Annotated in this window: 72 protein-coding genes, 2 pseudogenes and 1 riboswitch; of the genes and pseudogenes, 42 read left to right on the top strand and 32 right to left on the bottom strand. The window is 67.5% G+C overall.

Annotated features, from left to right (window positions below):
• The 3 genes and pseudogenes from LGN17_RS31420 to LGN17_RS31410 all read left to right on the top strand — a co-directional run.
• Positions 1-191: pseudogene (locus tag LGN17_RS31420) on the top strand (hypothetical protein); the annotation flags it as partial.
• 228 nt (positions 192-419) lie between these two features.
• A complete protein-coding gene (locus tag LGN17_RS31415; protein ID WP_226200871.1) occupies positions 420-854 on the top strand; it encodes a CHRD domain-containing protein in 435 nt (144 codons plus the stop codon).
• A gap of 89 nt (positions 855-943) precedes the next feature.
• Complete coding sequence (locus tag LGN17_RS31410; protein WP_226200870.1) at positions 944-1,906, top strand: alpha/beta hydrolase; 963 nt, start codon at positions 944-946, stop codon at positions 1,904-1,906.
• Here LGN17_RS31410 and LGN17_RS31405 read toward each other — a convergent pair.
• Complete coding sequence (locus LGN17_RS31405) at positions 1,876-2,718, bottom strand: EcsC family protein (RefSeq protein ID WP_043190554.1); 843 nt, start codon at positions 2,716-2,718, stop codon at positions 1,876-1,878. The two genes, LGN17_RS31410 and LGN17_RS31405, sit on opposite strands and share 31 nt — an antisense overlap.
• Before the next feature lie 107 nt (positions 2,719-2,825).
• Between LGN17_RS31405 and LGN17_RS31400 the strand changes: the two genes are divergently transcribed.
• The gene (locus LGN17_RS31400; RefSeq protein WP_226200869.1) at positions 2,826-4,421 is read left to right on the top strand and encodes an MDR family MFS transporter; all 1,596 of its coding nucleotides are present in this window, start codon (positions 2,826-2,828) and stop codon (positions 4,419-4,421) included.
• A gap of 26 nt (positions 4,422-4,447) precedes the next feature.
• The gene (locus LGN17_RS31395) at positions 4,448-4,894 is read left to right on the top strand and encodes a MarR family winged helix-turn-helix transcriptional regulator (protein ID WP_175956295.1); all 447 of its coding nucleotides are present in this window, start codon (positions 4,448-4,450) and stop codon (positions 4,892-4,894) included.
• Positions 4,895-5,006: 112 nt separating this feature from the next.
• Here LGN17_RS31395 and LGN17_RS31390 read toward each other — a convergent pair whose 3' ends face one another.
• Positions 5,007-5,588, bottom strand: a complete 582-nt coding sequence (locus LGN17_RS31390) for a DJ-1/PfpI family protein (RefSeq protein WP_021161332.1) — start codon at positions 5,586-5,588, stop codon at positions 5,007-5,009.
• A gap of 156 nt (positions 5,589-5,744) precedes the next feature.
• The gene (locus tag LGN17_RS31385) at positions 5,745-7,025 is read right to left on the bottom strand and encodes an amino acid deaminase (RefSeq protein WP_226200868.1); all 1,281 of its coding nucleotides are present in this window, start codon (positions 7,023-7,025) and stop codon (positions 5,745-5,747) included.
• A 119-nt stretch (positions 7,026-7,144) separates the two neighbouring features.
• Here LGN17_RS31385 and LGN17_RS31380 point away from each other — a divergent pair, with 119 nt between their 5' ends.
• The 4 genes from LGN17_RS31380 (at position 7,145) to LGN17_RS31365 (ending at position 10,683) form a co-directional block, all read left to right on the top strand.
• Entirely contained in the window at positions 7,145-8,083 is a 939-nt protein-coding gene (locus tag LGN17_RS31380) for a MurR/RpiR family transcriptional regulator (RefSeq protein WP_226200867.1), read from the top strand.
• 3 nt (positions 8,084-8,086) lie between these two features.
• Positions 8,087-9,568, top strand: a complete 1,482-nt coding sequence (locus LGN17_RS31375; protein ID WP_226200866.1) for an N-acyl-D-amino-acid deacylase family protein — start codon at positions 8,087-8,089, stop codon at positions 9,566-9,568.
• A 133-nt stretch (positions 9,569-9,701) separates the two neighbouring features.
• Complete coding sequence (locus LGN17_RS31370; protein WP_006751946.1) at positions 9,702-10,088, top strand: RidA family protein; 387 nt, start codon at positions 9,702-9,704, stop codon at positions 10,086-10,088.
• A 175-nt stretch (positions 10,089-10,263) separates the two neighbouring features.
• Positions 10,264-10,683, top strand: a complete 420-nt coding sequence (locus tag LGN17_RS31365; protein WP_226200865.1) for a bleomycin resistance protein — start codon at positions 10,264-10,266, stop codon at positions 10,681-10,683.
• A 122-nt stretch (positions 10,684-10,805) separates the two neighbouring features.
• Here LGN17_RS31365 and queF read toward each other — a convergent pair whose 3' ends face one another.
• Complete coding sequence (queF, locus tag LGN17_RS31360; RefSeq protein ID WP_175956303.1) at positions 10,806-11,630, bottom strand: NADPH-dependent 7-cyano-7-deazaguanine reductase QueF; 825 nt, start codon at positions 11,628-11,630, stop codon at positions 10,806-10,808.
• Between the two features lie 11 nt (positions 11,631-11,641).
• Positions 11,642-13,165: a threonine ammonia-lyase, biosynthetic gene (gene ilvA, locus LGN17_RS31355; protein WP_226200864.1), complete on the bottom strand. Its 1,524-nt coding sequence runs from the start codon at positions 13,163-13,165 to the stop codon at positions 11,642-11,644.
• Positions 13,166-13,742: 577 nt separating this feature from the next.
• Between ilvA and LGN17_RS31350 the strand changes: the two genes are divergently transcribed.
• From LGN17_RS31350 to LGN17_RS31265, 18 genes are all read left to right on the top strand, one after another.
• Positions 13,743-17,768 (top strand): DUF3683 domain-containing protein, encoded by a 4,026-nt coding sequence (locus LGN17_RS31350; RefSeq protein ID WP_226200863.1) that lies wholly within the window; start codon positions 13,743-13,745, stop codon positions 17,766-17,768.
• 85 nt (positions 17,769-17,853) lie between these two features.
• Entirely contained in the window at positions 17,854-18,297 is a 444-nt protein-coding gene (locus LGN17_RS31345) for an HIT family protein (RefSeq protein WP_059533018.1), read from the top strand.
• On the top strand, positions 18,294-18,707 hold the full coding sequence (locus LGN17_RS31340) for a gamma-butyrobetaine hydroxylase-like domain-containing protein (protein WP_122946246.1): 414 nt from the start codon (positions 18,294-18,296) through the stop codon (positions 18,705-18,707). The genes LGN17_RS31345 and LGN17_RS31340 overlap by 4 nt, the downstream gene beginning before the upstream one ends.
• A 53-nt stretch (positions 18,708-18,760) precedes the next feature.
• Entirely contained in the window at positions 18,761-19,492 is a 732-nt protein-coding gene (gene ubiE, locus LGN17_RS31335) for a bifunctional demethylmenaquinone methyltransferase/2-methoxy-6-polyprenyl-1,4-benzoquinol methylase UbiE (protein WP_124498964.1), read from the top strand.
• A 41-nt stretch (positions 19,493-19,533) separates the two neighbouring features.
• Positions 19,534-20,568 carry a Tim44 domain-containing protein gene (locus LGN17_RS31330; protein WP_226200862.1) on the top strand — a complete coding sequence of 345 codons (1,035 nt, stop codon included), beginning with the start codon at positions 19,534-19,536 and terminating at the stop codon, positions 20,566-20,568.
• 164 nt (positions 20,569-20,732) lie between these two features.
• Positions 20,733-21,359 (top strand): SCP2 domain-containing protein, encoded by a 627-nt coding sequence (locus tag LGN17_RS31325; protein ID WP_175849074.1) that lies wholly within the window; start codon positions 20,733-20,735, stop codon positions 21,357-21,359.
• A 13-nt stretch (positions 21,360-21,372) separates the two neighbouring features.
• Positions 21,373-22,950 carry a ubiquinone biosynthesis regulatory protein kinase UbiB gene (gene ubiB / locus LGN17_RS31320; protein WP_175970848.1) on the top strand — a complete coding sequence of 526 codons (1,578 nt, stop codon included), beginning with the start codon at positions 21,373-21,375 and terminating at the stop codon, positions 22,948-22,950.
• A 17-nt stretch (positions 22,951-22,967) separates the two neighbouring features.
• A complete protein-coding gene (locus LGN17_RS31315) occupies positions 22,968-23,594 on the top strand; it encodes a TPMT family class I SAM-dependent methyltransferase (protein WP_226200861.1) in 627 nt (208 codons plus the stop codon).
• A 95-nt stretch (positions 23,595-23,689) separates the two neighbouring features.
• Positions 23,690-24,037, top strand: coding sequence for an FmdB family zinc ribbon protein (locus LGN17_RS31310; protein WP_175956315.1), 348 nt, complete (start codon positions 23,690-23,692; stop codon positions 24,035-24,037).
• Between the two features lie 61 nt (positions 24,038-24,098).
• The gene (locus tag LGN17_RS31305; RefSeq protein WP_175956316.1) at positions 24,099-24,749 is read left to right on the top strand and encodes a DUF502 domain-containing protein; all 651 of its coding nucleotides are present in this window, start codon (positions 24,099-24,101) and stop codon (positions 24,747-24,749) included.
• 67 nt (positions 24,750-24,816) lie between these two features.
• A complete protein-coding gene (gene aspS, locus LGN17_RS31300) occupies positions 24,817-26,619 on the top strand; it encodes an aspartate--tRNA ligase (RefSeq protein WP_006477843.1) in 1,803 nt (600 codons plus the stop codon).
• A 159-nt stretch (positions 26,620-26,778) separates the two neighbouring features.
• Complete coding sequence (gene nudB, locus LGN17_RS31295; protein WP_174942400.1) at positions 26,779-27,273, top strand: dihydroneopterin triphosphate diphosphatase; 495 nt, start codon at positions 26,779-26,781, stop codon at positions 27,271-27,273.
• Positions 27,270-28,544, top strand: a complete 1,275-nt coding sequence (gene clsB / locus LGN17_RS31290) for a cardiolipin synthase ClsB (protein WP_226200860.1) — start codon at positions 27,270-27,272, stop codon at positions 28,542-28,544. The genes nudB and clsB overlap by 4 nt, the downstream gene beginning before the upstream one ends.
• A gap of 199 nt (positions 28,545-28,743) precedes the next feature.
• Positions 28,744-29,343, top strand: coding sequence for a TetR/AcrR family transcriptional regulator (locus LGN17_RS31285; protein WP_006751498.1), 600 nt, complete (start codon positions 28,744-28,746; stop codon positions 29,341-29,343).
• Positions 29,344-29,401: 58 nt separating this feature from the next.
• A complete protein-coding gene (locus LGN17_RS31280; protein WP_069257557.1) occupies positions 29,402-31,189 on the top strand; it encodes an acyl-CoA dehydrogenase C-terminal domain-containing protein in 1,788 nt (595 codons plus the stop codon).
• A gap of 113 nt (positions 31,190-31,302) precedes the next feature.
• Positions 31,303-33,738, top strand: coding sequence for a 3-hydroxyacyl-CoA dehydrogenase/enoyl-CoA hydratase family protein (locus LGN17_RS31275; RefSeq protein WP_226200859.1), 2,436 nt, complete (start codon positions 31,303-31,305; stop codon positions 33,736-33,738).
• A gap of 27 nt (positions 33,739-33,765) precedes the next feature.
• Entirely contained in the window at positions 33,766-34,965 is a 1,200-nt protein-coding gene (locus tag LGN17_RS31270; RefSeq protein ID WP_175956324.1) for an acetyl-CoA C-acyltransferase, read from the top strand.
• 91 nt (positions 34,966-35,056) lie between these two features.
• Complete coding sequence (locus tag LGN17_RS31265; RefSeq protein WP_226200858.1) at positions 35,057-35,824, top strand: enoyl-CoA hydratase; 768 nt, start codon at positions 35,057-35,059, stop codon at positions 35,822-35,824.
• A gap of 51 nt (positions 35,825-35,875) precedes the next feature.
• Here LGN17_RS31265 and fdhD read toward each other — a convergent pair whose 3' ends face one another.
• A complete protein-coding gene (gene fdhD, locus LGN17_RS31260) occupies positions 35,876-36,718 on the bottom strand; it encodes a formate dehydrogenase accessory sulfurtransferase FdhD (RefSeq protein WP_413227061.1) in 843 nt (280 codons plus the stop codon).
• Positions 36,719-36,833: 115 nt separating this feature from the next.
• On the opposite strand from fdhD, the gene LGN17_RS31255 reads away from it, so the two are divergent.
• Entirely contained in the window at positions 36,834-37,316 is a 483-nt protein-coding gene (locus LGN17_RS31255) for a nitrate reductase associated protein (protein WP_047898989.1), read from the top strand.
• Between the two features lie 46 nt (positions 37,317-37,362).
• On the opposite strand, the gene LGN17_RS31250 is transcribed toward LGN17_RS31255, so the two are convergent.
• A complete protein-coding gene (locus LGN17_RS31250) occupies positions 37,363-37,758 on the bottom strand; it encodes an acyl-CoA thioesterase (protein WP_226200856.1) in 396 nt (131 codons plus the stop codon).
• 175 nt (positions 37,759-37,933) lie between these two features.
• Here LGN17_RS31250 and LGN17_RS31245 point away from each other — a divergent pair, with 175 nt between their 5' ends.
• Positions 37,934-39,802 (top strand): ABCB family ABC transporter ATP-binding protein/permease, encoded by a 1,869-nt coding sequence (locus LGN17_RS31245; RefSeq protein ID WP_226200855.1) that lies wholly within the window; start codon positions 37,934-37,936, stop codon positions 39,800-39,802.
• A gap of 187 nt (positions 39,803-39,989) precedes the next feature.
• Here the strand turns inward: LGN17_RS31245 and murU are convergent, their stop codons facing one another.
• On the bottom strand, positions 39,990-40,709 hold the full coding sequence (murU, locus tag LGN17_RS31240; RefSeq protein ID WP_226200854.1) for an N-acetylmuramate alpha-1-phosphate uridylyltransferase MurU: 720 nt from the start codon (positions 40,707-40,709) through the stop codon (positions 39,990-39,992).
• 31 nt (positions 40,710-40,740) lie between these two features.
• Positions 40,741-41,790, bottom strand: a complete 1,050-nt coding sequence (locus LGN17_RS31235) for an aminoglycoside phosphotransferase family protein (RefSeq protein WP_226200853.1) — start codon at positions 41,788-41,790, stop codon at positions 40,741-40,743.
• 223 nt (positions 41,791-42,013) lie between these two features.
• Here LGN17_RS31235 and LGN17_RS31230 point away from each other — a divergent pair, with 223 nt between their 5' ends.
• Genes LGN17_RS31230 through rsmA form a run of 4 tightly spaced genes read left to right on the top strand, consistent with a single transcriptional unit; the run spans position 42,014 to position 47,662 of the window.
• Complete coding sequence (locus LGN17_RS31230; RefSeq protein WP_226200852.1) at positions 42,014-44,374, top strand: LPS-assembly protein LptD; 2,361 nt, start codon at positions 42,014-42,016, stop codon at positions 44,372-44,374.
• Between the two features lie 51 nt (positions 44,375-44,425).
• On the top strand, positions 44,426-45,784 hold the full coding sequence (locus LGN17_RS31225; protein ID WP_226200851.1) for a peptidylprolyl isomerase: 1,359 nt from the start codon (positions 44,426-44,428) through the stop codon (positions 45,782-45,784).
• 11 nt (positions 45,785-45,795) lie between these two features.
• On the top strand, positions 45,796-46,785 hold the full coding sequence (pdxA, locus tag LGN17_RS31220; RefSeq protein ID WP_226200850.1) for a 4-hydroxythreonine-4-phosphate dehydrogenase PdxA: 990 nt from the start codon (positions 45,796-45,798) through the stop codon (positions 46,783-46,785).
• Between the two features lie 49 nt (positions 46,786-46,834).
• The gene (rsmA, locus tag LGN17_RS31215) at positions 46,835-47,662 is read left to right on the top strand and encodes a 16S rRNA (adenine(1518)-N(6)/adenine(1519)-N(6))-dimethyltransferase RsmA (protein ID WP_226200849.1); all 828 of its coding nucleotides are present in this window, start codon (positions 46,835-46,837) and stop codon (positions 47,660-47,662) included.
• Positions 47,663-47,758: 96 nt separating this feature from the next.
• Here rsmA and LGN17_RS31210 read toward each other — a convergent pair.
• Positions 47,759-48,136, bottom strand: a pseudogene (locus LGN17_RS31210) (EamA family transporter); the annotation flags it as partial.
• Positions 48,137-48,547: 411 nt separating this feature from the next.
• On the opposite strand from LGN17_RS31210, the gene gloA reads away from it, so the two are divergent.
• Positions 48,548-48,937, top strand: coding sequence for a lactoylglutathione lyase (gene gloA / locus LGN17_RS31205; RefSeq protein ID WP_043190639.1), 390 nt, complete (start codon positions 48,548-48,550; stop codon positions 48,935-48,937).
• A 108-nt stretch (positions 48,938-49,045) separates the two neighbouring features.
• On the opposite strand, the gene LGN17_RS31200 is transcribed toward gloA, so the two are convergent.
• The 5 genes from LGN17_RS31200 to glyQ are packed head-to-tail and all read right to left on the bottom strand — an operon-like array spanning position 49,046 to position 54,488.
• On the bottom strand, positions 49,046-49,933 hold the full coding sequence (locus LGN17_RS31200) for a M48 family metallopeptidase (protein ID WP_175956352.1): 888 nt from the start codon (positions 49,931-49,933) through the stop codon (positions 49,046-49,048).
• A gap of 46 nt (positions 49,934-49,979) precedes the next feature.
• Complete coding sequence (locus LGN17_RS31195) at positions 49,980-50,744, bottom strand: lysophospholipid acyltransferase family protein (protein WP_175956354.1); 765 nt, start codon at positions 50,742-50,744, stop codon at positions 49,980-49,982.
• Between the two features lie 43 nt (positions 50,745-50,787).
• A complete protein-coding gene (gene gmhB / locus LGN17_RS31190) occupies positions 50,788-51,351 on the bottom strand; it encodes a D-glycero-beta-D-manno-heptose 1,7-bisphosphate 7-phosphatase (RefSeq protein ID WP_175956355.1) in 564 nt (187 codons plus the stop codon).
• Between the two features lie 10 nt (positions 51,352-51,361).
• Complete coding sequence (gene glyS / locus LGN17_RS31185; protein ID WP_226200848.1) at positions 51,362-53,461, bottom strand: glycine--tRNA ligase subunit beta; 2,100 nt, start codon at positions 53,459-53,461, stop codon at positions 51,362-51,364.
• A gap of 22 nt (positions 53,462-53,483) precedes the next feature.
• Complete coding sequence (glyQ, locus tag LGN17_RS31180; RefSeq protein WP_226200847.1) at positions 53,484-54,488, bottom strand: glycine--tRNA ligase subunit alpha; 1,005 nt, start codon at positions 54,486-54,488, stop codon at positions 53,484-53,486.
• A 321-nt stretch (positions 54,489-54,809) separates the two neighbouring features.
• On the opposite strand from glyQ, the gene LGN17_RS31175 reads away from it, so the two are divergent.
• The gene (locus LGN17_RS31175; RefSeq protein ID WP_226200846.1) at positions 54,810-56,465 is read left to right on the top strand and encodes a hypothetical protein; all 1,656 of its coding nucleotides are present in this window, start codon (positions 54,810-54,812) and stop codon (positions 56,463-56,465) included.
• Positions 56,466-56,553: 88 nt separating this feature from the next.
• Here LGN17_RS31175 and lnt read toward each other — a convergent pair whose 3' ends face one another.
• The 8 genes from lnt to LGN17_RS31135 all read right to left on the bottom strand — a co-directional run bounded on the left by lnt (position 56,554) and on the right by LGN17_RS31135 (position 64,864).
• A complete protein-coding gene (lnt, locus tag LGN17_RS31170; RefSeq protein ID WP_226200845.1) occupies positions 56,554-58,242 on the bottom strand; it encodes an apolipoprotein N-acyltransferase in 1,689 nt (562 codons plus the stop codon).
• A gap of 52 nt (positions 58,243-58,294) precedes the next feature.
• Positions 58,295-59,182: an HlyC/CorC family transporter gene (locus LGN17_RS31165; protein WP_011353131.1), complete on the bottom strand. Its 888-nt coding sequence runs from the start codon at positions 59,180-59,182 to the stop codon at positions 58,295-58,297.
• A 309-nt stretch (positions 59,183-59,491) separates the two neighbouring features.
• Positions 59,492-59,641, bottom strand: coding sequence for a hypothetical protein (locus LGN17_RS31160; protein ID WP_175956365.1), 150 nt, complete (start codon positions 59,639-59,641; stop codon positions 59,492-59,494).
• A gap of 64 nt (positions 59,642-59,705) precedes the next feature.
• The gene (locus LGN17_RS31155; protein ID WP_226200844.1) at positions 59,706-60,338 is read right to left on the bottom strand and encodes a gamma-glutamylcyclotransferase; all 633 of its coding nucleotides are present in this window, start codon (positions 60,336-60,338) and stop codon (positions 59,706-59,708) included.
• Positions 60,339-60,350: 12 nt separating this feature from the next.
• The gene (gene ybeY / locus LGN17_RS31150; RefSeq protein WP_226200843.1) at positions 60,351-61,127 is read right to left on the bottom strand and encodes an rRNA maturation RNase YbeY; all 777 of its coding nucleotides are present in this window, start codon (positions 61,125-61,127) and stop codon (positions 60,351-60,353) included.
• Positions 61,128-61,274: 147 nt separating this feature from the next.
• Positions 61,275-62,321, bottom strand: a complete 1,047-nt coding sequence (locus LGN17_RS31145) for a PhoH family protein (RefSeq protein WP_226200842.1) — start codon at positions 62,319-62,321, stop codon at positions 61,275-61,277.
• A gap of 29 nt (positions 62,322-62,350) precedes the next feature.
• Positions 62,351-63,724, bottom strand: coding sequence for a tRNA (N6-isopentenyl adenosine(37)-C2)-methylthiotransferase MiaB (miaB, locus tag LGN17_RS31140; protein ID WP_226200841.1), 1,374 nt, complete (start codon positions 63,722-63,724; stop codon positions 62,351-62,353).
• A gap of 207 nt (positions 63,725-63,931) precedes the next feature.
• Positions 63,932-64,864 carry a LysR family transcriptional regulator gene (locus tag LGN17_RS31135; RefSeq protein ID WP_226200840.1) on the bottom strand — a complete coding sequence of 311 codons (933 nt, stop codon included), beginning with the start codon at positions 64,862-64,864 and terminating at the stop codon, positions 63,932-63,934.
• Positions 64,865-65,008: 144 nt separating this feature from the next.
• On the opposite strand from LGN17_RS31135, the gene LGN17_RS31130 reads away from it, so the two are divergent.
• The 3 genes from LGN17_RS31130 to ribB all read left to right on the top strand — a co-directional run bounded on the left by LGN17_RS31130 (position 65,009) and on the right by ribB (position 68,249).
• Positions 65,009-66,184, top strand: coding sequence for an MFS transporter (locus tag LGN17_RS31130; RefSeq protein ID WP_226200839.1), 1,176 nt, complete (start codon positions 65,009-65,011; stop codon positions 66,182-66,184).
• A 196-nt stretch (positions 66,185-66,380) separates the two neighbouring features.
• Positions 66,381-67,082: a helix-turn-helix domain-containing protein gene (locus tag LGN17_RS31125; protein WP_011353124.1), complete on the top strand. Its 702-nt coding sequence runs from the start codon at positions 66,381-66,383 to the stop codon at positions 67,080-67,082.
• Positions 67,083-67,271: 189 nt separating this feature from the next.
• Positions 67,272-67,420, top strand: a riboswitch (FMN riboswitch).
• A 118-nt stretch (positions 67,421-67,538) separates the two neighbouring features.
• Positions 67,539-68,249: a 3,4-dihydroxy-2-butanone-4-phosphate synthase gene (gene ribB / locus LGN17_RS31120; RefSeq protein ID WP_175956379.1), complete on the top strand. Its 711-nt coding sequence runs from the start codon at positions 67,539-67,541 to the stop codon at positions 68,247-68,249.
• A 100-nt stretch (positions 68,250-68,349) separates the two neighbouring features.
• On the opposite strand, the gene LGN17_RS31115 is transcribed toward ribB, so the two are convergent.
• The 5 genes from LGN17_RS31115 to LGN17_RS31095 form a co-directional block, all read right to left on the bottom strand.
• Positions 68,350-69,036 (bottom strand): HAD family hydrolase, encoded by a 687-nt coding sequence (locus LGN17_RS31115; protein ID WP_175970875.1) that lies wholly within the window; start codon positions 69,034-69,036, stop codon positions 68,350-68,352.
• A 192-nt stretch (positions 69,037-69,228) separates the two neighbouring features.
• Positions 69,229-70,215 (bottom strand): inositol 2-dehydrogenase, encoded by a 987-nt coding sequence (iolG, locus tag LGN17_RS31110; RefSeq protein ID WP_226200838.1) that lies wholly within the window; start codon positions 70,213-70,215, stop codon positions 69,229-69,231.
• A gap of 71 nt (positions 70,216-70,286) precedes the next feature.
• On the bottom strand, positions 70,287-71,114 hold the full coding sequence (locus LGN17_RS31105; RefSeq protein WP_226200837.1) for a TIM barrel protein: 828 nt from the start codon (positions 71,112-71,114) through the stop codon (positions 70,287-70,289).
• A complete protein-coding gene (locus tag LGN17_RS31100; protein ID WP_226200836.1) occupies positions 71,111-72,169 on the bottom strand; it encodes a xylose isomerase in 1,059 nt (352 codons plus the stop codon). The genes LGN17_RS31105 and LGN17_RS31100 overlap by 4 nt, the downstream gene beginning before the upstream one ends.
• A 156-nt stretch (positions 72,170-72,325) precedes the next feature.
• Entirely contained in the window at positions 72,326-73,390 is a 1,065-nt protein-coding gene (locus LGN17_RS31095) for a LacI family DNA-binding transcriptional regulator (RefSeq protein WP_226200835.1), read from the bottom strand.
• Positions 73,391-73,622: 232 nt separating this feature from the next.
• Here LGN17_RS31095 and LGN17_RS31090 point away from each other — a divergent pair, with 232 nt between their 5' ends.
• Genes LGN17_RS31090 through LGN17_RS31080 form a run of 3 tightly spaced genes read left to right on the top strand, consistent with a single transcriptional unit; the run spans position 73,623 to position 76,245 of the window.
• Positions 73,623-74,645 carry a fatty acid desaturase family protein gene (locus LGN17_RS31090; RefSeq protein WP_226200877.1) on the top strand — a complete coding sequence of 341 codons (1,023 nt, stop codon included), beginning with the start codon at positions 73,623-73,625 and terminating at the stop codon, positions 74,643-74,645.
• A gap of 36 nt (positions 74,646-74,681) precedes the next feature.
• Positions 74,682-74,990 (top strand): non-heme iron oxygenase ferredoxin subunit, encoded by a 309-nt coding sequence (locus LGN17_RS31085; RefSeq protein WP_226200834.1) that lies wholly within the window; start codon positions 74,682-74,684, stop codon positions 74,988-74,990.
• A 4-nt stretch (positions 74,991-74,994) separates the two neighbouring features.
• Positions 74,995-76,245, top strand: coding sequence for an NAD(P)/FAD-dependent oxidoreductase (locus LGN17_RS31080; protein WP_226200833.1), 1,251 nt, complete (start codon positions 74,995-74,997; stop codon positions 76,243-76,245).
• 80 nt (positions 76,246-76,325) lie between these two features.
• On the opposite strand, the gene LGN17_RS31075 is transcribed toward LGN17_RS31080, so the two are convergent.
• The 3 genes from LGN17_RS31075 to glpD all read right to left on the bottom strand — a co-directional run bounded on the left by LGN17_RS31075 (position 76,326) and on the right by glpD (position 80,256).
• Positions 76,326-77,042 (bottom strand): MIP/aquaporin family protein, encoded by a 717-nt coding sequence (locus LGN17_RS31075; protein ID WP_059233266.1) that lies wholly within the window; start codon positions 77,040-77,042, stop codon positions 76,326-76,328.
• A gap of 81 nt (positions 77,043-77,123) precedes the next feature.
• A complete protein-coding gene (gene glpK / locus LGN17_RS31070; RefSeq protein ID WP_175970877.1) occupies positions 77,124-78,626 on the bottom strand; it encodes a glycerol kinase GlpK in 1,503 nt (500 codons plus the stop codon).
• 106 nt (positions 78,627-78,732) lie between these two features.
• Positions 78,733-80,256, bottom strand: a complete 1,524-nt coding sequence (glpD, locus tag LGN17_RS31065; RefSeq protein ID WP_226200832.1) for a glycerol-3-phosphate dehydrogenase — start codon at positions 80,254-80,256, stop codon at positions 78,733-78,735.
• A gap of 162 nt (positions 80,257-80,418) precedes the next feature.
• Here glpD and LGN17_RS31060 point away from each other — a divergent pair, with 162 nt between their 5' ends.
• Entirely contained in the window at positions 80,419-80,787 is a 369-nt protein-coding gene (locus LGN17_RS31060; protein WP_226200831.1) for a hypothetical protein, read from the top strand.
• Positions 80,788-80,880: 93 nt separating this feature from the next.
• Here LGN17_RS31060 and LGN17_RS31055 read toward each other — a convergent pair whose 3' ends face one another.
• Positions 80,881-81,078 carry a hypothetical protein gene (locus LGN17_RS31055; protein ID WP_006751304.1) on the bottom strand — a complete coding sequence of 66 codons (198 nt, stop codon included), beginning with the start codon at positions 81,076-81,078 and terminating at the stop codon, positions 80,881-80,883.
• Between the last annotated feature and the right edge of the window lie 65 nt (positions 81,079-81,143).

Genomic DNA, 81,143 nt, shown 5'->3' with positions numbered 1-81,143 from the left:
GTCCAGCAGCCCAGCGCCTGCAGTGCTTTGCGATCCAGCAATTTGGCCTCCAACGCCCGTTTCTAGCGGCATCAGATTACCAATTGCCTCGAAAACCTCCACGGTTTTCCACGATGAACCAAAAAAACGCGGCCGGGCGGCCGCGTGAATACTCGCAGACTCCTTCGGACGAAGGAAACAAGCAACTGTGAGTCGCAGTGTAGCGAAAGGCCGCGCGCGGATTGAGTCATCGGGCTGCAAAGGTCCGTTCCAGGTAGACGCAGACTGACACGTCGCGCGCCGTGCGAGATAGCCTGCCGTGCGTGGTGCGGCGATTCGCTGGATGGCCGTTCGGGGGACTCCCGCAGCGGCGGCGATCGACTACCATCATGTCTGGCGCCCCCGCTCGGGCGGCGTACAACGTCGTACAAGGAGAGTCCATGCTCAAGCTGCGTTTGCTCCAGGTCGCGTTACTCGCGGGCGTGCTCGCCGCCGGCAGCGCCGCTGCCGAAACGGTGCGCCTGACCGCCAATCTCCAGCCGTCGAGTGAAGTGCCGCCGACGGCGACCAAGGGTTCGGGCGACGTCGAGGCCACCTATGACACGGCCACCCACATGCTGCGGTGGAAGGTCACTTACGAGCACCTCACGGGGCCGGCCACCGCCGCGCACTTCCATGGGCCGGCACCGGTTGGCCAGAACGCCGGCGTGCAGGTGCCGATTCCAAAGGACGAGCTGGCAAGCCCGATCAAGGGTTCGAAGGAACTCACCGACGCGCAGGTCACCGACCTGATGGGCGGCAAGTGGTATTTCAACGTCCATACGAAGGAGCACCCGTCCGGCGAGATCCGCGGCCAGGTGATGCCGGCGAACTGAGTGCCGGCGTTTGATATAGAGGCACCTGTCGAGCGGTGCGGGTGCGATCGCACGTACCATCGTCACACTGTGATTACGGAGTGCGTCCGATGAGTTGGCAAAGCAAGTTCGCGTGCTGGCTGCTGCGCTGGCAGTTCCGTCCCGAGACCACGCGCGAGGTGCTCGATCCTGCCCGCGCACGGCGCTTTACCGACCTGCGAATGTATGTGCCGCGCCGCGCGCCGTCGGGCTACCGGCTGCGCCAGTGCTACGGGGCGGGTGACGCACCGCTGCGCGGCGAATGGCTCGAACGCACCGACGCGGGCGCGGGTCGCGGGCCCGGCCGCACGCTGCTGTACTTCCACGGCGGCGGCTATTACTTCTGTTCGACGAAAACCCACCGGCCGCTCGTGTTCGGCCTGACGAAGCGCGCGGGCGTGCGCTCGTTCTCGCTCGACTACCGGCTGGCGCCCGAAAACCGTTTCCCGGCCGCGCTCGACGATGCGCTGGCGGCGTACCGGCAACTGCTGGCGCTCGGCACGCCGCCCGAGTCGATCGTGCTCGGCGGCGATTCGGCGGGCGGGGGCCTCGCGCTCGCGACGCTCGTTGCGCTGCGCGACCGTGGCGAGCCGCTGCCGGCCGGCGCGATCCTGTTCTCGCCGTGGACTGATCTGGCCGCCACCGGCGCGACGCTGCGCACGAACGACGGCGCCGATCCGATGTTCGCGGGCGCGGCCCTGCCGAAGGCCGCGAAGCTTTACCTGGGTGACGAGCCGGGCACGAATCCGTACGCATCGCCGCTCTATGCGGATTTCGCGGGCCTGCCGCCGTTGTATATCCAGGTCGGCAGCACCGAGGTGCTGCTCGACGATTCGCGCCGCGTCGCCGAGAAGGCGAAGGCGGCCGGCGTGGCGGTGGAGATCGAGGTGTGGCCGGACATGCCGCACGTGTGGCAGCTGTACGCGCCGATGGTGCCGGAAGCGCGCGACGCGCTCGACCGTGCGGCCGCGTTCCTGCGCCGCGTCGCGGTCGAACGTGCGGTTCAGCGTGCCGGCGAGGCGTCGATCGCCTGATAGGCCGCCTTGACGGCCACCGAGCCGTACTTGCGCTCGAGCCGGCGCACGGTGAAATGGCCGTGCGCCATCTGCTGGAAGTGGTCGATGAACAGCGTATTGACGGTCGCGCCGAGCACGGCGCCGATCGCCGGAATCGATTTCGCGGCCATCTGCTCGGTCACCTGCACCGAGAAGCGCGACGCCACCGTCTGCACGAGCTTGAACACGGCCGCCGAGCTGTGCGCGGCGATGCCCTTCGTCGTGATGTCCGACGATGCCTTCGAGATCGCCTGCGCGAGCGCGCCGCGCAGCACGAAATAGCCGAGATCGGCGTCCTCTTCCTGCTTGTCCGGGTTGCCGCCCATGCCGAGCACGGCCAGGCATTGCAGCTGCGTATCGACCGAGCTCAGGTCTTCGCCTTCGCTGCGCGCGATGTCGCACACCGAGCGGAAGATCAGCGTCGTCGTCACCGGCAGTTCGACCGGCAGCGCGAGAAAGCCGAACGCGCCGCCCGCCGCGCCGGTGGTCGCCACTGCGAGCTTGTGCAGCAGGTTGCTCGGCTTGTCGGGCTCGGCGTCCGGCGCCGGCGGCTTGCCGAGCGTGCGCAGCGCGATGTTCAGGCACTTGCGCAGCGCGAGCTGCGTCGCGTCGTTGATCTTGCCTGTCGCGAAATCCGGCAGCCGGGCGATCATTTTCTCGACCGGCGCGCCCAGCATGCCCGTCAGCTTCATCGTCAGCGACGGGCTTTCCAGCACCTGTTTCGCGCGCCACAGCGCGTCCCGATCCTCCTGCGACAGCGTGGTCGCGGGGGTGATTGAAATCGGTTCCATCTTTCTCCTTGGGGGGCTGAGCCAGTTTGACCGTCGCCGGCCTAGATTACTCCGGCATGCTAGAATTTTGAGATTGTTTGACTCGTCAAAAGTTGCGCCAACAAAAAATGGCCGTCCATACTGCCGCCCACCATTCGAGCGGGCAAGTCCTGCCGTTCCGTGAATCGCTGCTGGCGATGATCGGGATCTCATTTGTCACCATGCTCGTCGCGCTCGACCAGACCGTCGTCGGCACGGCGCTGCCGACCATCGTCGCCGAGCTTCGCGGATTCGACCTGTACGCGTGGGTCGCGACCTCGTACCTGCTCAGTTCCGTGATCACGGTGCCGATCTTCGGCCGCCTCGGCGATTATTACGGCCGCAAGCCGTTCGTCATCGCGTCGATCGTCGTGTTCACCGGCGCGTCCGTGCTGTGCGGGATGGCGAACGACATGCTGATGCTCGTGCTCGCGCGAGGGCTGCAGGGGATCGGCGGCGGGATGCTGGTCGGCACCGCGTTCGCGTGCATTCCCGACCTGTTCCCCGATTCCGTCGTGCGCCTGCGCTGGCAGGTGCTGATGAGCTCCGCGTTCGGCATCGCGAACGCGGTCGGCCCGTCGCTCGGCGGCGTGCTGACCCAGTCGTTCGGCTGGCGCTCGGTGTTCTACGTGAACCTGCCGGTCGGCCTGCTGTCGCTGCTGTTCGTGTGGCGTTACCTGCCCCACCTGCGCCACGTCGAGCACGATCGCAAGATGCGGCTCGACTGGCCGGGCGCGCTGCTGATCGCGCTGTCGCTCGGCGCGCTGCAGTTGTTCGTCGAATGGCTGCCGAAGTACGGCATCGCGAGTTGGGCATCGCTGCTGCTCGTCGTCGCGGTCGCGGCCGGTTTCGGCCTGTGGCACTGGGAGCGGCGCTGCGCGCAGCCGATCTTGCCGTTCGACATGTTCGGCAACCGCGCGCTGTCGGCACTTTTCGTGCTGGCGATCCTCGCCGGCTTCTCGATGTTCTCGCTGCTGTTCTATGCGCCGCTGCTGTTCCAGGGCGGGTTCGGGATGTCGCCGAAGGAGGCGGGGCTCGTGATCACGCCGCTCGTCGTGTTCATCACGATCGGCAGCATCATGAACGGCCGGGTCGTCACGCGCATCCGCAATCCGAACGCGATGCTGCACGTCGGCTTCGTGCTGTTCGCGATCACCTGCGCGGGCATCGTCGTATCGACCCACACGACGCCGAAGTGGGTGCTGATGGCGCTGATGGTCGCGGGCGGCATCGGGCTCGGCTTCGTGCTGCCGAACCTCACCGTCTTCGCGCAGCAGACGGCCGGCCGCGAGCATCTCGGCATCGCGACGGCGCTGTTGCAGTCGCTGCGGATGGTCGGCGGGATGGTCGGCACCGCGCTGACCGGCACGCTCGTCAACCAGATGTACTCGAGCGGCGTGCGCAGTGCGCTGTCGGCCGATCATGCGACCTCGTGGCATGCGCAGCTCGCCGATCCGCAAATCCTGATCGATCGGGCCGCGCAGGGCGGTCTGGTCGCGGAGCTGACGCGTGCCGGGCATAATGGCGCGCTGCTGCTGGAAGCGGCCCGCGAGTCGCTCGTCGGCGCGATCCACCTGGGCGTCGCAATGGCGGCCGTCGTCGCCGTGGTGTCGGTGTGGCAGTGCCGCCGCGTGCCGCCGATCGTGTTGCGGCACAAGATCGAGCCGCATGTCGCGGCCGACTGAACGATTGAACGAGTAGAACTGAGCGCATGGAAGAACAGGACCGCGTCGCGATCTTGCAGCAATTCGGACGCACGTATCGTGCGTTCACGATCGCGTTCGAGGCGCACGTCGGGCAACCGATGCCGCGCTGGCGCATCATGGTCGCATTGCACACGATGGGCGGCCATTCGTCGCAGAAGAAGCTCGTCGAAGTGCTGCGCATCGATCCGGGCGCGCTCACGCGCCAGTTGAAGTTGCTCGACGCGCTCGGCTGGATCCAGCGTGAATCCGACGCACGCGACAATCGTGTGACCAACGTGACGCTGACGGACGACGGCCGCGCTGCGTTCGACGCATGCCTGCCACGCCGCAAGGCGTTTCTCGAACAGACGATGGCGCAATTGCCGGACGACGTGCTGAATGCGCTGTCGGGCGCGCTGGCGATGTTGGAGGCGCGGATCGCGGACGTCGGCTCGACACCGGCCGCGCGCTGAAGCGCGACGCGGGCAGGCGCGTGCGCCGCGCCCGCGACCGATCGCGGCCGGCAAGCGGGCACGAAATCCCGCCGCCGGCCGGCGTTTCATCTCATCTCAATTCACTTTCGATTTACAGCTCGATGCGCGTTCCCAGCAGCGCGAGGAACTGCGCGAGCCACGCCGGATGCGCGGGCCATGCGGGCGCGGTGACGAACGGCGCGTCGGTCACGGCCGCGTCGACCGGGATGTCCGCGTATTCGCCGCCGGCGAGCTTCACCTCGGGCGCGCAGGCCGGGTAGGCCGAGATGCGCTTGCCGCGGATCACGTCGGCGGCCGCGAGCAGTTGCGCCGCGTGGCAGATCGCGGCGATCGGCTTGCCGGCTTCGGCGAACTCGCGCACGAGCGAGATCACCTTCGGATCGAGTCGCAGGTATTCGGGGGCGCGGCCGCCCGCGATCGCGAGCGCGTCGTAGCGCGATGCGTCGACGTCGTCGAACGCAGCGTTCAGCGTGAACTGATGGCCGGGCTTCTCAGTGTAAGTCTGGTCGCCCTCGAAATCATGGATCGCGGTCTTGATCTTGTCGCCCGCGCGCTTGCCCGGGCAGACTGCATCGACGTGGTGGCCGACGGCCTGCAGCGCCTGGAACGGCACCATCGTTTCGTAGTCTTCGGCGAAATCACCGGTCAGGAACAGGATCTTCTTCGCGGCCATGGCTTTCTCCAGTGGAACTGCGTTGAGGGCCCGCGCGGCGGGTGCGTGCAACGCCCGCCTGGGGCCCCGAGGACGAAAGCGCAGTGTACTCCGGCCGCTTGAAGCGCGCGTGACGGCCGCCCCGCGCGAGCGGCGGGGCGGTACGCGCGACGGGCGTCAGAAGAAGGTTTCGACGACTTCCGTCACGCTGAACTGCGGATCGAGCACGAGCACCTGGCGCCACTTGTCGAACGTCAGGCACGGGTGCGAGATGTCGAACGCGACCATGTCGCCCACTTTCACGTCCGCGCCCGGCGGGATCTGCAGGTACGCATGCTGGTCCATCATCCCGGTGACGGCCCAGCCTTCGGCGGCGGCGACGTCGCGCGGCGCGGTATCGCGGCCCGGGCGGAAGTGGCGCGCCGGCTCCGGCAGCCCCGCGTCGAACGCCGCGTCGCGCTTGCCGAGCGCGACGATCGCGCGATCAGCTTCCGGCACCGACTGCACATAGGCCCACAGCTGCAGCGCGGGCAGCAGCCCTTCGCCCATCGTGCGTGCGATCGGGTTGCGCGCGAACACGTCGGTCTGCGCCTTCTTGTAGATGCCGACATCGTGCGTCAGGTAGCAGCCCGGACGCAGCACGACTTCCGCGAAGCCGGCGTTCGACGCCTTCGCGAATTCCTCCGCGACCACGTCGTACCACGCCGAACCGGCGCCGGACAGGATCGCCGGCGTACGCGCGAAGCGGCCTGCTGCGGCCAGCTCGCGCGTGAGCGCGACCGCTTCCTGCAGGAACGTGCGGATCTCGCCTTCCTCCTTCAGCACGCCTTCGTACAGCTCGATCCCGGCCAGCTTCAGTGTGTCCGGATAGCGCGCGATCGCGGCCAGCACGGCCTCGCGCTGCGCGGCATCGCGCACGCCTGCGCGGCCGCCCGGCACGCCGAGCTCGAGCAGCACGTTCAGCGGCTTCTTCAGTGCGCCGAAGAAGCGGCCGAGCTGGTCGACGCTCTCCGCCGAATCGACCAGGCAGAAGAATTCGAAGTCGGGATCGGACAGCAGCCCGGCGATGATCGTCATGTTCTGGCGGCCGACCAGCTGGTTGGCGAGCAGCACGCGCCGCACGCCGCCGTGATACGCGGCCTGCGTCTGGTGCGCGGTCGCGAGCGTGATGCCCCACGCGCCGGCGTCGAGCTGGCGGCGGAACAGTTGCGGCGCCATCGTCGTCTTCCCGTGCGGCGCAAACTTGACGCCGTACTTCTGGACGAATGCCTGCATCCAGTTCAGGTTGTGTTCGATGCGGTCCTCGTACAGCACGGCGGCCGGCAGGCTGACGTCTTCCGCAAGCAGGTTCCACTCGAGCCGGCCCGCGTCGCCGAGCGGCACGCTGGCGCTCGGCAGATTGCCGAGACCCTTGCCGAACGGATCGATCGTCGCTTCCTGATAGTTTGTAACTTTCATGTCATCCCACTCCATCATCACTATGCATTGCACTGAAGTTGACACGCCGATGGTACAGAAAGTAGCATCGGCGCGGTGATGTTATTTAGTAACATAGAGCTTCGCACTCTTTTCCGCAGATGAATACGCCCGTTACTCCGTCCGTTCCGCTCGCGGCCGAGCTCCATCCGGCGCCTGCCGCTACGCCGATCCTCGACATCGTCGCGCGGATCGCCGAATGCGCGCCCGAGCTGCGCGAAGCCGAGCGAAAGGTCGCCGCGTACATCCTCGCCGATCTCGCGCGCGCCGCGCATGCAAGCATCGGCGCGCTTGCTCGCGACGCGGAGGTCAGCGTCGCGACGGTCACGCGTTTCGCGAAAGCGGTCGGCTGCCGCGACGTGCGCGAACTGAAGGTGCTGGTCGCGCAGGCGGCGGCCGTCGGGCAGCGCTTTCTGGTGCCGTCCGATGACGCGCCGGCCGACGACGCGAGCCCTGCGTCGATGGTCTATGACGAGATCCGCGTGGCGCTCGCGCACAACCATCAGTTGCTGCGCAATACGTCGTTCGACGAAGCGGCCGACCTGCTCGCCGGCGCGAAGATGACCTATGTGTACGGGCAGGGCGGCGGCTCGACGGCGCTTGCCGACGAGCTGCGCTTCCGGCTCGTGCGCTTCGGCCGGCCGGTCGCGAGCTACCAGGACAGCGTGCTGCAGCGGATGGTGGCCGCGACGCTGTCGCGCGACACCGTCGTCGTCGCGCTGTCGGTGAGCGGCCGCGTGCCCGAGCTGCTCGAGAGTTGCCGGCTCGCGAAGCGCTACGGCGCGAAGCTGATCGCGATCACCGCGCCGGCTTCGCCGCTCGCGAAGCTGGCTGACCACCTGATTCCGGTCGTCGCGTTCGAAACCGATTTCATTTACAAGCCGTCGACATCGCGTTACGCGATGATGATGGCGATCGACGTGCTCGTCACCGGAGTCGCATTGCGGCTCGGCGATGCGGGCCGAGAATCGCTGCGTCGCATCAAGCACGCGCTCGATGCGCATCGCGGCGGCGGAGACCGTCAACCGGTAGGAGACTGACCCATGCATTCGCATCCCGAAGCCGCCGATACGCTGATCGTCGGCGCGCAGCTTTACGACGGTACCGGCGCGCCGCCCGTCACGCGCGACGTCGCGATCCGCAACGGCGTGATCGCGGCGATCGGTAACCTGTCGAACTGGCTTGCCGAGACCGTCGTCGATGCGGACGGCCGTGCGCTCGCGCCGGGCTTCGTCGACGTGCACACGCACGACGACACGCACGTGATCCGCGCGCCGGAGATGATCCCGAAGATCTCGCAGGGCGTGACGACCGTGATCGTCGGCAACTGCGGGATCAGCGCGTCACCGGTGACGCTCGCGGGCGATCCGCCCGATCCGATGAACCTGCTCGGCGAGCGCGGTGCGTTCCGGTACCCGACCTTCGCCGACTACGTCGCGGCCGTGAACGACGCGCGTCCGGCCGTGAACGTCGCGGCGCTCGTCGGTCACACGGCGCTGCGCAACAACCAGATGGACCGCCTCGACCGCGCGGCGACCGACGCCGAGATCGCCGGCATGCGCGCGCAGCTCGAGGAGGCGCTCGCGAATGGCGCGCTCGGCCTGTCGTCGGGCCTTGCGTACGGCTCCGCGTTCGCGGCGCCCACCGAAGAGGTGATGGCGCTCGCCGAGCCGCTCGCGAACGCGGGCGCGCTGTACACCACGCACATGCGCACCGAGTTCGACGCGATCCTCGATGCAATGGAAGAGGCGTACCAGGTCGGCCGCCATGCGCGCGTGCCGGTCGTGATCTCGCACCTGAAGTGCGCGGGGCCGTCGAACTGGGGGCGCAGTACCGAAGTCCTCGCATCGCTCGAAGGCGCGCGCCGCTACCAGCCGGTCGGCTGCGACTGCTATCCGTACAGCCGCAGCTCGTCGACGCTCGACCTGAAGCAGGTGACGGGCGACATCGACATCACGATCACGTGGTCCGAGCCGCACCCGGAAGTGGCGGGCAAGCTGCTGAAGGCGATCGCGGCCGACTGGGGCGTGACCGAGCAGGAAGCCGCGCAGCGCATCCGCCCGGCCGGTGCCGTGTACCACAACATGTCCGAGGACGACGTGCGCCGGATCCTGTCGCACCCCGCGACGATGGTCGGCTCCGACGGCCTGCCGAACGATCCGCTGCCGCACCCGCGGCTGTGGGGCGCGTTCCCGCGCGTGCTGGGCCATTACGTGCGCGACACGAACCTGCTGCCGCTCGAGGAGGCGATCCGCAAGATGACGTCGCTGTCCGCACGCCGCTACGGGATCGCGCGGCGCGGTGAGGTGCATGTGGGCTACCACGCGGATCTCGTGCTGTTCGACCCGGCGCGCGTGATCGACGCCGCGACGTTCGAGAAGCCGCAGCAGCCCGCGCACGGGATCGACGCCGTGTGGGTGAACGGCGTGCTCACTTATGAAAACGGCCAGCCGACCGGCGAGCGCGCGGGCGGCTTCGTCGCACGCGGCGAGCGCGTGCCGGTGGGTGCCGAGGCTGCGTTCTGAGTCCGGGCGCGGCTGTTGTTCCGATCTTCCCGCGCGCGCCGCTGCAGGCGTGCGCATCCGCAACCGTGCGTTGCATGGGATTCGGGTCGGCGCTGATGCGCCTGCCCGGGTCGACGAAACAAGGAGTGAAACGATGAAGCGATATGGCGTAGGCGAAGCGAAGGGCACGGGCGGCCAGGTGATGCCGTTTGCACGTGCGGTCGAGGCCGACGGCTGGCTGTACGTGTCGGGGCAGACGCCGATGGTGAACGGCGAGGTCGTCGAAGGCGGCATCGTCACGCAGTCGAAGCAGACGATCGAGAACGTGATCGCGATCCTGAAGGAAGCCGGCTACGGCCTCGAGCACGTCGTGCGCTGCGGCGTGTGGCTCGACGACGCACGAGATTTCGCGTCGTTCAACAAGGTTTTCGTGTCGTACTTCGGCGAGCATCCGCCGGCCCGCGCGTGCGTGCAGTCGAGCATGGTGATCGACTGCAAGGTCGAGGTCGACTGCATCGCGTACAAGGCGCCGGCGAAGTAACGCGGCGACGGCGAGCCGCTACGCAACGGTCCCGGCGCATTTACGTGCGTCGGGACCGTTTTTTCATATGCCGGGCACCGGTCGGCCTGCGGGCGGCGCTCTCGCGGCGGCAACCGCCGCAACGCATCCCGCCCGTTCATGTAATGTGCCGCATGACCCTGCGGAGAGGACATGCATGGAATGGGCTGCACTGGTGCCGGAGCTGATTTGCTCGGATCTGGCCGGAAGCGTTCGCTTCTATCGTGACGTGCTCGGATTCCGGATTCGCTTCGAGCGTCCGGAAGACGGCTTCGTCTATCTTGAAATCGGGCGCGCCCAGCTGATGCTCGAGCAGTACAGCGCGGATGGCTGGCTGACCGGCCCGCTGGAGCCGCCGTTCGGGCGTGGGATCAATCTGCAGATCGAGGTCGATGCGCTCGATCCCATCCTGGGCAGGATCCGCGCCGCGGGCGTGACGCTGTTCGTCGAGCCGCGCACGTCCTGGTATCGGGAAGGCGAGATCGAGCACGGCCAGGTCGAGATGCTGGTGCAGGATCCTGACGGCTACCTGTTGCGCCTGATGGAGATTCTTCCGGAGCGGCCGGTGAGCGAGTGAGCGCAGGCCGTTCGCGCTTCTCCGCGCAATGAAAAACAGCCCGGTCGGTTGAATCCGACGGGGCTGTTTTGTATGGGGGCCGCCACGTGTCGCCAACATCGACCGTGGGCCGCCCGCCGCCCTCACTGCCGCGCGTTGCGCGCGTTGTCCGGCATCGGCTGGTTGTAGTTGGTGCGGAACGGGTTGATGTCGAGCCCGCCGCGGCGCGTATAGCGCGCATACACCGCGAGTTTCACCGGTTTGCACGCATGCAGGATGTCGAGGAAGATCCGCTCGACGCACTGCTCGTGAAAGCCCGTGTGATTGCGGAACGAGATGATGTAGCGCAGCAGGCCCGCGTGATCGATCTGCGGCCCGACGTAGTGGATCTGCACGCTGCCCCAGTCGGGCTGGCCGGTGACCGGGCAGTTCGAGCGCAGCAGGTCCGACACGAGCGTCTCCTCGACCGGCGCTTCGTCCTCGGCGGCCGACAGCAGCGACGGATCGGGTTCGTACACATCGGTGTCGAGGTCGAGCCGGTCGAGCGACAGCCCGTCGAGTTCGTCCATCTCGAGCTTGCCGAAATCGTGCGGCGACACCAGCTGCACGGAAACAGTCGCGCCGCACGCGGCCGACACGTCGCGCTTGAGCGTGTCGCGCACCGCGTCGATCGAGTCGAACTTCGTCTGCGCGAACGAGCCGAGATACAGCTTGAAGGACTTCGATTCGACGATGTTCGGCGATTCGGCCGGCACGTAGAAGGTCGCAACCGCAATCTGCGGCTTGCCGCGTGCGTTGAGCCACGACAGCTCGTACGCGTTCCAGATGTCGGTGCCGAAGAACGGCAGCGCCGACGTGATGCCGAGCTGCTCGCGCGCGCCGGCGCGCGGGATCGGGAACAGCAGCGACGCGTCGTACTGGGCGGCGTAGACGGTGGCCTTGCCGAGCGGGGAATGTTCGGGATTCATGCGTGTCGCCCTTACGACAGGAAGAGGCGGTAAGCCGGGTTGGCGCTCTCCTCGACATACGGATAGCCGAGTGCCGCGAGGAAGCGTTCGAAATCGGCGCGATCGGCCTGCGGCACCTGCAGCCCGACGAGGATCGAGCTGTAGTCCGCGCCCTGGTTACGGTAGTGGAACAGGCTGATGTTCCAGTCCGGCGCCATCGACGACAGGAACTTCATCAGCGCGCCCGGCCGTTCCGGGAATTCGAAGCGGAACAGGCGCTCGTCGAGCGCGAGCGGCGAACGGCCGCCCACCATGTAGCGGATGTGTTCCTTCGACAGTTCGTCGTGCGTCAGGTCGACGGTCTTGAACCCGTGCGATTCGAAGTTCGCGGCGATCTCGGCCGATTCACCGCGGCGCTTGATCTGCACGCCGACGAAGATGTGCGCGGCCTGCGCATCGGCGATCCGGTAGTTGAACTCGGTGACGTTGCGGTCGCCGACGAGCGAGCAGAAGCGCTTGAAGCTGCCGCGCTCCTCGGGGATCGTGACCGCGAACACGGCTTCCCGCGCTTCACCCACTTCCGCGCGTTCCGCGACGAAGCGCATCCGGTCGAAGTTCATGTTCGCGCCGGACGTGACCGCGACGAGCGTCTGGTTCTCGATGCCTTCGCGTTCCGCGTAGAGCTTCGCGCCCGCCACCGCGAGCGCGCCGGACGGTTCGAGCACGCTGCGCGTGTCCTGGAAGACATCCTTGATCGCCGCGCACAGTGCGTCGGTGTTGACCGTCACGACGCCGTCGAGGTATTCGCTGCAGAGCCGGAAGGTTTCCTCGCCGACCAGCTTCACGGCGGTGCCGTCCGCGAACAGGCCGACCTCGCTCAGTTCGACGCGCTTGCCGGCTTCCAGCGACTGCGCCATCGCGCACGAATCCTCGGCCTGCACGCCGATCACCTTGATCTCCGGCCGCACCGCCTTCACGTAGGCCGCGACGCCGGACGCGAGTCCGCCGCCGCCGATCGGCACGAAGATCGCGTGGATCGGGCCCTGGTGCTGGCGCAGGATTTCCATCGCGATCGTGCCCTGGCCGGCGATCACGTACGGATCGTCGAACGGGTGGACGAACGTGAGGCCGCGCTCCTCCTGCACCTTGACCGCGTGTGCATACGCGTCGCTGTAGGATTCGCCGGCCTGGATCACCTCGACGCTCGGGCCGCCGTGCGCACGCACCGCATCGACCTTCACCTGCGGCGTCGTGACCGGCACGACGATCACGGCCTTCACGCCCATCCGGGCCGCCGAGAACGCGACACCCTGCGCGTGGTTGCCGGCCGACGCCGTAATCACGCCGCGCGCGAGCGCGTCCGCCGGAATGTGCGCCATCTTGTTGTACGCGCCGCGCAGCTTGAACGAGAACACCGGCTGGTTGTCCTCGCGCTTCAGGTAGACCGCATTGCGCAGCCGGGCCGACAGGTTGCGGGCGGATTCGAGTTCCGTCTCGATCGCGACGTCGTAGACGCGCGCGGTGAGGATTTTCTTCAGGTAATCGTGGGATGCCATGGACGCTCGCGTGCAGTGCGGAAGCAGACGGTAAAGGATCAATGATAGCGCCAAGGGTCCGCCCGCATGCAAGCGGCGTGCCGAGCGCGCGCTCGCGGGGCCGTGCCGACGGGGCGTCGGCGCGCGCGATGGCCCGTTTTTACCGGTTTAACCGCGTGGTTACCGACCGGACGGACGGCGAATGATCGCGCGAAATCGCGCCGAGCCAGGCCTGGAGCGGCTCGCGGCGATAGCCCCACGACCTGTCCGACGTGTCACGCATGGCCCGATCATGGGTTAGAATTCCGTTTTGAATCAAGGATCGGAAGATGCAGAGGCACCCTCGGATCGCCCCGTTGAAGCCGACGCCGCGCGCAGCCACCCCCGCGGCGGAACGGCATGCGCGCCGCGCGCGATCGTGCTGATGGTTCCGAGTGCCGCCAGGCCCTGTCGCCGGCCGCGAGGGGCGAGTCAACGCCCGCTCCGGCCCCATGAAGGACAGCCGCGCGCCTGGTAACAGAACAGATTTCCCCAAGATTGCGCCCACGCGCTTGCCGACGCCCGTGCACGGGGTATCGGCCCTCCGAGTCGTCCGAACATGAACGCACCACAAGTTTTCGATCCGAATGGCGCGGCCGCTGCCGTCGCCGCCGACCCCGCGCCCCGGTTGCGCGAGATTCCCTACAACTACACGTCTTTCTCGGATCGCGAGATCGTGATCCGCCTGCTCGGCGAAGAGGCGTGGTCGGTGCTCGACGAACTGCGCGCCGAACGCCGTACGGGTCGCTCGGCGCGGATGCTGTATGAAGTGCTCGGCGACATCTGGGTCGTGCGCCGCAATCCGTACCTGCAGGACGACCTGCTCGACAACCCGAAGCGCCGCGCGCTGCTGATCGAGGCGCTGAACCACCGCCTGACCGAGATCGGCAAGCGCCGCAGCGCGGATCTCACCGAGCACCGTGACGACGCGGGCCGCGAACGCGCGTCGCGCGTCGCGATGCTCGAAACCGCCGCGCAGCGCGCGGTCAACGAGTTCGCCGACGAATTCGAGAAGATGGCCGACCTGCGCCGTCGCGCCACCAAGGCGCTCGGCCGCTGCACGCAGAAGGACAACATCCGTTTCGACGGGCTGTCGCGCGTGTCGCACGTGACCGATGCGACCGACTGGCGCGTCGAATACCCGTTCGTCGTGCTGACCCCCGATAGCGAAGCCGAGATCGCCGGCCTGATCAAGGCCTGCTTCGAGCTCGGCCTGACCGTGATCCCGCGTGGCGGCGGCACTGGCTACACGGGCGGCGCGGTGCCGCTCACGCCGTTCTCCGCGGTGATCAACACCGAGAAGCTCGAGCAACTCGGCGCGGTCGAGCTGACCGAGCTGCCGGGCGTCGCGCACAAGGTGCCGACGATCTTCTCCGGCGCGGGCGTTGTCACACGCCGCGTGACCGAGGCGGCGGAAGCGGCCGGCTACGTGTTCGCGGTCGATCCGACCTCGCTCGACGCGTCGTGCATCGGCGGCAACGTCGCGATGAACGCGGGCGGCAAGAAGGCCGTGCTGTGGGGCACCGCGCTCGACAACCTGGCCTGGTGGCGGATGGTCGACCCGGACGGCAACTGGCTCGAAGTCACGCGCCACGAGCACAACCAGGGCAAGATCCACGACATCGCGGTCGCGCGGTTCGAGCTGAAGTGGTTCGACGGCGCCTACGCGCCGGGCGAGAAGCTGCTGAAGAGCGAGATGCTCGAGATCGAAGGCCGCCGGTTCCGCAAGGAAGGGCTCGGCAAGGACGTGACCGACAAGTTCCTCGCCGGCCTGCCGGGCGTGCAGAAGGAAGGCTGCGACGGGCTCATCACGTCCGCGCGCTGGGTGCTGCACAAGATGCCCGCACACACGCGCACGGTCTGCCTCGAATTCTTTGGTCAGGCGCGCGAGGCGATCCCGAGCATCGTCGAGATCAAGGACTACCTGTTCGAAACGTCGAAGCAGGGCGGCGCGATCCTCGCGGGCCTCGAGCACCTCGACGAGCGCTACCTGCGCGCGGTCGGCTACGCGACCAAGAGCAAGCGCAACGCCTTCCCCAAGATGGTGCTGATCGGCGACATCGTCGGCGACGATGCCGATGCGGTCGCGCACGCGACGTCCGAAGTGATCCGGATGGCGAACGGCAAGAGCGGCGAAGGCTTCGTCGCGGTCAGCGCGGAGGCGCGCAAGCGCTTCTGGCTCGACCGCAGCCGCACGGCCGCGATCGCGAAGCACACGAACGCGTTCAAGATCAACGAGGACGTCGTCATCCCGCTGAACCGGATGGGCGAGTACACCGACGGCATCGAGCGGATCAACATCGAGCTGTCGCTGAAGAACAAGCTGCAGCTCGTCGATGCGCTGGAAGCGTTTTTCCGTGCCGGCAACCTGCCGCTCGGCAAGACCGACGACGCGAACGAGATCCCGAGCGCCGAACTGCTCGAAGACCGGGTCCAGCAGGCGCTGGAGCTGCTCAAGCGCGTGCGTGCGCGCTGGGAATTCGTGCGCGACCGCCTCGACCAGCCGCTGCGCGAGGCGCAGCACTACCTCGTGCAGCTCGGCTACGAGGCGCTGGCCGAGAAGTTCGCGGACCGCGCGGACGAGCAGCCGGGCGCAACCGTGTTCCACATCACGCAGGACCGCACGGTCCGCATTTCGTGGAAGCAGGAGATCCGCGCCGAGCTGCGCGCGATCTTCAACGGCGGCGCGTTCAAGCAGATCCTCGACGAGGCGCAGGCGATCCACAAGCAGGTGCTGCGCGGCCGCGTGTTCGTCGCGCTACACATGCATGCGGGCGACGGCAACGTGCACACCAACCTGCCGGTCAACTCCGACAACTACGAGATGCTGCAGGACGCCCACGCGGCGGTCGCACGCATCATGACGCTCGCGCGTTCGCTCGACGGCGTGATTTCCGGCGAGCACGGCATCGGCATCACGAAGCTCGAGTTCCTGACCGACGACGAGATCGCCGAATTCCGCGCGTACAAGCAGCGCGTCGACCCGAACGGCCGCTTCAACAAGGGCAAGCTGCTCGAAGGCGCTGATCTTCGCAATGCGTACACGCCGAGCTTCGGGCTGATGGGGTACGAGTCGCTGATCATGAAGCAGTCCGACATCGGCGCGATCGCCGATTCGGTGAAGGACTGTCTGCGCTGCGGCAAGTGCAAGCCGGTGTGCGCGACGCACGTGCCGCGCGCGAACCTGCTGTACAGCCCGCGCAACAAGATCCTCGCGACGTCGCTGCTGGTCGAGGCGTTCCTGTACGAAGAGCAGACGCGCCGCGGCGTGTCGATCAAGCACTGGGACGAGTTCAACGATGTGGCCGACCACTGCACGGTGTGCCACAAGTGCGCGACGCCGTGCCCGGTGAAGATCGATTTCGGCGACGTCACGATGAACATGCGCAACCTGTTGCGCAAGATGGGCAAGAAGAAGTTCAACGCCGGCAATGCGGCGGGCATGTTCTTCCTGAACGCGACCAATCCGCAGACGATCAACATCGCGCGCGGCGTGATGATGGGCGTCGGCTACAAGGTGCAGCGCTTCGCGAACGACATGCTGAAGAAGGTCGTGACGAAGCAGACGCAGCACCCGCCGGCGACGGTCGGCAAGCCGCCCGTGGTCGAGCAGGTGATCCACTTCGTCAACAAGAAGATGCCGGGCAACCTGCCGAAGAAGACGGCGCGCGCGCTGCTCGACATCGAGGACAACAAGATCGTGCCGATCATCCGCAACCCGAAGTCGACCACCGTCGATTCGGAAGCGGTGTTCTACTTCCCGGGCTGCGGCTCCGAGCGCCTGTTCTCGCAGGTCGGTCTCGCGACGCAGGCGATGCTGTGGGAAGCCGGCGTGCAGACGGTGCTGCCGCCGGGCTACCTGTGCTGCGGTTATCCGCAGCGCGGCTCGGGCCAGTACGACAAGGCCGAGAAGATCGTCACCGACAACCGCGTGCTGTTCCACCGGGTCGCGAACACGCTGAACTACCTCGACATCAAGACGGTGGTGGTGTCGTGCGGCACCTGCTACGACCAGCTCGCGGGCTACGAATTCGACAAGATCTTCCCGGGCTGCCGGATCATCGACATCCACGAGTTCCTGCTCGAGAAGGGGATGAAGCTCGATGGCGTGACGGGGACGCGTTACATGTATCACGACCCGTGTCACACGCCGATCAAGACGATGGACCCGGTGAAGCTCGTCAACGAGCTGATGGGCGCGGAGAAGGACGGCTACAAGATCGAGAAGAACGAGCGCTGCTGCGGTGAATCGGGCACGCTCGCGGTCACGCGCCCGGACGTGTCGACGCAGGTCCGCTTCCGCAAGGAAGAGGAGATTCGCAAGGGTGCCGCGAAGCTGCGCAGCATCCCGGTCGTGGCCGGCAACGCGGCGGCGCCGGCCGCCGCGGCCGCGAACGGCCCGGACGTGAAGATCCTGACGAGCTGCCCGTCGTGCCTGCAGGGCCTGTCGCGCTACAGCGAGGACGCGAACCTCGAGGCCGACTACATCGTTGTCGAAATCGCGCGTCAGGTGCTCGGCGAGAACTGGATGGCCGATTATGTCGCACGTGCGAACCATGGCGGGATCGAGCGCGTGCTGGTCTAATGCGGGCATGACGACCGCCCGACCGGGCTAGGGATGAGCGGGCGCCGGCGCAGCAATGCGGGCGCCCGTCCACATGGGAGCGACGATGGAATGCGTGTTTTGCCGTGAAGACGGCGGCGAGGTGCTCTGGCAGGACGATGCGCTGCGTGTCGTCCTCGCGACGGGCGAGCACGAATATCCGGGCTTCTGCCGGGTGATCTGGGGCGCGCACGTGGCCGAATTTTCCGATCTTGGCGAGCCGGAGCGGGCGCATTTGATGCGCGTGGTCTACGCGGTCGAGCGGGCCGTGCGCCGCGTGATGCAGCCGAACAAGGTGAATCTCGCGAGCCTCGGCAACATGGTGCCGCACGTGCACTGGCACGTGATCCCGCGCTTTTCCAACGACGCCCATTTCCCGCAGCCCGTATGGGCGCCGCGCCAGCGCAGCGTGTCCGAGGCGCTGCTGCGCACGCGCGCGGCGCAGGCCTCGCTGCTGCACAATGCGGTGCGCGAGGAAATTCAACGCATGACCGATTCGAGGCAGCCATGAGCGGTTTGACTTCCACGACGCCGATTCCGTCCGGCGTCGTCGTGCACGCGGTGTCGCGCGTGCTCGAATTGCAGTACCCGAACGGCGACAGCTACCGGATTCCGTTCGAGTTGATGCGCGTGTATTCGCCGTCGGCCGAGGTGCGCGGCCACGGGCCCGGCCAGGAGACGCTGCAGACGGGCAAGCGCGAAGTGACGATCACCGCGCTCGAGGGCGTCGGCAACTACGCGCTGCAGCCGACGTTTTCCGACGGCCATTCGACCGGCATCTACTCGTGGGACCTGCTGTACGAGCTGGCAACGCAGCAGGACGCGCTGTGGCGCGACTATTTCGACAAACTGAAGGCGGCGGGCGTCGAGCGCGACGCCCCGATGCCGGCGGCGGGCGCGTCGCACGGCCACTGCCACTGAAATTCGACGGCGCCCGCTCGGCGCCGTCTTGCCATTTACTGAGGATCAACGCGATGAGCAAAACCCACTTCGGCTTCGAAAGCGTCGAGGAAAACGAAAAAGCGAAGAAAGTGGCGGGTGTGTTCCATTCGGTCGCGAGCAACTACGATCTGATGAACGACCTGATGTCGGCGGGCATGCACCGCGCGTGGAAGGCGTTCACGATCGCGCAGGCGAACGTGCGCCCCGGTTTCAAGGTGCTCGACCTTGCGGCCGGCACCGGCGACCTGACCAAGGCGTTCGCGAAGGCGGCCGGGCCGACGGGCGAGGTCTGGCACACGGACATCAACGAATCGATGCTGCGCGTCGGCCGCGACCGGCTGCTCGACAAGGGCATCGTGACGCCGTCGCTGCTGTGCGACGCGGAGAAAATTCCCTTTCCGGACAACTACTTCGATGTGGTCACGGTCGCGTTCGGGCTGCGCAACATGACGCACAAGGACGCCGCGCTGGCCGAGATGCGCCGCGTGACGAAGCCCGGCGGCCGCGTGATGGTGCTGGAATTCTCGAAAGTATGGGATCCGCTGAAAAAAGCGTACGATCTGTATTCTTTCAAAGTATTACCGTGGCTTGGCGACAAGTTCGCGAAAGATGCCGAAAGTTACCGGTATCTTGCTGAATCTATCCGGATGCACCCCGATCAGGACACGCTGAAGACGATGATGGAACAAGCGGGCCTCGACGCCGTCAAATATTACAATTTGTCAGGTGGCGTGGTAGCTTTACACATGGGAGCCAAGTACTAAGGGGCTCTTTCCATACATTTGTCTTACATTCGGAGAAGCTGATGTTCGAATCGCGTTCGTTGTTAAACCGTGGCAAGCCGTCGAAGCCGTGGGCTCGACGGGTCGGCACCCTGCTGATGGTCGGCCTGCTCACGGCCGGCACGTTCGCATCGCTCGACGCCGAAGCCAAGCGCATGGGCGGCGGGCGCAGCATCGGCCGCCAGAATTCCACCGTCACGCAGCGCCAGGCCACGCCGCCTGCGCAGCAGCCGATGCAGCAGGCCGCACCGTCGCAGGCGCAGCGTGCGAATCCGGCCGCGCCCGCGCCGGCCGCGCAGCCCAACCGCTCGCGCTGGCTCGGGCCGATCGCCGGCCTCGCGGCCGGTCTCGGCATCGCGGCGCTGCTGTCGCACTTCGGCCTCGGCGAGGCGTTCGCCGGCATGATGTCGAACCTGATCGTGATCGCGCTGCTCGCGTTCGTCGGCATCTGGCTGATCCGCAAGTTCATGAACCGCCGTCGCCCGCAGGAGCCCGCGTATTCGGCAGGCGGCTCGGCGTCGTCGTCGGGCGGTTACTCGCAAAGCCCGTCGTTCCAGCAGGGCAGCACCGGCAGCAACTATGCAGGTAGCGGCAGCAGCTACGCGAACGAAGCGCAAGGCGTGTTCGGCGGCGGTGCCGTGGCCACCGGCGCGGCAGCGGTTGCTGCGGCCGCGCCGCTCCAGGTGCCGGCCGGCTTCGACACCGAAGCGTTCCTGCGCAGCTCGAAGGTCTATTTCGTGCGCCTGCAGGCCGCGTGGGATCAGGGCAACCTGGCCGACATCCGCGAGTTCACGACGCCCGAAATGTTCGCCGAGATCAAGATCGACCTCGATTCGCGCGGCAACGAGTCGAACCAGACCGACGTCGTGCAGCTCGACGCGGAATTGGTCGCGATCGAGGATCGCGGCATCGAGCAGTCGGCGAGCGTGCGTTTCCATGGCCTGATCCGCGAATCGGCGAATGCGTCGGCCGCACCGTTCGACGAAGTGTGGAACCTGTCGAAGTCGGGCAGTCAGGGCTGGCTGCTCGCGGGCATCCAGCAGATCAACACGCACTGAGCGTGACCGGCGGCCCGCGCCGCCGGACACCCGGGCAACGGCCGCCGCACTGCGACCGCTTGCCGCCCGGGTGTGCGGTCAGGCACGGTCTGCCGACGATCCGACGTTACAATAGAAACCCGCGTGGGCGCCCGGCCTGCGCGGGTTTTTTCTTTCCCAGCCCGATGACCTTTGCCGCCAAGCCTTTTGCTGCTGCTGTCAATCACCTGCTCGCCCGCGAATCGTGGGCGCGCGACCGCCTGATTCCGTATGCGGGCAAGACTGCCCGGATCGACGTGCCTCCCGTCACGCTCACGCTGCTGGTGCAGCCCGACGGCTATCTGTCGGCCGTCGACGCGCACGATGCGCAGCAGGTCGACGTGTCGATCGCGCTCGCCGGCGACACGGTGGCCGCGTTCCTGCAGGGCGGCCAGGCGGCCGTGATGAAGCATGTGAAGATCGAGGGCGACGCGGAGTTCGCGACGCAGATCGCGAAGCTGGCCGAGCACCTGCGCTGGGAACCTGAAGAAGATCTCGCGAAGCTGGTCGGCGACGCCGCGGCACACCGGATCGCGACGGTTGTGCGCGACGCCGGCGCGCGCGCGCGACGCACCGGCCGCAACGTGCTCGATTCCGTCGCCGAATACTGGCTCGACGAGAACCCGCAAGTCGTCAGGCGCGCGTCGCTCGGCGGCTTCGACGCCGAACTGGCGCGCGCACGCGATGCGCTCGCGCGGGTCGAAAAGCGGGTCGAGCGACTCGAACAAAAAATCGGCGCGCGCACGGGTTCCGGCCCGCGCGGCGCGCACTGAGGGGCCGCAGGGCATGCGCATTTTCCGTTTCATCAAGATTGTCTACACCGTCATCCGCTTTGGCCTCGACGAAGTGATGCTGTCCCGGATCGACGACCGGCGCGTGAAGCTGCTGCTGCGGATCACGACGATCGGCCGCCGCTATTCCGATCCGCCTGCCGTGCGGCTGCGCCACGCACTCGAGAGCCTCGGCCCGATCTTCGTGAAGTTCGGCCAGGTGCTGTCGACGCGTCGCGACCTGCTGTCGGTCGATTTCGCGAACGAACTCGCGAAGCTGCAGGACCAGGTGCCGCCGTTCGAGTCGGCGGTCGCGATCGGGATCATCGAGAAGTCGCTCGGCGCGCCGGTCGATGAGTTGTTCGACGAATTCGAGCGCGAGCCGGTCGCGAGCGCATCGATCGCGCAGGTGCACTTCGCGAAGCTGAAGCAGGGCCAGCACGCGGGCAAGGCCGTCGCCGTCAAGGTGCTGCGCCCGAACATGCTGTCCGTGATCGATTCCGACCTCGCGCTGATGCGCGACATCGCGATCTGGACCGAGCGCATGTGGGCCGACGGCCGGCGCCTGAAACCGCGCGAGGTCGTCGCCGAATTCGACAAGTACCTGCACGACGAACTCGACCTGATGCGCGAGGCCGCCAACGGCAGCCAGCTGCGCCGCAACTTCGCGGGCCTCGACCTGCTGCTCGTGCCCGAGATGTTCTGGGATTTCTCGACGTCGCAGGTGCTGGTGATGGAGCGCATGACCGGCGTGCCGATCAGCCAGGTCGAGACGCTGCGTTCGGCCGGCGTCGACATCAAGAAGCTCGCGCGCGAAGGCGTCGAGATCTTCTTCACGCAGGTGTTCCGCGATGGCTTTTTCCACGCGGACATGCACCCGGGCAACATCCAGGTGAGCCTCGATCCGAACACGTTCGGCCGCTACGTCGCGCTCGATTTCGGGATCGTCGGCGCGCTGTCCGATTTCGACAAGAACTACCTCGCGCAGAATTTCCTTGCGTTCTTCAAGCGTGACTACCACCGCGTCGCGACGCTCCACCTCGAGTCGGGCTGGGTGCCGCCCGAAACGCGCGTCGAGGAACTCGAAAGCGCGATCCGCGCGGTGTGCGAGCCGTATTTCGACCGGGCACTGAAGGATATCTCGCTCGGCCAGGTGCTGATGCGCCTGTTCTCGACGTCGCGCCGCTTCAACGTCGAGATCCAGCCGCAGCTCGTGCTGTTGCAGAAGACGATGCTGAACGTCGAGGGGCTCGGCCGCTCGCTCGACCCTGAACTCGACCTGTGGAAGACCGCGAAGCCGTACCTCGAGCGCTGGATGACCGAGCAGATCGGCCTGCGCGGCTGGTACGAACGCTTCAAGGTCGAGGCGCCGCAGTGGAGCAAGACGCTGCCGCAATTGCCGCGCCTGATCCACCATGCGATGGCCGCGCGCCATGATGCGCCGCGCGCGGCGAGCGAGGACCTGATGCGCCAGATCCTCGTCGAGCAGAAGCGGACGAACCGGCTGCTGCAGGCGCTGCTGATCTTCGGTCTCGCCGTTGGCGTCGGGGCGCTCGTTGCGCGTGTACTGCTCGCGCTCGCGTACGGCACATGACCGAAAGGAGCAGGGCGATGTCCGATCCGAAGCAACCCGCTACACCGTCAGCCGCCGATTTCGCGACGCGCGACCCCGGCAACGCGTCTTTCTGGGACGAGCGTTTCGAGCGTGGCGTGACGCCGTGGGAATTCGGTGGCGTGCCCGAGGGTTTTGGCGTGTTCGCGCACCGGCTCGAGCCGTGCACGGTGCTGATTCCCGGCTGCGGCAGTGCGCAGGAAGCCGGGTGGCTGGCTGAAGCCGGCTGGCCCGTGCGTGCGATCGATTTCGCCGCGCAGGCGGTGGCTGCCGCGAAGGCGCAACTCGGCGCGCATGCGGGTGTCGTCGAGCAGGCCGATTTCTTTGCGTACCGGCCGCCGTTCGACGTGCAGTGGGTGTACGAGCGCGCGTTCCTGTGCGCGCTGCCGCCGGCCATGCGTGCCCGCTATGCGGCGCGCATGGCCGAGCTGCTGCCTGCGGACGGATTACTGGCCGGCTATTTCTTCCTGACGGCGAAACCGAAGGGGCCGCCGTTCGGAATCGAGCGGGCCGAACTCGATGCGCTGCTCACGCCGCACTTCGAGCTGATCGAGGATTTGCCCGTGACCGATTCGCTGCCCGTGTTCGAAGGACATGAGCGCTGGCTCACGTGGCGTCGCCGCTGATGCGCGGGTGTCGCGGCCATTGCCGGAGCGCGGCAGGGTTTCGGCTATAATTCAAGGTTTTGCAAGCTGTTTCCAGTTTCCGCGGGAAAAATATCATGCCGATCTACGCCTATCGATGCGAAGCGTGTGGTTTCGCGAAGGACGTGCTCCAGAAAATGAGCGACGCGCCGCTGTCGCAGTGCCCGGAATGCGGGAAGGACGCGTTTCGCAAGCAGGTCACTGCTGCGGGCTTCCAGCTGAAGGGTTCGGGTTGGTATGTCACCGATTTCCGTGGCGGTTCGGGCGGCACCAGCGCGCCGGCGACGGCGTCGGGCGACGCAGCCCCGGCGGCAGCGACGGAAGCGGCGCCCGCTGCGGCTGCGCCGGCTGCATCGAGCAGTTCCGAAAGCACGACGACGAGCGCCGCGCCCGCCCCGGCTGCAGCGCCCGCCGCCGGCAGTTGACCGTCGCGGCCCGGCCGGGCTGCGACCAACCCGCGCCGCCGGCGCGGTTCATTGACGGCAGATGATGAAAAAGACGACCCTGAAATCGGTGTTTCTGACCGGCCTGCTGGTTCTCGTCCCGCTCGCGATCACGCTGTGGGTGCTCGGTCTCATCATCGGCACGATGGACCAGACGCTGCTCCTGCTGCCCGAATCGTGGCAGCCCGAGCGGCTGCTCGGCTTCCATCTGCCGGGGATCGGCGCGGTGCTGACGCTCGCGTTCATCTTCGTCGTCGGGCTGGCCACGCAGAATTTCATCGGCCAGAAGCTCGTCACGTGGTGGAACGCCGTGGTGCGTCACATCCCGGTCGTCGGGCCGATCTACACGAGCGTCAAGCAGGTGTCGGACACGCTGCTGTCGAGCAGCGGTAACGCGTTCCGCAAGGCGCTGCTGATCGAATACCCGCGTCGCGGCTCGTATACGATCGCGTTTCTGACCGGCACGCCGGGCGGCGACGTGCTCAATCATCTGACGGAAGAATACGTGAGCGTCTATATCCCGACGACGCCGAACCCGACGTCGGGCTTCTTCCTGATGCTGCCGAAGAGCGAAGTCATCGAACTCGACATGTCGGTCGATGCCGCGCTCAAGTACATCGTCTCGATGGGCGTGGTGGCGCCCCCGGCGCCGGTTCCGGCGCCTGCACGCCGCCCCGTCGAGCCGCCGCTGTAAGTAAAGAATCATCGCCCGGGCCGCGCGTTGCGGCGCCCGTTGATCAAACCGAACGAAAGCAAACATCATGTCGATGCGTACTGAATACTGCGGTCTCGTGACCGAACACCTGCTGGGCCAAACCGTGTCGCTGTGCGGCTGGGTGCAGCGCCGCCGCGATCACGGCGGTGTGATCTTCATCGACCTGCGCGATCGTGAAGGCCTCGTGCAGGTGGTGTGCGACCCGGATCGCGCGGAAATGTTCGCGACCGCCGAAGGCGTGCGCAACGAGTTCTGCGTGCAGATCAAGGGCCTCGTTCGCAACCGTCCGGAAGGCACGGTCAACGCCGGCCTGAAGAGCGGCAAGATCGAAGTGCTGTGCCACGAACTGAACGTGCTGAACGCGTCGGTCACGCCGCCGTTCCAGCTCGACGACGACAACCTGTCGGAAACGACGCGTCTCACGCACCGCGTGCTCGACCTGCGCCGCCCGCAGATGCAGCACAACCTGCGCCTGCGCTACCGCGTCGCGATCGAAGCGCGCAAGTACCTCGACGAGCAGGGCTTCATCGACATCGAGACGCCGATGCTGACGAAGAGCACGCCGGAAGGCGCGCGCGACTACCTCGTGCCGTCGCGCGTGAATGCAGGCCAGTTCTTCGCACTGCCGCAATCGCCGCAGCTGTTCAAGCAGCTGCTGATGGTCGCGAACTTCGACCGTTACTACCAGATCACCAAGTGCTTCCGCGACGAAGATCTCCGCGCCGACCGTCAGCCGGAATTCACGCAGATCGACTGCGAGACGTCGTTCCTCGGCGAGCAGGAAATCCGTGACCTGTTCGAAGACATGATCCGTCACATCTTCAAGACGACGATCGACGTCGAACTCGACGCGAAATTCCCGGTGATGCCGTACTCGGAAGCGATGGCGCGTTTCGGTTCGGACAAGCCGGACCTGCGCGTGCAGCTCGAATTCACCGAGCTGACCGACGCGATGAAGGACGTCGACTTCAAGGTGTTCAGCACGCCGGCCAACGCGAAGGACGGCCGTGTCGCGGCACTGCGCGTGCCGAAGGGCGGCGAGCTGTCGCGTGGCGACATCGACGGCTACACCGAATTCGTGCGCATCTACGGCGCGAAGGGTCTCGCGTGGATCAAGGTCAACGAGAAGGCGAAGGGCCGTGACGGCCTGCAAAGCCCGATCGTCAAGAACCTGCACGACGCATCGATCGCGGCGATCCTCGAGCGCACCGGCGCGGAAGACGGCGACATCATCTTCTTCGCGGCCGACCGCGCGAAGGTGGTCAACGACAGCCTCGGCGCGCTGCGCCTGAAGATCGGCCATTCGGAATTCGGCAAGGCGAACGGGCTCGTCCAGGCCGGCTGGAAGCCGCTGTGGGTCGTCGACTTCCCGATGTTCGAATACGACGACGAAGATGCGCGCTACGTCGCCGCGCACCACCCGTTCACGAGCCCGAAGGACGAGCACCTCGAGTACCTCGAGACGGATCCGGGCCGTTGCCTCGCGAAGGCGTACGACATGGTGCTGAACGGCTGGGAAATCGGCGGCGGCTCGGTGCGTATCCACCGCGAGGAAGTGCAGAGCAAGGTGTTCCGCGCGCTGAAGATCGGTGCGGAAGAAGCGCAACTGAAGTTCGGCTTCCTGCTGGACGCACTGCAGTACGGCGCGCCGCCGCACGGTGGCATCGCATTCGGTCTCGACCGCATCGTCACGATGATGGCCGGCGCCGATTCGATCCGCGACGTGATCGCGTTCCCGAAGACGCAGCGTGCGCAGGATCTGCTCACGCAAGCACCGAGCCCGGTCGACGAGCGTCAGCTGCGCGAACTGCACATCCGTCTGCGTCAGCCGGAGCAGCCGAAGGCGTAACGCGTTTCGTACCCGGTCGTGTGTGCGTTCGCGCGCACACGACGCACATGAAATAGGCGCAGCGATGCGCCTTTTTCGTTTTTTGCGGTACAGTCGCAGCACTTGCCGCCCGTTCGGAGTCCATGCCCGGCGCGCGGCCCCGTGCTGCATGAAACAACGATGACGAAGCCGCCGAAAATCCCCGAATCCGTTCTTGTCGTGATCTACACGCCGGACCTCGATGTGCTCGTGATCAAGCGTGCCGACCAGCCCGATTTCTGGCAATCGGTGACCGGCTCGAAGGACGCGCTCGACGAGCCGCTCGCGGTCACCGCCGCGCGTGAAGTGGCCGAAGAAACCGGCATCGCGATCGGCACGCCGGACGTGCCGGCCAGCGCGCTCGTCGACTGGCGTCACCGGATCGAATACACGATCTATCCGCAATACCTGCACCGCTATGCGCCGGGCGTCACGCGCAACACCGAACACTGGTTCGGCCTGTGCGTGCCGCATCGCGTCGACGTGACGCTGTCGCCGCGCGAGCACGTCGACCATGCGTGGCTGCCGTTCCGCGAGGCGGCCGCGCGCTGCTTCTCGCCGTCGAACGCCGAAGCGATCCTGCAACTGCCCGCACGCGTGGCACTCTCGCGCGCGCCGCACGGCTCGTCCGCATGACGGCGGAAGCCCGCAAGCGCTTCGCGCAATTGCGGCAGATGTTCCTGCAGGAACGCGGTTCCGCGTCGCGGCTCGCCTTCACGTCGGGCAACACCGTCAGGCTGTGCGAGGGCGGCGGCGCATTCTTCCGGGCATTGATCGAACGGATCGATTCCGCCCGCGAGCAGGTGATGCTCGAAACCTACATCTTTTGCGACGACGCGGCCGGCCGGCCGGTGTCGGACGCGCTGATCCGCGCGGCGCAGCGCGGCGTGCGCGTGCGCGTGATCACCGACGGCATCGGTACCGCACGCCTGCCGTTGTTTGACACATGGGTGGCGGCCGGCGTCGAGCACTGCATCTACAACCGTTTCCTGTTCGGCCGTTTCGGCTTTTCGCGCACGCATCGCAAGCTCGCGGTGATCGATCATGCAGTCGCATTCTGTGGCGGCATCAACATCATCGACGACTACGCGCAGGGCGGCGCGACGCTGCCGTTTCCGCGCTGGGATTTCGCGGTCGAGATGGCGGGGCCCGCGGTGTCCGACGTGCGTGCCGCGTTCGAGCTGCAGTGGCACCGGATCATGTTCGGCCACAAGCCGTATGCGCAATACGCGGCCGGGCTGCATGGCGGCGAGGCATTCCCCGAGATGTTCCGGCGCTGGATGCGCAGCCACCGGTGGATCAAGGCCGGCGCGCTGCGGGTCGTGACGGAGCCGAGCGTCGCGTTCGTCGCGCGCGACAACGTCGTGAACCGCCGCGCGATCGAGAAGGCGTATCTCGCCGCAATCGGCCAGGCGCGCCAGCGGATCCTGCTCGCCAATCCGTACTTCATGCCGGGCCGCAAACTGCGCCGTGCGCTGTCGGGCGCCGCGCGACGCGGCGTCGACGTGCGGATCCTGATCGGCCGCAAGGAATTCGCGGCACTCGATACGGCCGTGCCGTTCCTCTATCACGCGCTGCTGCGCGCAGGCGTGCGCGTGGCCGAATACGACAAGACGATGCTGCACGGCAAGGTGGCCGTGATCGACGACAACTGGGCGACGGTCGGCTCGTCGAACCTGGACGCGCTGAGCCTGATGTTGAACAACGAGGCGAATGTCGTGCTGGTGCGCTACGATGCTGTCACGAACGAACTGCGTGACGCGATCGCGGCCGCGTTTGCCGACGGCCGGGAAATCGATCCCGCGCGATTCGCCGCGCGCCCCCGGATCGAGCGCATGCTGAACTGGCTCGCCTACACGACCTATCGCCTCGTGATGAAGGCGCTGACGGTCGGTGGTTACGACTGACGAAGACTAAGCGTTCGCTTCAAAAATCTGTCCGCACGTTCGTGCGGAAAAGCCGCTCCGGTCCCGCCGGAATCGCGCAAAATAGCGGCTCGGTTAGACACCGGTTTCTAATAATTTCCTTGTTTCGCGAGCGGCCGCACTCAATAATAGTACGGCCGTTCGATTTTATTCGAACCCCCGAACGGTTACAGAAATAGCTATGCGAAAAGGCGAACAGACGCGTGCCGCGATACTTGAAGCTGCTTTGGACCTCGCCAGCCGGGACGGGCTGGAGGGGCTGACGATCGGCCTGCTGGCCGAGCGCATGCAGATGAGCAAGAGCGGTGTGTTCGCGCACTTCGGATCGCGTGAGGATCTGCAGGTCGAGGTCGTCCGCGAGTATCACCATCGTTTCGAAAACGAGGTGTTCTTTCCGAGCCTGCGCGAGCCGCGAGGCTTGCCGCGCCTTCGGGCGATGCTGGCCCGCTGGACGGAGAAGCGCATCCAGGAGGTGACGACCGGATGCATCTACATCAGCGGTGCCGTCGAGTACGACGACCGGCCTGACAGCCCCGTGCGCGAGCAGTTGATCGCAAGCGTGACGGCCTGGCGTGCCGCGATGCTGCGTGCCATTTCGCAGGCGAAGGAAGAAGGCCATCTGCGTGCGGATACGGATCCGGACCTGATGCTCTTCGAGTTGTACAGCTTCACGCTCGGCCTGCATCACGACGCACGCTTCCTGCATTCGCCGGACGCCGTGCGCCTCACGTGGGCCGCGCTGGAAAAGACGATTGTTTCGTATCAGAGCGAGAGCCGTTAGCGGCGCGTGATCCGCCCGCCAGGAGCTCGAGCCGTTTTGCCCACCTTTGGAGAGAGTCATGGGACAGTACGCCGCGCCGCTGCGCGACATGCAATTCGTGTTGCACGAGCTTCTGAACGTCGAAGCCGAAGTCAAGCAAATGCCCAAGCATGCGGACCTCGACGCCGACACGATCAACCAGGTCCTCGAGGAAGCGGGCAAGTTCTGCTCCGAGGTACTGTTCCCGCTGAACCAGGTCGGCGATCGCGAAGGCTGCACGTATGAAGGCGACGGCGTCGTGAAGACCCCGACCGGCTTCAAGGAAGCCTACCAGCAGTACGTCGAGGCCGGCTGGCCGGCACTCGGCTGCGATCCGGAGTACGGCGGCCAGGGCCTGCCCGCGTTCGTGAACAACGCGCTCTACGAAATGCTGAACTCGGCGAACCAGGCCTGGACGATGTATCCGGGCCTGTCGCACGGCGCCTACGAGTGCCTGCACGCACACGGCGCGCCGGAACTGCAGCAGCGCTACCTGCCGAAGCTCGTGACGGGCGAATGGACGGGCACGATGTGCCTGACCGAGCCGCACTGCGGCACCGACCTCGGCATCCTGCGCACCAAGGCCGAACCCAACGGCGACGGCTCGTACTCGATCAGCGGCACGAAGATCTTCATCTCGAGCGGCGAGCACGACATGTCGAAGAACATCATCCACCTCGTGCTCGCGCGCCTGCCGGACGCGCCGCAGGGCACCAAGGGGATCTCGCTGTTCATCGTGCCGAAGTTCATCCCCGACGCAGCGGGCGAGCCGGGCGAGCGCAACGGCATCAAGTGCGGCTCGATCGAGCACAAGATGGGCATCCACGGCAACTCGACGTGCGTGATGAACCTCGATGGCGCGAAGGGCTGGATGGTCGGCGAGCCGAACAAGGGCTTGAACGCGATGTTCGTGATGATGAATGCCGCGCGCCTCGGCGTCGGCATGCAGGGCCTCGGCCTCACGGAAGTCGCGTACCAGAACTCCCTTACGTATGCGAAGGAGCGCCTGCAGATGCGCTCGCTGACGGGTCCGAAGGCACCGGACAAGCCGGCCGACCCGATCATCGTGCACCCGGACGTGCGCCGCATGCTGCTCACGCAGAAGGCCTACGCTGAAGGCGCGCGCGCATTCACGTACTGGTCCGCGCTGCAGATCGACAAGGAACTGTCGCACGGTGACGAAGCGGTGCGTAAGGAAGCAGCCGATCTCGTCGCGCTGCTCACGCCGATCATCAAGGCGTTCCTGACCGACAACGCGTTCGAGTCGACCAACCACGCGATGCAGATCTACGGCGGCCACGGCTTCATCTCCGAGTGGGGCATGGAGCAGTACGTGCGCGACGCGCGGATCAACATGATCTACGAAGGCACGAACTCGATCCAGTCGCTCGACCTGCTGGGCCGCAAGGTGCTCGGCGACATGGGCGCGAAGCTGAAGAAGTTCGGCAAGCTCGTCACGGAATTCGCGGAAGCCGAAGGCGTGAAGCCGGAAATGGCCGAGTTCATCAACCCGCTCGCCGACATCGGCGACAAGGTGCAGAAGCTGACGATGGAAATCGGCATGAAGGCGATGCAGAACCCGGACGAAGTCGGCGCTGCCGCCGTGCCGTACCTGCGCACCGTCGGCCACCTGGTGTTCTCGTACTTCTGGGCGCGCATGGCGCGCCTCGCACTCGACAAGGAAGCGTCGGGCGATCCGTTCTACAAGTCGAAGCTCGCGACGGCACGCTTCTACTTCGCGCGCCTGCTGCCCGAGACGGCGTCGACGATCCGCGCCGCGCGCGCCGGTTCGAAGACGCTGATGGAAGTCGACGAATCGCTGTTCTGACGCGAGCCCGGGCGGCGCGCGCTGCGCGTCGCCCGAACGCAACGGTTCCTGGTACTCACTTCGCCGTGCAGCCCACACCTCCCGCGCTGCACGACACTATCCGGAGACATCCCGTGAGCAATTTCCTGATTCGCAAGGTCGCCGTGCTGGGCGCCGGCGTGATGGGCGCGCAGATCGCCGCGCACCTCATCAACGCGCGCGTGCCGGTGCTGCTGTTCGACCTGCCGGCCAAGGAAGGCCCGAAAAACGCGATCGCGCTGAAGGCGATCGAGAACCTGAAGAAGCTGTCGCCCGCGCCGTTCGGCGTGAAGGACGACGCAAAGTACCTCGAAGCAGCGAACTACGAAGACGACATCGCGAAACTCGCCGAGTGCGACGTCGTGATCGAGGCGATCGCCGAGCGGATGGACTGGAAGCACGACCTGTACAAGAAGGTCGCGCCGCACATCGCACCGAACGCGATCTTCGCGACCAACACGTCGGGCCTGTCGATCACGAAGCTGTCCGAAGGTTTCTCGGACGAGCTGAAGTCGCGTTTCTGCGGCGTGCACTTCTTCAACCCGCCGCGCTACATGCACCTCGTCGAACTGATCCCGACCGCGCATACGCGTCCGGAGATCCTCGACCAGCTCGAGACGTTCCTGACGAGCATCGTCGGCAAGGGCGTCGTGCGCGCGAAGGACACGCCGAACTTCATCGCGAACCGCGTCGGCATCTTCTCGATCCTCGCGGTGATCACCGAGGCCGCGAAGTTCGGCCTGCGCTTCGACGAAGTCGACGACCTGACGGGCAGCCGCCTCGGCCGCGCGAAGTCGGCAACGTTCCGCACCGCGGACGTGGTCGGCCTCGACACGATGGCGCACGTGATCAAGACGATGCAGGACAACCTCGCCGACGATCCGTTCTTCCCGGTCTACCAGACGCCTGCCGTGCTCGCCGAACTGGTGAAGCAGGGCGCGCTCGGCCAGAAGACGGGCGGCGGTTTCTACAAGAAGGAAGGCAAGGCGATCAAGGTGCTCGACGCGAAGACGGGCACCTACGTGGATTCGGGCGCGAAGGCGGACGAAACCGTCGGCCGCATCCTGAAGCGCCCGCCGGCAGAACGCCTGAAGCTGCTGCGTGAAACGGACCATCCGCACGCGCAGTTCCTGTGGTCGATCTTCCGCGACGTGTTCCACTACATCGGCGTGCATCTCGAATCGATCGCCGACAACGCGCGCGATGTCGACCTCGCGATCCGCTGGGGCTTCGGCTGGAACGAAGGCCCGTTCGAAGGCTGGCAGGCCGCCGGCTGGAAGCAGGTCGCCGAGTGGGTGCAGGAAGACATCGCGGCCGGCAAGGCGCTCGCGAACGTGCCGCTGCCGTCGTGGGTGCTCGACGGCCCGGTTGCGGAGAAGGGCGGCGTGCACACGGCCGAAGGCTCGTGGGCACCGGCGGCGAAGCGCTTCGTGCCGCGTTCGGACCTCGCGGTCTACGGCAAGCAGGTGTTCCGCGCACCGCTGCTCGGCGAAGCCGGTGCCGATCCGAAGACGTACGGCAAGACCCTGTTCGAGACCGATGCCGTGCGTGCATGGGTCGACGACCGTGCCGGTGAAGACGACGTCGTGATCGTGTCGTTCAAGTCGAAGATGAACACGATCGGACCGAGCGTGATCGACGGCCTCGTGCAGGCGATCGAACTCGCGGAGAAGGACTACAAGGGCGTCGTGATCTGGCAGCCGACGTCGCTGAAGCTCGGCACGCCGGGCGGCCCGTTCTCGGCTGGCGCGAACCTCGAAGAGGCGATGCCCGCGTTCATGATGGGCGGCGCGAAGGGGATCGAGCCGTTCGTGAAGAAGTTCCAGGAAGGCATGCTGCGCGTGAAGTACGCGAACGTGCCGGTCGTCGCGGCCGTGTCGGGCATCGCGCTCGGCGGCGGGTGCGAGCTGATGCTGCATAGCGCGAAGCGCGTCGTGCACGTCGAGAGCTACATCGGTCTCGTCGAAGTGGGCGTCGGCCTCGTGCCGGCGGGCGGCGGCCTGAAGGAAGCCGCGCTGCGCGCAGCGGAGGCCGCAACGGCCGCGAACGCGACCACCGACATCCTGAAGTTCGTCACGAAGTCGTTCGAGAACGCGGCCATGGCGAAGGTGTCGGCGTCCGCGCACGATGCACGTGCGATGGGCTACGTGAAGCCGTCCGACACGATCGTCTTCAACGTGTTCGAACTGCTCGACACCGCGAAGAAGGAAGCGCGCGCGCTGGCGGCAACCGGCTACCGCGCACCGCTGCGCGCGAAGGACGTGCCGGTCGCGGGCCGGTCGGCGATCGCGACGATCAAGGCATCGCTCGTCAACATGCGTGACGGCCGCTTCATCAGCGACCACGACTACCTGATCGCGAGCCGCATCGCCGAAGCCGTGTGCGGCGGCGACGTCGAAGCCGGCAGCCTCGTCGACGAGCAGTGGCTGCTCGCGCTGGAGCGCCGTGCGTTCGTCGAGCTGCTCGGCACGCAGAAGACGCAGGAACGGATCATGGGCATGTTGCAGACCGGCAAGCCGGTGCGTAACTGAGCGAGCGGATAAGGCAAGGAGTCTCAAATGAGCAAACAATTGCAAGACGCATACATCGTCGCCGCCAGCCGCACGCCGATCGGCAAGGCCCCGCGCGGTGTCTTCAAGAACACGCGCCCGGACGAGCTGCTGGTCCATGCGATCAAGTCGGCGGTTGCGCAGGTGCCCGGCTTCGACACGAAGCTGATCGAAGACGCGATCATCGGCTGCGCGATTCCGGAAGCCGAGCAGGGCCTGAACGTCGCGCGGATGGGCGCGCTGCTCGCGGGCCTGCCGCAGACGGTCGGCGGCGTGACGGTCAACCGCTTCTGCGCGTCGGGCATCACGGCGCTGGCGATGGCGGCCGACCGCATCCGCGTCGGCGAATCGGACGCGATCTTCGCGGGCGGCTGCGAATCGATGAGCATGGTGCCGATGATGGGCAACAAGCCGTCGATGTCGCCGCACATCTTCGATCGCAACGAAGACTTCGGCATTGCGTACGGGATGGGCCTGACGGCCGAGCGCGTCGCCGAGCAGTGGAAGGTGAGCCGCGAAGACCAGGACGCGTTCTCGGTCGAGTCGCACCGCAAGGCGCTTGCCGCACAGCAGGCCGGCGAGTTCGACGACGAGATCGCCGCGTACACGATCACCGAGCGTTTCCCGAACCTGGCGACGGGCGAGGTCGACGTGAAGACGCGCGAGATCAAGCTCGACGAAGGTCCGCGTGCGGATACGTCGATCGAAGGCCTTGCGAAGCTGCGCACGGTGTTCGCGAACAAGGGCTCGGTCACGGCCGGCAACAGTTCGCAGACGTCGGACGGCGCGGGTGCGCTGCTCGTCGTGTCGGAGAAGGTGCTCAAGGAATTCAACCTGACGCCGCTCGCGCGCTTCGTGAGCTTCGCGGTGCGTGGTGTGCCGCCGGAAATCATGGGCATCGGTCCGAAGGAAGCGATTCCGGCCGCGCTGAAGGCTGCCGGCCTGAAGCAGGACGATCTCGACTGGATCGAGCTGAACGAAGCGTTCGCCGCGCAATCGCTGGCGGTGATGCGCGATCTCGGCCTCGACCCGTCGAAGGTCAACCCGATGGGCGGTGCGATCGCACTCGGCCACCCGCTCGGCGCGACCGGCGCGATCCGGGCGGCGACCGTCGTGCACGGCCTGCGTCGCCGTAATCTGAAGTACGGGATGGTCACGATGTGCGTCGGCACCGGCATGGGCGCCGCGGGCATCATCGAACGCCTGTAAGCGGGGCGGGACAAGAGCGACGACGGTGCGCGGGCCACGAGCTCGCGCACCGTTTTTTTATTCCGATAGAGGAAAGTCAAAGGAGACGGTTGTGGCCGAAATTCAAGTGGAACGCGCCGATGGCGTGATGACGATCACGATCGCGCGCCCGGCGAAGAAGAACGCGCTGACGGCGGCGATGTACCAGGCGATGGCCGACGCTCTCGCCGAAGCCCAGGAAGACAAGGCGATTCGCGTGATCCTGCTGCGCGGCGGTGACGGCAATTTCACCGCGGGGAACGATCTCGAGGATTTCCTGAAGTCGCCGCCGAAGGACGACACCGCTCCGGTGTTCCAGTTTCTTGCGCGGATCAGCAGCGCGAGCAAGCCGATCGTGGCCGCGGTGCCGGGTCTGGCGATCGGCGTCGGCGTGACGATGCTGCTGCATTGCGATCTCGTGTACGCGGCCGACACCGCGTCGTTCTCACTGCCGTTCACGCAGCTCGGGCTGTGCCCGGAAGCCGCGTCGAGCGTGCTGCTGCCGCGTCTGGCCGGCCATCAGGTAGCGGCCGAGAAGCTGCTGCTCGGCGAGGCGTTCGATGCGCTGGAGGCGCACCGGATCGGCATCGTCAATCGCGTGCTGCCGGCGGCCGAGCTCGACGCTTTCGCGGCGAAGCAGGCGGCGAAGCTCGCGGCGCTGCCGGCGGCATCGCTGCGTGTGACGAAGGCGCTGCTGAAGGATACGGGCGGTGTGGCGACGCACGCGCGGATGGCCGAAGAGGCGGCCCACTTCTCGGCGATGCTGCGCGCGCCGGAAGCGCGCGAGGCGATGACGGCGTTCTTCGAGAAGCGCAAGCCGGATTTCCGTCAGTTCGACTGACGGAGCGGGTTGCGCCGGCGGCGTATCGTCGGCGCGATTTCGCGCTCGCGATCAGGCCGTGCCGTAGTCGACGTGCCCGGTTTCGCGGCAGAAACTGACGAGCCGCAAGCCGGCCGCTTTCGCGATTTCGATCGCGAGCGACGATGGTGCGGAGATCGTCGCCACCATCGGGATGCCGACCCGTGCGGCCTTGCGCACGAGCTCGTAGCTCGCGCGGCTCGACAGGAACACGAAGCCGTCGGTCGCGTCGGCGCGCGACAGCACGAGCGAGCCGATCAGCTTGTCGAGTGCGTTGTGGCGGCCGACGTCCTCGAACGCGATCCGGATCGCGCCTGTTGCGTCGCACCACGCGGCCGCATGCAGGCCGCCCGTGAGCTGCGTGAGCGCCTGGTGGGCCGGCAGCCCGTGCGCCGCGCGCGCCAGCGCGTCGGGCGCGAGGCGCGCGAGAAAGCCCGTATCGGGCACACGTTCGGGCGCGAGGTCGAGCAGGTCGATGCTTTCGATCCCGCACACGCCGCAGCCGGTGCGCCCGGCGAGCGCGCGGCGCCGGTCCTTCAGCGCGGCGAATGCCTGCTGGACGACCTCCAGGTGGACTTCCGCATGCGGCAGCGGCGCGTCGGCGTGCAGGATCACCTCGATGTCCTTGATGTCGCTGCCGCGCGCGACGATCCCTTCCGAGATCGCGAAACCGACCGCGAACGCTTCGAGGTCGCACGGCGTACACATCATCACCGCATGCGAGATGCCGTTGAAGACGAGCGCGACGGGCCATTCCTGGCCTACGTAGTCGTGTGCGGTCTCGACGGCGCCGCCGCGCGTGCGGCGCACGGTCAGTTCGATCGCGCCGCGCGGTTCGTCGCGCATGTCACCGGATTCGGTCGGATTCACGAGCACTCCCGTTGATTCGGCGCGAGGCCGGCGGCAATCGTATCCGCCGCCCGCGCGCAGAGGTTCTAAAATACCTCAGGCAAGCCGGCCGCGCCGGCATCCGCCACGTCAGGTAACGACCATGGGACTCAGCGACGCTCCGTTGCTATTCAACTTCGAACACGATTCGTCGGAAAACTTCACGTACATCCCGATGATCGTGCGTTTCAACCTCGACCGCTTCGGTCTGCGGATTTCGCTCGAGCAGTGGCAGCTGCTGCCGCTCGAGGACCGCAAGCTGCTCGCGCGCTTTCCGGCCGACGACGACACCGCGATCGAGCCCAACTTCGATCACGCGCTGTTCGAGATGCTGCGCACGCATGCCGATCTGGAACCGTCGTGGTTCCAGCCGGACGAGCAGCCGACCTGGCGTGCCACCGATACGGTGCCGGAGTCGCTCGTGCAGCAGAGCGCGCTGGCCGGGCTGTCGGCGCCCGCGCTCGCGCAGTGGCAGCGGCTCGCGCCGTTCCAGCGCTACGTGCTGGTGAAGCTGTCGCGCAAGCCGAAGCTGAACCACGATTTCCTGCCCGCGATGCGGGAGTTCGGGCTGACGGCCACGCACTGAGGTAGCCGCGGGCAGGCGGAGGGCGCCGTCGCGCGGTGCTCGCCCGTCAGAGCGGCGGCAGTTGCCGCGGCTTGCGGTCGGTGCCGGTGGCGACGTAGGTGAGCGTCGCTTCGGTGACTTTCACGACTTCACCCATCAGGCGCATGCGCTGTGCGTACACCTCGACGTCGACCGTGATCGACGTGTTGCCGGTGCGCGTGATGGTCGCATAGAAGCTCAGCAGATCGCCGACGAACACCGGCTGCTTGAACACGAACGAGTTGACCGCGACCGTCGCGACGCGACCGTTCGCGCGCTGGCTCGCGGGGATCGAGCCGGCGATGTCGACCTGCGACATGATCCAGCCGCCGAACACGTCGCCGTGGACGTTCGCGTCGTGCGGTTGCGGGACGACGCGCAGCGCGGGCTGCTTTGCCGGAAGTTCGAGGGTCGAATCGGTCATGGCGGGGGCTTTCATCCTGTAATGAATTTGCCGCCGCGCGCAGCCCGGCCGGCGAGGGCGCCGGCAGCGGCGCGAAGCGGCTTCTGCGACAATACAACGTTCGCAAATTGTACGAGAAAGTGAGCGAGCCGGCCGCCGTTGCACGCGTCCGGCACCGCCGCCGATCCTTCCCCCCATGCGCCGATTTCCTGCTTCCGGTGAGCCCGCGCCGGCTTCAACCGGGCCCCGCAACGACTGGCAGACCATCCGGTCGCTGCTGCCGTACCTGGCCACCTACAAATGGCGCGTCGCGCTCGCGCTCGGCTGCCTGATCGGCGCGAAGGTCGCTAACCTCGGCGTGCCGGTCGTGATGAAGCGCATCGTCGACCACCTGTCCTACGTACAGCAGATCACCGCGATCGGCCGCGCCGAACAGTCGGCCGGCATCGTGCTCGCGGGCGGCGTGGGGCTGCTGGTCGTCGCGTATGCGCTCGTGCGGTTGTCCACGTCGCTGTTTACCGAGCTGCGCGAGATCTTGTTCTCGAAGGTCACCGAGAGCGCGGTGCGCCAGCTCGCACTGCAGGTGTTCCGGCACCTGCACGGACTGTCGCTGCGGTTTCACCTGGAGCGCCAGACGGGCGGCATGTCGCGCGACATCGAGCGCGGCACGCGCGGCATCCAGCAACTGATTTCGTATTCGCTGTACAGCATCCTGCCGACGCTCGTCGAGGTCGGGCTCGTGCTCGGCTTCTTCGTGGTCAAGTACGAGGCGTATTACGCGTACGTGACGTTCGCGGCGCTGGTCACCTACATCGTGTTCACGGTGAAGGTCACCAACTGGCGCACGCATTTCCGCCGCACGATGAACGAACTCGATTCGCGCGCGAATTCGCGGGCAATCGATTCGCTGATCAACTACGAGACGGTGAAGTACTTCGGCAACGAGGAGTGGGAAGCGCAGCGCTATGACGAGAACCTGAAGCGCTACCGCAAGGCCGCGATCCGCTCGCAGAACTCGCTGTCGGTGCTGAACTTCGGCCAGCAGGCGATCATCGGCACGGGGCTCGTGTTCATCCTGTGGCGCGCGACGCAGGGCGTGCTCGCGGGCAAGCTGACGCTCGGCGATCTGGTGCTGATCAACACGTTCATGCTGCAGCTGTACATTCCGCTGAACTTTCTCGGCGTCGTCTACCGCGAGCTGAAGCAGAGCCTCACCGACATGGACCGGATGTTCGGGCTACTGTCGGCCGCGAAGGAAGTCGCCGACCTGCCCGATGCGCGGCCGCTTGCGGTCGCCGGCGCGCAGGTGCGCTTCGAGCACGTGAATTTCGCGTACGAGCCGGCGCGGCAGATCCTGTACGACGTGTCGTTTACGATCGACGCGGGCACGACGACCGCGGTGGTCGGTCACAGCGGCTCCGGGAAGTCGACGCTGTCGCGGCTGTTGTTCCGCTTCTACGATCTCGACCGGCAGGCGGGCGGTGCGATCCGGATCGACGGGCAGGACATCCGCGACGTCACGCAGGACTCGCTGCGCGCATCGATCGGGATCGTGCCGCAGGACACCGTGCTGTTCAACGACTCGATCTACTACAACATCGCATACGGCCGGCCGACCGCGACCCGCGACGAGGTGATCGCGGCCGCGCGTGCCGCGCACATCCACGATTTCATCGAAAGCTTGCCGAAGGGTTATGACACGCCGGTCGGCGAGCGCGGGCTGAAGCTGTCGGGCGGCGAGAAGCAGCGCGTCGCGATCGCGCGCACGCTGCTGAAGGATCCGCCGGTGCTGCTGTTCGACGAAGCGACGTCGGCGCTCGATTCACGCTCGGAGCGTGCGATCCAGCACGAACTCGACCAGATCGCGCGGCATCGGACGACGCTCGTGATCGCGCACCGGCTGTCGACGGTCGTGCACGCGCAGCAGATTCTCGTGATGGACCAAGGGCGGATCGTCGAGCGCGGCACGCACGACGAACTCGTGCGCGCCGACGGGCTGTATGCGCAGATGTGGGCGCTGCAGCAGCGCGCGGCGGCGGGCGGGGAGGAAGCGGAAGCCGCGTGAGCGGGGGGGCTGCACGCGCCGGCCCGCAGCGGGAAGGCAGCGTGCTTGACGGGCGGGAGTCGCGCCGGGATGAGCGGTCGGCAGCTGGTCCTGTTGTTCAGCCAGGCCAACCCGGCCGGCTTGCCGGTCGGCTCAGCAGCGCGCCAACCGGCCATCCGATCGATCGGCCCGACGACCCGTCAGCCGGTCACTCCGCGGCGCGCAGCCGCGCATCCAGCTCGCCGAGCTGCGCGGGTGTGCCGACGTTCTCCCAGATGCCTTCGTACAGTTCGCCGCTCGCGCGGCCGGCCTCGATCGCCGCGCGGAAGTACGGCGTCAGTGCGCGTCGCGTGCCGGGCGCGAGATCGCGGAACATTCGCGTGTCGTACAGGCCGATGCTGCCGAACGTGACGCGCTCGCCACCGTCGAGCGACAGGCGCCCGTCGCCATCGAGCACGAAATCGCCGGACGGATGGAATGGCGGATTCGGCACCATCACGAGATGCATCGCGGGCGCGTCGAGCGCCGACATGCGCGCTGCAGGGGCGGCGAGCGTCCCGTAATCGAACTCGGCGAACACGTCGCCGGCCACCGCGACGAACACCGTCGACCGCCCGTCGCGCTCGAGCAGCGGCAGCGCCTTCGCGATGCCGCCGGCCGTTTCCAGTGCCTCGCCCTCGGCCGAATACGCGAGCCGCACGCCCCAGCGCGAACCGTCGCCGAGCGCAGCCTCGATCTGTTCGCCTAGCCACGCATGGTTGATCACGATCGTCTCGATGCCCGCGCGGGCGAGCGCTTCGATCTGCCACACGATCAGCGGCTTGCCGCCCGCTTCGAGCAGCGGCTTCGGGCGAGTGTCGGTGAGCGGGCGCATCCGTTCGCCGCGCCCGGCGGCGAAGATCATCGCCGTGGTCAGGGTGTTGCTCATGTTCGGCCGGGTTTCAGGAGAGTCGGAGCGATCAGAACGTATAGCCCACGTCGGCCGGTGCGTTGCCCTCGAACTCGTCGAGCAGCTTCGCGAACGGCACGAGCGGGCGGTAGCGCAGCGCGACCTTGCGCGCATACGCGATGAAGCGCGGCAGGTCGTTCAGGTAGTGCGGCTTGCCGTCACGGTAATTGATGCGCGCGAACAGGCCGAGCACCTTGATGTGGCGCTGCAGCCCCATCCATTCGAGCTGGCGGTAGAATTCGCCGAAATCGGGGTCGACCGGCAGGCCGGCCTTTTTCGCCTTTTCCCAGTAGTACGCGAAACAGTCGAGCTCGAACGCCTCGTCCCAGCTGATGAAGGCGTCGCGCAGCAGCGACACGACGTCGTACGTCAGCGGCCCGTAGACGGCGTCCTGGAAATCGAGGATGCCCGGGTTCGGCTCGCACACCATCAGGTTGCGCGGCATGAAATCGCGCAGCATGAAACCCTGCGGCTGCGCGTGCGCGCTGGCGACCAGCAGCGCGAAGGTGCGGTCGAGCGTGCCGCGCATCGCGTCGGTGACGGGCTTGCCGAGGTGGCGGCCGACGAACCATTCGGGCATCAGCTCCATCTCGCGGCGCAGGAATGACTCGTCGAACGGCGGCAGCACGTCGGGCTTCGACGTGAGCTGGAAGCGGATCAGTGCGTCGAGCGCCGCGCGCATCAGCGGTTTTGCGGCGGCCGGGTCGGCCGGATCGAGCACCGAGATGTACGACGTGCGGCCGAGATCGGTCACGAGCATGAAGCCCGCGTCGAAATCGTGGGCCAGCACGTCAGGCACATGGTTGCCGGCCGCGACGAGCAGTTGCGCGACCTGGACGAACTCGCGGCACTTTTCAGGCGGCGGCGCGTCGACGGCGATCAGCGTGCCGCCGGCGCTCGTGGCCGATGCGACGCGGAAATAGCGGCGGAAACTGGCGTCCGACGATGCGGGCGAGAGGGTCGACAGATCGAGCGCATAGCGTTCGGCGAGCGGGCGCAGCCACGCGGTGAGCGCTTCGAGGCGGGCGTCGGGCTGGGATGCGGCGGATGGGGGCGTCATGAAACTCGGAGGAGGGGGGAACGTCTTGCCATATAATACCCCACGACTTTTTTGACGCGCCCCGCGTCAGCTTCCGCCGTGCAGGCCCGCTGCCTGCCGCGCCGTCCGCCCGATCGCCTCCCCGGTTTGCGCTCAGCCGCAGTCGCGGTGCGACGGTGCGGCCCGCCACGCGCGAATGTGCCGCGACGGTGCGGCTGACAAGGGGCGATTCGCCAAACGATAGATGCCGCCCAAACCGCTATTCCCGAATGTTTTCCCCGGTGACGGGGCGCCGCGCAAACGGCGGCTCGCGCTCGCGCTCCTGGCCGTGCCAGGCCTCGTGCCGGCCGTGTCGTACGCGCAGCTGTCGGGCGCGGCCGCGCAGCCGCAGCCGCTCGACTCGCCGTGGGATCTGCGTCTCGCGCCCCAGCTCGAGGATCATCCGCTGAAGGACGGCTCGAAGCCGGCCGCCTTCGTGATCGCCGACCACACGAGCGGCACGGCCGAGCAGGATCTCGCCGCGAAGGGTTCGGCCGAGCTGCGGCGCGGTGACGCCGTCGTGAAGGCCGACGCGATCCACTACGATCAGGATACCGACATGGCCGATGCGTACGGCCAGGTCAAGGTGATCAATGGCGGCACGTCGTTCGCGGGCCCCGAGGCGCATCTGAAGATCGAGGCGAACCAGGGCTTCATGACGGCGCCGAAGTACCACTTCAACATGACGGGCGGGTCGGGCAGCGCGGAGCGCGTCGACATGGTCGACAGCGAGCGCTCGGTGTTCGTCAACGGCACGTACACCGCGTGCCAGTGCTCGACGAACCCCGCGTGGTACATCAAGGGCAGCCGCTTCGACTTCGATACGGGCGCCGACGAAGGCACCGCGCGCAACGGCGTGCTGTTCTTCCAGGGCGTGCCGATCTTCGCGAGCCCGTGGATGACGTTCCCGCTGTCGGGCGAGCGGCGCAGCGGCCTGCTGCCGCCGACGTTCTCGATGAACTCGAGCAACGGCTTCGAGCTGACGCTGCCGTACTATTTCAATATCGCGCCGAACCGCGACCTGACGCTCACGCCGCGCATCATCTCGCGGCGCGGCGTGATGGCCGAAGCGACGTTCCGCTACCTGTCGCCGTCGTATTCGGGCACGTTTACGGCCAATTACCTGCCGGATGACCGGCTCGCGCACCGCAACCGCTACGCGATCTACTGGCAGCACCAGCAGAACTTCGGCGGCGGCTTCGGCGGCTACGTCTACTACAACAAGGTTTCGGACAACACCTATCCCGAAGATCTCGGTTCGGCGAACCAGTTCATCAACGGGACGCAGACGCTGTACCAGCAGGAAGCCGGCCTGACGTACAACAACGGCCCGTGGTCGGTGCTCGCGCGCTACCAGCACTGGCAGACGCTGCCGCCGTCGATCGCGCCGTACAGCCGCGAGCCGCAGTTGAACGTGAAGTACACGAAGTACAACGTCGGCGGCTTCGACTTCGGCGCGGAAGCCGACTATTCACGGTTCCGCATCACGACCGCCGATGCGACCCAGGGTGACCGGATCGTCTTCAATCCGTACATCGCGTACGGCGTGTACGGCCCCGGCTACTTCGTCGTGCCGAAGGTCCAGTACCACTTCGCGTCGTACGACCTGAACTACCTGTCGTCGACCACGCCGAACAACCCGAAGCGCTTCACCGAGTCGATCCCGACCGTGAGCTTCGATTCGGGGCTGATCTTCGACCGCTCGGTGCGCCTGTTCGGCCAGGACTTCATCCAGACCCTCGAGCCGCGCCTGTACTACGTGTACACGCCGTATCGCAACCAGTCGAACGCACCGCTGTTCGATACCGCGGAATCGGACTTCGGCCTCGCGGAGATCTATCAGCCGAACACGTTCGTCGGCAACGACCGGATCGCCGATGCGAACCGGATCACGGCCGGCCTCACGTCGCGCTTCATCGATCCGCGCACCGGCGACGAGCGTGCGCGCTTCGTGATCGCGCAGCAGTATTACTTCGCCGATCAGCGTGTCACGCTGAATTCCGGGCAGAGTGCCGTACTGGCGCGCCACTCGGACCTGATCGTCGGCGCCGCGCTGAAGCTCGGCTCGGGCTTCATGTCGGAGACGGCGTTCCAGTACAACCAGAACAACAACCAGCTCGTGAAGTCGAGCGTCGGTTTCGGCTACAGCCCGGGCGAGCGCCGCGTGATCAACGTCGGCTACCGCTATACGCGCTCGAACACCACGCTCGACAACCAGCCGATCAACCAGTTCCTGGTGTCCGCGCAATGGCCGCTCACGCGCCGCCTGTATGCGATCGGCCGCTTCAACTACGACCTCGCCGGCGATCGCGTGGTCGACGGTCTGGTCGGCTTACAATACGACGCGGACTGCTGGGCGCTCGGGGTCGGGGTGCAACGGGCGGCGAACGGCATCAATTCGTCGGGACAGCAGAACTCGTCGACGCGAGTCATGATGCAGCTGACGCTCAAGGGCCTGTCGACCATCGACAACGGCCTCGTGTCCGCATTCCGCGCCGGGGTGGCGGGCTACACGCCGCTGCCGCCGCCGCCGCCGCCGATGTCCCGCTTCAGCAACTACGAGTAACGCCGGCTTGTCTGCACCGGTCAGCACGATTTCAATGGAGTTCCAGTGGCAATGAAGAAAACCCTTCGTTTCGCGGCAGTCGTGTCCAGCCTCGCTGCGGCCTCCGCGCTGCTCGCCGCCGCGCCGGCCGCGGCGCAGGCGCTCGGTTCGCAAGGTGCGCAGCTCGCCGACGAAGTCGTCGCGGTCGTCAACAACGACGTGATCACGGGCCGCGAACTCGACCAGCGTGCCGGCCTGATCGCGCGCCGGCTGCAGCAGCAGAACGCACCCGTGCCGCCGACCGACCAGTTGCGCGCGCAGGTGCTGAACCAGATGGTGCTAGAGCGCATCCAGGTGCAGAAGGCCAAGGACGACGGGATCCGCATCGACGACGCGACCGTGCAGTCCACGCTGCAGCGTCTCGCGCAGGCGAACGGCATGACGCTCGAGCAGTACCGTGCGCGTCTCGAGGCGCAAGGCGTGCCCTGGAGCATCTTCACGAGCGACGCGCGCACCGAACTGATGCTGTCGAAGCTGCGCGAGCGCGAGGTCGACGGCAAGATCACCGTGTCGGACGCCGAGGTCGCGAACTACATCGCGAGCCAGCGCGGGCCGAACGCGTCGCAGCAGCAGGACCTGCGCTTCCAGCACATCTTCATCAAGGCGCCGACCAACGCGCCGCAGGCCGACATCGAAGCCGCGCAGAAGAAGGCTGACGCGTTGCTGCAGCAGGCGAAGTCGGGCGCCGATTTCGAGAAGCTCGCGAAGAACAATTCGGAAGCGAACGACGCGAAGAAGGGGGGTGACCTCGGCTTCAAGGCACCGAGCGCACTGCCGGCCGACGTCGTCGAGGCCGCGTCGAAGCTGCGCCCGGGCGAGGTCAACCCGACGCTGATCCGCGTGCCGGACGGCTTCGAGATCGTGCGTCTCGTCGATCGCCGCCAGAGCCAGGGCGCGACTGCCGCCGCACCGAAGATCGTCCAGACACACGTGCGCCACATCCTGCTGCGTGTGGGCGAAGGCAAGTCGGAAGGCCAGGCGCGCCAGCAACTGGTCGACATCCGCAACCAGGTCGAGGCCGGCGGCGATTTCGCGAAGTTCGCGCGCACCTACTCGCAGGACGGTTCGGCGTCGCAAGGCGGCGATCTCGGCTGGATCAGCCCGGGCGAGACCGTGCCGGAGTTCGAGCGCGCGATGAACAACCTGCAGGACGGCCAGATCAGCCAGCCGATCCGTACCGAGTACGGCTATCACCTGATCCAGGTGCTGAGCCGGCGCGAAGCGGAAGGTTCGGTGCAGCAGCAGATGGATATCGCGCGCCAGGCGATCGGCCAGCGCAAGGCCGAGCAGGCGTATGCCGACTGGCTGCGCGAGCTGCGCGATTCGTCGTACGTGCAGTACAAGATCGGCGGCGTCGGCCCGGCGAACTGAGCGAGCTTCGGATGACCACGCCCGCGCTGCAGATCGCGATCACGACCGGCGAACCCGCGGGGGTCGGCCCGGAGCTGACCGTGCAGGCGCTGCGTGACGCTGCGCAGCGCTGGCCCGATGCGCATTTCACCGTGCTCGGCGATGCGGCGCTGCTCGACGCGCGCGCGGCGGCCGTTGGCGCCGAGCTGGCCACGCTGGCCGGCGGCGGGCCGGTGTCGGTCGCACATCACGCGCTCGCCGTGCCCGTGCAGGCGGGCAAGCTGGACGCAGCGAACGGCCCGTATGTGCTCGGGCTGCTCGACGCGGCGATCGACGGCGCGCTGGCAGGCCGGTACGACGCGATCGTCACCGCGCCGCTGCAGAAGAGCACTATCAACGATGCAGGCGTGCCGTTCACCGGCCATACCGAATACCTGGCCGAGCGCACGCATACGCCGCGTGTCGTGATGATGCTGGCCGGTACCGGCCACAAGCCGCTGCGAGTCGCGCTCGCGACCACGCACCTGCCGCTGAAGGACGTGTCGGCCGCACTCACGATCGACGGGCTCGTCGAGACGCTTGCGATCATCGATCGCGACCTGCGGCGCGACTTCGGCCTGGCCGCGCCGCGCATCCTCGTGACGGGCCTGAACCCGCACGCGGGCGAGAACGGTTATCTCGGCCGCGAGGAGATCGACGTGATCTCGCCGGCGCTGGCCCGCGCGAACGCGCTGGGCATCGACGCACGTGGCCCGTACCCGGCCGATACGCTGTTCCAGCCGCGCCATCTTGCCGACGCCGATTGCGTGCTCGCGATGTTCCATGATCAGGGCCTGCCCGTGCTGAAGTATGCGACGTTCGGCGAGGGCATCAACGTGACGCTCGGGCTGCCGATCATCCGGACGTCGGTCGATCACGGCACGGCACTCGATCTGGCCGGCACGGGCCGCGCGGATCCGGGCAGCATGATCGCCGCGCTCGACACGGCCGTCACGATGGCGCGCCATCGCCGCACGGCCTGACGCGGCCCGGCTTCCCCTCTTTCGTCGTTTTTTTCGTTTTACTCAGTCGATGTCGAACAGCAGACAGCACCAAGGCCATTTCGCGCGCAAGCGCTTCGGGCAGAACTTCCTCGTCGATCACGGCGTGATCGACTCGATCGTCTCGACGATCGGCCCCGCGCGCGGCCAGCGCATGGTCGAGATCGGCCCTGGGCTCGGCGCGCTGACTGGGCCGCTGATCGAGCGGCTCGCGACGCCCGAGTCGCCGCTGCATGCGGTCGAGCTCGACCGCGACCTGATCGGGCGCCTGCAGCAACGCTTCGGCGCGCTGCTCGAGCTGCACGCGGGCGACGCGCTCGCGTTCGACTTCCGTTCGCTCGCGGCGCCCGGCGACAAGCCGTCGCTGCGGATCGTCGGTAACCTGCCGTACAACATTTCCAGCCCGCTGCTGTTTCACCTGATGACGTTCGCCGATGCGGTCATCGACCAGCATTTCATGCTGCAGAACGAAGTCGTCGAGCGGATGGTCGCGGAGCCGGGCACGAAGGCGTTTTCGCGTCTGTCGGTGATGCTGCAGTACCGCTACGTGATGGAGAAGATGCTCGACGTGCCGCCGGAATCGTTCCAGCCGCCGCCGAAGGTCGATTCGGCGATCGTCCGGATGATTCCGTACGAGCCGCACGAACTGCCGGACGTCGATCCCGTGCTGCTCGGCGAAATCGTCACTGCCGCGTTCTCGCAGCGCCGCAAGATGCTGCGCAATACGCTCGGCGACTATCGCGAGACGATCGATTTCGACGCGCTCGGTTTCGATCTTGCGCGTCGCGCGGAGGACGTGAGCGTGGCCGAATACGTCGGCGTCGCGCAGGCGCTCGCGGCGGTGCGCAAGGGCGGTTGAGGCCGGCCACGCGAGCTGGATCGGATGTGTGCCGAAGAGGCTGCCCCGCGGACAGCCTTTTTTATTGCGTGGATGCGCGCGTGTTGTGCACGGTCGTCATGTCCGCCGGCGTGGCGGCGCGTTGACGAGTGCGATGCCGGTCAGCACGAGCGTGGCAGCGGACATGAAGCGCCAGCCGACCGATTCGCCGAGCAGCAGCACGCCGAACGCGACGCCGAACAGCGGCGACAGGAACGTGAAGACGGACAACCGCGACGCACTGTAGCGCGTCAGCAGCCAGAACCACGACAGGTAGCTCACGAACGCGACGATCACCGACTGGTACGCGAGGCTTGCCACCGCAACCGGCGTGACGCGCGCGAACGACACCTGGCCGAACAGCGCGGCAAGCGCGACCAGCACGACCGCCGATACCGCGAGCTGGTAGAACAGCGTCTTGCTCGCGCTCGTGCGCGCGAGTGCCGTCGAGCGCACGGCGCACGGGGGCGGCGCGCGTGGTCATCGGCGAACCTCGCCGGTTCGGTATGGCGGTTGCAGGATCGGGAGCGCGGCGCATCCGGCGCGCTCGAATCGGCGGTTTCGCACGGCAGTGTGGCTGTAGCGGAGAGTGGTGGCCGAGTTCGGGCGGCGGGTCGCATGCCCGTTTGGGGTGCGAGGCGGAAGGATGTGACTCGATCGGTACGGTAGCCGGGTGAGCCGGATCGTGCCGGTTTCCGCCGTCGTACTCGCGCCGCCCGGCGCCGATCGGCGTATCGGACGCGCTCCGGGCAAGCGCCCCGGATGGCCGCCTCAGGCTAGGCGCTCCCGGCTACGGCACCCCCGGCGAAGTTCATCCGACTCTGGTAGAGTTCCCGCTTCTGGAAAGTCCCCACAGGAGTACAACACATGCGATTGCTGCATACGATGCTGCGAGTCGGCGATCTCGACCGCTCGATCAAGTTCTACACCGAATTGCTCGGCATGAAGGTGCTGCGCCGCGACGACTATCCGGAAGGCAAGTTCACGCTCGCGTTCGTCGGTTACGGCGATGAAAGCGATAACACGGTGATCGAACTGACCCACAACTGGGATACGCCGTCCTACGACCTCGGCACGGGTTTCGGTCACCTCGCACTGGAAGTCGACGACGCGTACGCGGCCTGCGACAAGATCAAGGCGCAAGGCGGCAAGGTCACGCGTGAAGCGGGCCCGATGAAGCACGGCACGACCGTGATCGCGTTCGTCGAGGATCCGGACGGCTACAAGATCGAGTTCATCCAGAAGAAGGCGCACTGAGCGCCGGATGAACCGGGCTGCGGCGCGCAATGTGCGCCGCAGCAGCAAAAAAGGGCGATGCGGGGTGACCCGCGTCGCCCTTTTTCGTTGGCGGCGAAGCCACGCGCGTCAAAGCGACGGCAGCAGCTCGGGAGGATGATGCTTGAGCGTGTGCCGCGCCTCGCGGAACTCGGGGAAGATCGATTCGACGGTCTGCCAGAAGGCCGGGCTGTGGTTCATCTCGCGCAGGTGCGACAGCTCGTGCGCGACGACGTAGTCGATGATCGACATCGGGAAATGGATCAGCCGCCAGTTCAGCCGGATCTTGCCGTCGCTCGAGCAACTGCCCCAGCGCGTCGCGGCCGACGACAGCGCGTACACCGAATACGTGACGCCGAGCTTCTCCGCGTAGACCGCGAGGCGTTCACCGAAGATCCGCTTGGCTTCGCCCTGCAGCCAGCCCTGCACGCGATCCTTGATCTGCTGCATGTCGGCCTGCACGGACAGCGGCAACGAGAGCCGCAGCGCATCGGCATCGAACGAGACGGCGCCCGCGCCGAGCGCGATCGTCACCGTCTTGCCGAGATACGGAAGCTGCGCGCCGTCGCGCCAGTCGATCTGCGGCAGCGCGCGCTGCTCGGTGCGCGTCTTCCACTCCGCGAGCTTCGCGAAGATCCAGCGCTGCTTCTCGGAAATCGCGGCTTCGATGTCGGCGAGCGTGACCCAGCGCGGCGCGGTGATCGACAGCCCGCTGCCGTCGATCGTGAAGCCGATCGTACGGCGCGCGGAGCGCTTCAGGCGGTATTCGAGCACGCGGCTGTCGAGTGCGAACGTGCGCACGCGCGAGCGGTCGGGTGCCGGGCCCGGATCGAGGGGCGCGGCGGGCGCCGCTTCGGGCGGCGCCGGCGGCGTAGCAGGCGCCGACGGTGCGGCGGCCGGCCCGTCGAAGAGCGGCAGGTCCATCTGGCGATGATCGAGGGCCACGACGGCAGGCCGTGGCCGCGGACGCTGTTTCATCAGTTCGCTTCTTTTTGTCGTACGCAACGGCTGCAACCTGGAGGCGTCAGACGCGCGCGGCATCGCGCGTGCCGGCATTGCCTGCCTGGCGATACGAATCCGGATCGATCCGGCGCATTTCCGCTTCGATCCATGCTTCGACCTGCGAGTTCAATGCATCGGGCGTCAGCCCCTCGCTGGGGATCGGCTTGCCGATCGACACGGTGACGACGCCCGGGAATTTCGTGAACGAGTTGCGCGGCCACACCCGACCTGCATTGTGCGCGATCGGCACGACGGGTGCGCCGGTTTCGATCGCGAAGCGCGCGCCGCCCGTCTTGTACTTGCCCTGCTTGCCGACCGGCGTGCGCGTGCCTTCCGGGAACATGATCATCCATGCGCCCTCCGACAGGCGCTTCTTGCCCTGGCGGATCACCGAAGCGAACGCGTTCTTGCCTTCCTTGCGGTTGATGTTGACCATGTGCAGCAGCCCGAGCGCCCAGCCGAAGAACGGCACGTACAGCAGTTCGCGCTTGAACACGTAGCAGAGCGGCTTCGGCATCAGCGCCGGAAACGCGAGCGTCTCCCACGCGGACTGGTGCTTCGACAGCAGCACGGCCGGGCCGTCGGGCAGGTTCTCGAACCCTTCGATCCGGTAGCGGATGCCGTTCAGCCAGCGCACGACCCACAGCGTCGACTTGCACCAGCCGGCCGCCATCCAGTAGCGCGCGTCGGGACGCATGAACGGAAAGGCGATGAAGCACGCGGTGGCGTACGGCACCGTGTACAGGATGAAGTAGATCAGCAGCAGCAGGGAGCGGACGAAGCGCATCGGCGTAAGTCTGGCGTTAGGGAGGATGCGCGCGGCGGCTGCATCACTCGTGTTCGTGTGAAAGGAAATCGAGCGCGAACGCGCGCAGGTCGTCGTGAACCTTCGTGCCGGGCGGCAGGTTGCCGGCGGCGAGCGTCTTCTTGCCCTTGCCGGTGAGCACGAGGTGCGGCTGGAAACCGACCGCGACGCCGGCCTGCAGGTCGCGCAGCGAATCGCCGACGGCCGGCGTGTGACCGGGATCGATCTCGAAGCGCTCGGCGATCATCTGCATCATGCCGGGTTTCGGCTTGCGGCAGTCGCAGTGATCCTCGGCCGTGTGCGGGCAGAAGAACACCGCGTCGATACGTGCGCCGACCGAGGCCGCCGCGCGATGCATCTTCAGATGCATCTCGTTGAGCGCGGCCATGTCGAACAGCCCGCGACCGATGCCGGACTGGTTGGTCGCGACGACCACGCGATAACCCGCGTGGTTGAGCCGGGCGATCGCCTCGAGGGCGCCGGGCAGCGCGATCCATTCGTCGGGCGTCTTGATGAACGCATCCGAATCGACGTTGATCACGCCGTCCCGGTCGAGGACGACGAGCTTTCGGTTGGGGCTGGTCGGCATCGTGAGGCCCTTATGCGGCGAGCTTCGAGATGTCGGCGACGCAGTTCATCTGCTGGTGCAGCGCGGACAGCAGTGCGAGACGGTTCGCGCGCAGTGCCGGATCTTCCGCGTTGACCATCACGTCGTTGAAGAACGTGTCGACCGGCACGCGCAGCGCGGCGAGCGCCGACAGCGCGCCCGTGTACGCACGCGCCTCGAGCTGCGACTGCACGTGCGGCGTCACGGCCGCGAGCTGTTCGTGCAGCGCCTTCTCGGCGGCTTCGACGAGCAGCGCCGGCTGCACCGCGCCGTTCGCGCCGCCTTCCGACTTCTTCAGGATGTTCGAGATCCGCTTGTTCGCGGCCGCGAGCGCTTCCGCTTCCACGAGATGCGTGAATTCGCGCACCGCGTCGAGGCGTGCGACGAGATCGTCGACGCGCGTCGGGTTCAGGCTCAGCACCGCGTCGATTTCACCGGCCGAATAGCCGCGCTCGCGCAGCAGGCCGCGCAGGCGGTCCATGAAGAACGCGAGGATCGCATCGGTCGATTCGGCCACGCCCGGCACGCCTTCGAAGCGTGCATGGGCCGTGCGCAGCAGCGATACGAGATCGAGCGGCAGCTGCTTCTCGAGCAGCAGGCGCAGCACGCCGAGCGCGTGGCGGCGCAGCGCGAACGGATCCTTCTCGCCGGTCGGCGCGAGGCCGATGCCCCAGATGCCGACGATCGTCTCGAGCTTGTCGGCGAGCGCGACGGCGGTCGAAACGGGCGTGGTCGGCAGCGCGTCGCCGGAGAAGCGCGGCTGGTAGTGCTCGGCGCACGCGAGCGCGACGTCGTCGGCTTCGCCGTCGTGGCGCGCGTAGTACGTGCCCATCGTGCCCTGCAGCTCCGGGAACTCGCCGACCATGTCGGTCAGCAGGTCGGCCTTCGCGAGGCGCGCGGCGCGCTTCGCGTGCGTGGCGTCGGCGCCGATCGCGGGCGCGATCTCGCCGGCCAGCGCCTCGAGGCGCTCGACGCGTGCGAGCGCCGAACCGAGCTTGTTGTGATACACGACGTTTGCGAGCTGCGGCACGCGGTCGGCGAGCGGCTTCTTCTTGTCCTGCTCGAAGAAGAACTTCGCATCGGCGAGGCGCGGGCGCACGACGCGCTCGTTGCCTTCGATGATCTCGCCCGGCGTCTTCGTCTCGATGTTCGACACGATCAGGAAGCGCGAGCGCAGCTTGCCGCCGACGTCGGTCAGCGCGAAGTACTTCTGGTTCGTCTGCATCGTGAGGATCAGGCATTCCTGCGGCACCTGCAGGAATTCGTCCTCGAAGCGGCAGGGATAGACGACCGGCCATTCGACCAGCGACGTCACTTCGTCGAGCAGCGACTCGGGCATCACGACGGTATCGCCGTTCGCGTGTTCGTTCAGCTGCGTGCGGATCGTTTCGCGGCGATCGGCGAAGTGCGCGACCACGCGGCCCTTGTCGCGCAGCGTGTCGGCATATGCGCGCGCATGCTGGATCGCGACCAGGCCGTCGGACAGGAAGCGGTGGCCGAGCGTCGTGTCGCCGGCGTCGACGCCGAACGCGGTGACGGGCACGATGCGATCGTCATGCAGCACCGTCAGGCGATGCACCGGGCGCACGAACTTCACGTCGGAGCCGTCCGGGCGCTGGTAGGTCATCACCTTCGGGATCGGCAGCTTCTCGAGCGTTTCGTCGAGCGCGGCCTGCAGGCCGTCGGCGAGCGTCGCGCCGGCTGCCGAATAGTTGATGAAGAACGCTTCGGCCTTGCCGTCCTGTGCGCGCTCGAGATCGGCGATCGACAGGTTCGGGTGGCCCAGCGCCGCGAGCTTCTTCGCGAGCGGGGCCGTCGGCTTGCCTTCGGCGTCGAGCGCGACCGACACGGGCAGGACCTTTTCGCGGACCTGCTTGTCAGGCGCGACGGCGCGCACGTTCTGCACGACGACGGCGAGGCGGCGCGGCGTGGCGTAGCGTTCGAACACGAGTTCGCCTTCGACGAGGTCGCGCGCCGCGAGGCGTTGCGCAAGACCTTCGGCGAATGCGTCGCCGAGGCGCGCGAGGGCCTTCGGCGGCAGCTCTTCGGTCAGCAGTTCGACGAGCAGGGGGGCGGGATGATTGTGCGTCATGTTTGGAATGAATCTCGTCTCGTCAGTCCTGATCGATCTTGCGTTCGACCTTGAGCGGCGGCGCCCACGCCGGCTGTGCGGCATCCTGGGCGTCGGTGGTGAGGCCCGGCACGCCCGGCGGGTTGCCGAGCATCGGGAAGCCGAGCTTCTCGCGCGAGTCGTAGTAAGCCTGGGCGACGAGACGCGACAGCGCGCGGATGCGGCCGATGTACGCCGCGCGCTCGGTGACCGAGATCGCGCCGCGCGCATCGAGCAGGTTGAACGTGTGGCCGGCCTTCAGCACGAGCTCGTACGCGGGCAGCGCGAGCTGGGCGTCGATCATCTTCTTCGCTTCCGCCTCGTAGCTGTTGAAGAACGTGAACAGCAGGTCGACGTTCGCGTGCTCGAAGTTGTAGGTCGATTGTTCGACCTCGTTCTGGTGGTAGACGTCGCCGTACGACAGGCGGCGCAGCTCGGGGCCATTCGGGCCTTGCTCTTCCCATTCGGTCCACACGAGGTCGTATATGTTCTCGACCTTCTGCAGATACATCGCCAGGCGCTCGAGGCCGTACGTGATCTCGCCGAGCACCGGCTTGCAGTCGAGGCCGCCGACCTGCTGGAAATACGTGAACTGCGTGACTTCCATCCCGTTCAGCCACACTTCCCAGCCGAGGCCCCACGCGCCGAGCGTCGGGTTTTCCCAGTCGTCCTCGACGAAGCGCACGTCGTTCTGCTGCAGGTCGAAGCCGAGCGCCTCGAGCGAGCCGAGGTACAGGTCGAGGATGTTTTCCGGCGCCGGCTTGAGCACGACCTGGTACTGGTAGTAGTGCTGCAGCCGGTTCGGGTTCTCGCCGTAGCGGCCGTCCTTCGGGCGGCGCGACGGCTGCACGTATGCGGCGCGCCACGGCTCGGGGCCGACCGCGCGCAGGAACGTGTGGACGTGCGACGTGCCCGCGCCGACTTCCATGTCGATGGGCTGGAGCAGGGCGCAACCCTGCTTGTCCCAGTAGGACTGCAGCGTCAGGATGATTTGCTGAAACGTAAGCATGAAGAGCCTTCGTGGCGCTGGCGCTCCGTTGCGGGCGGCGCTCCGGGCAGGGCCCGGAGGGTCGGCTCGCGCGGCGGCGCGGCTTGTTAGTGTGCTGAAACGCGTAATTTTACCGGATCGGCGGGCGGATGCGGCCGGAACGCGGGCGGGCGCACCGCCGGCAGCGTTCCGGCGGCCTGCACGGGCGTGACCGGCGCGCGCCGGGCGGCCGCGCGCGGCCTGTCGAGACGGGCATGCCGCGCGGCTTCGCGCGGGCGTTAAGATGCGCGTATTGCGGTGCGCGCAACGCGCGCCGCGCCACCGCTAGCCGATCCCGACTGCATGGACGATTCGACCGACATCCTCATTCCGCTGCTTCCGCCGTTCCTCGCATTGCTCGGGCAGGCCGCCGACGCGCAGGCGCGCGGCGAGCACGCCGCGCGCGATCTGTGGCTCGCCGCCGCCGCACACCTGCATGCGGTCGACGCCGATGCGCTCGCGCAACTCACCGGCGCGCTCGTCGCGCGGCAGCGTACGGCCGATGCGATCGCGCTCGCCGAATGCGCGGCGCGCGTCCAGCCGGGCGCGACCGCGTACTTCAATCACGGCTACGCGCTGCAGATGGCGGGCCGGCACGCGGACGCCGTGGCGCCGTATCGCGCGGCGCTGGCGCTCGATGCCGACCGGCCGTCGCTGCGCAACAATCTCGCCATCGCGCTGCGGCTGTCGGGCAGTGACCGCGCGGAGGAGATCGCGCTGCTCGAAGCGGCCGTGCGCTTCGACCCACGCGACGTGCAGGCGTGGATCAACCTCGTCGTCGCGCGGATCGCGACGCACGACCTGGACGCCGCACTCGCGTGCGCGGCGCCGCTCGTCGAGCTTGCGCCCGACAACGCGCTCGCGATGAACAACGTCGCGCTGGCGATGAAGGAGGCGCAGCGCTGGGACGACGCCGAGCGCTACGCGGCGCGCGCGTGCGAGCTGGCGCCCGACGACGCGTCGTACCGTTTCAACCTGGCGATCATCCAGCTCGTGCGCGGCAACTTCGCGGCCGGCTGGCGCGGCCACGAGGCGCGCTGGGACGGCGCGGGCGAGTTGCGCGGCCGCCGGCCGGTGCTGCCTGGCCCGCGCTGGCAGGGCGAGCCGCTCGCCGGCAAGACGCTGCTCGTGTGGGGCGAGCAGGGGCTCGGCGACGTGCTGCAGTTCTGCCGCTTCGTCGCGCCGCTCGCCGAGCGCGTGCATCGCGAGGGCGGCCGGCTCATCTGGAATACGTTCCCGCTGGTGGGCACGCTGATGCAGCGCAGCCTCGGCGCGCATGCGGATGCGTTCAGCGTGGGCGGCGGCGTCGAATTGCTGCCCGCCTTCGACTACGAAGTGCCGCTGATCGGCCTGCCGCTGATGCTCGGCATGGAAGCGTCGACGCTCGCGTCGTCGGTGCCGTACCTGCGGGCCGATCCGTCCGCGCGCGACGCGTGGCGCGCGCGGCTCGCGGGCGAGCGCCGGCTGAAGGTCGGGCTCGTGTGGACGGGCAGCGCGGGGCACCAGCGCAATCCGTTCCGGCGCGTCGGGCTCGAGCGCTATGCCGACGCGTTCCGCGGAATCGACGGCGTCGCGTTCTATTCGTTGCAACCGGGTGCGCAGGCGGATGTCGCGGCGGCGCGCGCGGCCGGCTTCGCGATCGAGGATTTCACGGCGGAACTGACGAGCTTCGACGATACGGCCGCGTTCATCGGCGCGCTGGATCTCGTGATCACCGTATGCACGTCGGTCGCGCACCTGGCGGGTGCGCTCGGCGCGCGCACCTGGGTGCTGCTCGACGTGAATCCGCACTGGCCGTGGCTGCTCGAACGCAACGACAGCCCGTGGTATCCGACGGCGACGCTGTACCGGCAGCCTGTGTTCGGCGCGTGGGAGCCGGTGATGGAGGCCGTGGGCCGCGACCTGCGACGCCTGGCCGCGCAGCCGACTCAATCGGCGGAGTCGTCCCGGCAGGCCTGAGCGGCCGGCCGGTTCGCGGCCGGGGGCCGCCGCTGCATGCTGCATTGGGTGGCGGCCGCCACGCACTGCGCAGCGGCCGCTCGTTACGTCATTCCGGCTGGTCGTCGCCGTTCTTTTTGCCGTTGCGGCGGCGCAGCCCGGGGCCGAACGTGAAGCCGAACGCGAGCAGCACGAGCGACACCGCGAGTACGAGGTTGTTGCCGCTCGTCACGTAGGGCGTGAAGCCGCTCGTGCCTTCGATCCGCACGTCGAGCGAGCCGATCGTGAACGGCTTCAACTGGCCGAGCACGCGGCCGTGCGCATCGATCGCGGCCGTCATCCCCGTGTTGGTCGAGCGCAGCATCGGCCGGCCCGTCTCGAGCGAGCGCATCCGCGCGATCTGCAGGTGCTGGTCGAGCGCGATCGTGTCGCCGAACCACGCGAGGTTCGTCACGTTGACGAGCACGCCCGGCGGCTGCGGATTGTCGCGGATCGTCGCGGCGATCTCCTCGCCGAACAAGTCCTCGTAGCAGATGTCGGCCATCACGGGCTGGTTGTGTACGAGGAACGGCTTCTGCACGGGGGCGCCGCGCGCGAAGTCGCCGAGCGGCATCTTCATCAGGTCGACGAACCACCGGAAGCCCCACGGGATGAATTCGCCGAAGGGCACGAGATGGTGCTTGTCGTAGTGATAGATGTCGCGCGAGTTCGGCGTCACGCCGTACAGGCTGTTCGTATAGTCGACGTAGTGGCCGTCCTCGGTCACCGATGCGCCGACCGCGCCGAACAGCACGGCCGAGCCCGTCGTGTCGCTGAACTTGCGGATCGCGACGGCGAACGGCTCGGGCAGCTCCTGGATCATCACTGCGATCGCGGTTTCGGGTGTGACGATCAGGTCGGCCGGCTTCTCGACGATCATCTGCGTGTACATCTTGATCGCCGCGTCGATGCCCGCTTCCTCGAACTTGATGTCCTGCTTCACGTTGCCCTGCAGCAGCCGCACGGTGAGCGGCTTGTTGGCGGGCACGGTCCACGTGACCTGCGACAGGCCGAGACCGGCCGCGATCAGCGCGACCGCGATGCCGGCCGGCGCGGCGATGCGCATGCGGGCATTGCCGGCGCGGGGTTCGGCAAGCGGCAACGGCCGGGCGGCGGCGAGCGCCTGCACGACGAGCGCGGCGAACAGCGCCAGCACCCACGCGATCCCATACACGCCGGCGACCGGCGCGAAGCCCGCGAACGGGCCGTCGACCTGTGGATAGCCGCTGGCAAGCCACGGGAAGCCGGTGAACACGGTGCCGCGGAGCCATTCGCCGAGCGCCCAGGCACTCGCGAACGCGAATGCGCCGTGCCAGGTCGGCGAGAACGGCCGCGGGTCGGGCGTGCGGCGATGCCACGCATGGCCCGCGCAGAACGACCACAGCCCGGCGGAGAACGCCGGGTATAGCGACAGGTACAGCGAGAACAGCACGAGCGCGCCGCCCGCGAGCGGCGCGGCCATCTCACCGTACACGTGCATGCTGATGTAGAGCCACCAGATGCCGGTGATGAAGTTGCCGAAGCCGAACGCGCCACCGGTGAGCGCGGCGCCGCGCCAGCTTGCGGTGCGCGTGAGCTGCGCGAAAAACCAGACGAATACGACGAGTTGCAGCCAGCCGCCATGCGGCGTCGGTGCGAAGCTGAGCGTATTGGCGGCGCCGGCGAGCAGCGCGGCCGGGTAGTGCCAGCGCGGCAGCGCGCGGCCGGGTGCCGGCGCGAGCAGGCCGCCAGCCGGGCGGGACAGGATCGGATCGTCCATGTGAAGCGAAAGTGGGCGAGCGGTTGTGGAATGCGCGGCTGGCGCGCGACGGTCAGTCTTCGTGCGAGGCTTCGGCGCGACGGCTGGCGAGCGGGTTGCGGCGCACCAGCAGCACGTGGACCTGGCGCGCATCGCCGCGCTGGATCTCGAACACGAGGTTGCCGAGCTGCAGCTTTTCGCCGCGATGCGGGACGCGGCCGAAATGATGCGTGATCAGCCCGCCGATCGTGTCGACTTCGTCGTCGGGGAAATCGGTGCCGAACGTCTCGTTGAACTGTTCGATCTCGGTGAGCGCACGCACGCGGTAGCGGCCATCGGGCCCCGAGATGATGTTGCCGGCTTCCTCGTCGAAGTCGTATTCGTCCTCGATGTCGCCGACGATCTGTTCGAGCACGTCCTCGATCGTGATCAGGCCCGCGACCCCGCCGTATTCGTCGACGACGATCGCGAGGTGATTGCGGTTCACGCGGAAGTCGTGCAACAGCACGTTCAGGCGCTTCGATTCGGGAATGAACACGGCCGGGCGCAGCATCCCGCGCACGTCGAATTCCTCTTCGGCATAGAAACGCAGCAGATCCTTCGCGAGCAGCACGCCGATGACGTTGTCGCGGTTCTCCTCGTACACGGGATAGCGCGAGTGCGCCTTCTCGAGGACGAACGGGATGAAATCTTCAGGCTTGTCGGCGATGTTGATCGCGTCCATCTGTGCGCGCGGCACCATGATGTCGCGTGCGCACAGGTCGGATACCTGGAAAACGCCTTCGATCATCGACAGCGAATCGGCGTCGATCAGGTTGCGCTCGTGGGCGTCCTGGAGGATTTCCAGCAGCTCGCCGCGGGATTCGGGCTCGGGCGAGATGAAGTCGGTCAGGCGTTCGAGCAGCGAACGCTTTTCTTGCGGTTTGTCGGTTGGCTTACGACTGGGATACGAATCGTTCATGGTGGTGCGCCCGGGTCATGCCGGAGCGCGCTGTCACGGAGTAGGCAAGGATACACCAAGGGCACGACGCGGCCGTGTCACACCGGCCGCACGGCCAGGGTGGGCAGCTCGCGCGGGCCCCGCTCGCGGACGGCCGCGCCGGGCGACGTCGTCCTTGCGTCCATCCTATCCCAGAAAAGGGCGGCGGCGCAGCAGTGGCCAAAAAACGGGTGGGGGAAGCGCGGGGACGCGCGGCGCGGGAAGACGGTCGGCCGATGGCGCGGCGTGACGGCGGCATTCTGCCGCATGCGGGCGCCGTCGGGCCGCGGATCAGAACCGCAGGCCGGTCGAGCAGCCGCCGCCGGCCGCGCCGTTGGTCGCGGCGCCGCCGCAACCGATGATTCCGCAACCGGACAGCACGACGCTCGCGGCGACGAGTAGCGCGGCGACCTTGCAGCGCGACCAGCGGGACGGTTTCATCGGTCATCTCCTCATTCGAACGGGCGAGTGGCGCGGCGCGCGGCAAGCCGGGCACCGCGTTGCGTCATCGGCATCGCGCGAGCAGCCCTTCCAGCGCGCGGTCGGGAATGCCGCTCGCGCGCAGCGCGTCGACGGTGCGGCTCACGTAGTCGAGCGTCGTGCCGTAGCGGCCGGCCGCGCAGCCGAACACTTCCTTCACGACGGCGTCGGGCAGCTTGCCCGTATAGGTCGGCGCGTCGCGGCGCATCACGAACGCGAGCGCGTTCACGCGTTCGCCGTTCTCGAGCGAGCACGGCAGCCACGCGGGCCGGTACGAACCCATCGGCATCTCGCGCTTCCACAGCGTCTCGAGGTGCGGCTGCGCGGTCGGGCCGGCAAGCCGGAACGCGATGCCCGAGCACGAGCCGCCGCGATCGAGCGCGAGCACGAGGCCCGGGCGTTCGGGCGTGCCGCGGTTCACGCGCGACCACAGATAGAGCCCGCGATGGTAGCCATGTACCTTGCCGCGCACGGCGGCGACGGTCGGCAACCCGGGGTTCCAGATCAGCGAGCCATAGCCGAACAGCCAGAGATCCTGCCGGCCGTCCCAGTCGCGCATCGTGTGCGCGAGCGACGCCGCGAGCTCGTCTTCCGTCAGCAGGCGCCCATCGCCGATCGACGGCGGATAGGCGGGCGGGAGCGTCGCGGCGTTGCGCATCGTGCAGATGGCTTACTGGTACGGGTTCGGGAAGCCCAGCTTCGCGAGGATGTCGACTTCGAGCGCTTCCATTTCGGCCGCGTCCTCGTCGCTCGTCTCGTGGTCGTAGCCCTGCGCGTGCAGCGCGCCGTGCACCAGCAGGTGCGCGTAGTGGGCCGTGAGCGGCTTGCCCTGGTCGTGCGCTTCCTTCTCGATGACCGGGCAGCACAGCACGAGGTCGCCGATCACGGTGCCGTCGGGCGCCGCGTCGTACGCGAAGGTCAGCACGTTGGTCGGGTAGTCCTTGTGGCGGTAGCCGGCGTTCAGCGTGCGGCCTTCCTCTTCGCCGACGAAGCGCACGGTGAGCTGCGCGCTGGCGAACAGCGCCGGCGCGATCCATTCGGCGATCAGCTTGCGTTTGGGCAACGTCTTGCGCACGTCGCTCGTGATTTCGTCACCGTATTGCACGGAGAGATCGAGCTCCGGCTCGCGCAGCGCGTCTTCGGTGTCGTCTTCGCGCGGTGCGGGCTCGGCGCCCACGTGCAGCGTCACGCTGTCGTAATGCTCGGGCTGCAGCGCGAGCTTCGCGCGCATGGCCGGATCATTGTGCTGCGCGACGATCGCGACGGCCGCTTCCCCCGAACTGCCCGACAGGTCGAACATCAGGCTGCGGCCATCCGGGAAGTCGATTCGCAACCCTTGCGCGTTGACGGTCCGGGCCTTGCCCTTCGCGTCGAACAGTGAAAGGCGGGGGGAGGCGGGCGCGGCGGACTGGGCGCGCCCGGACTTGCGAGAACGGGAGGATTTCATGACGCGTGCGGCGATTAGGACGCGTTGAGGATACACCAAACGGCCGATCGCACCCGAATTCACGCAGGCGAAAAAATGCCCGGCGCGCCGTCTGGCGGGCCGGGCCGGGCTGTCTGGCCGGGGCGGCGTGCAGGTGCCGCTGGCCGCTCAGCCGTCCTGGTGCTGCGCGTGGAATTCGTCGTACGCCTCGACGATGCGCGCGACGAGCGGATGGCGCACGACGTCCGCGCTCGTGAAGCGCGTGAGCGCGATGCCGCGCACGCCGCCGAGCACCTGCTGCGCCTCGACGAGGCCGCTCTTGTGGCCGCGCGGCAGGTCGACCTGGCTCGTGTCGCCGGTCACCACCGCCTTCGAGCCGAAGCCGATCCGCGTGAGGAACATCTTCATCTGCTCGGGCGTCGTGTTCTGCGCCTCGTCGAGGATGATGAACGCGTGGTTCAGCGTGCGGCCGCGCATGTACGCGAGCGGCGCGATCTCGATCATCTGGCGCTCGAACATCTTCGCCGTCTTGTCGAAGCCGAGCAGGTCGTACAGCGCGTCGTACAGCGGACGCAGGTACGGGTCGACCTTCTGCGCGAGATCGCCCGGCAGGAAGCCGAGCCGCTCGCCGGCCTCGACGGCCGGGCGCGTCAGCACGATCCGCTTGACCTGGTCGCGCTCGAGCGCGTCGACCGCGCATGCGACCGCGAGGTAGGTCTTGCCGGTGCCGGCCGGCCCGATGCCGAACGTCACGTCGTGCGACAGGATCTGCTTCAGGTACTCGCGCTGCGCCGGCGTGCGGCCGCGCAGGTCGGCGCGCCGCGTGTAGAGCTTCGGCGCGGGCTCTTCGTCCGGCTCGCTGGCGTCGAGCTGCACGACCGGGTCGTCGAACGGATGGTCGGGGTCGCCGCGAAAGCGCACGTCGAGCGTGTCCTGGCGGCCGTTGCCGGACGTGTGGCGCACTTCGACCAGCGCGAGCTGGATGTCGTCGACCGACAGCGCATCGCGCGCGCGGTTGTAGAAATTCTCGAGCGCGGTGAGCGCGAGCTTGGCGCCGCGCCCGCGGATCGTGATCCGGTGGCCGCGTCGCGACAGCGTGACGTCGAGCGCCTGTTCGATCTGCCGCAGGTTCTCGTCGAGCGGGCCGCAGAGATTGGCGAGGCGCGCGTTGTCGTCGCGCGGCGCGACGAATTCCAGTGCTTGGGTCGGCTTCAAAGTGGCGTCGGGTTCCTGTTGAGCGTCAGTCAGTGGGTGGCCGCGCTCGCGTCGTCGCTTACGAGCACGAGCTCGCCGCGCAGCGAATGCGGGTACGCGTGGTTGATCTTCACGTCGATCATCTGGCCGATCAGGCGCGGGTGCGACGCGAGCGGCGCCGGGAAATTCACGACCCGGTTGTTCTCGGTGCGGCCTGCGAGTTCGTTCGGGTCCTTGCGCGACGGGCCCTCGACGAGGATCCGCTCGACCTTCCCGACCATCGACTGGCTGATGCGCGCGACGTTTTCCTCGATGGTCGCCTGCAGATGTTGCAGGCGTTTGAGCTTCACCTCGCGCGGCGTGTCGTCGTGCAGGTTCGCGGCCGGCGTGCCGGGGCGCGGGCTGTAGATGAACGAGAAGCTGGTGTCGTAGCGCATCTCGTGCACGAGCGCCATCATCTTGTCGAAATCTTCCTCGGTCTCGCCGGGGAAGCCGACGATCATGTCGGTCGACAGCGACAGGTCGGGGCGGATCGCGCGCAGCTTGCGGATCACCGACTTGTATTCGAGCACCGTGTAGCCGCGCTTCATCGCCATCAGGATGCGGTCGGAACCGTGCTGGACGGGCAGGTGCAGGTGGCTCACGAGCTTCGGCACCTTCGCGTAGGCGTCGATCAGGCGCTGCGTGAATTCCTTCGGGTGCGACGTCGTGTAGCGGATCCGCTCGATGCCGGGGATGTCGGCGACGTATTCGATCAGCGTCGCGAAATCGGCGATCTCGGACGCGCCGGCCGTCAGCGCGCCGCGATAGGCATTGACGTTCTGGCCGAGCAGCGTGACTTCGCGCACGCCCTGGTCAGCGAGGCCGGCCACTTCGGTCAGCACGTCGTCGAGCGGGCGCGACACTTCATCGCCGCGCGTGTACGGCACCACGCAGTAGCTGCAGTACTTCGAGCAGCCTTCCATGATCGACACGAATGCGCTCGGCCCCTCGACGCGCGCGGGCGGCAGGTGGTCGAACTTCTCGATTTCGGGGAACGTGATGTCGACCTGCGCACGGCCGCTCGCGCGGCGCGCGTCGATCATCTGCGGCAGGCGGTGCAGGGTTTGCGGGCCGAACACGAGGTCGACGTACGGCGCGCGCGACACGATCGATGCGCCTTCCTGGCTCGCGACGCAGCCGCCGACGCCGATCAGCAGGCCGGGCTTCGCTTCCTTCAGCTCGCGCACGCGGCCGAGATCGGAGAACACCTTCTCCTGCGCCTTTTCACGCACCGAGCACGTGTTGAACAGGATGATGTCCGCGTCTTCCGGCGTATCGGTCTTTTCGAGGCCTTCGGCCGCATTCAGCACGTCCACCATCTTGTCCGAGTCGTACTCGTTCATCTGGCAGCCGAAGGTCTTTACGTAAACTTTCTTGGTCATGGGGGTTCGCCGTTCGCAGTGGTTGACCTGGGGGCGTCGTCAAGAGTGAATCGGGACGGCCGCACGCAGATGGCGCGCAGCCACCCTGAAAAGCCGTCGGGAAAGCCTTCCATTATAGCTTTTCATGCCGCCCGGGACGCGCGGCGGGTTGTGGCCGCGCGACGCCGCCTGCCCGGTTCCGACCCTTGAACGGCGGCGCGCTGGCCGTCAGTGGCACGTGTTCAGCAGGTCGTCGTGCGCGGCTTCCTCGCGCGCGAAGCGCTCGGCGAGAAAGTCGAGCAGCACGCGCACGCGCGGCGCCATGTAGCGCTTGCCGGGATAGATCGCGTGCAGCGGCGCGCTCTGGTGCCGCCAGTCGGGCAGCAGGACCTTGAGCCGCCCGGCGCGGATGTCGTCGGCGACATCCCAGATCGAGTTCAGCACGATGCCGCGGCTGCGCAGCGCCCACTCGCGGGCGAGGCCGCCGTCGTTGGTCTCGAACGCGGTGGCGAGCGGTACCGTGCAGGTCTGCGTGTCGTCGCCGCGCGTGAAACGCCACGTGTTCATCGGCCCGGACGCCACCGTGATCACGTTGCACGGAAAGCGGGCCAGATCGTGTGGATCGCGCGGCACGCCGTGGCGTTCGATGAAAGACGGCGCCGCGCACGGCACGCGCCGGTCCGCGGCGAGCCGGCGGGCGATCAGCGCGCCGTCGGGCGGCGCCGCGAAGCGGATTGCAAGATCGATCTCGTCCTGCCACAGGTTGACCGTCGAGTCGGACGCCGTCAGCGAGAACGTCACGTCCGGGTAGCGCGCGGTGAATTCGTCGAGCCAGTCGAGCAGCCGCCGGCGGCCGAAATCGGACGTCGCCGACAGCCGCACCCGGCCGCCGACGACGTTGCGGCCGGCTTGCAGCAGCGCATTCGCGTCGTCGAGCGCCTGCAACGCCTGCCGGCAGCCGGTCAGGTACAGGCGGCCCTCGTCGGTGAGCCGCAACTGCCGGGTCGAACGGTCGAACAGCCGGGTGGCGACCGCCGCCTCGAGCTTCGCGAGGCGCGCGCTCGCGGCGGCCGGCGTGAGGTTCAGCTTGCGCCCGGCGGCGGACAGGCTGCCCAGTTCGGCGGCCTCGACGAACAGCCGGATATCGCCCAGTCGATCCATGGGATTTTTCAGAAATATTTGAAAATGGTTCAAACGCCACGCCAATTATCAAATATAGGCATCTTCGGGACAATGCGCAGATCCTGCCTTTTGTGCGGTGCGGCACCAACCGGGCGCCGCGTCCGCCGCCTTCCGGAGAACCTCATGCCCATTCCATTGCTGGCGCTTGCGATCAGCGCCTTCGCCATCGGTACCACCGAGTTCGTCATCATGGGCCTGCTGCCCGAGGTCGCGCACGACCTGGCCGTGTCGCTGCCGTCGGCCGGCCTGCTGGTCACGGGCTATGCGCTCGGCGTCGCGGCCGGCGCGCCGCTGCTCGCGGTGCTGACGAGCCGCATGCCGCGCAAGGCCGCGCTGCAGTTGCTGATGGCGATCTTCATCGTCGGCAACGTGCTGTGCGCGACCGCATCCGGCTACGCGATGCTGATGGTCGCGCGGGTCGTCACGTCGTTCGCGCACGGGTCGTTCTTCGGGATCGGCGCGGTGGTCGCCGCGTCGCTGGTGCGGGCCGACAAGCGCGCGAGCGCGATCGCGCTGATGTTCACGGGGCTCACGCTGGCGAACGTGCTCGGCGTGCCGTTCGGCACGTTCGTCGGCCAGTTGCTCGGCTGGCGCGCGTCGTTCTGGATCGTCGCCGCGCTCGGCGTGCTGGCGCTCGGCGGCGTCGCCGCGCTCGTGCCGAACCGCCACGACAGCGGGCCGGTCGGCCTCGGCCACGAAGTGCGCGTGCTGAAGGAGCCGCAGGTGTGGCTCGCGCTGCTGATGACCGTGCTCGGCTTCGGCGGCGTGTTCGTCGTGTTCACGTACATCGCGCCGATTCTCCAGTCCGTGTCGGGCTATTCGCCGCGCGCGGTTGCACTGATCCTCGTGCTGTTCGGCGTGGGCCTGACGATCGGCAACACCCTTGGCGGCAAGCTCGCCGACCGCGCGCTGATGCCGTCGTTGATCGCGATCCTCGTCGCGTTGATGGCCGTGATGGTCGTGTTCGCCAAGACGAGCCACCATCCGGTCGCGGCGGCCGCCACCGTGTTCGTATGGGGGATCGCCGCGTTCGCGACGGTGCCGCCGCTGCAGGCGCACGTGGTCGAGAAGGCCGCGAGCGCGCCGCATCTCGCATCGACGCTGAACATCGGCGCGTTCAACGTCGGCAATGCACTCGGCGCGTGGCTCGGCGGCCTCGCGCTCGATCACGGCTTCGCGCTCGATGCGCTGCCGTGGGTCGCCGTCGCGGTGACGTTCGCGGCGCTCGTCGTGACGTGGTTCGCGATGCGGCTCGACGCGCGCGGGCCGGCACGCGGCGCGGCGCCGGCGGCGCAATGAGCGACGCGATAGCGGCGGGAAAAGGTTCGCGAGGAACGCATTCCTCCGCGATGCTGATAACGGTGTGAAGATAACTTCGTTTGCCGGCGCAAGGCCGGGTGATAGCGTCTCGATACGCGCCGTTGCTGGCGCACCCCGATTCCGATCCCGGCTTACCCCATACGCAGGGCTGCACAAGCGGCCCGGAGGCAATGCTATGTCTTCATCCCTGGCGCTCGTGCGCGACGTGTCTTCCTTCGAGTCCGGCAATGCCGCCGATGCGCGGGCGTCCGCGTCGCTCGACGTTCTCGAGCAGGTCGTCGGCGTGAACCTCGCACGGTTGCGCGCCGAGCGGCAGTTGTCGCTCGATGCGCTCGCGCGGCTGTCCGGCGTGTCGCGCGCGATGCTCGCGCAGATCGAGTCGGCGCGCAGCGTGCCGTCGATCAAGGTGCTGTGCAAGATCGCCGCGGCGCTGAAGGTGTCGGTCGCCGCATTCCTGCGCCGCCATGCGGTGAACGGCTTCGAGCACCTGGCGGCCGAGCGCGCGTCGCGTGTCGTCAGTTCGAATGGCCGCTTCTCGGCGCGCGCGCTGTATCCGGAAGGCGAGCCGGCCGCGGCCGAGTTCCACGAGCTGCGGATCGCGCCGCTGCATACGGAGCCCGGCGCCCGCCGCGCGCCCGGCACGACGGTCAACCTCGTGGTCAGCGAGGGCACGCTCGAAGTCAGCGTGCATGAGCGTCGCCAGTTGCTCGCGACCGGTGACGCGATCGTGTTCGATGCCGACCAGCCGTACAGCCTGCGCAACCCGGGCGACAGCGAGGCGCGTGCGTTTCGCGTGACGGTGAGCCCCGAGGTGCCGCCGCGCTGGCTCGTGCCCGATGCGGCGCATGCCGCACATGCAGCGCACGCGGCCGGCTGATCGCGCAGGCAGCACGAAAGCGGGCCGCGTTCCCGTCGTTCGGGCGAGATCGCGGGGCGTTTGTCGGCTGTTTGGACGATGCCGTTAGACGGGGTCGTCAGTAAGGTTTTAGGTGGTGTTCGCTGCGCCGCGCGCGCAGCTGTTGTATGCTTGGCCCGCCGTTGATGGGGTTGGCCCATCCGGCAATCAGTGCGTCTTCAGGGCGGGGCGAAATTCCCCACCGGCGGTAGGCTGGCGTAAGCCGGCGAGCCCGCGAGCGCCCGCGCATTCGCGCGGGGTCAGCAGATCTGGTCGAATGCCAGAGCCGACGGTCATAGTCCGGATGAGAGAAGATGTGCAGATAGTCATGTCCGCCAGGGCCGCTTCGCCATGTGTGCGAAGCGGGTTGTCGTTCTGTCTGTTTGCAATGCCCTGAAACGTTTTTCGCCCAAATCGTATTAGCGAGGAGCGTTTCACATGTCCTTGATGTCCATTTCGTCGGCACCCGCCGACGCCTTTGCCGATCTCCCGTTGCTGGATTCCGAACCGGTGCCTCCGCGTATCGCCGCCGCGCTCGATGCGATGCGCGCAGGCCGTGCGGTCGTGTTGCAGGACGACCACGACCGCGAGAACGAAGCCGACCTGATCGTTGCCGCCGAGCGCATCACGCCCGAGACGATGGCGCTGCTGATCCGCGAATGCAGCGGCATCGTGTGCCTGTGCCTGACCGACGACACGGTGCGTGCGCTCGAGCTGCCGCCGATGGTGCAGACCAACGAGAGCCGCAACGGCACCGCGTTCACCGTCTCGATCGAGGCACGCGAAGGCGTGCATACGGGCGTATCGGCGGCCGATCGCGTCACGACGATCCGCGCGGCGATCGCGGAAGGGGCGAAGCCGCACGACATCGTGCGCCCCGGCCACGTGTTTCCGTTGCGTGCGCAACCGGGCGGCGTGCTGGCGCGCCGCGGTCACACCGAAGGCACGGTCGACCTGTCGATCCTCGCGGGCCTGAAGCCGGCCGGCGTGCTGTGCGAGCTGATGAATCCGGACGGCACGATGACGCGTGGCGACGATGTCGAGCGTTTCGCGCAACGGCACGGGCTGCCGATGCTGACGATCGCGGAGCTCGTCGAGTTCCGCGAGGCGCTGGCCGCCGCGCGCGAGCGCTGCTGCGAACCGGCTTGAGGGAAGGGAAGGCGGGCGCGTTCGCGCGCCCGCAGCACGGCGTGCGTGAACCGGCGCACGCCGGACTGGCCCGATCAGCCTGATCGGGCCGGCGCGACCATCAGGACTGCACGTCCCCGAATTCGCCGCGTATGCCGGCTTCGACGAACGCCGGCAGTTCGTCCATCTTGCGCATGATCCGCGTGATGCCCATCGCGCGCAGCGCGTCCGCGTAGTTGTCGGGGATGTGGCTCGCGCCGACGAATGCGATCGTCTTCATGCCCGCCGCGCGCGCGGCATTCAACCCCGACACGCTGTCCTCGACGACGATGCAGCGCTCCGGCGCGACGCCGAGCGTATGCGCCGCATGCAGGTAGACGTCGGGGTAGGGCTTCGGCCGCGCCACCTGCTCGGAGCTGAACACGCGATCGCCGAAGATCTCGGTGAGCGATGCGCGCTTCAGCGAGCTGCGCACGCGCACGAGCCGGCTGTTCGACACGACGGCCGCCGGCAGGCTCACCTTCAGCAGCGCGTCGCGCACGCCCGAGATCGGCGCGAGCGACTGGGCCAGCGCGCTCTCGATGTTGTGCTCGATGGTCTCGATGAAGTCGGCGGGCATCTCGATCCCGAAGCGGGATTCGATTCCCGCCAGAAAGCGCGACGTCTGCTGGCCGAACGCCGACTTGGCGGCGGCTTCGAAATCGAGATTCGGGAACGTGGCGGACAGCGTGTCGAGCAGTACGCGGTCGGCGATGACTTCGCTGTCGACGAGCACGCCGTCGCAGTCGCAGATGAGGTGATCGAGCATGGTGGTGAAAAAGCGGGATGTCGGCGACGCAGATCAATGCGCCATCATACGTGCTTTCACGCACATGCCGCGCGCCGCTTCGGCAAATTTTCCCGACGCGGCCGCACGCTCGCCGCGCTTCGTCCAGGCGGGCTGCCGATCGTCCGGCGGCGGCCCGCTTGCGCGGTTCGCCGCCACTTGCGACCGGTGATGTTACAGCGCGATTACGCGCCCCGTTTTCCACGAGGTCATCGCGGCCTCGGCCAGTTCGAGCGCGGCGAGCCCGTCGTCGATCGTCGTCCTGACCGGCGTGCCGTCGCGCAACGCGTCGACGAAGTGTGCGATCTCTGCCGCGTACGCATGCCGGTAGCGTTCGAGGAAGAACGGCTCCGGCACGTCCGTCGCAATGCCTCCCGCGAGCCACGCGCTCACCTCGGTCGGCCGCACGTTGCCGGCCTGCAGCATCCCGTTGCTGCTGAGCAGCTCGAAACGCTGGTCGTAGCCGTACGCGGCGCGCCGCGACGTGTTGATCTGGCACAGCAGCCCGCGCCGCGTGCGGATCGTCACGGCAGTCGAATCGATGTCGCCTGCGTCGTGCACGGCCGGATCGGTCAGGCAACTGCCGGTCGCGTGCAGCGTCTGCGCTTCGTCGCCGAGGATCCATCGGAACACGTCGAAGTCGTGGATCAGCATGTCCTTGAAGATGCCGCCCGAGCTGCGGATGTAGTCGACGGGCGGCGCGCCCGGGTCGCGGCTCGTGACGACCAGCATTTCCGGCGCGCCGATCTCGCCGCGCTCGACGCGCGCCTTCAGCGCGGCGAACGTCGGGTCGAAGCGGCGCTGGAAGCCGATCATGCAGGTCACGCCGCTGCGCCGGACGACGTCCGCGCAGGCACGCGAGCGCTCGACGCTCAGGTCGACCGGCTTCTCGCAGAACACGGCCTTGCCTGCGTTCGCGGCCGCGACGATCAGGTCCGCGTGCGTGTCGGTGCTCGATGCGATCACGACCGCCCGGACGGCCGGATCGCCGAGCGCGCGCTCGACGTCGGCCACTTGCGCGCCATGCGCGCGGGCCAGCGCGTCGGCCGACGGCGCATGCCGGTCGACGACGTACTTCAGCTTCGCGCCCGGATGGCGCGCGAGATTCGCCGCGTGGATCTTGCCGATTCGTCCCGCGCCGAACAACGCGAATTCGATCATACCGTTCTCCTGTTGATGATGTGATTTTGCGCCGGCACGCGGTTCGAGTCGGCCGCGTACGTTGGCGGCGGTCATTGATCCGACAGTTCGCCGCGCACGTAGTCGATGCTGGCACGCAACCGCTCCTCGATGTCGTCGGCTTCGGCGATTTCGTTTGCGAACGGCTCGAACGAGCATGCGCCGCCGTAGCCGCGCGCGAGCAGTTCGCGCAGTTGCCGGAGATTGCCGAGCCGGTCGGCGCGGCCGACCAGCACGCGATGGCCGTCGCGCATCCGGTCGGCCGGCAGGTCGTCTTCCTCGACGCCCGAGATGTGCACGAGGCCCGTCAGGTTCGGGAAGAAGATGTCCTCGCCCGACAGGTGATGGTGGAACGTGTCGTGCACGAGCCGGAATACCTGCTCGCCCGCCGCGTCGTAGATGCCTTTCACCGCATCCGACTTGCGACGCAGCGCACATTCCTCGAAACCGAGCGGCTCGATGAAGCCGAGCAGGCCGCGCGCGTCGAGGATCGGCTTGAGCGCCTTCAGTGCCTTCACGAGATCCGCGTGGCGCACGTCTGCGCTGCGCGTGTCGCCTCGACTGTTGGTCGGGCACAGCACCAGCGCATGCGCGCCGCATTGCGCCGCGTAGTCGGCCAGCACGGTCGCCTCGTTCGCACGCTCGGCGTTCCATTGCTCGAAGCGCTGCAGCGCGTTGATCGTCAGGATCTTTACGCCGCCGGCTTCGGCGGTCGCGCGAACGGTGGCGGGTGGCGTGCCGTCGGCGATTTCGACGCCGTCGAGATCGTTGCGGATTTCGATCGCGGCGACGCCGAGGCGCTGGCACAGCGCGACGTAACGGTCGAACGGCAAGCGCGGTGCGCTCATCCGGTTCAGCGAAAAATGGAAGGCTTGCGTCATCGTTCTGTCCTTGGGTCTCGAGTGGGGGCTGGGTTCGAATCAGGTGCCGGTGCGCGCGATGTCGGCGGCCCGGCGAGTGCATGCCACGTGTCGCGCAGCCAGTGCGCGCACGCGACGTTGTTGTCGAAGATCGAATAGCGTGCGCCGCCGCCGTAGTCGGGAAACGGGATGAACTCGCAGCTGATCTGTTCGACCTGCGCCGGCCGTACATGGGCCTGCGCGTGCAGCAACTGCCGAAGCGCGGCCTTCCACGTATCGAGCGCTGCCGCGCGCCATGCACCGTGATAGGCGCCCGGCGCGGGGGCGACGAACGGATACTGGATGCCGCGCCCGGGCCTGCCGTCGGCGCGGCGCATCCACGGATTGTGCGGATTGTTCGGCGTCACGCTGCGCGCATGCGCATGCCGGACCCAGCCGCGTGCGATCCAGTCAGCGTAGAGGGCGTCCGGCGACGCAGGGTCGAGCAACCGGCGGCCGCCGTCGGCCGCGTCGCGCATGCCCGATGCGGCGAGTTCGGCGCGGTTGCCGATCTTGAACAGCAGGTGAGAATGATCGAGCGTGATCCGGAACGGCACGCCGGCCTGTTCGACATGCCGCGCGACGCGTGCGACACGCGTGAAATCCTCGCTCCACATGTCGACGTGCACTTCGAGACTCGGCAGGCAGCCGGCCGGCTCGCCGCGCTCGTATGTGCGAAGGTAGAAATCGGCGACCTCGCGGTCGGACAGCGGATGGCCGTCCGCGTGATGCGCGTACAACTGACAGTTGAGCACCGTGCTGCCGAAATGCGCGCCCGCGTCGACGATCTCGGCCACGTGTGCTTCGTCACGTCCCGCGCACCAGATGCCGCCGATCACGCGAACCGGCAGCGCATGGCGTTCGACCAGCGCGAAATAGGGCGACAGGTCTTCGCCGCGCGCCGGGTTCTTTTCGACGTAGTCGAATACACCGGCGCCGGCGACCATCCGGAAGCGTTCGGCGGGCGCGGCCGGCGGCAGGCCGTCGTGTTCGAGCACGCCGTCGAGGTTCACGCCGATGAGGATCGGTTCGGCCATCGTCTCCTGTCCGCCGTTGTCATGGGATTGGCTGCCCAATGTACGGATGCGCGACGCGGGCTGCATGACAAACGTTGACGAAAAATCGCCAATGCGGCGGTCGATTTTTTCGCAACATGCATGCGGTGCGACAGACGGTGGGCCGGGCGTCGGAATTCAGGCCGGCAGGTAGGCGCTCGTCCTCACGTTTGCCGGACAGAACACGCGGAATTCGACCGGATCGGCCGGCGGCGGCTGTTCGACGATCCCGCACGCATGCAGCACGTGTTGCAGTGCGGAAATCACCTGGCCGTCCGGATCCTGGTCGATCGCGAGATCCATTGCGCCGGCCTCGATGAAGGTGCGGTGCAGGTCGATCATCTCGTGGCCGATCCACACGACGCGGCCGGTCGCGCCGGCCTTGCGCAGCGCCGCTTCGATGCCGGCCGAGCCGGCGCCGCTGTTGTAGATCGCGACCACGTCGTCGTGCGCCTGCAGCGCCTTCGTCACGGCGCGGTAGCAGCGGTCGTCCTGGTCGAGCGTCTCGACCGGCTCGTCGTCGCAGCGGACGGCGGCGAACGCTTCGGCGAGCTGGTCGCGGCAGCCGGCCATCCGGTCCGCGTGCGCGCGGTAGCCCATGCGCCCGCCGAGCAGCAGCACGCGGCCGTGGCGGGCCGCCAGGCGGCCGATGTAGTAGCCGGCCGTGCGCCCGGCCCGGTAGTTGTCGATGCCAGCGAAGTGCACGCGGTCGATGCCGCCGATGTCGGTGACCATCGTGACGACGGTTTCGCCGCGCGCGATTGCGCCGGCCAGCGCGTCGCGCACGCGGGCGGTGTCGCGCGCCGTGACGATCAGCGCCGCGCGCCGGTAGGCGGGCCGCTCGATCAGCGTGGCGGCGCGCTCGTCGTCGGCGGCGGGCAGGATCGTCCGGTGCACGACCACGCGCCGGTCGAGCATCTGCAGCGAGCGCTGCAGCGCCAGCTGCAGCCGGCGGAAGAACGCCGCGTCGGTGTCCGGCAGCAGCACGTCGACGTGGATCAGCCCGTGCCGCGTGTCGGGCAGCTGGCGCGGCACGCCGAGCTGCCGCGCGGCCGCCACCACGCGTTCGCGGGCCTGTGCCGAGACGCTGCCGCGCTCGTTCAGCACGCGGTCGACGGTGGTCGTGCTGACGCCGGCGAGCGTCGCGATCTCGTCGAAGCGCGCGGTGCGCTTGCGCCAGCGCGGCCCGGATTCGCCTGCCATGGTTGTCTCCATCGTGGTGTCGCCATCGAGACGTGGCGATGCGAGGAACGCTAAAGCGATGGCGAAATTTCGTCAACGTTTCGATTGAGCGGGGGAGGCCGCGGGCCTAATTTTGATGCCATGCCGAAGCGCTTGCCGCGCTTCCCACGGACAGGGAATCCAGGAGACGCACGTGGTTCATATCGACGATCAGGCGCACGACCGCGCGGCGGCGCGGCGCGAGGCATACCGGATGATCGGCGGCGCCGGCGCGCGCGCACAGGCGGCCGGGCTCGTCAACGCCGAGTGGTACCGATGCCCGGTGCCGCGGCCGCTGATGAAGCAGCTGATGCAGCGCGGCGATGCGCGCGCGATCCGCGACACGCTGCTCTGGTACGCGGCGATCGCGATCAGCGGCGTGCTCGCGTGGCTGGCATGGCGCGCGCATTCCGCATGGGCGATCCCCGCGTTCTTCGTGTACGGCACGCTCTACTGCAGCCCGGCCGACTCGCGCTGGCACGAATGCGGGCACGGCACCGCGTTCCGCACGCGCTGGATGAACGACGTGCTGTACCAGGTCGCGTCGTTCCAGGTGTTCCGACGCGCGACGGCGTGGCGCTGGAGCCATGCACGCCATCACACCGATACGCTGGTCGTCGGGCGCGATCCGGAAATCGCCGCGCCGAAGCCGACCGACTGGCTCTCGCTCGCGCTGAATATCGTCGCGCTGAAGCATGTGGCCGGCGAGCTGCGCAAGATGCTCGCGATTGCCTTTACCGGCCGGCTCGACGACGAGGAGCGCACCTACGTGCCCGAATCGGAGCGGCCGAAGGTGGTGCGCGAGGCTCGCATCCATCTCGCGGTCTATGCAATGGTGGTCGGTGCTTCGCTGTACTGGCACACGATCCTGCCGCTGCTCTACATCGGGCTGCCGAGCCTCTACGGCGCGTGGCTGTACCTGTATTTCGGCCTCACGCAGCACGCGGGCATGCCCGAGAACGTGCTCGATCACCGGCGCAACTGCCGGACCGTGATGATGAATCCGGTGTTCCGCTTCCTGTACTGGAACATGAACTACCACGTCGAGCACCACATGTTCCCGATGGTGCCGTTCCACGCGCTGCCGAAGCTGCACGACGCGGTGAAGGCCGACATGCCGCCGCCGTACCGCAGCACGCTGGCCGCGTATGCGGAGATCGTGCCGGCGCTGGTCAGGCAGACGCGTGACCCGTCCCATTACGTCGTGCGGCCCGTGCCGGATGCCGCGCGCGCCTGACCGACATCGAACCTGCCAACCGAGGAGACACCCAACATGACGCAATGGATCGACACCGGCGCACTCGACGAGATCGACGATGAAGACGTCGCGCGCTTCGACCATGCCGGCCACACGTACGCGATCTACCGCATCGCCGGCGAAGTCTATGCGAGCGACGGCCTGTGCACGCACGAGCACGTGCATCTCGCGGACGGGCTCGTGATCGACCACGTGATCGAATGCCCGAAGCACAACGGGCGCTTCGACGTCCGCGACGGTCGGCCGCTGTCCGCTCCCGCGTGCGAGAAGCTGCGCACGTACCGCGCGAAGATCGAAGCCGGCCGCATCCTGATCGAGGTGTGACGCGATGACGAACGACCGGGTGATGGCGATCGTCGGCGCGGGCCACGCGGGCGGCCGCGCGGCGCAGGTGCTGCGTGAATCCGGCTGGCGCGGGCGGATCGTGCTGATCGGCGCGGAGGCGCACCTGCCGTACGAGCGGCCGCCGTTGTCGAAGGGGGTGCTGACCGGCGAGCGCAGCGCGGCGCAGTGCCGGTTGCGCGATCCGGACGCATGGGCGGCCGATCGCATCGAGCCGGTCGTCGCGACGGTCGAGCGAATCGATCCGTGCGCGCGTGAGGTGCGCGTGTCGGGCGCTTGCGTGTTCGGCTACGACGCGCTGCTGCTCGCGACCGGCGGCCGCGCGCGTCGCCTCGCGATTCCGGGCGCGGCGCTCGACGGCGTGTTCGCGTTGCGCACGCTCGACGACGCGGCGGCACTCGGCACGCGGCTCGTGCCCGATGCGCGGGTCGTGCTGATCGGCGGCGGCTTCATCGGCCTCGAGGTCGCGGCGTCGGCGCGACTGCGCGGCTGCCGCGTGACGGTGCTCGATGCGGCGCCGCGCCTGCTCGGGCGCGCGGTGCCGGAGTCGATCGCGGCGCGCGTGCACGCGCTCCACGAACGGCAGGGCGTGGCCATTCGCGTGAGCCGGAAGCCGGTTGCGATCGAGCGGACGGCGAGCGGGGCGCTGGCCGTCATGCTCGACGACGGCGACACGCTGATCGCCGACACGCTCGTCGCCGGCATCGGTATCGAGCCGGCCGACGAACTGGCGCGCGACGCGGGCCTCGCAGTCGAGCGGGGCATCGTCGTGAACGAGCGGCTCGAGACTTCGGCGCGCGGCATCTACGCGGCCGGCGACGTCGCGGTGTTTCCGAGTGCGTGGTCGGGGCGGCTGGTCCGGCAGGAGACGTGGCACGGCGCCGAGACCCAGGCGCGCGTCGCCGCGCGCAACATGCTCGGCGCCGCCGAGCCGTATCGCGAGACGCCGTGGTTCTGGTCGGATCAATACGACGCGCAATTGCAGGTGGTCGGGGAGCCGGCACTCGGCGAGCGGTCGGTCGCGCGCGTGCTCGGCGACGACGCGGAAATCCATTTCCATTTCGACGCCGGTGCGCGGCTTGTCGCTGCGAGCGGTTTCGGCCGCGCGTCGGAGTTCGTCAAGGACATGCGCGTGGCGAGAGCGCTGGTCGAGCGCGGGATCGACGTGAGCCCGGCGGCCGTTGCGGATAGGGGGGTGAAGCTGAAGTCGCTGATATCGGCCGAGGGCGGCCGGTAGCGGAAACGAAGCGGCGAAGCGCGAGAGAAGGGGAGGGAAACGCGCGGCGACGAATGCCGCGCGTTTCGGTCAAGCCACGATCAGATCGTCGTGTGCAGGTGCAGGTACAGGCCGGCCGCCGCGGCGCCGCCGAGCAGCGGGCCGACGACGGGCACCCATGCATAGCGCCAGTCGCTGTCGCGCTTGCCGGGGATCGGCAGCAGCGCGTGCATGATGCGCGGCGACAGGTCGCGTGCGGGGCTCATCGCATAGCCGGTCGGGCCGCCGAGCGAGATGCCGATGCCGAGCACGAGCAGGCCGACGGGCAGTGCGTCGAGCGCGCCGAGGCCGACCTGCGGCGACGCGAGGTACAGCACGCCGAGGATCAGCACGAACGTGCAGATCGCTTCGGTCAGCACGTTGTGCGTGACGCTGCGGATCGCAGGCGCCGTGCAGAACACCGCGAGCTTCAGGTCCGCATCGGCTTCCTTCGCGAAGTGCTGGCGATACGCGAGCCACACGAGCAAGGCGCCCGCCATCCCGCCGAGCATTTGCGCGAGGATGTAGCCGCCGACTTTCGACCACGCGAACTTGCCCGCGAGCGCGAGACTGATGGTGACGATCGGGTTCAGGTGCGCGCCGCTGAACGACGCGGTCACGTAGACGGCGACGAATACGGCCATCGCCCAGCCCATCACGATCACGATCAGGTCCGCGCCTTTGCCCTTGGTCTTTGCAAGCAGCACGTTTGCGACCGCGCCGTTGCCGAGCAGCACGAGGATCGCTGTGCCGATGAACTCTGCAATATAAGGTGACATGGTTGTCTCTCGTATGTCATCGCGGACTCGCGCGTTGCGCGGTCCGCCGGTGTTGTTGTATTTCGTCTGGAAGTCTCGGGGTTACTGGGCGTCGTCGGCCCATGCCTTCGCGGCGCGCACCGCTCGCTGCCAGCCCGACATGCAGCGTTCGACCTGCTCCTTCGGCATCGACGGCGAGAAGCGGCGATCGAGCTGCCACTGGTCGCGCACTTCGTCGAGGTTCTTCCAGTAGCCGATCGCGAGGCCCGCGAGGTAGGCCGCGCCGAGCGCGGTCGTCTCGGTGATCTGCGGGCGCACCGCGTCGACGCCGAGCAGGTCCGCCTGGAACTGCATCAGCAGGTCGTTCGCGCTCGCGCCGCCGTCGACACGCAGCTCGCCGATGCTGATGCCCGAATCGGCTTCCATCGCGGCCAGCACGTCGAGCGACTGGTACGCGATCGAATCGAGCGCCGCGCGCGCGAGGTGTGCGGAGGTCGTGCCGCGCGTGACGCCGAACACCGAGCCGCGCGCCCGCGGGTTCCAGTGCGGTGCGCCGAGGCCGGCGAAGGCGGGCACCAGGTAGACGCCGTCGGTGTGCGGCACGCTCGCGGCGAGCGCCTCGATTTCAGCGGCCGACTTGATGATGCCGACGCCGTCGCGCAGCCACTGCACCACCGCGCCCGCGATGAAGATGCTGCCTTCCAGCGCATACTGCACGTTGTCGCCGATCTGCCAGGCGATCGTCGTCACGAGGTTGTTCTTCGATTCGATCGGCTTGTCGCCGGTGTTCATCATCAGGAAGCAGCCGGTGCCGTAGGTGTTCTTCACCATGCCGGACTGCGTGCACATCTGGCCGAACAGCGCCGCCTGCTGGTCGCCCGCGATGCCCGCGAGCGGGATCTTCGACGCGAACACGGTGGTCTTGGTGTGGCCGTAGATTTCCGACGATGCCTTCACTTCCGGCAGCATGCTGCGCGGGATGTCGAGCAGCTCGAGCAGTTCGTTGTCCCACTCGCGCGTGTGGATGTTGAACAGCATCGTCCGCGATGCGTTCGTCACGTCGGTCACGTGCAGTTCGTGCTTCGTGAAGTTCCACACGAGCCAGCTGTCGACGGTGCCGAACGCGAGCTTGCCCTGCCGGGCCTTCTCGCGTGCGCCCGGCACGTTGTCGAGAATCCAGCGGATCTTGGTCCCTGAGAAGTACGAATCGATCGGCAGGCCGGTCTTCGCGCGCACCTTCGCCTCGAGGCCCTGTGCTTTCAGCGAATCGCAGAAGTCGGCCGTGCGGCGATCCTGCCAGACGATCGCGTTGTAGACGGGCTGGCCCGTCTCGCGGTCCCAGACGATCGTCGTTTCACGCTGGTTGGTGATGCCGATCGCCGCGATCGACGTGCCGTTCAGGCCCGTGCGCGTGACCGCTTCGGCGGCGACGCCGGCTTGCGTCGACCAGATTTCCTGAGGGTCGTGCTCGACCCAGCCGGGTTGCGGGTAGATCTGCTCGAATTCCTTCTGGGCGATCGAAACGATATTGCCCTGGCGATCGAACAGCATCGCGCGGGAACTCGTGGTGCCCTGGTCAAGCGCGAGGATGTACTGATCCTGCATGTCTCTCATCTCCATCCGTGGATTTGGCTTAGTTGTGATGCGCGCCGCATGTGGGGCGGCGCGTCGGTGAGTCAACGTCGGTACGGCAACTGCAACTGCATTCCGATCAGGCCTGCGGCGCGTGCGCGGCGGCGAACCACGCGTCGACCGCGGCGGTCACCGCGTCGAGCGTGCCGGGCGCCACGTGCAGGCCGAGCTTCGAGCGGCGCCACAGCACGTCCTGCGCGCGGGTCGCCCATTCGGCGTCGCGCAGGTAGCGCAGTTCGGCGTCGTAGATGCCCGGTGCGATTTCGGTGCCGAGATCGGCAAGCGACTTCGCGCCGTCGATCACGCGCTCCGCGCGCGTGCCGTATGCACGCGCATAGCGACGGGCGAGCGGGGCGGGCAGCCACGCGTGGCGTTTGGCGAACGTATCGGCGAATGCGTCGAACTTCGCGTTCGCGATGTCGCCGCCCGGCAGCGGGACGCCGGCCGTCCAGGTCTTCGCGTCGCGGCCGAGTGCGCGGCACAGCATGTCGCCGGCTTCTTCCGCGAGCTTGCGGAACGTCGTGATCTTGCCGCCGAACACCGACAGCAGCGGGGCGCCCGCGCCGTCGTCCAGCTCGAGGCGGTAGTCGCGCGTGACGGCCGATGCGTTCGCGGCGTTCTCGTCTTCCAGCAGCGGGCGCACGCCCGAGTAGGTCCAGTGCACGTCGGCCGGCGAGATCTTGCGCTTGAAGTAGCGGTTGATCGAGTCGCACAGGTACTGCGTCTCGTCGCGATCGATCGCGACCTTCGCGGGATCGCTCGTGTATTCGACGTCGGTCGTGCCGATCAGCGTGAAATCGTGCTCGTACGGAATCGCGAAGATGATCCGCTTGTCCGGGTTCTGGAAGATGTATGCGTGGTCGTGATCGAACAGCCGGCGCGTGATGATGTGGCTGCCCTTCACGAGCCGCACGCTGTGGTGCGCGCCGCGGCCGAGCGCGCCTTTCAGCACTTCGCCGACCCACGGGCCGGCCGCGTTCGCGATCGCGCGCGCATGCACGACGCGGATCGAGCCGTCGGCGTGCTGCAGTCGCGCTTCCCATTCGTCGCCGCGACGTTCGGCACTGACGAGCTTCGTGCGCGTCAGGATCTCGGCGCCACGCTCCTTCGCATCCATCGCGTTCAGCACGACGAGGCGCGCGTCGTCGACCCAGCCGTCCGAATAGACGAAGCCTCGCTTGATCGAATCGATCAGCGGCGCGCCGGCCGCATGGCGGCGCATGTCGATGCCGCGCGAGCCGGGCAGCAGTTCGCGTTTCGCGAGGTGATCGTAAAGGAACAGGCCGATGCGGATCAGCCAGGCCGGACGCAGGTTCGGCATGTGCGGCATCACGAAGCGCAGCGGCCACATGATGTGCGGCGCCGCGCGCAGCAGCGTCTCGCGCTCCTGCAGCGCCTTGCGCACGAGCCCGAACTCGTTGTACTCGAGGTAGCGCAGGCCGCCGTGAATCAGCTTCGTGCTGGACGACGACGTGTGCGACGCGAGATCGTCCTGCTCGCAGAGCATGACCGACAGGCCGCGGCCGGCCGCATCGCGCGCGATGCCCGCGCCGTTGATGCCGCCGCCGACGACGAGCAGATCGTAGCGATTCGGTTGGGTCACCTGCTGTCCTTATCGTCTGATGGAAATGGTTGAACAGAAAATGTTCGAATTCGAAATTTAACGAACGAATTCGAAAAAGTAAAGTTCGAAAAAGCGGGGCCAGTAGCGCGCGGCGCGATCCCGGACGATACTGGCGGAATCGACCGTTTCACGAGGTGAATCATGCGTATTGGGATGTGGGCCGGCGTGTACGCCGTCCTTCTGGCGGGGTGCAGCGCCGGCATGCCGCCGCTCGTCGGCAACTGGCGCACGCCGTCGTTCGTCGACCTGCAGACATCGTGCGGCGGCACGGCACGCGACTGGGGCGCGGACGCGCAGCCGGTCTACTCGACGCTGGTCGACGCGTACGTGGCGAAACGGTATCGCGGGCTGACCGAAGCGAACTATTGTGCGTTCGTAAACGAACTTTCGACGCACTATGCGGCGCCTAGCGCGGCGACGCGCGCCGGCTGGGTCGCGTATTTCAACGGTGCGCGCGCGCAGGCGATCAGCTGGCGGGCGGCGGTCGATCCGACGCTGCGCGGCGGCTGAGGCAGGCTGCGGCGGGGCGGCGAGCGGGAAGCAGGAATGGACGCGCCGCCCGGAATCCGGGCGGCGCGGTCAGGTTACGAGCGGTGTGGCTGTTTACGAATAGCGGTATTTGATGGATCGCAGCGCGGCGTCGCCGGTTTCGGTCACGCAGTATTTGCGCCCCGATCCGAGTCCTTCCAGACGAACGAGCTGCTGTTCGAGCAGTGCGTCGATTTCGTCCCGATCCATGTTGGTTTGATCGGGGGCGTCCTTCACAAGCAATAGCGTGGCGAATTCATGCGGACTCAGCATCGTTCTCTCCATGGCGACCAGTCAGCCCGCGCGGCCGGCGCGAAAGCCGACGCGCGATACCCATC

The sequence above is a fragment of the Burkholderia sp. AU30280 genome, from assembly GCF_020420125.1.
In the GTDB taxonomy this organism is placed as follows: Bacteria; Pseudomonadota; Gammaproteobacteria; order Burkholderiales; family Burkholderiaceae; genus Burkholderia.
The sequence above is the reverse complement of the archived record's forward strand: the minus strand, read 5'-3'. Positions and strand labels throughout refer to the sequence as shown.

What these genes read in the sequence shown, in the direction of transcription:
- LGN17_RS31415 (WP_226200871.1), top strand. Translation starts at nt 420, where the DNA reads ATGCTCAAGCTGCGTTTGCTCCAGGTCGCGTTACTCGCGGGCGTGCTC.
- LGN17_RS31410 (WP_226200870.1), top strand. Translation starts at nt 944, where the DNA reads ATGAGTTGGCAAAGCAAGTTCGCGTGCTGGCTGCTGCGCTGGCAGTTC.
- LGN17_RS31405 (WP_043190554.1), bottom strand. Translation starts at nt 2,718, where the DNA reads ATGGAACCGATTTCAATCACCCCCGCGACCACGCTGTCGCAGGAGGAT.
- LGN17_RS31400 (WP_226200869.1), top strand. Translation starts at nt 2,826, where the DNA reads ATGGCCGTCCATACTGCCGCCCACCATTCGAGCGGGCAAGTCCTGCCG.
- LGN17_RS31395 (WP_175956295.1), top strand. Translation starts at nt 4,448, where the DNA reads ATGGAAGAACAGGACCGCGTCGCGATCTTGCAGCAATTCGGACGCACG.
- LGN17_RS31390 (WP_021161332.1), bottom strand. Translation starts at nt 5,588, where the DNA reads ATGGCCGCGAAGAAGATCCTGTTCCTGACCGGTGATTTCGCCGAAGAC.
- LGN17_RS31385 (WP_226200868.1), bottom strand. Translation starts at nt 7,025, where the DNA reads ATGAAAGTTACAAACTATCAGGAAGCGACGATCGATCCGTTCGGCAAG.
- LGN17_RS31380 (WP_226200867.1), top strand. Translation starts at nt 7,145, where the DNA reads ATGAATACGCCCGTTACTCCGTCCGTTCCGCTCGCGGCCGAGCTCCAT.
- LGN17_RS31375 (WP_226200866.1), top strand. Translation starts at nt 8,087, where the DNA reads ATGCATTCGCATCCCGAAGCCGCCGATACGCTGATCGTCGGCGCGCAG.
- LGN17_RS31370 (WP_006751946.1), top strand. Translation starts at nt 9,702, where the DNA reads ATGAAGCGATATGGCGTAGGCGAAGCGAAGGGCACGGGCGGCCAGGTG.
- LGN17_RS31365 (WP_226200865.1), top strand. Translation starts at nt 10,264, where the DNA reads ATGGAATGGGCTGCACTGGTGCCGGAGCTGATTTGCTCGGATCTGGCC.
- queF (WP_175956303.1), bottom strand. Translation starts at nt 11,630, where the DNA reads ATGAATCCCGAACATTCCCCGCTCGGCAAGGCCACCGTCTACGCCGCC.
- ilvA (WP_226200864.1), bottom strand. Translation starts at nt 13,165, where the DNA reads ATGGCATCCCACGATTACCTGAAGAAAATCCTCACCGCGCGCGTCTAC.
- LGN17_RS31350 (WP_226200863.1), top strand. Translation starts at nt 13,743, where the DNA reads ATGAACGCACCACAAGTTTTCGATCCGAATGGCGCGGCCGCTGCCGTC.
- LGN17_RS31345 (WP_059533018.1), top strand. Translation starts at nt 17,854, where the DNA reads ATGGAATGCGTGTTTTGCCGTGAAGACGGCGGCGAGGTGCTCTGGCAG.
- LGN17_RS31340 (WP_122946246.1), top strand. Translation starts at nt 18,294, where the DNA reads ATGAGCGGTTTGACTTCCACGACGCCGATTCCGTCCGGCGTCGTCGTG.
- ubiE (WP_124498964.1), top strand. Translation starts at nt 18,761, where the DNA reads ATGAGCAAAACCCACTTCGGCTTCGAAAGCGTCGAGGAAAACGAAAAA.
- LGN17_RS31330 (WP_226200862.1), top strand. Translation starts at nt 19,534, where the DNA reads ATGTTCGAATCGCGTTCGTTGTTAAACCGTGGCAAGCCGTCGAAGCCG.
- LGN17_RS31325 (WP_175849074.1), top strand. Translation starts at nt 20,733, where the DNA reads ATGACCTTTGCCGCCAAGCCTTTTGCTGCTGCTGTCAATCACCTGCTC.
- ubiB (WP_175970848.1), top strand. Translation starts at nt 21,373, where the DNA reads ATGCGCATTTTCCGTTTCATCAAGATTGTCTACACCGTCATCCGCTTT.
- LGN17_RS31315 (WP_226200861.1), top strand. Translation starts at nt 22,968, where the DNA reads ATGTCCGATCCGAAGCAACCCGCTACACCGTCAGCCGCCGATTTCGCG.
- LGN17_RS31310 (WP_175956315.1), top strand. Translation starts at nt 23,690, where the DNA reads ATGCCGATCTACGCCTATCGATGCGAAGCGTGTGGTTTCGCGAAGGAC.
- LGN17_RS31305 (WP_175956316.1), top strand. Translation starts at nt 24,099, where the DNA reads ATGATGAAAAAGACGACCCTGAAATCGGTGTTTCTGACCGGCCTGCTG.
- aspS (WP_006477843.1), top strand. Translation starts at nt 24,817, where the DNA reads ATGTCGATGCGTACTGAATACTGCGGTCTCGTGACCGAACACCTGCTG.
- nudB (WP_174942400.1), top strand. Translation starts at nt 26,779, where the DNA reads ATGACGAAGCCGCCGAAAATCCCCGAATCCGTTCTTGTCGTGATCTAC.
- clsB (WP_226200860.1), top strand. Translation starts at nt 27,270, where the DNA reads ATGACGGCGGAAGCCCGCAAGCGCTTCGCGCAATTGCGGCAGATGTTC.
- LGN17_RS31285 (WP_006751498.1), top strand. Translation starts at nt 28,744, where the DNA reads ATGCGAAAAGGCGAACAGACGCGTGCCGCGATACTTGAAGCTGCTTTG.
- LGN17_RS31280 (WP_069257557.1), top strand. Translation starts at nt 29,402, where the DNA reads ATGGGACAGTACGCCGCGCCGCTGCGCGACATGCAATTCGTGTTGCAC.
- LGN17_RS31270 (WP_175956324.1), top strand. Translation starts at nt 33,766, where the DNA reads ATGAGCAAACAATTGCAAGACGCATACATCGTCGCCGCCAGCCGCACG.
- LGN17_RS31255 (WP_047898989.1), top strand. Translation starts at nt 36,834, where the DNA reads ATGGGACTCAGCGACGCTCCGTTGCTATTCAACTTCGAACACGATTCG.
- LGN17_RS31250 (WP_226200856.1), bottom strand. Translation starts at nt 37,758, where the DNA reads ATGACCGATTCGACCCTCGAACTTCCGGCAAAGCAGCCCGCGCTGCGC.
- LGN17_RS31245 (WP_226200855.1), top strand. Translation starts at nt 37,934, where the DNA reads ATGCGCCGATTTCCTGCTTCCGGTGAGCCCGCGCCGGCTTCAACCGGG.
- murU (WP_226200854.1), bottom strand. Translation starts at nt 40,709, where the DNA reads ATGAGCAACACCCTGACCACGGCGATGATCTTCGCCGCCGGGCGCGGC.
- LGN17_RS31235 (WP_226200853.1), bottom strand. Translation starts at nt 41,790, where the DNA reads ATGACGCCCCCATCCGCCGCATCCCAGCCCGACGCCCGCCTCGAAGCG.
- LGN17_RS31230 (WP_226200852.1), top strand. Translation starts at nt 42,014, where the DNA reads ATGCCGCCCAAACCGCTATTCCCGAATGTTTTCCCCGGTGACGGGGCG.
- LGN17_RS31225 (WP_226200851.1), top strand. Translation starts at nt 44,426, where the DNA reads ATGAAGAAAACCCTTCGTTTCGCGGCAGTCGTGTCCAGCCTCGCTGCG.
- pdxA (WP_226200850.1), top strand. Translation starts at nt 45,796, where the DNA reads ATGACCACGCCCGCGCTGCAGATCGCGATCACGACCGGCGAACCCGCG.
- rsmA (WP_226200849.1), top strand. Translation starts at nt 46,835, where the DNA reads ATGTCGAACAGCAGACAGCACCAAGGCCATTTCGCGCGCAAGCGCTTC.
- gloA (WP_043190639.1), top strand. Translation starts at nt 48,548, where the DNA reads ATGCGATTGCTGCATACGATGCTGCGAGTCGGCGATCTCGACCGCTCG.
- LGN17_RS31200 (WP_175956352.1), bottom strand. Translation starts at nt 49,933, where the DNA reads ATGAAACAGCGTCCGCGGCCACGGCCTGCCGTCGTGGCCCTCGATCAT.
- LGN17_RS31195 (WP_175956354.1), bottom strand. Translation starts at nt 50,744, where the DNA reads ATGCGCTTCGTCCGCTCCCTGCTGCTGCTGATCTACTTCATCCTGTAC.
- gmhB (WP_175956355.1), bottom strand. Translation starts at nt 51,351, where the DNA reads ATGCCGACCAGCCCCAACCGAAAGCTCGTCGTCCTCGACCGGGACGGC.
- glyS (WP_226200848.1), bottom strand. Translation starts at nt 53,461, where the DNA reads ATGACGCACAATCATCCCGCCCCCCTGCTCGTCGAACTGCTGACCGAA.
- glyQ (WP_226200847.1), bottom strand. Translation starts at nt 54,488, where the DNA reads ATGCTTACGTTTCAGCAAATCATCCTGACGCTGCAGTCCTACTGGGAC.
- LGN17_RS31175 (WP_226200846.1), top strand. Translation starts at nt 54,810, where the DNA reads ATGGACGATTCGACCGACATCCTCATTCCGCTGCTTCCGCCGTTCCTC.
- lnt (WP_226200845.1), bottom strand. Translation starts at nt 58,242, where the DNA reads ATGGACGATCCGATCCTGTCCCGCCCGGCTGGCGGCCTGCTCGCGCCG.
- LGN17_RS31165 (WP_011353131.1), bottom strand. Translation starts at nt 59,182, where the DNA reads ATGAACGATTCGTATCCCAGTCGTAAGCCAACCGACAAACCGCAAGAA.
- LGN17_RS31160 (WP_175956365.1), bottom strand. Translation starts at nt 59,641, where the DNA reads ATGAAACCGTCCCGCTGGTCGCGCTGCAAGGTCGCCGCGCTACTCGTC.
- LGN17_RS31155 (WP_226200844.1), bottom strand. Translation starts at nt 60,338, where the DNA reads ATGCGCAACGCCGCGACGCTCCCGCCCGCCTATCCGCCGTCGATCGGC.
- ybeY (WP_226200843.1), bottom strand. Translation starts at nt 61,127, where the DNA reads ATGAAATCCTCCCGTTCTCGCAAGTCCGGGCGCGCCCAGTCCGCCGCG.
- miaB (WP_226200841.1), bottom strand. Translation starts at nt 63,724, where the DNA reads ATGACCAAGAAAGTTTACGTAAAGACCTTCGGCTGCCAGATGAACGAG.
- LGN17_RS31135 (WP_226200840.1), bottom strand. Translation starts at nt 64,864, where the DNA reads ATGGATCGACTGGGCGATATCCGGCTGTTCGTCGAGGCCGCCGAACTG.
- LGN17_RS31130 (WP_226200839.1), top strand. Translation starts at nt 65,009, where the DNA reads ATGCCCATTCCATTGCTGGCGCTTGCGATCAGCGCCTTCGCCATCGGT.
- LGN17_RS31125 (WP_011353124.1), top strand. Translation starts at nt 66,381, where the DNA reads ATGTCTTCATCCCTGGCGCTCGTGCGCGACGTGTCTTCCTTCGAGTCC.
- ribB (WP_175956379.1), top strand. Translation starts at nt 67,539, where the DNA reads ATGTCCTTGATGTCCATTTCGTCGGCACCCGCCGACGCCTTTGCCGAT.
- LGN17_RS31115 (WP_175970875.1), bottom strand. Translation starts at nt 69,036, where the DNA reads ATGCTCGATCACCTCATCTGCGACTGCGACGGCGTGCTCGTCGACAGC.
- iolG (WP_226200838.1), bottom strand. Translation starts at nt 70,215, where the DNA reads ATGATCGAATTCGCGTTGTTCGGCGCGGGACGAATCGGCAAGATCCAC.
- LGN17_RS31105 (WP_226200837.1), bottom strand. Translation starts at nt 71,114, where the DNA reads ATGACGCAAGCCTTCCATTTTTCGCTGAACCGGATGAGCGCACCGCGC.
- LGN17_RS31100 (WP_226200836.1), bottom strand. Translation starts at nt 72,169, where the DNA reads ATGGCCGAACCGATCCTCATCGGCGTGAACCTCGACGGCGTGCTCGAA.
- LGN17_RS31095 (WP_226200835.1), bottom strand. Translation starts at nt 73,390, where the DNA reads ATGGCAGGCGAATCCGGGCCGCGCTGGCGCAAGCGCACCGCGCGCTTC.
- LGN17_RS31090 (WP_226200877.1), top strand. Translation starts at nt 73,623, where the DNA reads ATGATCGGCGGCGCCGGCGCGCGCGCACAGGCGGCCGGGCTCGTCAAC.
- LGN17_RS31085 (WP_226200834.1), top strand. Translation starts at nt 74,682, where the DNA reads ATGACGCAATGGATCGACACCGGCGCACTCGACGAGATCGACGATGAA.
- LGN17_RS31080 (WP_226200833.1), top strand. Translation starts at nt 74,995, where the DNA reads ATGACGAACGACCGGGTGATGGCGATCGTCGGCGCGGGCCACGCGGGC.
- LGN17_RS31075 (WP_059233266.1), bottom strand. Translation starts at nt 77,042, where the DNA reads ATGTCACCTTATATTGCAGAGTTCATCGGCACAGCGATCCTCGTGCTG.
- glpK (WP_175970877.1), bottom strand. Translation starts at nt 78,626, where the DNA reads ATGCAGGATCAGTACATCCTCGCGCTTGACCAGGGCACCACGAGTTCC.
- LGN17_RS31060 (WP_226200831.1), top strand. Translation starts at nt 80,419, where the DNA reads ATGCGTATTGGGATGTGGGCCGGCGTGTACGCCGTCCTTCTGGCGGGG.
- LGN17_RS31055 (WP_006751304.1), bottom strand. Translation starts at nt 81,078, where the DNA reads ATGCTGAGTCCGCATGAATTCGCCACGCTATTGCTTGTGAAGGACGCC.